We start from the raw sequence: 115,343 nt of genomic DNA, 5'->3' as shown, positions 1-115,343 counted from the left end.
AGGCCGCGTAACCTGTTGCTACCCCTGCCCGGCTGTGTTAGAATCCGCTGGGTTAGGGAGATACATCCGCTATGAAGCGTTTTGCCAGCTTTGCCAAGGTATCGGTCGCGTTCGTTCTCATCGCACCGCTCGTGCTGCCCGGGTGCGCCCGCGCCGCGAAGGACACCACCGGGTTCACGATGGAAGACTCGATCACCGTCGCAAAGCCGATGGACGAAGCGTGGCAAGCCACCAAGGCCGTCTTGCGCGAATTGGAGATGGACATCTACACGCGCGACAAGCGCGGCGAATTCGTTGCCTTCACCCCCATGAAGCGCCAGCTCTACGTCGGCACCCCCCACCGCACCAAGCTGACCATCACCCTGACCGAGGCAACGGCCAATTCGACCACCGTCAACATCCAAACCGTCGCCCAAGTATACGGGGTAACCCTCCTAACCTACCCCGACTGGCATGATCGCAAGGCCCCGCACAACAACGAGGCCGTGGCGATCATCGAGTCCCTCAAAGCCAAATCCTCGTAGGATTCGGCTAAATTCACTATTTTCATTTATCGCACTTCTAGAACCACGCTATTTTTGCCTCTTTTTGCGTAATTGCAACGCAATCCGTGGAATTGAAACTCGTAAATCTCGTAATTCCTATATTGCTTGCACTATGCGTAGTCAAGTGATATAATCCCCCTTGGAGAACGAGACTCCGGAAAGCGAGCGTGATATGTTGTCAATGGTCGAAGTCAAATGCCCCCATTGCGGAGTACGCGGCCAGATCATGTTGCCGCCGCTGGGGGCTATCATCGTCGGGCCATGCCCGAACTGCGACGAACTCGTCGTCGTGTTCTGCGGCCGGGTCCTGCCCCTGAATAAGGACACGATGGTCAACGGCACTCCGGAGCAGAAACACGAACACCTCAAGTCGGTCTTGGTGGATTTCATGGACGACCGCATCCGCAAGGTTGTCGACCAGTTGACCCCCGAGGTGACCGAAGGGCTCCATGACTATACGCCCGAAAACGACGATTACGTTCCGAGCTCGGACACCTTGACCGAACCGTCCGCGCCCGCCGCCATCATCGACGAGAGCAAAGCGATTACCGACAACGAAATCGACAAATTCATCCGTTTTGATCTGCCCCGAATCGATAACAAAGACTATTTCCGCGCAATCTTCGAATAATCGAACCTGATGCGAACAAGCCGAAGGCCCCGCGCTCCCATCGGAGCGCGGGGCCTTCGGTCTTTACAACTGTTGTCCAACTCGACCGACCCGTCTGGCACGCTGGACCGGACTGACCATCTAAAACTACCTCACCCCCAACTGCTCCCCGGCCTTACCCTGCGCAATGAGCGACACGTAGGTCTCGAGCTCTTTCTGCACCGCGGGATCGGTCAGATCGATCGTCTTCTGCTTCTCTGCGGAGAGGTATCCGGCCTGGCAGAGCTTCGTGATCTCGAGCCCGTACTCCCAGTCGAGCAATGCGTCCTTGCCTCGGCCAAACGCCTGCACCGCGTCGTCGATTTCGTCAACGTAGCCATAAAGGTCGGCTTCATTCGGCTGAACGGTAAGCAACCCGCGCGTGGCGGTCGCCTTCTCGAGCGCCAGTTCCGCGTTCGCCACCGCCTCGGCCGCCGCGTCGCCGATAAAAATCTCAAGCGGCGATTTCAGCGAATTCACCTCGAACGCATAGCCCGGCCCGAGGCCGTCCATCAGCAGGCGCAGGCCCTGCTTGTCGTACATCCACGAGTTGGTGAACTGTGCCTTGACCTTTTGCTTCGTTTCGGGGTTCTGGAACGTGACCATGCCCGTCGCAAAATCTTCGGCGGGGACCTTTGAATAGTCCACGCCCATGCGATCGAGCAGTTGCTTGCGGTATTTCGGTATACCCCACTTCAACAGTGCGACTTCTGCGTTCACCGCGACGGGCTTCAGGAAGTTTGGCGCCTTGCCGTGCGGCGTCAGCGCGAACCACGACACCGCGATGCTGTGGCATCCCATATCCGAGAGCACGCCACCGCCCTGCCGCGTCGGGTCCCAGAACCAGCCCTCGTGCGGGCCCGCGTGCTCCTCGGCGGACCGCGCCAACGCGACGGGCCCCATCTCCTTGGCAACCGGCGCAAGCTGCGCGAGCGCGTTCTTCACCGCCTTCATGTGAATCTGGTTCTCGAAGTACGCCGTCGGCATCTTGGCGTCCTTCATCAGACGCACGAGGTCCTTCGCCTCGGCCACGGTACGGCCAAGCGGCTTCTCGCACATCACGCCTTTCAACGCGGCCCCCGCCTTCACCGCATCCGCGATTTGCCCGACGATCTCGACCCGCGCAAAGTTCGGCGCAAGCACGGCGACCGCGTCGCTGTTCTTGCACAGTTCGGCGATGGTCGAATACACCTTGCAGTCGCCGAGACCGTGGCTCTTCGCGTAGGCCGCCAACTCGTCCGCGCCCTTCAGCGCGTACACCCCCGTCAGGTCCGCCCCGCGCACGTAGCGCAACGCCGACGCCTGAAACTTTGCGATGAACCCCGCGCCGATGAAGCCAATCCTCATTCGTTCCATGGTATGCCCCCAATCGTTAGTGCCGGAATCCGGCATGAAGTAGTGTGATCGGTTCGGTCCCGCGATTGGCGCGCCGCCCGCATGCGGCGCACACCCGGTCATCAGTATATAGCGCGGTCCGCAGCGAATTGAAATGGATTCCGTCCTCGTCGGACCGTTGGACTTGTCGCCCGCCGCCTCGTATGCTCTGCGAACGACGCGGCGGAGGGAGGTCCGCGACCGGCATGGCTAATGTCCTTTATTTCACACCGTTCGCCTTGTATCTCGGCGCGGTGGTATTCGTAACGCTGACGACGCGAAGCACGTCGGAAGATTCCGATTACTTCTTCGCGTCGAAGCAATTGGGCACCTTCCGCGCGCTGTTGTCCGTGGTGTCGTCCGAGACCTCGGTTGCGACGACGGTCGTATTTCCCGCGGCGGGATTGACCGGCGGCTATACGCTGGTGTGGCTCCTGCTCGGCTACATCGTCGGGCGCACGGTCGTCGCCATGTTCTACCTGCGCGCGCTGTACGTTTCGTCACGGCTGACCATCTACCAAACGATGAGCGGTCATCACCAAATTCTCGAGGGCGCGTACCTGCTCGCGAAGTACATCTCCGGCGGCGCGCGATTCTTCATTGGCGGCTACGCGCTGCACCAGTTGCTTGGTTGGCGCACGGAGTTTTGGGTGCTGGTGGTCGCCGTATGCGTTGCCGGATACAGCCTGACCGGCGGCCTCCGCGCCGTCGTCGTCATGGACCAGATTCAAAGTGGTCTGCCTGTTTTCACGGGAATCTTCCTTTGCTTCTATCTGTGGTGGCTTGTTCCCCATGACGCAATTCAGGCGCCCGCCCTCTTCGATTGGGACGTCGACAAGTCAACGTTTACGCCGGTGATGTTTCTCGGAGGCGTCGTACTGTCGATTGGTTCGCATGGCGCCGATCAGGACATGCTCCTGCGCATTCTTTCGACAAAGAGCTTCAACGACGCCCGCCGCTCGCTGGTACTCTCCGGTTTTGTCGCGGCAGGACTTATCAGTCTATTCCTTACCATCGGTTTCCTGCTGCAATTCGCCGGCGTGGGCGATCTCAACGCGAAGAGCCCCCTCGCGGATTACGTCGAGAAGAGCAACGTACCGCTGCTCAAAGGCGTGTTCCTCGTGCTGCTCGCCGCCGCTGCGATGTCGTCGCTCGACTCGACGATCCATTCGACCGGCGCCATCTGGAAATCGCTGATGAACTCGAAACTCGCGGGGCGCTACTGGTCCTCCCTCTCACTGTTCATCATGATCGCCTTCGCCATCACGTTCTCTGTAATTGACGCGCAGGAACGGCACAAGGATTTCCTCGCGCTGTGCATGGGGTCGATGAACTACGTCAACGCCGGCCTCATCGGCATCTTCACCGTGTTCACGTTCTTCCCGCGCCGCCTGTCGTTCCCCGGAGTGGTCGCGGCTCTGCTTGCCGGTTTCACCGTCACGGCGGTATGCGAATGGGCGTTCGCGGCCCCGCTGCCCTGGACGCGCACCGTGCTGCTTGCGTCCGCAGCCGCATTCCTCTCGTGCTACGGCATGGGGTGGGTAGCGCCACCAAAGCCACGCCAGGAGCCGACTCCACCCAACTGACGCGGTTTGACCCGCTCTTTCCCCGCTTGTTACAGTCGCCCCCAAGGGCAGCGGAAATAGGGGGCAATTATGCTGGGCGAATTCCGTTGGTTGGACTTTGTGGTGCTCGTCGTGTATTTCGCATCGCAAGTGGCGATGGGCCCGTACTTCGCGCGGCGCGCAAAAAGCACCGAGAGCTACTTTGTTGGAAACCGATCGTACCCCGGATGGCTGCTCGGCATCTCGATGTTCGGCACGTCGATCAGTTCGATCACGTTTGTCGGATATCCCGCCGACGGATTCAAGACCGCGTATCTCCGTTACCTAATCTGCATCACGCTGCCCATCGCAATTCTGGTCGCGTCCATTTGGATACTTCCGTTCTTTCGCAGGACGCATATGACCTCCGCCTTCGAATACCTCGAAGGGCGCTTCGGCACCGGCACCCGCATGTACGCCGCGCTCATGTTCCTTTTCAGCCAGTGCATTCGCGTGAGCCTGATACTTTTCCTCGTCTCCACGTTGGTGCACGCGTTGACCGGTTGGAACACGACTGCGTGCATTCTCGTCGGCGGTGCTGTAACCGCGTTCTACACCGTCCTCGGAGGCATCGAAGCCGTCATCTGGACCGACTTCATTCAATCCATCGTGCTGACCATCGGCGGCCTGCTCATATTAATCGCTGTCCTTTGGAACTTGCCCGGCGGCATTTCGACCGTGTTTAGCGTCGCCGCGGCGGATGGCAAGTTCATGCTCGGCGACCCCGACCCAATCACAAAGCAATTGACGCCGGCGCCCATCTTCCCGCGATCGCTCGGCGAAATATGGAACACAAAAACCGTGGCGATGGTAATCCTCTACGGTTTCTTCAACTGGATGACGGAATACAGCAGCAACCAAAACGTCGTTCAGAAGTATTGCGCCGCGAAGACCATTAAGGACGCCCGGCGCGCCATGTGGATCAACTGCCTGTGCAGCCTGCCGACGTGGACCTACTTCATGTTCCTCGGCACAAGCCTTTACGTGTTCTACAAGCTGAATCCCGATTCGCTTGTGTCGCAGATGCTCTCCGGCGAGCGAAAAGCGGAGGAAGTGCTGCCCTACTTCGTGAGCAAGAACATGTATCAAGGTGTTTCCGGTATTGTGATTGCCGGTGTGCTCGCCGCGGCCATGTCCTCGCTCTCCTCCAGCATCAACGCCATCTCCGCCGTGAGTGTCACCGACATCTACAAGCGCCACATGAAAAAGGACAAGACGGACCAGCACTACGTGTGGGTCGCAAAAATGATCTCCTTGGTGAGTTCGTTGATTATGATCGGCGGCGCGTACTGGCTCTCGACGGCCGACAGTATGACGTTGCAGGACACGGCAACGAAGCTCAACTCGATCAGCGCCGGCGGCCTGCTGGGCCTTTTCATGCTCGGGTTCCTGACAACGAAAGGCGACGGTCGTGCCGTATTCATCGGAATTCTATTTACTCTGATCTTCTCCACAGCGATTTCGTTGTACGAACTCAAAGTTTTCCTCAAGTTTGCGCCCGGTTTCCACGACATGATCAAAGCGAACTTCGACACGTATTACACAACGATCCTCGGTAACTTCGTCATGTTCCTGACCGGCTACTTCATCGGGTCACTCCTCCCCAAGCGCGAACGCAATCTGACAAATCTGACGGTGTGGACGCAGGACAAGTCGCAACCGGCCACCTAACACCATGCCCGCCGCAAACGAAATCGAGACCGCATACCGCGCTATCCACGATCGCATCAGTACGTTCATTGCGGCCCAAGACGGCTCGCCGTACCGCGAAGACAATTGGGACTACGAGCGCGGCACCGGTGGCGGCGTAACACGCGTGTGGGAAAATGCCGGTCTCATCGAAAAAGGCGGCGTGAACTTCTCCGCCATTCGCGGCGATTCGCTCCCACAGGCGGCGGCGACTGCCTTCAAGGTCCCCTTCGGAACGCCGTTCTTCGCGACAGGCGTCAGTCTCGTCATTCATCCGCGCAACCCGCACGTGCCCACCATTCACATGAACGTCCGATACTTCGAAGCGGACGAACACTGGTGGTTTGGCGGCGGCATCGATCTAACGCCGTACGTGCCGGTACACGAGGAAGCCGCCGCGTTTCACCGTGCGTTGAAGAAGTTATGCGATGATGCCGGGGAAGACTACGCGCACCACAAGAAAACCTGCGACGAGTATTTCTTCATCAAGCATCGCAACGAAATGCGCGGCGTGGGCGGCATCTTCTTCGATCACCTGCGCACGGTGAAAAACAAACATCTCGCGTTTACAGCGGCGCTCGGCAACGCGTTCAACGACATCTACGCACCGCTCGTCGCCGCAAACCGCGACAAACCGTTCACCGACGCGCAACGCGACTTCCAACTCTACCGCCGCTCGCGCTACGTCGAATTCAATCTCGTCTACGATCGCGGCACGCTCTTCGGCCTGCAATCGGGCGGCCGCATCGAGTCGATTCTGATGTCCCTCCCCGCCGTCGCGCACTGGCGCTACGACTGGGCGCCCGAACCCGGCACGCCCGAACACGAACTGACGACGGTATTCCTTCAGCCGCGCGATTGGATCGCGAACCGTTAAAGCAATCGCATTAATTGCGTAGGCTCACAATCGATCCCCTGGTCGTACTCGTCTCTACAAATGAGCGCGTGCTGCAATCTTCTTGTAATCGTAATCGATAGCTGGCGTTCGTCCTCAATACTGTCCATCCTGTCTATCCCGTCCACGAACCTGCATTCGTTCGGCTAAAGCTGTGCCAAATGATGACTCGTAATCGTCCTCGTCCTCGTAACCGTAATCGAGTATCCGGCTTCGATACCGAGCTATGCCCGCGCTCGTAGCTGCGTAAATTCCTGAATTGCGCCGGCGTATCCGCCTTCCGTCCACGCACGAGACCCACTCGATTCGCGCGCTCGGACCGAGGATTCCTCGGCGCGATTCGCGTAAGATGAGCGAATGCATACGGCGCCATCGCCAAAAACCGTTCTCATCACCGGTGCCACCGGCACTGTGGGTAGCGGGCTCGCCCGCCATTTCGCCGCGAAAGGCCACACGGTGGTCCTCGCCGCCCGCGACAAGCAACGCCTGCACGCCCTCGCCGAGCAAATCCGCGAAGCAAAAGCCTATCCCATCGATCTCGCGAACGCGCGCTCGATCGAAATGCTGGCGATGCACTTGCAGGCCGACGGCATCCGCCCTGACGTGCTGATCAACAACGCCGCGGACGTCACCTCCAAACCGCTGCTCGAAACTTCGCTCGAAGAAATCGACCACATCATCCGCGTCAACGTCACCGGCACACTGCAACTCTGCCAGGTACTCGGCCGCGAAATGGCCATGCGCGGTTCCGGCGCCATCGTGAACATCTCGTCGCTCGCCGGCTACAAACCCAACCCCAACCAAACCGCCTACAGCATCTCCAAAGGCGCGTTGAACGTCGCCTCCGAAGCGCTGCGCGCGGAACTGAAGCGCTACAACATCCATGTCGTCAACGTCGCCCTCATGGGCGTCGGCCACGGCCCCGCGCAGGTCCCCGTCGACCAAGTCGCCCACCGCATCGAACGCGCCCTCCACAACCGCGAACCCGAAATCTTCTTCTACCGCCGCTCGAAATGGCTCATGCGCCTCTACGCCGCGTTTCCATGGCTGGCGCGACGCACGTAAGCTGAGTTGCAGCGTCTACTATTCTCGGATGAAGCGGGGCTACCCTGGGTAACCGTGCGCCCCACCCCTCCCGTCTTCAACCCGCTAAGGGTTGCAGAGTCGTCACGCAAGCGTGTTCAATAGATGCGCAAGCTGTCGCACGAATAACCCCACGGGGCGCAATCCGTGAACTTCGCGATCGCACATGTGCTTCTGAACGCCGCGGCCTTCGCCGCCGCCGGCGATCCTGCATCGCTCGATCACTTCGAGTCGCATGTCCGCCCGCTCTTCATCGCGCACTGCATCCAATGCCACGGCCCTGAAAAACAGAAGAACGGCCTCCGCCTCGATTCGCGCATCGGCTGGATGACCGGCGGCGAACGCGGCCCTGCCGTCGTTCCCGGTGACGTCGAGAAGAGCAACCTCATTCAGGCCGTCCGTCACACCGATCCGCATCTGAAAATGCCGCCGGACGAAAAACTTTCCGATGCCGAAATCGCCGCGCTCGAACTCTGGGTCAAGAATGGCGCGCCCGATCCGCGCGAAACCGCCGATACGCCCGCGCCGCGCGAAAAAGCCGACCCCAAAACCTTCTGGTCGTTTCAGCCCATCCGCGATCTTGCGCCGCCAACCGTGAGCAAATCGGAATGGGTACAGAATCCCATCGACGCGTTTGTCCTTGCGCAGCTTGACGAAAGAGGCCTCTCGCCCGCACCGCGTGCGGACGCGCGCACGCTTGTCCGCCGTGCCTACGTCGATCTCATCGGCCTTCCGCCCACTCCCGAACAAGTCGACACATTCGTCAGCGACCCCTCGCCCCGAGCGTGGTCAAAACTCATTGATGAACTGCTCGCATCGCCACACTACGGCGAACGCTGGGGACGCCACTGGCTCGACGTCGCGCGCTACGCCGACAGCGGCGGCTTCGAAACCGATATCTACTACGCAAACTCATGGCGCTACCGCGACTACGTCGTGAAATCGTTCAACGACGACAAACCCTACGACGTCTTTGTGCAGGAGCAAATCGCGGGCGACGAACTCTGGCCGGGAGACATCGCGCAGGACGGACAATACAAAGTCGCCGAGGAAAAACTCCGCCGACAGGAAGCGCGCATCGGCACCGGTTTCTACACGCTGTCGCCACAAATTCACGAATCGAACATGGACGGCGGCAAAATCCGCTACGAAACCTTCACCGACTGGGTCGATACCACCGGCGCCGCCTTCATGGGCCTCACCATGAGTTGCGCGCGCTGCCACGACCACAAGTTCGACCCGCTCACGCAGCAGGACTACTACGGCCTGCAAGCGATCTTCGCCGGCAGCAAACTGGTCCGCGAATACGTCGTCCCGCCGATGAGCGTCGCGGATTACCACCAGTACTACCCGCGCATCATTGCCGTTGACGAAGCACGCCGCGCCGTGCGGCTCTTCGACGCCCGCGTCAAAGGGCGCGAACTTTCCGACACCGCGAAGGCCGAGCGCCAATCGCTATTGACTAAACTCGCGGAGAGCGTGCTCGCCTTGCAGGAGAAAACCGCGCAGGGCGAACCCTTCGACGGTCTCTACGACATTCCATCCGCATCGATTCTGGGTCACGAAGAACCGGAACTGGTTCCCGCCATACACGTCCTGAATCGCGGCGAACTCACCCAGCCGCGCGAACACGTTTCGCCGAATCTCCCCGCGGCCCTGCGCGACGCCAGCGGCTGGAGCGAACCGGTTCCCAACCTGCGCGGCGCGCGCGCGGCGCTTGCAAAATGGCTCACCAGCCCCACGCACCCGCTCACGTCGCGCGTCATGGTGAACCGCATATGGCAGGGCCACTTCGGACGCGGCATCGTTTCAAGCGTGAACGATTTCGGTTTGATGGGCCAGCGCCCGACACACCCCGAATTGCTCGATTGGCTAGCCACCGAATTCATGCGCGCGCGTTGGAGCATCAAACACATGCACCGCGTCATGATGCAATCGTCCACCTATCAAATGGACAGCGTGTGGCAGAATGAAACCAACCTCGCGATCGATCCGGCGAACAACTACGTCTGGAAAATGAATCGCCGCCGCCTCGAAGCAGAAGCGCTGTGGGACGCGATCCATTCCGTCGCCGGCACGATCAATCTAAAGATGGGCGGACGCCCCGTCGTCCCGCTGCTCGGACCCGACGAAGGCGCCCCCATGTTCTGGACCGTCTCCGCCGATCCCGCCGACCACACGCGCCGCGGCCTCTACATTCTTCAGCGCCGCAACTTCCGCTTCCCCATGTTCGACGTCTTCGATCTTCCCGTCAACGCTGTCAGCGCACCCGCGCGCGACACAACAACCGTCGCGCCGCAGGTCCTCTGGCTCATGAATAACGCAACTGCGGTGAAACAAGCCGAAGCCTTCGCCGCGCGCCTGATGACCGAACAGGGCCTAGGCGCCGACGCGTGCATCGCCGATCCCGGCCCGCTCGTCGAACGCGCTTGGCGCGTCGCCCTCGGCCGCTACCCCACGACCGACGAAACCTCCGAGGCCCTCGCGCTCATGAACACCATCGCACCCAACGCAACCAAAGACGGCCTCACCCAACTCTGCCGCGCAATCTTCAACCTCCAGGAATTCGCGTATGTGGACTAACACACGCCCACCTATACAATTTCGTGCTCTCGTTCGCGCTTGTGCTCGTGCTCGTGCTCGTAATCGTGCTCGTGCTCGTGCTCGTAATCGGGTTGTTCTCGTTACCAAATTTCTATTTGGTAACGCGCTCTTGAAAAGCTCTGCTTTGATCGGTCTTCACCCATGAACCCCCATCACTGCCATCGCCACCAAATCGCGATCGATCGCCGCGACTTTCTCCGCAAGTCCGCCTTCGGATTCGGCGCCGCCGCGCTCGGCTCGCTCCTCGCGCGCGACGCCACCGCGTCATCCGTCAATCCGCTCGCGCCCCGCGGCACCCACTTCCCCGCGCGCGCCGACCGCGTCATCTTCCTCTTCATGACCGGCGGCCCGAGCCACATGGATACCTTCGACCCGAAACCCGCGCTAACCAAATTCGACGGCCAAGCGCTCCCCGACAGTTTCAACGTCGACGGCCTCGACCTCCAATTCATGAAAGCCACCGACGGTAAACTCATGGCTTCGCCGTTCCCCTTCACCAAACACGGCCAGTCCGGTCTCGAAATCTCCAGCCTCTTCCCAAACCTCGCGCGGCACGCCGACGACCTCTGCGTCATCCGCTCGTGCTACCACGACTCGTTCATCCACGGCCCCGCGCTCGGCCTCATCAACTGCGGCTCCACGCTCCTCGGCCACCCGAGCTGCGGCGCGTGGGTCACCTACGGACTCGGCTGCGAATCCGACAGCCTGCCCGCGTACATCGTCATGAGCGACGGCGCCTACCGCGCCGGCCCCGCCGTCGCCTACGGCAGCGGCTTTCTCCCCGCGATTTACCAGGGCACCACCATGCGCGCCGAAGGCACGCCGATCTCCAACCTTACCCCGCCCATCCCCGCGGACAAGCAACGCGTCGTGCTCGACGCGCTCAATACATGGAACGGACGTTTCCAGGCCCAACGCCCCGACGATTCGCGTCTCGCCGCGCAACTCGCCAACTACGAACTCGCGTACCGCATGCAGACCGCCGCGCCCGATCTGATCGATCTGACCAACGAACCGGCGCACATCAAAGACATGTACGGCGCCGAAAAAGACGCCACAAAAAAATTCGGCCGCATGTGCCTCCTCGCCCGCCGCATGGCCGAACGCGGCGTCCGCTTCATCCAGCTCTACAACAACGACTGGGACGGCCACGACTCCTGCGCGAAGAACCACGAGCAAAACGCCGCCCGCATCGACCAGCCCATCGCCGCCCTCATCGCCGATCTAAAACAACGCGGCCTACTCGACACCACGCTCATCCTCTGGGCCGGCGAATTCGGACGCACCCCCGTCATGCAAGGCGACAAAGGCCGCGACCACAACCCCTACGGTTTTACGGTATGGCTGGCCGGCGGCGGCGTAAAAGGAGGCCAAGCCATAGGCGCCACCGACGACCTCGGCTTCCGCGCCGTAGAACGCAAAGTCCACGTCCACGACCTCCACGCCACCCTCCTCCACGCCCTCGGCTTCGACCACGAAAAACTAACCTACCACTTCGAAGGCAGAGCACGAAGCTTAACGGATGTGTTCGGGCATGTGGTGAGCGATGTGTTTGCATAAAATGTCAACGCGTGACCAGAACTCTTCGGTGTGCAAGTCAACGAATACTTTTGCAGCACGAGGAGACTCTGAATCGGACAAGTTAGTGACTGTTTGCTGTTCGGCCTCTCGCGTGTCTAGAATTGCATATGCTCGTAGCGATGGCTGAATAGATCAATGAGAATTCGATCCAACTTCCGAACATCATATGGCCAGACCTATGTTGGTGATTCCTTGAACTTGATGCAAGAACAATTCAAGGATGATTCCGTTGACTTGATCATGACCAGTCCTCCCTTTGGCTTGGTCCGAAAAAAGTCATATGGAAACGTGGAATCTGAAGAATATGTCGCGTGGTTCAAGCGATTCGGTAGCGAGTTCAATCGCATACTGAAAGCAAATGGTTCTCTCGTTATCGATATTGGGGGGGCATGGATTCCCGGGCAGCCAACTCGATCACTTTATCAGTATGAATTGCTTGTCATGCTCTGCAAAGACATCGGATTTCACTTGGCTCAAGAGTTTTTCTGGTGGAATCCGGCAAAACTCCCGACCCCAGCGGAGTGGGTGACGGTGCGCAGAGTCCGATGCAAAGATGCCATCAATTGCGTATGGTGGCTCTCCAAGACACCCTGGCCCAAGGCGAGCAACCGCCGCGTCTTGGCTGCGTACAGCGATTCAATGCACAATCTGCTCAAGAATGGATACAAAGCAAGACTTCGGCCTAGTGGGCACGATATCAGTGCCAAGTTTCAGATCAATAATGGAGGTGCGATTCCACCTAATCTTCTGGCCTTTCCAAACACCGAGAGCAATTCGTTTTACATGAAGTATTGTGCCCACAACGACCTTGCCCCGCATCCAGCGAGGTTTCCAAGTGCGCTGCCCGAATTCTTTATTCGAATGTTGACAAATAGAGGTGACTTGGTTTTTGATCCGTTTGCGGGCAGTTGTGTGACGGGTGAAGCTGCGGAAAAACTCGAGAGAAGGTGGGTATGCTGCGATCTTGTGGACGAGTATATTCGCGGTGCGCAGGGAAGATTTGAACGTTCACAGGTTGACGTAGGCTCGACCAGGGGAGCCAAAGCTGAAACGTACAGTGTACCCAACCCACTTGCTATGGCAAGCGACGAATCTGATCTGATTTCCGCTGATGGCGGAAAAAAACGCGCACTAACTACACCAAGAAAGCGATCGCCAGATAATGGCACCTTGTCTATTCTCGGTGAAAGCAAGTTGAAAAAGGGAAAGGTATCTGGGAGAGGACAGATGCGGCTACTCGAAGAACATGCCAAGTATTCAGCCAAGAGAAGAAAATAAGGCGTGCCAGCGCTGAGCGAAAGTCGACTCCGAGCGACCCTCCTGGCGGCACTTCCAGGCGCCACAATCCTGGAGGACTCGGGCCATACCAAGCCCATTGTACTGAATCTGCCCGAAATCGGGCCTTGTCGGATCTACCTCTGGACTACAACACCCGACGCATCTGCGCACGGTAGGCCGGCCGGAGAGCATAAAGCTCAGATCATTCTGCCCGGAACCGAACGGGGAAGCCGACAAATTCTTGATTTGTCAAGTGTTCCGACGGCCCTCCTGGGTTATAGTCCGCTATTTGGCGTGTTCACGGCTTGGGACGCGCGGCTTCATCCGGACAATGGTTATAGCAAGAATCTTCAATTCAAAGAAGAACTACTAGAAACGTGCCTACTATCTGGCTGGGCCGTTGGAGATATCCGACGAACTGAAAGAGGCGGCGAGAGCCGTGTCGCTATCCACCCATTGCATCTTCAGGAGTATTTGAAAGCTATGGCAGATGCAGACGCGAGCGGCCTTCAAGACGAAGAGCGGCGCCAATATCTGCAATCGCATGTTCCTAGGATAATTGAAAACTTGGAAGCTCCTGATGAGCCTCCATCACCATCAGAACCGAGACGGCGTGTCGCATCGTCGCGACTCAGCAGGTCCGCGCAATTTGCGAGGGCAGTGCTCGGACAGTATGATAATGCTTGTGCAGTGTGTGAGACTCAGCTGCGTATTGTTGAGGCTGCGCACATCATACCTGTGCATGACGAAAGGTGTAGAGATGAAAGCTGGAACGGAGTCTCTCTTTGTCGCAACCACCACCGTTTATTTGATCTCAGAATTCTTCGCGTCAATACCTCTGGCACGGTGTGTGTTCAAGAGGATGATGTAAACTTTCTTCGGCAACTGGGAATTCTAGGTGGATTTGATCGAATTGTCGAACCATATATCGGGTCCTGCATAAAGCTACCGCGCTTCTACCATGACGATGCTCGCTTGCGGCGACAGTTTCAGAATGCACTCAAGGTAGTACACTCACTTTGACAATCTACGAACAGCGAACAATCGGGTTTCTGGATTGTCCCCGTTTTCAAAGCTGTGTTTTGCATTACCCTATGCCCACGCGCTCACGGCACCGCATCGCCGATAACGAAAGCGTCTACTTCCTCACCTCGACCGTCGTCGAAAGACTTCCGGTATCCACGAGCTTCCAATACTTCGAATTCGTCACCAACTCTCGCCTACTGCCGCCAACACAATGGCCTCCGCCACTACGCCTCGGTAATCCTCGACAACCGCATCTACCCCATCGGCGGCGCGGACGATATCAGCGGTGTCGTCCAGGAATCCAAACTCCATACCGCAACGGACGTCCTCGAACTGGCGACATCACCAAGAACCGGCACATCTGCGCCAATCTGCGTCATCTGCGGACACCGCTTTCCGCGTGGTCCGTGATATGCACGGTCAAGGCGTCAACGAAAACGTGTTATCGCTGTCGTCGGTCGTGTTCGAGCCCTTCAGGCACTTGACGCGGATGGTGTAATCGATCCCCGGGATAAATTTGTCGGGATTGATGTTCCAATTAAAGGAACCATCGTTATCGGTCTGTTTTACAATCTTCTTGATCGGTTGCCCGCCCTGCAGCAGTTGAATCCGCACTCTGGAACAGCATCCCGCGCCGCCGCTCCACCTGATTTCTTTTGTACTTCCTATTTGCCACAGTTCGCCGCCATCCGGCTTTTTGACGGTTAAGATGCACGGTCCTTTAACGGCTGTCGTTGTGCGCGCCGTTTCATCGCCGGGGCTGGATTCCGCGGTGTCGGATGTAATCGACACCGTGCCTTCAATTGCGTCAACGGCATCTTCCTTCACCGTTACTCTCGCCTGAAATTGCGCCGACCCCTCGTTCGCCATCTGCGATTTCGTGAAAGATAATACGCCGGCGCCGAAAACGGGTGGTGTCGAAATGGTCCAACCCGCCGGGCTGGTTAGCGATGTGAACGATGTATTCGGCGGCGTGAGCATCACGCCTTCGACATTAAACGCGGTCCGCGGACCATCATTCGAGATCGAAATGTCGTAGGTCAGCAAGTCCCCGGGTTCAACGGAATTCGGCGAAGCATCCATGGAAACGACAAGATCGGTCGCCGAATCTATTTTGGTTTGCTCCGTATCCGAATCGTTTCCGGGATTGGTATCGGTCGTGGCGCTCCCGCAACTCGCGGACGCCTGGATAGTGCCCGCAGCCATGTCGCTCACGCTCACGCGAATTACAAATTCCGCAGCCTCCTGATCGACGAGCGAAGTTTTTGTGCAAACGACCGTGCCGGTGCCGCCAACGGATGGCGTGGTAAAGCTCCAGCCAGCGGGTGCTGTCGCGCTGGTAAAGGTGGTTCCGCTTGGGATTGGCATGGTCATGACGACAAGATCCGCCGCCACCGGACCGTTGTTCTTGAGCGAAATGATGTACGTCAGTATTTCGCTCGGGTTCACCGGATTTGGTGAGTCGGCAAGCTTTATCCCGAGGTCCGCAGATCCGCCCTTGTCGTCCTGAGCACTTGCGGACATGACAGAAGAATTAATGCACGCGAGAACCAACGCGACAACGACGCAAATCGGATGGAAGGACGCGACGAAGGAATGCCCAACTTTCACCCTAAGACCCTCCCACAGCCGGACAGCATAAACGGGATTGCGCGCATCCCATTACTATACGCAGAATCGAACCTCATCCAATCCTCTTGTCCCAAGTCCAACGCGGAAACGCGTATGAAACCCACTGCAGACTCCACACTCCGCGCGATCCGCGAAATCCGTGGTCAGTCGTATTGATTGACGCACTCAGCCCAATTCTGCGCAATTCCATCATAACCCCTTGAATCGATCTCTGCGCTTGGCGCCCCTCGTTTCCCAAATCGCACTTCATCCGCCCGCACGTCAACCAAACACGGGTCGTTTCGCAAGGGCGCCACGCAGAGCCGAACTGCGACCTGGCTTTCCGGAGGACCCGCCGTCCGTAACTTCAGCCAAGAAAGAGGACTCGTCCTCCGTAGCTTCAGCCAAGAAAGAGGACTCGTCCTCCGAAGCTTCAGCGAAGGAGGATGCAACACGCTGGGCATAGAGATAGAGGCGCCCGAACGGACGCGTACGATGCTTGGTCGACGGAACCGCGCCAAGGGCCCCGGCGCGTCAGCCCGCGGTGGCCCGGCGACCCGGGGCGCACGAATTTGATCGCGGCCCCCGCGTCATTCCGCGTGGAAGAAGCGCGTGGTGAATTTGCGGTACTGGTTTTTGACGAGGTGGAAAAGGAAAGGGCGCGGGTCGTGTGCCTTGACCTCGAGGAGAATGAAGGTGACGTCGTCGTGGGTAAGCGCATCAACGCCGGCGAACGCGCGAAGTGTGGAAAGCACCTGCTCGGCGGCGGCGCGCGGCGGCATATCGGTTGTTGCGTTGAGCGCCGCGATCAACCGCGCTTCGCCGAAGAAGTCGTGCTTGTCCGGCGCGGGAGTTTCGGTGACGCCGTCGGAGTAGCAGAACAGGCGCGCGCCTTCGCCGAGCGGAATTGCGCTGAAGCCATACTTCGTGTCCGCGCCAACTCCGAACGGCAAGTTCGAATACCTCGCCGCCGGGACCGGATCGACCGTGAGCGGTTTCCATTGCGGATCGGAACGTCGATAGACCAGCGCGGGCGGATGGCCCGCGTTGCAGTAGCGCAGTTCCGTGCGCAGCGCGTGGTAGTTGATGCAGACCGCCGTGGTCAGCGCGTGAAATCCGAACTCGTCCACTTTGCGGTTCATCGCGGCAAACACCCGCGACGGATCCCGGCGCTCCATGTTGCCGCGCATCACGTCGTGCAGCCACCCGCTGATCTGCGCCACTTCCTCGCCGTGCCCCGCGACGTCGGCAAGGCACAGCCGGCCAATAAGCCCGGAGGAACACGCGGTCGCGTAGTACACGTCGCCGCCCTTGTCGCCGCCGCACGCGTTCGAGTAGATGACGCCCGACAGGCCCGGAATCACGAGATCGGCGAAGACGTTGCCGTTGCCGCCCCAGACTTCCGTGCAGATGAGTTCATGAAGGGACATGCGGAGATTCTACGCGGGAATGCGCGGAATGAAAAGTGTGAGAGCGATGAGAGGAATGGCAGTGACGGGACGTATCTCCGATGTCGTGAGTTCGAAATCCGCACCATTTCTCGTGCTCGTGCTCGTGCTCGTGCTCGTAATCGTACTCGTAATCGAGCATTCAAACTCCCGCACAACTTCTATGAGCGTTCGGCTCTTCGAGCGAATCTGGGACTCATGACACTAAGAACTTCTAACAATAATGACGTCGTTGCGTTTACCGCAGCCCAGGGTTGGCCCGCCGAAGTCGCTTCGACGCAGGCGGGGCTACCCTGGGTACCAACCACCCGCATTAGGGAATGTACCCTGAAGGGGTTTCGCCATTAATGTTAGAGGCTCTAAGTCTTCACCGAATCCCAAATGTCGCTCAACCCACGTTCGCGCGCGAGCTTCTCGATCAAGGCAACGTCCAATTCGGGCGACACTGCTTCAACAATCGCGCGGATATCGCGCAGGTGTTTCTCCGATTGACCTTCGCGGTAAAACTCCAGCTTGCGCACGATCACGTATTCGGGCGGCGCGATGGACACCGTTGCTTCGCCGAAATCGGCGCGTCGACAGTGATCTAATCCCCATTCGGCCAAGGCATCCTTACCGGCCAGGTAAACGTCGGCTTTCAATCCCGACGTATGGTGGATGATGTTGAAATGACCCCGTTGTGGGCGGACATTCTCGACTCGAATGATTTCTTCCGGAGGCAGGTAGAAGTCGGCTAATGGAAACGCATCGGCGAGCGCTGGCACGGCTGAATCCGGAACGTCCGCGACGATGTCGACGTCGTTTGTCAGCCGCGGTTCGCCATAAAAGGTTGCAGCTACGCTGCCCGTGATCATGTAGCGAACGCCAATCGCGTCGAAGCGCGACGTAAAGATAAGAAACGGATTAGTCGCGTGCATAGAGAAACGCGTCGCGAACGGCTTTTTGGACCTGCTCTTCGGACCACTCGGGGTGTTGCGAGCGGAACCACGCGGCTTTTAGGTCGCGCGCGGCCCAATACAAATTCGAAGTGGCGCGCAGTTTTTGTTCAGGCGTCATCGCACGCAGGATTCGGATGTATTCGTCGTGCGCTTCCATGTGACGTACCGAACTCCACCTTACGCGTTCGGAGAACTGCGCATCGAAAGGGATGCCCATGCTCCTTGTCACCTACACTACACCTCCGCGTCGGCCAATTCTTCCTCGAAGTTGCACGTGGGCAGCGGGCACTTGCGCGTGGTCGGTTTGGACTTGCTCTTCGTCACAACGGTCCAGGGGTTGCCGCACTTGCCGCAGGGGACGGTCTTGTCGATCTGGCCGTACAGCGAGAAGTCGCAGTCCGGGTACTTGTCGCATCCGTAGAACCTGCGGCCGCGGGCAAGCTTGCTGACCAGGTCGCCGGTCTTGCACTTCGGACATTTGATCCCGAGTTCCATCGGCTTCGTGAACTTGCACTTCGGGTATTTCTCGCAACCGTAGAATTCTTCGCCGCGGCGGCTCTTGCGAACGAGGAGAAACGCACCGCAGTTCGAGCACACCTGATTGGTCTTCTTCGGCGGTTCCTTCGGGGGCGAATCGACTTTGTTGCCCGCGCGATCGACTTTGTGCGTGTTCTTGCACTCCGGATACTTCGAGCACGCGAGGAACTTCCCGAACCGGCCAAGGCGCAGCACCATCGGCGCGCCGCACTTGTCGCAAATCTCGTCCGTGGGTTCCGCGCTGGCTTTCTTCTTCACGCTTATGCGGCCGTCGCACCCGGGATGCTTCGTGCAGCTCAGGTAGAGGCCGAAGAACCCTTCGCGCAGTTCCATTTTGCTGCCGCACTTCGGGCACTTCGGCTCTTCGCCGATAAGCTCGGTAATCATCTTCTTCTGCGCGAGCGTAAGGTCCTTTTCGAATTCCTTGTAGAATACCCGCAACAGTTCGTGCCACTCGCGCGTGCCTTCTTCGACGTGATCGAGATCGGCTTCGAGCTGCGCGGTGAACCCGAGATCGAGAATGTCGGGGAAATTCGCGACAAGGAGCGTGTTCACCTGCTCGCCGAGTTCCGTCGGCTTGAGCCGCCCCTTTTCACGCTCGACGTACCCGCGCTCCGTGATCGTGTTGATCGTCGGCGCGTAGGTGCTCGGGCGGCCGATGCCGTTTTCTTCGAGCGCGCGGATGAGGCTCGCCTCCGAATACCGCGGCGGCGGTTTCGTGAAATGCTGCTCGGGTTTCAGTTCGCGCTGATCCAGCTTCTCGCCCGCGTTCACCTGCGGCAACAGACCCGCGGCGTCGTCGTCGCCGTTCTTGTCTTCGATCGTCTCTTCGTACAGGACCGTGAAGCCCTGGAACTTCATGACGGAACCCGACGCGCGGAACTCGCAGTCCGCCGCGCTGATGTCGATAATTGTCTGATCGAGGACGGCCGGCGCCATTTGCGACGCCGTGAAGCGCTTCCAGATGAGCGTGTACAGTTTGAGCTGGTCGTCGTCGAGATACGGCGCGACCCGCTCGGGAGTGCGCGCGGGCACCGTCGGGCGGATTGCTTCGTGCGCGTCCTGAGCGCCCTTCTTGCTCGCATAGAAGTTGGGCTTCTCCGGCAGCATCTCGGGCACGTGGTTCTCGCGGATGTACTGCCGAACCGCATCGAGGGCCTCGTTCGCGATGCGGGTCGAGTCCGTACGCATGTACGTGATGAGGCCGTCCGTGCCCTCCGCGCCGAGCGCGATCCCTTCGTACAACTGCTGCGCGAGGATCATCGTCTTGCGCGGGGAAAACCCCAGCTTGCGCGACGCCTCCTGCTGCAACGAGCTGGTTATGAATGGCGGATATGGCCGGCGGCGGACTTCCTTCGTCTCGATGTTCGTGACGCTGTAGGTCGCGCCCTCGAGCCGGGCGAGGATCGCCTGCATCGCTGCTTCGTTGCCGATGACCGGCTTCTCACCCGCCACGCGGGACAGGCGCGCCGTGAAGGTCTCGTTGCGGACGGTCTCGAGCAGCGCCTCGAGCGTCCAGTATTCCTCCGGAACGAACGCGCGGATTTCCGCCTCGCGCTCACAGACCATCCGGACGGCGACGGACTGGACGCGCCCCGCGCTAAGCCCCTTCTTGACCGCCCACTGGAGGAGTGGGCTAATCTTGTAACCCACCAAACGGTCCAGGATGCGCCGGGCCTGTTGGGCGTTGACCAGGTTTTGGTCGATATCCCGCGGGTGCTTGGTCGCCTCGCGGACGCTGCGCTTCGTGATTTCATTGAATACGATGCGCTGGACCGGCTTCTTGGACTTCTCCAGCAGGGCGGCGACATGCCAGCCAATGGCTTCCCCCTCGCGGTCCGGGTCGGACGCCAGCAGGATGGCGTCCACCTTGTTCGCGGCGTCCTGCAGGGCCTTGACCGCCTTGGCCGAGTCCTTCGGGGTCACGTATTTCGGCTGGAAATCGTTCTCGATATCGACACCCAAATCGCTCTTGGGCAAGTCGCGGACGTGGCCGTAGCTCGCGCGGACGACGTAGCTCGGCCCCAAAAACTTGTTGATCGTCTTCGCCTTCGCAGGCGACTCCACGACGACCAGATACTTGCTCATTTGCGATATTCTCCTCAGAAGGGCTTTTGGCCCGGCAGCGGGGGCAGACTATACCGGACGGGCGGGAGCGGGGCAAGCCCGGGTAAAACACGCGGGACGCCGCGTTCCGTATTGGAACGGGCGCCCCAAAATTTCCCCACCGGCGGCTTTAGTGGAAAACGCCGCCTTCGCCGTCCATAATTCCGTACATGGTCTGCTGAGACTCGAAGTCACGGCTGCCCAGCACAACCCAAGAAAGCAGGTAGTCCAACTCGTCCATCCCGACTTCTCCGTCGAAATGGTTAAGTCGGTCAAAAATCAGTTCCCGCTCATAGGCGTCAAGTAATCCGTAGAACTCAAGCCGCGCCAATGCGTTACGCGCCTCCGGCGTCAGCTTGTATTCCTCGAACAGCGACAGTGAACGGGCAACCCAAGGGCGGTTCTCCTCACGGACGGATGGTTGAGTAAATCGGGGCGCGATGAGCTTCATCGCGGCGTCAATATCGCGCTTATTGTAGCCCTGGCCAGCCAGCCAGGAGCGCAAACCGGTCTCCGTGGGAATTCCGTCGGGATATTCTTCTATGCGTCTCAGGATGACGTCGACAAGTTTGGTAAGCGACGCTTTCATGCATTGCTCCAGAAAGCTGCGGCCAGAGGGAGTACGCGCGTACCCACCGGCGGTATTGTAGGTCGAGGGACGGCGGGTGTCAACCGGCGCGGCCAATCGGGCCAGCCGTGGAAGCTGCCGAATGCGGGCAGGATTCCGCCGGTTCAGCGAAACGGCACGCGTGCGGGAGGATTGGCCGGCGGCGTCAACTTCGCGGTAACGGGGGCGTTAATCGCTTGTACCATAAATGCGTTGGGGCGGGGCCGTGCGGCGCTGTCCCAAAACTTTCACGACGTTTCGGCGTGGCATAATTGTTGACCGCCTTCGGCCCGGTTGGGTATACTCCGCATCACGCGGTGGCGTTACGTACGGCCGAGGGGTACTCGCAGCACATCGGGCGCCGTGTTCAGGAGAAGTGACCGTGAGACATGTGAAGGCGATTTCGCGCACGCCGCAGATGGCGCAGCAAACCACCAGCGATCTGACGTTCCTCTTGGCAATTTTGGAGTTGGTTGGCAGCTTGTTCGGCACCTTCTTGACGTCGTTCCTGGGCGTATTCAGCGGCGTGCTGGACGCACTGGGCACGTACAACGACCTCAAGAACCCGAGCACGACCTAGGCGCGGTTCCGAAGTTTGGTTTGGCCGGCAACGCAGGAGATTCGGTAGATGAAGCACATTCGCCATATTACGGTGGCCAGAACGGTCAAGGCCGACGCGTTGTCGGATTTGTATAACGCGGTCTGGCAGGCGTGGCTGGACTTCGTGTACACGAAGAAGAACCAGATCGTGGTGACGAGCTAGGGTCCGCACAGGTTTTCCGCGCCGGGGCGCCGCGCATCAAGAACGGTTCCCGGCGCTTCTTTTTTGCCTGTTGGTGGCGGGCAAACCGGGGGTGGGGCGGATACGTTGCGCAGACCGGGGCCGGCGCGAGCAACTCTTCGCCAACGTTGCTCCGGTCCACTGGCGTCACGCGATGGTGCAATTGCCTTGCCGGAGCGATGAAAGTACCATTAAGTGTTTCGTGGTTGCGCGCGCCGCTCCGCCGCAGCCCTACACGAGGGCCGATTTCTACACATCACCCATGATTACCGGCATTTACACAGTAATACGGTCCGCCGAGCCGGACGACGCAGTGGCAATGTGGCGACTGTACGATCCGAAGCGTCCGCGTTCGTTTCTGCTCGGCCCCACGCGCGAAGTCATGATTCCGACGCAGGACGAGATGCGCGAAATGTTGGGGCGGCGCGATGTCGTCCAGGGATCGTTCTTCACGATCGAGGACCGCGCGGGCGAAATCCGCGGATGCTGCGTGCTGCGCGGCGCGAAGATGGAATCGGAATTCGCGGAGATGGTGGTCGCGCTGGACGACGACGCGACATACGACACGCCGCTCGCGGACGAGGTGATCGCGTTTCTCGAGAAGACAGGGTTCGTGGACAAGAAGCTCAACAAGCTGGTAGCGCATTGCCTGTCGAACGAAACACAGTACCGGGCCTATCTTGCCCGGCACGGTTTCGTAAGCGATGGCGTGCAACGGCAGATGGTCTACACGCGCGGACAGTACTACGATCTGGAATCGTTGTCGCTGTTCAGCCGCGCGCAATCCGGGGACGCTCATGGAACTACAGTTACGGCGTCCTGAACGCGCGGACTTGGATGTGCTCGTGGATTGGATGGGCGATGCCGAGTTTCGCCGGTTTCTATTCGGCGACTCGGAGGAAAAGGCGTTGCCTATCGGCCAGCAGATGTTGGGCGTACTGGGAAGCGCGATGGCGTTGCCGACCGGAACGCTCGGACATTTGCTCATCGAGGACCCCGCCACGGGCCCAGTGGGGATCGTGCTCGTGCAGGAATTGATGTGGCGCAACCGGACCTGCTTCGTCGCCGTGTATCTGGCCGCATCGCGCCGGACAAACGACGGCGTGGAAGCCGCGGTCCGCGGCGTCATCGCCTATTGTTTCGACGAAATGAATTTGCACCGCGCGGGTTTGAAGGTGGAATCGGACCAGACCGATTTCATCTCTGCGTGCGAGCGAATCGGGTTTAAGCGCGAGTTCACGATGCCAAATCACGCGCAGCGCGACGGCAAAGGTGTCGACGTGATCGGGTTCGGCATGTTGCGCAGCGAATACGACGCGGCGAAGGGGGCGGTAGCGTAGCATGGCGCTGAAGACGAGCGTGTTCATCCGGCGCGCCGAGCGCGAAGACCTCGAGACGATTGTCTCGTGGATGGATGATCCCGCGTTCCAACGGTTCCTCTACGGCGACCCCGCGCGATCGACCAAACAAATCCGCGAACAGATCGTGGGCATGCTGGGCCGGGCCAGCGCGCGGACGTTGCCGATGGGCGTCTACTTCATGGCGGACTCGCCGAAGTACGGGCCGGTGGGGCTGTTCAGCGTCGTGGGCACGAGCTGGCGCAACCGCTCCTGCAACATCGATTCGTATATTTGCGAGCAGCGGCGCAACGGCATGTTCGGCACGGTCGCGTTTTATCGCGTGCTCGAATACTGCTTCCAAGTGCTCAATATGAACCGCATCAACATCTATATCTACGGGTTCAACACGCGGTCGTGGCGCTTGTTCGAGTTGACCGGCGCGAAGCAGGAACTCGTGTTGCGCGAGCACGTCGCGCGCGAAGGGCAACTCCACGAGATGTACGGATACGGCCTGCTCCGCTCGGAGTTCGACACGCTGCGCGAGTGGTTCCTGAAGCGGTTTGCGGGAATCGATCTAGAGACCATGATCAACGACATCAAGCAGCAATCCGTCGCGGTCAAGGAACCCGGCTGATGGCGGAGATCGTATTCTGGTCGGTGCTGGTCGTGCACGTTGCGTATTCCCTCGCCGTAAACCGCTGGGACCACGGCGACAATCCAAAGAGTAAAACGCGCCTCATCCACGTAACGCTACAGGGGCCGTTGTTGTGGAGCGCCGCGTTTATCGGCTGGGACATGGGCGTGTTCTCGCGCGACCTCGTGTCGCCGGTGTACATCGGGCTGGGGCTGGCCGCGGGGCATCTAGTCTTTGGACTGTCCATTCTGGCAACGCACCTCTCTTGGCGCGACGCGTGGGCGCACTTCTTCGATTTCGGTCCCATTTGGAATTTCTCGATGGACAGCCCATCGGTGTTGACACGGTTCATCGGCGTGGCGTTTGCCGAGGAATTGATCTGGCGCGTCGTCGCGCAGACGTTCGCGATCGATATGCTGGCGCGCGTGCTGCCGCAACCCCAGGCGGTTGCGATCGGCATTGCGGTCGTGGCGTTGGCGTTTGTGGTCATTCATAAGCATTTCTTCGAGAACACGTGGTACGTGTCGCTCGAATTCGTTGCGTTCTCGGTAGTGATCGGCGCCATTTACTTTTGGACGCAAAGCTTCATCACGGTCATCGTGATCCACGCATTGCGCGACATCGAGATCGCGTATCTCGAGTACCTCGAAAAGGTAGACGAACTCGGCGACGAAGCCCAGGCGGCGCAGGCCATCGATCAGGCCTACCGCGCGCAGCGATTGGAGAAGACATGAGCAGCGCGGCCGTCGAGTTGTGCGACGCGGACAAGATTTTTCACACGCACCACTTCTTTACCAAACACGAAGAAACGGGCAAGCGCCGCGTGTACTACAAGAAGACGGTGCACGCCGTGAACCGCGTGTCGTTCGAGATTCGCCCCGGCGAGATTCTTGGATTGCTCGGGCGCAACGGCGCGGGCAAGACCACGATGGTGAAGATGATCTCCGGTTTGGTGAAGCCGTCGTCGGGACGCGTCGTGGTCGACGGGTTGGACGTCGAGAAGAAGCGCCTGAAAGTATTGCGGAAGATCGGCGTCGTGCTCGAGGGCACGCGCACGGTGATCTGGCCGCTGACCCCGCTCGAAAACCTGTCGTATTTCGGGAACCTGCGCGACGTGCGCGGCAAGGTGCTGAAGGAACGCAGCAAGGAACTGCTCGACTTCATTGGGTTGAAAGACAAAATGAACGTCGAGGTGCGGCGGCTGTCGCGCGGGCAAAAGCAGCGCCTGGCGATTTGCATCGCGCTGATCACGGACCCGCCGGTCCTCTTGCTCGACGAACCGACGACCGGGCTGGACGTGCAAAGCAGCCGCGCGATCAAGGACAAGGTCATCGAGATGACGCGCCAACTCGGCAAATGCGTGCTCGTCACGACGCACGACATGGGCACGGCGCAGGAACTGTGCGACCGCATCGCGATCGTTCACGAAGGCAAACTCGCCGCGTGCAAGCGCACCGAGGACCTGCTCGAAGTGTTCTCCGACCAGACGTATCACCTGCGGCTGGACCGCCTGCCGGACCTGGCGCCGTTGGGCGGTATTCCCGGCGTACTGGGCGCGAGCGCGTTGGATGACGACGAGGGAACCGGGATCAAGGTCCAGCTTGTGGCGGATGAGGCAGTCCGTTCGACGGCGCTGTATACGTTGGTCGCCTCGCTCGAGCGCGCGGGCGTGGTCCTGCGTTCCATTCACCACGCGCAGCAGAATCTCGAAGACGTGTTTCTTCGCATTACAAACACCGAAACCAAACCGGCCAAGAGTTCATAACATATGGGTTTCTTTCTCGTACTGAAGGCCGAAGTGGTCCGGACGATGATCATCTCGCGGCGCTATTGGTTCGCGACGATGACGGCGTTAATCGTCGCGTGCATCATGTTCACGGGCTTCTTCTACGGGTTTCTCGCGAACGTCGGGCTCGGCGCGGGGATGGCCGGCGTCGCCATCGATAAGGCGCTTGGCCTGATCATCGGCATTTTCGCGTTCAGCATGGTGGGCATGTTCAGCACGGGCCTGGCGGGAATGGCGCGGAGCGGAGAGCTCGAGCAGGTCTACATGAGCCCGCACGGTCTAATCACGAATTTTATGGCGCGATCGACGGTGTCCACGGTGCTGAGCATCGTCACATGGACGCTGATTCTGTCGTTTATGTCCGCGTCGTTCACGCGCGCCACCAAGGATGCGCCGCCGCCAACAAGCGACACCGTGCAAGCGGCAACAATCGACGGCGGCGCAGTCGCGGCGCAAACCGGAGAAGTTGCGGATCGGTCTATGAAAGGCGACGGCACCCTGCACGCGGACCCGCTGCCCGTATCCGTATTGTTCTTTCTAACCTATTTCAGCATGACCGGGTTCGGCTTCATGATTGGCGGGTTGGTGCTGGTGTTCAAGCAAGTCGGACAGATCGCCGTGCTGTTGCGGTTCGCGATGATCGCCATCGCATGGACGGCGAGCGACGCCTTGTATGACCAGCACACGATCGTGCAGTGGATCGCGCATATCATTCCCGTTACGGACGCCGCGATTTGCCTGAAGCTGGTATTGCTGCGCGGCATCGGCAACGACGTGTTTACGCACACGTCGTTCTATTGCCTGATCGCCAATGTAGCCATCTGGACGCCTATCGGCCTCGCGTGTTTCAAGGCGATGGAAAACTGGGCGCGCAGCAAGGGCACACTCGGGGCCTTCTGATGGAACGCGGCGGATTACATCGCTTTATCGAAGGAGACCGGCGGTTCGCGATCGATCCCGAAACGTGCTTCTGTTTCGAGTGCGACGAAGTCTCGTGGGACGTGCTTGAGTACTACCCGCACGCATCCGCGACGCGCATCTTCCACCTCCTCGGAGAGCGGTACGACGCGAAGGAACTGGAAGAGGTCATCGGCGAACTCGAGTGGTTGCGCTCGACGCGCGCCATCCTTCCCGCGCCGAAGAAGGAAGACCTTCAGAAAGAGATTCAGTTCGAGAAGGGCCTGAAACGCGTGGCGATCTGTTTGCCGCGCGAAGTCGCCGAATCGACCACGAAGAAGAAGGGCTGGTTCGGTCAGGGCGCAACAGTCATGTCGAGTTCGGCGCGCGACATCGGGCACGACGCAATCGCGCTGTTGCTCGGCCGCGCGGGCGAGCAGAAGGAACTGCAGATCGAGTTCGTCGAAGACGGGCACGTCCACAATCCCGAACTGGTCGCCGATCTGTGCGCACACGCGATGAAGTGCGGAAAGCTGGCGGGCAAGAAGCTGACCGCGTCGGTGCTGGTGCAGAACATCGAGGTGGCGAAGCCGTCCGCGCCGCTCGAGGGACATGCGTTTTCCGCCGCGCTCGAGTTCGGGGAATCGGCGGACATACTCGCTCAACTGCGGCCTTTCGCGAAGGACGCATCGGAATCGATCGGGCGGCTGGCGAAGATCGTGCAGCCGGACGCGCCCGGCGTTACGGGGCGCATCATCGTTACCCCGAAACATCCGGGTTTTGCGGGCGTTGTAGAAGAATTGGAGAAAGCGGGCTTCGTAACCATCGAACTCGATCTCGATGGCGCGTACGTCGCCAATCCGCTGCTTGACCCGCAGGAAATGCTCGCCGCGCTGCGCGAGACGGCCGTGTACTACGCCAAGCGCCTGCTCGAACATAAGCATTACCGCGTCGATCCGATCGCGCCGCTGTTCTACCGCATCTACGACGGATCGCCGATGCGCCGCACCGATCCCGCGGGCACGAACGAACTCGCCGTGGATGCGAACGGCGGGGTGTATCCCTCGCGCCGGTTGATGGGCGTCGAGGCATACAAACTCGGCACCGTCATGGGCGGCGAGATCGACGAACGCATCCGCGCGCGGTTCGACGAAGTGGGCGCGGCGACGACGGGTGTGTGCCGGCGGTGCTGGGCGCGCAACCTCTGCGGCGGCGGGAGCACGGCGGTGCACCACGCGCTCTCCGGATCGCACCGCACGCCGAACGCGGCGTGGTGCGACGCGCAGCGCGCGTGGATGTCGTCCGCGGTCAGCGCGTTCAACCTGTTGTCGTCACAGGGCGTGAACTTCACGCGCGTGTACCGCACGCTCACGCGCACCCAGCGGCCTTCGCTGTTCACGGTGGTGCGCGCGATGTTCCGCATGACCGTCGGCATGCGCCCCATCGAAGAGGCCGACGCCGAGATGCTCGCGAAGTGGGAGAACTGGAACCCCGCGTCGTACTTCATGTTCACCGAAGGCGGCATCATGCTGACGACGAAGTACGACCGCGAGATGGACGCGCTGCACCCGAGCGGCGTTGAACAGGAGATGATCCTGATCAAGAAAGACGGCGCCGCGCTGGGACTGATCAAGCTGCGGCCTGACCGCACGCCCGGCGCCGCGCAGGGCTGGATTTACCTGCACAACGAAGCCGACTACGCCGCGGACGACGTGCGCAAGGGTTTCCGCGCGCTCCTGAAAGAAGCCGGCGGCCAACAGCAAATCCGCCGCGTCACCATTCCCGCCGCGGCCTACGAAACCGGCCTGCAAAAATTCCTCGAAGCCACCGGCTTCGCCAAAGAAGGCACCCTCCGCGAAGCACTCTTCGTCCACGACGCCTACCACGACGTGCATCTTTATGGGCTTTCCACGGATAAACTCTAGCAGGTAGACTAAATACAGTTTCGATACGGGAGGTGTTCCGTGCCGCAACTTGTTCGTGTACTGCTCGTACTTCTTGCCCTTATCTGGGTCGGTGTGTCGCGTGCCAATGATCAAGACAAGGAACGACGATTTAGTCTCGCGTATTCAAAGGGCCCTGTCCAGCATCCCAGCAAATACCCGTCGGTTTCGGTTGTAGACTCCGTTTTCAACCGCAAGACAGACGTCGTCCTTGAAGACTACTTGGTATCGCTCGACGAGGTTTACTACTGCGAAGATCGCTGTATTGTACTTGCTTCGTTAAGCTCGTCAGGTAACCGAAGCCTGTACATAATCGATCTTCCAACAGCGAAAGTAGTGTACACAACATGGTGTTTCTTTCCCGTGCCGTCGCCGGACCGGAAATGGATCGCGTTTGAGAAGTTTTATCCAAGAGGCACTCCGCTCGAGATCATGTGGCCAGCGCTCCTTGTGGTGGCTGCGAACGACACCGATCCCAGTCCGGTGCAAGTTTTTCCTGATGAGGAATCAAAACCAGATGAAGTATCCCGCGTGCATTACTCGATTCTTCCAGATGTTGTTTGGAGCGAAGAGAGCGACCAATTCGTGTTTCTTGGCAAGCATGGTGAGAGCGGATGGGATATGCCGCAAGACGTGTACTTTGTATTGGTGAAGTTCAAAAAAGGGGTTGTCCAACCCGCGAAGCGATCTCGAATAGATGTGCAAAGTTTCGTTCGTGCTGACCAAAATCCTGAGCGGGTTGGTTTTATGGCTGAGAAGCTTGTAATAGAAGACGGAAGAGTCAAAGGTAAACTGTATCCACAGAGCTACCGAATTCGGGACACTTTTGCTTTCGACCTGAAATCGATTGAGGAGGAACGTCCGCTCGGAATTAAGGATATCGTCGAGCCCGCCTCAATCGCACCGACTAACTAAATAGCCCCCGAATCCCCGGGCCAACAATTTATTCCTTCCAAATCCCGAGAATTGTGCTAGAATGCGCTCGGGCGTCTTGAGGCGTGCGAGTTGCGGCTGTGACGGGAAGGTGGGGATTGTGAACGATCCATCCAAGCCAGAGACGAGTGGTTCTGCGCAATCGGCGCAGACGCCGCTTACGCCTACGCCGCCGGTGACCCAGCCGGACAAGGAAACCCTCAAAAAGCTGACGGCGGGGTTCAAGCCGGGTGACGTGATTGTCAACCGGTACGAAGTGCAGAAGATGTTGGGGCGCGGCGGGATGGGGATGGTGTACCTCGTGCACGACCGCGAGATGAACCAGTCGATGGCGTTGAAGACGCTCCTGCCGCAGTACCTTTCGAGCAGCCACGCGGTGAAGCGGTTTGTGCGCGAGGTGAACGCGGTACGGTCACTTGACCATCCGTGCATCGTGAAAATCTACGACGCGCAGCAGATCGGGTCGATCCTCTATTACACAATGGAGTACGTGGACGGCACGAGCCTGTTCAAGTACATGAAGAAGAAGGGCAGATTGGGGTTGGGGTCGGTCGTGCGCGTGTTGAGCCTGTTGTGCCACGCGCTCGAGCACGCCCACCAGTACGCCATTCACCGCGACCTGTCCCCGGACAACGTGATGGTTCTGTCGAACGGCAATATAAAGCTGCTGGATTTCGGGCTGGCGAAGCTGACGAACGTCGAGTCGCAGTTCACGATGATCGGCGTGAGCCTCGGCAAGCAGCAGTACATGGCGCCCGAGCAACGGATGAGCGCGGCGGAAGTGGACAAGCGCGCGGACATCTACTCGCTCGGCGTCATGTTCTACGAGCTAATTTCCGGGCAGTTGCCCAAGGGTGATACCAAGATCACCGATCTTGTGCCGGACTTGCCGCGCGACGCGGATGCCTTTGTGAAGAAGGCGATGGCGAAGGACCCGAACGACCGGTTTCAGGACGCCAGAGAGTTCCGGCTGGCGCTCGCCGCTCTGTACAAACAGTCCACCGGCGTTGCCATCCCCGGTACAGAAGCGGAGCTGGTCCAGCAGCAGACGCCGGTGCCCGTCTCCTCGGGTGGTGACGTGACCCCGCTGCCCGTAGAAGTCCCGCGGCACGCGCCCCAAGGTGTTCTTGCGCGTATACTCGCGATTGTCTCGGACATCCTCTCCAAGTTCCGGCGATAACCGGGACTGCCTCCCGAATACCGCGCGCGCCGCACAACGGTGCGGCATGCTCCCGGCGCGTGATATCATGGCCTGTTGATAGTAGGTGTCCGGTGCAAGCGAACGAACTTTCAGAAGTGATCGAAATGACCCGCGAACTGGTGGCGCGCGCCGCACACCCGAAGCGCGGGACGCTTGCCCTGTCGCCCGAGTTGGCCGCGATTCTTACGGCGGAAGCGGAGATTGCGCCGCTGCCGCAAAGTGCCGCGCCCGACCCGTTTGACGCCGCCTCCCCCGCACCAGCCGCAGTAGCTCCCTCGAACCTTGCGGATATTACATCGCTCGACGAACTCCGCGCGGTCGTCGCGGGCTGCCGCAAGTGCACGCTGTGCGAAACGCGGAGGCAGACCGTATTCAGCGATGGCAATGCAACGGCGCGGTTGGTGTTCGTCGGCGAGGCGCCGGGCGCGGACGAGGACTGGCAGGGCGTTCCGTTCGTGGGGAAGGCGGGCCAGTTGCTGACCGACATCATCGTCAAAGGAATGAAGATGCGGCGCGAGGACGTTTACATCTGCAATGTGTTGAAGTGCCGCCCGCCGAACAACCGCGACCCGCTGCCGTCGGAAAAGGAACAGTGCGAACCGTACCTGGTCCGCCAACTGGAACTGCTCAAACCTACCGTGATTTGCGCGCTCGGAAAGCACGCCGCGAACACCCTGCTGCGCAAAGACGAGGCAACGGGCCGACTGCGCGGAAAATGGCACCAGTATCACGGCATTCCGCTGCGCGTGACGTACCACCCCGCGTACTTGCTGCGGAACCCGGCGGACAAGAAACTGGTTTGGGAAGACATTCAACACGTGCTGCGCGCGCTCAGGGGTGAAGAAGACCCCTTCGCGGACGCCGACGTGTCCGATCGCGGCGCGCCGCTGTTCCCGGAGTAGACATGGGCGCCGACGCCGAGCCCGCCATCACAAAGGTGCACTGGACGAACTCGCTCATCGCGCGCGTGGTCGCGTTGTGCGTCGTCCTGGTGCTGTGCCTGCTCGGATCGGTGTACGTGTTGACGGTCCACTTTCTCAAGGAAGTGCGCGCCGAATACGAGAACCGCGCGTTCGAGATGGCGCAAGACGCGCACATCTGGTTCGAGGAACATCGAGAAGATGCCGGCGGCGTGGACTCCGCGACGCGCGACCTCCAGCAGAAGTATCCCGGCGTGCAACTGCAAATGGCGCCGGCGCAGGGCGTCGAGCCGACGAGCATCACGGAACAGCAGACGAACACGACCGCGCAGATTACCGACAACGGCATCGTAATTACCGCGACGCACATCATCTACCGGGACGGTCACCCCCCCATGGAATTGACCGCGGAATTCATGCTGGACCCGCGCACGGCCATCTGGCGCGCGTTCACGAACCGTTACATCGCGCTGCTCACCACGTCGTTCTTAATTGCGCTCGGGCTCATGGTGTACTTCATCGTGAAATCGTTGCGCCCCATGCGCGATCTGGCGAAGAGTTGTGCGCGCATCGGCGCGGGCGAACTCGCGCCGGTCGAGATCAAACGGAGCTATGGCGAAGTGCTGGCGCTCGAAAGGACGTTTAACCGGATGGTGGACGCGCTCCGCGACAAGGAACAAATCGAGGCGAACCTGCGGCAGGCGCAGCGCCTGTCCGCGCTCGGTTCCCTTGCCGCGGGTATTGCGCACGACGTGCGCAATCCGCTCAACGCGATCAAACTCCTCTCCAGCCACGCGCTCGACAATTTGAACGGCAACGACAACGGCGCCGCCCAGCAGTTGCAGACGATTCGCAAGGAAGTCGATCGGCTGGAAGACATCGTTTCCGGATTTCTCGCGCTCGCGAAGGAACGCGAACTTCAACCGGAACCTGTGAAGGTCGATGCGCTTGTCGAGGATTGCGTTCATCTCGTGAAGGCGGAGGCGGAATCGCACGGCGTCGGCCTCTCGAGCGATCTGGGCGCGGCGGGCCTTCAACTGGACATCGACCCGAAGCAGGTCAAGCGCGCCGTGCTGAACGTGATGATCAATGCGATCGAGGCCTGCCACGGCGGCGGGCGTGTGCGCGTGCTTACGCGCACGACGGAAGACGCGTATCAAATTGAAGTGCGAGACAACGGCCCTGGGCTGACCAGGGACGTGGCCGAGCGCGCGTTCGACCCCTATTTTACGACCAAGCCATCGGGCACTGGCATCGGCTTGTCGATCACGCGCGGCATCTTCGAGGAGCACGGCGGATCGGTGTCGTTGACGTGCGCGTTCGGCGAAGGTTGCCAGGTGTTGATGAGCTTGCCGTTACGAAAGACCGCGACCGTATGAAAGCCAGCATTCTCATTGCGGAAGACGACGACACGCAGCGCCTCATCCTGCATGACATCCTGAATGCGTCGCGGTTCGACGTGAAGGCCACGGCGTCCGCCAAGGAGGCGCTCGCGGCCCTGCGGGAAGAATCGTATAACGTGCTGCTGACCGACATGCGCATGCCGGAAGTGGACGGACTCGAGTTGTTGCGCCAGGCGAAGCGGTTGCGGCCCGAATTGGAAGTCGTGGTGATGACCGCCTACGCGACCGTCCAGACGGCTGTCAACGCCATGAAAGAAGGCGCAACGGACTATCTCGCGAAGCCCTTCGACAAAGACGAGTTGCTCGTCACGATCGATCGCGCGATCGAGCGTGGCCAACTCAAGCGCGAAAACACCCAGCTCCGTGAACTCGTCACCGCGTCGGTCTCACTCGGCAACATTATCGGCGAGAGCGCGTCGATGCAAAAGGTATTCAATATCGTGCAGCGCGCGGTGAACGTAAACAGCACAGTCCTGATCCTCGGCGAATCCGGGACGGGCAAGGAGCTTGTCGCGCGGCACATTCATTTCTCGGGCCCGCGCGCGAAAAAACCGTTTGCCGTTGTGAATTGCGCGGCGATCCCCGACACGCTCGTCGAGAGCGAATTGTTCGGCCACGAGAAGGGCGCGTTCACCGGCGCGGAAACCAGCCGCGCGGGAAAGTTCGAGTCGGCCAACGGCGGCACCCTGTTCCTGGATGAAGTGGGCGACATGCGCATCGAGAGCCAGGCGAAGTTATTGCGCGTGCTGCAGGACGGTGTCGTCGAACGCGTCGGTTCGAGCACGCAACGCAAAGTGGACGTGCGTGTGATCGCGGCGACGAACCGTGACCTGCGCAGGCACGTCGACGAAGGAAACTTCCGCGAAGACCTGTATTTCAGACTCGATGTGTTGCCCGTAAGTCTGCCTCCCTTGCGCGAGCGGCTTAACGATCTGCCGCTTCTAATCAATCACTTTCGTGAAAAACTCGCCGCGCGCGTGGGCAAGACCTGCCCAACTGTGGCGCCGGACGCGCTCGAGGCCATGCGCCGCTACCGGTGGCCGGGGAATGTGCGCGAACTCGAAAACACGCTCGAACAGTTGTATATCCTCACGGACGGCGACACGATTCGCGAGGGCGATCTGCCGGAAAAGTTGCGCACACGGGTTGTCGAGCAGGGCGTATTCGCGCTGCCCCCGGGCGGGTTGGTCTTGGAGGAACTGGAACAGGACCTGATTCGGCAGGCGCTCGCGCGGAGCGGTGGCTCGATCAAGGAGGCGTCCGAATTGCTCGGGCTCACCTATAAGACGCTGCAATACCGTTTGAAGAAACACGAGATCGATCGCAAAGGCGAAGTGGATGACGCGCCGGAAAGCTAAACGCTTTCCGGCTTAAAGGAAAATCAGTGCAGGTAGCAGTTATTGGCGCGGGCCCGGCGGGGATTACCGCGGCATACGAACTCGCGAAGAAAGGCGTCGAGGTCCACGTCTACGAAGCGAGCGATACCGTCGGCGGTCTCGCGCGATCGTTTCGGTTGTGGGACCAGACCGTGGACCTTGGGCCGCACCGCTTTTTCAGCAGCCACCGCCGCATCAACGAACTGTGGCTCGAAGTGGTCGGACGCGACTACCGAATGGTGAACCGGCTGACACGCATCTATTATCGCGGCAGGTTTTTCTACTACCCGCTCAAGCCCTTCGACGTGTTGTCACGCGTCGGGCCTATCGAGGCGGCGCGCTGCGGGTTCAGCTACATCGCGAACAGGTTATCGCCAATCGAGCAGAACGGCACGTTCGAGAATTGGGTAGTAAACCGCTTTGGCCGCCGCCTGTTCGAGATTTTCTTTAAGACGTACAGCGAAAAACTCTGGGGAATTTCTTGCCAGGAGATCGATGCCGATTTTGCCGCACAGCGCATCAAGAAACTGAGCCTGTTCGAGGCGGTTAAAAACGCGTTCTTCGCGGGTAGAGGCAACCAGCACAAAACGCTGGTGGACCAGTTCGCCTATCCCGTCGAAGGCACCGGCATGGTGTATCGGCGCATGGCGGACTTCGTGCGCGGTCACGGCGGACAAGTGTTCCTCAACTCGCCGGTGCAGCGCGTGCTCACCAAAGACGGACGTGCATGTGCGCTCGAGTTTCCGGACGGCGGCGTCCGCAGCTACGATCAGATCGTTTCCTCCATGCCGATTTCATTGCTCGTTACCCGCCTGCCGGATGTCCCCGATGCGGTACGCGGCGCGGCGTCGTCGCTGAAATTCCGCAATACTATTCTCGTGTATCTAAATGTCGATGCGGTCGACCTCTTTCCGGACCAGTGGTTGTACATTCACTCCGACGACATGTTGACGGGGCGCATCACAAACTTTCGCAACTGGCTGCCAAGTCTTTACGGCGAATCGCGCACAACGATTCTCGTGATGGAGCTTTGGGCGAACGACGACGATGCGCTGTGGAGCGAGTCGGACGAACAGTTGATCGCGCGTGGGAAGGACGAAATCCGCCGCACGGGACTAATTCGCGACGCGGCGATCCTCGATGGCCACGTCCACCGCATCAAACGCTGCTACCCGGTATACGAACGTGGATATAAAGAAAAGTTGAAGCCCGTCGAAGAGTATCTATCCTCGATCAAAGGGCTCCAGGCGATCGGCCGCTACGGAGCGTTCAAATACAATAACCAGGACCACAGCATCTACATGGGAATCCTTGCCGCCGAGAATATCGTCGCCGGTACGCACCACAACCTGTGGGAAATCAACACCGATTACGAAAGCTATCAGGAAGAGGCCCAAATCACCGAAGCGGGACTATCGGCGGTTGCGCACGAGGCGTAGCGATGCTAACGGCTGGAATCCTTCTTTCTCTTTGGCTTCAATTCTTGCTGATCCGAAACACGACGCGCCCGCAATCGCACTACCTTATGTCCGGACGCCTTCTGAATCCGGCGCAGATCTTCGCAGATTGCTCTTAAGTCGCCACCAAACTTCAACGTATGTTCCATGCGGTGCTTTCGCACTTCTTCAACGATTGGGTCCTTCATGGTTCCAACTCCAGTAACTCGTTTGGAGAACAGACTTCTGGGCAGACATAACCTGCTGAATTGACGAGCTTGCGGATTTTGAGCCGCGTAAACGGATTATTAAGGTGTGTGAAGTTCCATGTCAACAGAATCTGAACACCACTGACCGCGCAGACCGCGATGTGCAATGCGTCTTCGGGAAACCGCGCCGGCATCGCGCTTCCATCCATGAGGACTTGTGCGAGAGAGCGGGCCGTATCATCAACTTCGAGCATTGGAAACGGTGCGATCGCGGTCAGTCGTTGTTGCGCCAGTTCTGGGTCTCCCTTGGAAGACTCGTCGTAGACCAGGGCAGAGATGTAGGTTGTGTAGTCTGCCAGCAATCTCGGCCAAAGTTCTTGGGTTGCCCTTTGGTAAGCCGCTATCACAAGGTCTCGACTTGGCCGCGCCACGAAGTAGCTGACGACCGATGTCTCGATATACACTGAAACGGCCATGTCGCGATGATATCAGATTCTCCGGCATGATGATTGGCGTGGTTGCATTCGGAGGCATGTATTGAACAGTCCGCGCGTCTTGGTAGTTGGCAGCGCGAACATCGATCTGGTGACGCGCGTGCCGCGCATTCCGCGGCCGGGCGAATCCATCATTGGCCATTCGTTCGCCACGTTCACGGGAGGCAAGGGTGCGAACCAGGCTGTCGCCGCCGCGCGCCTTGGCGCGGAGACGTATTTCGCCGGATGTGTCGGTAAGGATGCGTTCGGCGAGATGCAGCGGCAGAGCTTGTCGAGGGAAGGCATCAGCCTTCGCTACCTCACGCAACATGCGACCGAACCGACCGGCACCGCGGTCATCTTCGTGGCGGACAACGGCGAGAATGCGATCGTCGTCACGCCCGCAGCCAACAACGGCGTTTCGCCCGGCGACGTCAACCGGTTCGAGAGCGACCTGCGCGAGTTCGACGCCGTGTTGCTGCAACTCGAGATTCCGCTCGATACCGTCGAGGCGGTCCTTGTTGCCGCGCGCGAGGCGGGCGTGTTGACCGTGCTCGACGCGGGGCCTGCGCAGCAGGTGCCGGCAAAGCTCATCGAGCTTGCGCGCATCGTCTCGCCGAACGAAACCGAAGCGGAGGCAATGACGGGCATCGCCGTCACGTCCGTCGAGACCGCGCGGCAGGCCGCGGCGAACCTGATCGAACAGGGCGCGCGCGAAGTCGTCGTGAAAATGGGCGGCGGCGGCGCGTTGTACATGAGCGTGGACGAGTGGTTCCATGTGCCCGCCTTTAATGTGAAGCCCGTCGACACTGTCGCAGCGGGCGACGCGTTCACCGCGGCGCTCGCGTTACAGTGGGGCGCGAGATCGGCGTCCGAAGCGGTGCGCTACGCAAACGCCGCGGGCGCGTTGGCGACGCTCACCGCCGGGGCCCAACCGGCCATGCCCACGCGGGACTCGGTCGAGAAATTTCTAAAGAGTAAGGAAGTTTAGCGCCAGCGAGGTCCAGCAGGTCAGACTTGTCCGATAGGTCAAACGGAAAGAGATTATTGTGACTACATTGAAATACGCTGCATCCGTCATGTGCGCGAACCTCGCGCGGCTCGAAGACGACTTGCGCGAACTCGAACAGGCGGGATGCGACGAGCTGCACTTCGACATCATGGACGGCCAGTTCGTGCCGAATTTCACGCTTGGCTTCGATTTCATCAAGGCGGCGCGGCGTGTGTGCGGATTGCCGTGCCATGCCCACCTGATGATCGCGAAACCGGAGGACTACATCGATCGGTTCGTCGAGGCCGGGTGCAACACCGTGACGGTCCACGTCGAGACCTGCATCCATGCGCACCGCACGCTCGCGCAAATTCGCGGCGCAGGGGCATCGCCCGGCATAGCGCTGAACCCTGCGACGCCACTGACAAAACTGGATTTCCTGTTCGACCACATCGACCGCGTTCTCGTGATGACCGTCGATCCCGGTTACGCGGGACAGAAGATCATTCCGAATTCATTCGAGCGTGTGCGCATCCTGCGTGAAAACATCAACTACCGCGAACGGGCCGTCGCGATCGAAGTGGACGGCAACATTAACGTCCGCAACGCCGCTCAACTCGCCAACGCCGGTGCAAACGTCTTCGTGCTCGGCACCTCGAGCATCTTTAAGGGCAACGGACGCCTGGGCGAGGCGCTGCACTCGTTCAAGCAAAAAGTGGCCGCTGAGCGAACAACCGCCTAAGGTCCCGGCTACCGCGCACCGTGCGCCGTAAGAATCGTCTTCGCGGTCGCCAACAGAATGTGCGCGTCGGTAATCGCCGATACGGAATTGATGTAGATCAAATCGTACCGAAGCTTATGCGCGTAGTCGCTGTCATACCTTCCATGAATTTGCGCAAGGCCGGTGAGGCCCGGCTTCACCAGGAACCGCCGCTCGTACAGCGGGTTCTCCGCGATGAAACGGTCGATAAACTCCGGGCGTTCCGGCCGAGGCCCCACAAGGCTCATGTCGCCAATCAAGACGTTCCACAGTTGCGGCCATTCGTCGATGCGGTACTTGCGCAGGAACGTACCGACGCGCGTCACGCGCGGGTCGCCTTCGCGCGAGAGCACCGGGCCCGTTTGCGATTCGGCGTCGGCGATCATCGTGCGGAACTTGTAGAGGCGAAACAGGCGGCGGCCAAGGCCCGCACGGTCCTGCGCGAAGAGCACCGGCCCGCGCGATTCCGCGCGTATGAGCAGCGCTACGAGCGCGGCGATCGGCGCGCCGGCGACGAGCAGCGACATGGACACAACGACATCGGCGATTCGCTTCACAGGACCGTACACGCTGGTAAGGATCGTTGGGCGCAGCGGCACGAGGGGCAGTCCCGCGATGCTGCACACGCGCGCGCTTGCCATGATGGACATATCAATCCCGGGGAACAGGAACACGTCGGCGTTGGTGCGATCGCATTGCGCCAGCAGCGCGTTGAGTTCGGCCTGCGGCAGATTTACGTCGGCGAGAATGATTTGATCGATGGGCCTTTCCGCAATCGCGCCCGCGAGCCGCTCGGCATACGACAGGACAGTACCGCCGTTGGCTGTCGCCACTTCGAGCATCTTCGGCGCGTGGGCGCGAATCTCGTCGGCGATCTCCGCGTGCGACTCCTCCGGCCCGAGCACAAGCAGCCGCACGCGACGGCCCTTTGCACGCCGCCACACCAGGACGAACCAACGCGACAACGTGAACCATGCCGCGAGCAACGCCATATCGATCCCCGCGGCGACGCGGGAAAGCTTCGTGTCCGGCAAGTAATACAACTGCACGGTCGAGAGGAGCACGTATCCGCCCAGCACTGCGACTACGGCCGCGCCGCACGCGTTAAACCCGAAATCGCTCAGGGTCAATCGCCGGCGAAAGTTGTAGAGATCGAACGCGCCCGCGCAAAACACGCGCCACACGGCGAGCAGGGGCCAGAAGTACAGGTACGGAATCTGATGTTCCGGCGGGACGGACGGACCAAACCGAATGACCAGGGCGAGCACGATGGCCGCAATGAACGCGGCGAGATCGAAGTACAGCAACGCGCCGCCCCTGGTTTGCGCGCGGCTGCGATCATGCGCCGGATTTGGCTCCCCACCCATGCGCACGAGTATACGGTTCGGCGCGGTCGCGGTCGATCCGGCCTCACTCTTCGTAGGGCGGTTGCGGATAATACTCGATATACTGCTGCACACGGCGCGCGAACTCGGGGCCGTGGATTTGGCCCAGCAACCACAGCGCCATATCGATTCCCGCGGAAACGCCAGCCGCAGTGACGAGGTTTCCGTCCTGCACGTAGCGCATGTTCTCGAGCACGGTCACGTCGCCGCGCGCGCGGAGTTGGTCGACGAACCCCCAGTACGTTGTCACGCGCTTGCCCTTCGCGAAGCCCGCGCCGTGGAGTATGAGCGCGCCCGTACACACGCTCGTGACCCACTTGCACTCCGCGCCGACGCGCTGGAGCCACTCGATGAGTGCGGGGTTGTTCACTTCGGTGCGCGTACCCTGCCCGCCGGGCACAAGGACGACGTCGAGCTTGGGTGCGTTCTCGAACGTATGATCGGCGAGCACACGCAACCCTTTTGCGCACGTAATGGGCCGGTCGTGCTGCGCGATCGTGACGACCTTGTCTTCGTGGTTCATCTGTGCGGCGGCTGCGAGCACTTCCCACGGCCCCGCCCAATCGAGTTCTTCCGCGTTGTCGAACAACACGATGCCGAACGTATAGCCCATATGCGCAGACCCTTCCACGAATTACGGTTCCGTTGCGCGCACCTTGCAGCCGAGTCACGATGATACCGCGCGGGTCCGCGTGTCGCAATTCGCGCGGTGCGTCGGCATAATGGAGCGCATCCCCCGGAACAGGAGGTGGCTCCATGCGACGCGTCGTCACGTTAGGGCTCGCAGTGTTGGCGGTCTTTCAGGCAGAAGCCGGGCCCGCGCGCGCGTGGGAAGGCACGATTACGCTGCCGACGTATTTGATCTACAGCAGCGATTTTAATCCGCACTTCTACGACATCGAAGGCGTCATCATTCATCCGTACACGATGCAGGACGATCTGGGCGACGAGCGCGTCGATCGCGAGTACCGCGCCGTGTTTGTCGAAAACGAGTTTCTCAAGGTGACCTGCCTGCCGCAACTCGGCGGGCGCATCCACTCCGTGTTCGACAAGACTACAAACCACGAGATGTTCCACACGAACACGGTGATCAAGCCCGGCCTCATCGCGATGCGCGGCGCGTGGATTTCCGGCGGCATCGAATGGAACCGCGGACCGCAGGGCCATACCGTCACCAGCTTTTCGCCGGTCAACGTCACCTCGCGCGAGAACAAGGACGGCTCGGCGTCGCTCATTATCGGCAACATCGAGTCGAACTTTTACACGAAATGGGACGTTGTACTCACCCTGTACCCGGACAAGGCGTACCTCGATGAGGAAATCGCCATCTACAATCCCACCGACGGCGTGCACAGCTATTACTTCTGGAACTGTACGGCGTTTCCGTGCAAGCCCGGAACGCGGTTCATTTATCCGATGACGCTCGGTCAGGACCACGACGGAAAACAATTTTTCTCGTGGCCCATTCACGAGGGCAAGGACATCACGTGGCTCAAAAACTACGACAAGCCGTCCTCCGTGTTCGCGTACCAATGCGCATTCGACTTCTTCGGCGCGTATGACGTGGACGACGATCGCGGGATCGTGCAGTTCGGCGACCACCGCGTGATCACCGGCAAGAAGGCCTGGACCTGGGGCCAGTCCGGCGACGGCATCGCAAGCCAGCGCGCGCTCCACGACGACGGCAGCCAGTACATCGAAGTGCAGAGCGGGCCGCTGCAGACGCAGGCGGACTACGGCCTCCTGGGGCCGCGCCAAAAGATTGCGTGGCGGGAGTGGTGGTATCCCGTGCACGGACTCGGCGACGGATTCGAGTACGCGACGAAGGACGTGGCCATTCAAACCAGGTGGCCGGAGTCAGGCGCCGGTACGCTGGAAGTGCGCATGATCGGCACCGGCGTTTATCCCGGCGCGATTTGCAGCATTCGCAGCGGCAGCACTCCAACGGTCCAGACCGTGGACCTTTCACCCTATACGCCCGTCGTGTTGCACTCACCCGCCGGGAAAAGCGGCGCCGCAACGATCGAAGTGCGCACGGCGGACGGCGAAGAACTTGCACGGTACACGTCGCCGCTCGAGATTCCGCCGCGCACGGCGCCGCCGCCGCCTGCAGCGAGCGGCGCGGAGCCGACGGTCGAGGAACTGTACATACAGGGCGTCGGGCACGAGGAGCGCATCGAACCCGGGCCCGCGCGGGAAGCGTATGAAAAGGCGCTGGCGCTCGATCCGGGATACAGCGATGCGCTCGTGGCGCTCGCGCGGCTCGACTATTGCCGCGGCAATTATGCGCAGGCCGCCGAGCGCGCGACGAAGGCGGCCGAGCGCGACCCGGGCAAGGGCATGGCGTGGTATTACCTCGGCCTCGCCCTGCTCGAGTTGCCCGCCGAGCAGCGCGCGATGCATCCCGTCGATGCCGCGTACAAGGTCGTTGGAACGCTCGACCATAAACTGTTGGGCCATGACCTCGCGGGCCGGGCGTTCATGCGCGAGCGCCGCTACGCCGAGGCGGTGCGCGAGTTTCAGGCGGCCGTGGCCGCTGATCCCGGCGACGCGATGGCGAACAACCATCTGATCACCGCGCTCTACGCAACAGGCAACCGAAAGGACGCGAACCTGCGCGCGGCAGTGCGAACGGGCGCGGATCCGTTGGACTTCATTCCGCGCGCCATCGTGGGCCTCGGCGACCGGCGCGCGCTAGACACGTTCTGCGATTACGTGAAGAGAAAATCCGGTCACCCGGACGCGGACGTTTCTCATGTCACGCACTTTTTGATTGATGCAGGACTCCACGCGGAGGCGTACGACATGGTGAGCACGTTCTACGGAGAACCGGTGCCCAACCCGACCGGCGTGATTTACCACGGTGAGTTTCCCGACACGCGCCTGCGCGCGGGCCCGTGGTACACGCTCGCATGGCTTGCCCATATGACGAACAACGACGCGAAGGCCAAGGACTATCTCGATCGGGGAGAGGTGCAAATTCCGCATTACGCTTTCTCCGCCAAGCCGAGCCACAGGGACATTTACGAATACGCCATTTCGGTCGATCCGGACAACGCGAACGCGCACCTTTCGCTGGGCAATTTGCTGGCGCATCTCGGCGATCTCGAAGGGGCGGTCAAACACTGGCAAACGGCCACCGAGACCAGCAACCCCTATAGCGTGCCGTTCCGAAATCTCGGAATGCACGCGTGGAAAAAGGAGAACAACCTGCAGAAAGCGGCGGACTTTTTCGCCAAAGCCATCACGGCGTGGCCGTCGGACCAGACGCTCTACTGCGACGCGGCGAGTATTCTCATCGCCGACAATAAGCGCCCGGAGGCAATCGCGCTTATCGAAGGCATGCCGCTCGACCATCCCCGCCGCGGCGACATTACCGTGCTGCTCGCCAACGCGTATAACGACGAGAAACGCTACGACGATGCCATCGCGTTGCTCGAACAGGCGAACTTCTCGAATTGGGAACTGAACACAGCGTCGTGGCGGGCGTTCCACGCCGCGCACATCGAGCGCGGCAAAGTCCGCCTCGAGGCCGGCGAACACCAGGGGGCGCTCGACGACTTCACGGCGGCGTTGACCTACCCCGACAACCTCGGCGTCGGCCGGTCCGCCAAACCGGAGGAAAGCGAGGCGCTCTACTGGAAAGGCAAAGCCCTCGCCGCCCTCGGCAGGTCCGATGACGCTCGTGCCGCCTGGACCGAAGGCGCCGGCGGCGCGGACAACTCCGACAAGCAGAAGGAATACATCAAACTCTGCAAGGACGCACTCGCGGCAGCGCCTTAACGACAGCGAGGCCATCGGAAAAAGTGTTTCCTGCTTCGCAGAGCGCTTGTACTCCGAGTAAACCCTCCATCCTTTGTCCCACGCCGTTGCACTCCGGACAATAGAATTCCATACCACGGACCGCGCGGATGGGATTCGGGCCGCCGTAAACCCGCGTCAGCCACTTGACATCTCCTACGTTCTGTAGTAGACTCTACTACACGACGTAGGAGAACTCTCGTGGCCAAGACATCAACCGCCATCAGCCCCGCGGAACTGACTGTACTCAAGGTCCTTTGGAATTTGTCGCCGCTTACGGTCCGAGAGGTGTGCGATACGCTCGCATCCCAAAGACAGGACTGGGCATATACCACCGTCCAAACCTTGCTGAACCGCCTTGTCACAAAGGGCGCGGTGAAGCGGAACCCGGAGGGCCTTGCGCACCGATACGCCCCCGCTGTGAGCCGCTCCCGTCTCCTTGCATCGCGACTGAAGGACTTGGCGGAACAGGTCTGCGACGGCGCGGCCAGCCCGCTGCTGAGCGCGCTCGTTGATACGCACGAATTCACCCCGGAAGAACTCGCGGGCTTTCGAGACTTACTTGATCAACAACAGCAGCACCATGCAAACAAGAAACCGCGCAAGCGAACGCGATAAACAACGGCAGCGGAGAACGACTCTAAAGACGGAGGCTCGGGACGCTGGAGACGCTCGGGGACTGTCACCGCTTCGGTGGCTGCCCCCACTAGGGCCCAATCGTAATCGTCCTCGTAATCGAGTATTTGGCTTCGAAAGCGGGTAATACGCGCGACTGTTGCTAGACAAATTCTTGAATTGCACGAATTCGAGGAGGCAAACGTCATGGTATGGTTGCTAACCCAACATCTCGTGGTGTGCGGCCTGCTCGCCGTGGTAGTCGCGACCGCGTGCCGCATATTCAAACTCGCCCCGGCAACAAGGCACGCCCTTTGGCTCGTGGTGCTCGTGAAAGTGCTGTTGCCGCTCCCCGTGATGTGGCCGTGGTCGATACCGTTACCGGAGACCTGGATCGGGCAGGAACGCGCGGCGCCCGCCATCCCATACGCCGCCGGGCCCACGATACAAATACCGAAACCGCCCGCCGACGAGATCGCCCCGGCGACGTCGCCACCCGCCGCTCCGGCCAATCTCACGGAGCAGGCGCGTTGGACTTTCCCCAAGCTGACTCGGGCCAACGCCGGACACGTGGCGCTTGCGCTGTGGGTTGCGGTGGGCGTGACGCTGCTTGGCGTGCAATTGGCCAACCACGCGCGCTTTCTACGTCGGACGCGCCGAACGCAACCCACGCCCGAATGGCTGGCGGAATTCGCGGCAACGATCAGCGAACAACTCGGCGTGGCCCCGCCCGGCATTCGCATTGTTGATGCCGCGCCATCGCCCTACGTCTACGGCCTGCGGCGCGCAAACCTGATTATCCCTGCCGCGTTGCTCGACGCGGTGCCGCGCGAGCGCTGGTCCTGCATCCTCGTGCACGAACTCGCGCACCTGAAACGCCGCGACCACTGGGTCCGCTGGCTCGAACTTGTCACCGGCGGCGTCTGGTTCTGGAACCCCGTCTACTGGATCGCGCGGCGCAACCTCCGCGCCAACGCCGAACTCGCCTGCGACGCGTGGGTTGTCTGGGCGCTGCCCGATCAGCGCCGCGCCTATGCCGAAACCCTCATCGACGTTTCCGAACTCATTGCCAAGAGCGCCGTTCCCATCGCCGCACTCGGCATCGGCGCGCGAGGCGTCCGAATCGATTTCGAAAGGAGGCTTACCATGATTCTGCATGGGAGGAATGCGCAACGAACAACGTGGAAAGCGGCGGCGCTCGTTTGCGTGCTCGCGTTGGTTGCATTGCCGGGCTGGCCGGAGCATCGCACGGTGCATGTCGCAAAAGGTCCTGCGACTAGCACACCGCAGACCGCAGCAGAAGCACCGCAACCTGCGTCCGAAAAGCGTACAACGCCCGAAAAAGCCCTGAGCAAGCCGGTTGCGATTGAGTTCCAAGATCAACACATCTCCAAAATCATCGAGTTCCTGGCCGATTTCGTCTCAGTGAATATCGTCGTTGACCACCGGGCAGTGAAGCCCGGGTCAATCGTGCCCAAGGGCACCCTGTGGCAACCACCCAGTGGAAGGAAAGTTTCCGCTGAGCGAACATACGTTTCGGACGGTCTCTTGCCCCCGCTCGACCTCAAGGGAGCCACGACAAGGGCCATTCTCGATGAATGGACCGGCAAGTTGAAGCTGACCTACAAAGTCTTGCCCGCCAGAATACTCATCACGACCCCGGATCAGATCGAAAAGGACGGCGCGCTCCTGGACACCGACGCGTACCCAAAAGTCCAACCCGCTCGAATGGACAGCGCCCTGAATAATACGATTGACTGGTCAAACGGGAACGAACACATCGCAGTCGCAGCGGGTAAACTGATGAACACAATATTCGTTCCGATCACGGTCGATGCGCGGGTCGTCTCCCGGCCGGATCGGGCCACGCCATCGTACGCCGAGCCCGTCGCCGTTCAACCTCCGCCCCCGGACGATCCCGAGCTGGATCGCCTGTACGTAACGGACGGAATGGTTCAATCGATTAGACTGGAGGAGGTTCCGCTCGCTGACGCGCTCAAAGCGTTAACCGAGCCGCTGAATCTCGCGTATCGTCCAACCTCAAATTTCATCTGGTTGACCGCAGCCGAGCGCATCGATAAGGACGAATTTGCCGATCCGCCCGTCCCCGCTAACGCAAAGGAATTGGGCGCGAAGCTACAGCAGCCCGTGGCCATTGAGTTCGACAACACGCACGTTTCCAGAATTCTTGAATTCATAAGCGGTTTCGCGAGTGTAAATCTTGTCCTCGATCAACGCGCAGTTCCGCCTCCATCGAAGGAACGCCAGCGATATCCGGCGTACTTGGTGAAGACGGGGGACAAGTTCACGTCGACCGGGTACGTACCGTACATCAAGCTCGAAGACACACCGTTGAAGGAAGCCTTGAAAGCGCTGCTGGTTCCACTGGACCTGACGTATAGAGTTGAAGAGCACACGATCTTTGTAAGTACACCGGAGTTGATTTCTTCATCGCAGGTTGAGCCTAAGGATTCGCGCGAAGCAGAGCCGGCCAAAAATCAAGGCGAGCCGCTGCGTACGCCTGTCTCAATTGAATTTGACGGGGCCCATGTCTCAAGAGTCGTTAAATACATGTCGGAAATCGTAAAGGACAAACGTGTAAACATCATTATCGATCCCCGGGCGGTAAAACCCGCGCCTCAGAATGTTGGATTGCCCGTCCCGGGTGTGCCTGGTGCGCAACTGCCGGCGCCGGGCAGCGCAGGGGTAACTGCGCCTCCGCCGGCAGGGACCGCCGAACAGGCCAAGTCGGATGCCGATCAAATGTACACGACCGATGGAATCGTGCCGTATATCAAACTCGACGACGTGCCCTTGGACGAAACGCTACAGGCAATCTTGCGTCCTCTGAATCTTGCCTATGAAGAGCGCCCTGGCTTCGTCTGGATCACGTCGAAAGACCGCATTGGCGCGGACGACTGGAGCGATCCGCCCACGCCGGGCGACGCCAAGGAATGGGTCAAGAAACTCGATGCGCGCGTCGCATTCGAGTTCGACAACACGCACATTACCAATATCGTGGAGTTCATGGGCAGCTATCTCAAGATGGATATCAGATGCGACGCCAGGGCCGTTCCTGCGCAGGCCAAGCCCGTACCGGGTTCGCCAACATCTCCCTTTACAATGAAAGACGGCAAACCCGTTGCGACCGGCTACTGCACCTACGTCAAATTCGTAGACGTGACGTTCCGAGAAGGCCTCAAAGCCATGCTCATTCCGATGGGCCTCACCTATCGCGTCACGCCTGACTATCTTGTTGTCACCTCGCCGGAACTGGCGCGAGAAACGAAGCAGGACGAATGGGCCAACGTTCCGTACTTGGGTGAACAATTGTCCAAGCCGGTCATCGCGAACCCCTAAGCCAGCAGGCGCCGCGCCAGCAATTATCCTGAGTCTTAACCGCATCGTCGACTGGATCGATGGCGGCTACCGCGCGGAAATCGTGTCAAACGTTTCCGCGCGAGCCCACCACTACATGAAAGGGAAAGCTTCGAGCATTTCAAAGTTCTGAAGATAAATCCCGGATCGCTTGTCCAATATGAAACATGGTTTGCTACGAAGCGCACCAGGGTCGCGTGGCTTTTCAACGTGACCTGAGTTGAATAGCGTCGTTGGAAACGATCGCAGTTTTTCCAGGCAATTGTTCCAATACATCCGCGCGTTCCATGAACTTCTGTAGCAATGCAATGACATCCGAAGCGGTAGCTTCCAACCCAAGCCGCAGGACTGCAATTCCGCGGTAAATCGCGGGAGGATACCGGCGCGTGTTTCCAAAGCCACGATCGCGTGTGAGAATGACGAGGTCATTTTCAAGCGCGTACCGCGTGATAGTTTCGTCGTCGGCTGCGCGCAAACCGATGTCACGCAAATGTACCGACTCATGGCCGCATGCGAACAGGAGTGTCTTAACGGAATGCGGTACGTTTGTGTCGACTAGAAATTGCATGGTTCCGCTATACAGTCAGCGGAAAGTATTCGCCTTGCTCAATAACGTCCTCGGCGAAGCGCAACGCGGCAAGAATGTCGTCCCGCGTCACGTCGTAGTTTTGTTCAATCTCGTCGTACGTCATGCCGCCCGCCAGGCTGCCAAGGACGAGGACGACAGGTACGCGCGTGCCCTTGATGACAGGTTTCCCATGGCAAACCTGCGGGTCTATTGTGATTCTGTCGTTCATCGCGGGCCCTCTATCGGCAGCCGTGATCGTAAGACTCGCCCCGACGCAGATGCAAGCGGCTACTTCCCGTCCTTTGTGATGCGCGAGATGATCGATGTCGTTGAGCGGCCTTGGACGGAGGGGAGAATGACGATCTTCCCGCCGAAGGATTCGACGGCGCGGCGTTCGGGTTGGATGATGACGTCACCCTCGTCCAGCCAATATTGCGAGTGGTTTCGTCCGTTTCGCTACCGAAGGTTTAACTTGGCTGAGTTCCCAATTCTTCTGGAGGTTGAGCCATGTCCCGGGCGAAACGTTGAACGCCCTTCCAAGCAGAACGGCCATTTCCGCGGAAATTCCCCGCTTCCGGCGGCAGATCTCGTTGATTTTGGACGGATCCACGTTCAAATGCCGAGCGAGTTCGGCCTGAGACAAGTGAATCTCATCCAACATTTCTCGAAGTACATCTCCCGGATGTACTTTGATCGCAAAATTACCCGGAAATCTGTGCATGATATGCCTCAATGATAATCTATTATTTGCACGTCTTCGGCGTTCTTGCCGATCCATCTAAAGCAAATTCAATATTAATCGTTTATACTAATCGCGTAATAGCCCGCACGATCTCCCTTAAGAATGTGAAGTCCAAGCCCTTTTCGCGATTTGAGATCGTCAAGTGACTCGGCGGCGGCGAGGAACGCCAGCCGTCGGCGCGCGGCGTCGTGTAATTGTACGGGCAGCGTGCTTCGCGCGCTTCGCGAATTTTCGGACTTCGCAATATCACGGCTGCCATTGTCGCGATACGAAACTATTGGCACATTCACACTTTGCCACAATGTCCCAAGGGACTCAAACCGGCAGGTTGGAGAAACCGGCGCCCCGATGCTCCACTAAACGTTTCTGGCGATTCGCGAGATAATCGACGTCGTCGAACGACCTGCGACCGCGGGGAGGATGGCGATCTTGCCGCCGTAGGATTCGACAGCGCGGCGCTCGGGCTGGACGATGGTGTCGATGGTGTAGTCGCCGCCTTTGGCGTAGATATCGGGCTTGAGTTGTTTGATCAAATCCAGCGGCGATTCGTCGTTGAAGATCGTCACGAGTCCGACGCATTCGAGCGCGGAGAGGACGAAGGCGCGTTCCATCTCATCGATGATGGGGCGGTCGGGACCTTTGAGTTTGCGGACGGACGCGTCGCTGTTGAGGCCGACGACAAGCACGTCGCCGAGCGCGGCGGCGCGTTGAAGGTAGGAGATGTGGCCGACGTGCAGGATATCGAAGCAGCCGTTGGTCCACACGACGCGTTTGCCTTCGGCGCGCAGGCGTTCGAGTTCCGCTTTCAGTTCGTCGAGCGGCTTCAGTTTCGCCGGGCCGGACGCCGAGAACATGGCGCGTTCGAGTTGCGCGATGGGCACGGTCACCACGCCGCGCTGCGCGACGGCGACGCCCGCGGCGTAGTTGCCGATGACGGCGGCGTCACTGAGCGATCCGCCGGCGACGAGCGTGACCGCGACGGCCGCGGTGACGGTGTCGCCAGCACCGGTTACGTCGACAACGGAAGCAGGATCAACGGTCGTTGGATGATCGCTAATCGATCCGTCAGCGGCAAAGACGCGTATGCCGTGCTGTCCACGCGTGACCGCGGCGTTTTTGCAGACGTTCAACAACGCTTTGCCCGCAGCGTTCAGCGTCTCCTCGTCGACCACGTCGATGCCGGTGCCGATTCCAGCCTCGCGGTCGTTCGGCACCATCACGTCGAACCCGTGGAACTCGCCTGCGCGCCCGCGCGAATCGCCCACGGTGAGGAGTTTGTGTTCCTTCGCGCACGCGACAACGGCATCGAGCACGCGCCGCGTCGCAACGGACTTCACCTGATCGGTCACGACAATCGCGTCCACGTCCTTCGCACGCGCGCGGATGTTCGCGATGATCCGGTCCTCGACGTCGCCCTCGATGAACACGGGTGTCGGCGTGTCGGTGCGCAGGATTTCCTGCGTGGGGATGTTGAACCCGCCCGCGCGCAGTTTGCCGTAGGTGTTGGTGGCGCGTGTGGGGTGCACGACGAGGCCGGACGTGTCGACGTTGCGGACCGCGAACTCCTTGCGCACGATGTCCGCGTTTACGTCGTTGCCGACGTAGCCGACCATGGACGTCTTCGCGCCGAGCGCGGCGACGTTGCACGCGGCGTTGCCCGCCGCGCCGGGATTGTGCTTGCGCTCGTGCACCTCGTAGATCGGGATGGGCGCCTCCAGGCTTACGCCCGTTACGATGCCGTACACGTTCTCGTCGAGGTAAATATCGCCAACGACCAACACGCGCGCCTTCGAGAAACGCGCCAATAAGTCACGGTAATGCGAGGTGTCCATAATCGATCAACGTACTCCGCAAGCGCCCCTGAAAAGAAGCGGAATTGTATCGATTGCAGGCGCCCTGTTGCCACTTCACGGAATTGTGGCATCCTATGCGCCGTGAACGACAGCGAGCGCCGCATAACGGAACTGGATGGCATCCGCGGATTGGCGGCGTTGGGCGTCGTGGTGTATCACTACCACCGGCATTTCGAGGCGGCGCCGTGGGATGCGCTGTTGTTTCCGATCTATCGTGGCGGGCTGCTATTTGTCGATTTGTTCTTCGTGCTGTCCGGCTTCATTCTCGCGCAGGTCTACTCGCACGAGGCGCGGTACCCGACGCTGCGGTCCGCCGTTGTCTCGCGAATTGCGCGGCTGTACCCGTTGCACCTGCTCACGTTGGCGGCCGTGGGGGCGTTGCAGAAGCTACACGTGATTCTGACGGACCACTGCTTCATTTACGTGTACAACGACTGGTACCACCTCGCGCTGAATCTGTTCATGCTGAACGAATCGGGTTTGCAGCGCGGGTTTTCGTTCAATGGCCCGTCGTGGTCGATCTCGACGGAGTTTATCGTCAACGTTTTGTTCCTGGCCGTCGCGTTGCGCAGCCCCAAGCGCGCAATGATGCTCGGCCTCGCGTTGATTGCCGGGATGATTGCGCTGAACGCCGTCGTCGGGTGGACCGAGCCGCCGCGCTACCTGGAACCGTTCAGCCGTTTGTTCCGGTGCTTCCTAAGTTTCGGCGCGGGCTTGGTGTTGCGGGGGGTGCACGAGCGGGCGCGGATGAAACGGCTGCCCGGATGGTTGGTCGAAGGCGCCCTCGTCGCGGCTATCGGCGCGATGCTGTACCTCATGGCCCGGCCCGAACGCACGGCGACGTACTACGCGCTTGCGCTGGTGGTCTTCCCGGCCATCGTGCTGCTCTCGCTGCGCTCGCGTTTCGTGGGTGGCGCGCTCCGCACGCGCCCGATTGTCCATCTCGGGCACATTTCATTCTCTGTGTACCTGCTCCACTACCCGCTCGAACTGTTCTACAAAGACCTTATCGCACTCACCGGCTTTCGACCGCCCTTCGAAAACGTCGTCATGCTCGCGCTGGTCGCCGTCCTTTGCGTAGCGGTTTCCCACGTGACGTGGAAGTATTTTGAGATGCCCGCGCGGAAATGGCTGAAGAACGCCCTGACATAAACCCGTCTTGAACGTCGTCCGGCCGGAGTGGTGCGGGTGCAAAGGACCAAAACGACCTAAACAGCGAGGGCGTAATCCACTATTTCACGAGCAGGGCAATTTCGATTGCGACCTCGGAAATGCGGCCACGCGATTCGTATGGTTTCGCTAGGTGTGCGATCGGCTGGCCGCGAGCAACTCGTTTCCTGTTGCGCGGACGCAATCGAGCAAACTGGCGAGGTGCGTTTCTCCCGCGAGCGGGTTCAGCAGAGTGACGCGCAGGAAGTGACCTTTTGGCAGGCGCGCCTGGACAATGTAGAACGCGCCGGACTCGACGATGTGCTTGCGGATGGCGGCGTTGAGATCGTCCAGGGCGATCACGCCGGCGGGCGCGTAGCGGAAGCAGACGATGTTCGCGTCCGGCTCGATCGCAAGTTCAAAGCCGCTCGTGTCGCGGACCATTCGCGCGAATGTCTTCGCGAGGTCGTACTGGCGCGTGACGTAGTCCGCGAAGAACTTCGTGCCGTAGCACATGAGCGCGGCGTACACCTTGAGACACATCATGCGTTTGGTGCATTCCATCGTGCGGTGGCCCGGGTTGTACCATTCCTCCTGCGGGCTCTTGTCGATGAGATACGACGCGCGATCGTCGAACGTGCAGAACGAATTCGCGCCGTCGCGAAAGATCACGCCGGTGACCAGCGCGGGCATGAGCAGCATCTTGTGCGCATCGAACACGACAGAGTCCGCGCGCGCGCAGCCGTCAAGCAGATGACGATACTTGCCGCTCAATCCGGCCGGACCGCCGTGTGCCGCGTCGACGTGAAACCAGAGTTCGTGCGCGCCGCAGAAGTCCGCGATGCGCGCGAGCGGATCGTAAGTCCCAGTCGGCGTCGTACACGCGCTGCCCACGACACACACCACGCGCCGGCCGCGGGCCTCAGCCTGTTTCACGGCTTCGGGCAGCGCCTCGACGCGCATGCGAAACGCATCGTCGCAGGGCACGGCAATCGCCGCGTCCTCACCCCACCCCATGACCTTTACCGCACGCTTCACGGAATAGTGCGCCTGATCCGACACCAGCACGGCAGGCGACTTGCCGTCCAGCCGATCCTGCGTAACGCGCCGCATCGCGAGCAGCGCTGTGAGATTTCCGAGACTGCCGCCGGACGTTATCACGCCGTCGCACGCGGAACCGAACCCAACAAGGCCGCCCATCCACTTGATGATGGCGCGCTCCATCGCGACGCCGTGCGGGCCCATTTCGTACACGGCCATGCCGTTGTTAAGGATCGATGCGACCATGTCGCACAGCGCGCCCATCGGCAGCGGTCCGGGCACCTGATGTCCCATGTAATTCGGATGATGCAAATGGTTCGCCTCGTCCAACACGCGCGCCAGCAGATGGTCGAGGTCCTGCGCGGGCGCGGCGGGGAACGTCTGCGGCCACCGCTCGAGCATTTGCTCCGGTTCCACCCACGGCAGCACCGGCATCTTGTTGCCGCGCGCTGCGGCCGCAATATAGTCCGCAAGCGCGTCAATCAATGCGTGTCCGTGCGCTCGAAATGCATCGGGACTGAACGCGCGTTCAAAGGAAGTGGTGTCAGGCATGGATGACTCCTGGAAGGGCACAATTCTCGCAAGCGACCTTGCGTGTGTCAACGCAACCCGTGGACCGCGCCGGTTGTGTGCGGCTCTGCTTTCGTGCTCGAAGTGGTCCGCAAAGTTCGGTCAAATGGATGCAAGAGATCAGCCGCGTTCCGGCTTTGTGTCGCGCGTCATGAGCGCGATAACCGCGTCGCGCGCGTTTGCATTCTCGTAGAGCACGCGATACACCTGTTCCGTAATCGGCATCTCGATGTTGCGCTTCTTTGCGAGCGCCAATGCCGCGCGCGCCGTGCGCACGCCTTCCGCGACCATCGGCGAGGACGCGAGGATGTCGTCGAGTTTCATGCCCGACGCGATCTTTTCGCCCACGCTTCGATTGCGGGAATGCCGGCTCTCGCACGTGACAATCAGATCGCCCATGCCGCTCAGCCCGGAGAACGTCATCGGGTCCGCGCCCATCGCAACGCCGAGCCGCGCCATTTCCGCGAGCCCGCGCGTGATGAGCGCAGCCTTTGCGTTGTCGCCGAGACCGAACCCATCACACACGCCCGCGGCAATTGCGATGACATTCTTCAGCGCGCCGCCCAGCGCAACCCCGGTGATGTCGGGACTCGTATACACGCGAAACGTTGGCGCGGTGAACGCTTGCTGCACACGTTCGCACGCCGTCGCATCGCGGCCCGCCGCGACGAGCGAGGCCGGCAGATCGTTCGCGACCTCTTCCGCGTGGCTGGGGCCGGAAAGCGTCACCACGGTGCACGGCGCCGCGACCTGTTCGATCACTTCGTGCATGCACAGCATTGTCTCGTTCTCGATGCCCTTTGCGACGTTGACGAGAATCGTCTGCTGCGAGAAGCGGTGCCGCTCCGCCACTGCGCGCATCGCGTGCGAGGGGACGGCGAGAACGGCGATTTCGCTGGAAGGATCGATGTCGCGCGCCACGTCGATTGTTTCCGGCAAGAGTACACCGGGTAGGAAATGCGGACTTCGCCGCTCGTTGCGCAGCATGTCCGGACCGTCTTCCTCGCGGCACGAGAGGCGGACGGCATGCCCGTTGCGCGCGAGCAACCGCGCGATGGCTAGGCCCCAACTGCCCGCGCCGACGACTTGGATGTGCATTAGAAGGATATCCGCCGCGAAGGGGTTTTGGATTTTGGATTACGTACGCACACGACTCGACCACGCGAGGTAGCGTATAGGGCGTACTGCGTCGGGCACTCGGAGCGGGAAGCACGGGCAACCGCACTCGCGCTGATCGGATTGGCTTTCCAATCCAAAATCCAAAATCCAAAATCCAAAATTACCTCCGACATCGTTGGCCTACGACCGTTCATCGAGGAATCCCGTCAACGGCGACGACGCTTCCGCGGTGCCGCGCTCCGGGCCGAGTCCCGCGCGATAGGCCATGCGGCCCGCTTCGGTGGCCATCGCGAATGCGCGCGCCATTGCGCGATGGTCGCGCGCATCGGCGAGGGCGGTGTTCACGAGCACGGCATCGGCGCCGAGTTCCATGGATTCGGCGGCGTGCGAGGGCGCGCCAAGGCCTGCGTCCACCACAACGGGGACATTCGATTGCTCGATGATGATCCTGATCATGTCGCGTGTGCGCAGGCCGCGATTGCTGCCGATGGGCGCACCGAGCGGCATGACCGTCGCCGCGCCGGCTTCTTCAAGTTTCTTCGCGAGAATGGGATCGGCCTGAATATACGGTAGAACGACGAAGCCATCCTTGACGAGCATTTCGGCGGCGCGCAGGGTCTCGATGGGATCGGGCAAGAGATAGCGCGGCTCCGGCGTCAGTTCGAGTTTTACCCACGGCTCGCATCCCAGCGAGCGCGCGAGTTTCGCGAGCCGCACTGCTTCTTCCGCCGTGCGCGCGCCGGAGGTGTTCGGCAGCAGCAGGTGCCGTTTCGAGTCGATGGCGGACAAGATGCTGTCTGCATTCGGGTTTTTCAGGTCCGCGCGGCGCAACGCTACCGTCACGATCTCGGCGTCGCAGCCGTCGAGCGCTTCGCGTAACGCTTCTGTCGATGGGAACTTTCCCGTTCCCACCATCAAGCGCGAGCGAAACGTGCGTCCCGCGATCACGAAAGGGTCGTCGATGTGATGAAGATCGTCGATCATGGCGTCCTATTTTTAGCGAGTGGCGCGTGGATTTCAGGCACACGAGGAAACGCTTATCGTATCAAACGCCCGGGAAACGCTCAACGATTGCCGGTGTAGCGCAGACCCGGCTGCAATGGTACACTCTGCGGATGTTGAGCACGGGGGGAGGTCCAACTGCAATGGCAAGGGAACGCGTTGTGCCCGGACCGAAGGGGAGACCCATCGCGGGGTGTGCGCGGGAGATCGGCGAGGATCGCATCGAGTTTCTACTGTCCACCTCGCGCCAGTATGGTGAACTGGTCCACTTCAAGGTGTTTGGGCAGTCCCTGTACCTCGTGTCAAATCCCGACTATGTGAAAGAAATCCTCGTTACCAACGCCAAGCACTTCCACAAGAGCAGTCTGCTTCGCGTAGCTCGGTTTATCCTTGGTGACGGCCTGCTTACAAGCGAGGACGATTTCCACCGCCGGCAACGGCGCATGATCCAGCCGACGTTCCACTCGCAGCGCGTGAACCGGTACGGCGAAATCATGATTGAGTTCGCGTCGGCGTTTGCCAAATCGTGGGAGGAATTCGACGGACATCCCATTGACGTATGGGACGAGATGATGCGGCTTACGCTTGCCATTGTGAGCAAGACGCTGTTTGGCGCAAGCATGGAATCGGAAGACCACGAAATCGGCGAGGCCCTGAAGGAAGTCATCTCGATATTCGAGCGCGTATCGCAACCGCTCGCCGATCTCGGATTGCTGTTGCCGACTCCCAAGAACCTCCGCGTCCGGTTGGCGCGGCGACGGATCGAGCGGACAATGGACCGTATCATCCGCGAGCGGCGCGCGAGCGGCGAAGACCGCGGCGACCTCTTGTCCATGCTGTTGAAGGCGCAGGACGAAGACGACGGCGGCGCGATGACGGACAAGCAGGTGCGCCACGAGATGGTGACGTTGTTTCTCGCGGGCCACGAGACGACCGCGAATGCGCTCACGTGGGCGTGGTACCTCTTGGCGTTGCATCCCGAGATCGAACGGAAATTGCATGCAGAACTCGACTCCGTCCTCGGCGGAAATACGCCGGCGCCGGCCGACGTTCCCCGGTTGGAATACGCGCGGCGCGTGTTCGCGGAAACGATGCGGCTGTATCCACCCGCATACCTTATTGGCCGCACGGTTCGCGAAACGTTTCGGCTCGACGGCTACGAGATTCCGCGCGGCGCGCAAATCCTGTTGTGCCCGTTCGTCACGCACCGCAACGCGAAGTACTTTCCCGATCCGCTGCGTTTCGATCCCGATCGCTGGGCGCCCGAGTTGCAGCAGGACCGCCACAAGTTTGCGTATTATCCGTTCGGAAGCGGGCCGCGCACCTGCGTTGGCGAACCGTTTGCGTGGATGGAAGGGATTCTGCTGTTGTCCGTGCTGGCGCAGCGTTGGCGGTTGCGGCTCGAACCGGGCCATCCGGTGGAGTACGATCCGCAGATCACACTGCGCCCGAAACACGGAATGACGATGCGGCTCGAGCGCCGCGCGGGTGCGGGTGCAGTTGGCGCGGCGAGCAACGGATAGGTCGGTTTTTAATCTGGAGGGGTGTGGGTCATGGCGAGAGCGCACGAGATTGAATACGAAATTCACGGCGACGACATGCAACTGGTGGAAGTCATCCTGGACCCGGGCGAGGGTGTGCGCGCGGAGGCGGGCGCCATGACGTTCATGGAACCCGGCATTCAGATGGAGACCAGCACCGGCGGCGGACTGCTGAAGGGCTTCAAGCGCATGGTCACCGGCGAGAGTTTCTTCATTACGAATTTTACCAACAATGGCGCGGGCAAACAGAAGGTCGGGTTTGCCGCGCCGTATCCCGGCAAGATCATCCCGATTGATCTCGCGAAAGTCGGCGGCACGTTCATGTGTCAGAAGGACTCGTTTCTCTGCGCGGCACAGGGTGTCGATATCAATGTTGCGTTTACGAAGAAAATCGGCGCGGGCCTCTTCGGCGGAGAAGGCTTCATCCTGCAAAAGCTCGAAGGGGACGGGCTCGCCTTCGTTCATGCGGGCGGCACGATAATTAAGAAAGACCTTCGCGCGGGCGAGACGCTGCGCATCGACACGGGGTGCCTTGTCGCGTTTCATCCGACGATGCGCTACGACATTCAGATGGTCGGCGGTTTCAAGAACGCGCTCTTCGGCGGCGAAGGTCTCTTCCTCGCAACGGTCTCCGGACCCGGCCCGGTGCTTTTGCAGAGCCTGCCGTTTTCGCGCCTGGCCGATCGCATCATGGCCGCGGCGGGCGGGTCGAAAGGCGAATCGAAAGGCGTCGCGGGCCTCGGACGAAACTTGCTTGGCGGAATGATCAGCGGCGACTGAGCGCGAGATGACCGCGGCGCAATCGGTTGACTCACGAGAACCGCTCGAGGAATCGGGCGGTGCAACTGCGCACTCTTATGGGGCGCTCGCGCTGGTGCTGATCGCGCTGGCGTTGCGCATCGTCGAATACCTGCACAACAAGGCCATTTGGCTTGACGAGGCGCACCTCGCGCTAAACATTCTCCAGCGCGGCTATGCGGGCCTTACCGAGCGGCTCGATGCGGGGCAGGGCGCGCCGTTGATGTTTTTGTGGGCGGAACGATTCACTGCAAACGTCCTCGGTCCCGGCGAGTATTCGTTGCGCTTGCTGCCGCTTATCGCGTCGCTTGCGTCGTGCGTACTGCTGTACGCGCTGCTACGCCGCACGTTGCCCATGCGCGGGCTGCTGATGGCGCTCGCGATATTCGCGCTGGCAGTTCCCGTCATTCGGTACGCATCGGAAGTGAAAGCGTATGCCACCGATCTCGCCGTCGCGCTTGCGTTGTATCTCATGGTCCTTCCGCTGGAACGCAGACCGCTTTCGCCGGGCTACGCCGCGCTGCTTGCGGTATGCGGCGCCGCGAGCGTGTGGTGCGCGTTTCCCGCAACGTTGGTATTGGCCGGTCTAGCTGCCGTTCTCATTGTGCGTGCCGTGGGCGAAAAGGGCATGCGCAGTATTGCGATGGCCGCGGCGATTGCCGTCGCGTGGACCTCAAGTGCAGCCGCCAACTATTGGCTCATGCTGCGCCACAACACCGAGAATGCGGAAGTGCGAACATGGTGGCTGGATCGGTTCATGCCGCTTCCGCCCACCTCGCCGTCGGATGCGTATTGGTTTGTCCGGACCTATTTCGAAGTCTTTGCAGAACCGATGGGGCTCGGTGCGGCCGGGTTGGGGGCGCTGTTATTCCTGTTCGGCGTGTATACCTTGTGGAACACCAACCGAATTCGCCTTGCGTTTCTGCTGGCGCCGATCGTGTCGACGCTACTCGCCAGCGGCATGCAGGTGTACCCGTTTATGGGCCGGTTCCTGTTGTTTCTGGTTCCGCTGATCTTGATTGGGATCGGCGAAGGCTGGGACTTTTTCGCAGCGAACGCGCGGCACCGAGCGGTCGTCGTTGCGGCCGCGGCGGTCCTTCTGGTACAGCCCGCCGCGGGCGCGCTGAAGGGCGCAATGCAAGGCGGCGGCGACGGTGTGCGCCCCGTGTTCGACCATGTCGCGCAGCATTTCGCCGAAGGCGATAAGTTGTACGTCTATTGTTGGGCGGTCCCGACGTTCCATTATTATGAATTGAAATCGGGCGTGGACTATCCAAAGGTCGACGGCCAATCCTCGCGGGCGGACTGGCCGGGCTACGTGCGCGAGATCGCGCCGCTACGGGGCAATTCCCGAGTGTGGGTCGTCTTGACCAATACGCCGAGGCAACTCGTCGGGCAGGAAGACAAGTTCATTCTCACGCATCTGGACACGATCGGCAGACGCTCCGGCGAGCGAGTATTCGCCGAGTCGAGTGTCTACCTCTACGATCTGCGGGGCCCCTCCGATCATGGCGGGTAGTCTCGTTCGCGCGACGCGGGGCGCCGGACTGCTCGAGGGGTTTCTTGCGCGCAAGCGGCGGGAGAAAGCCCTCGACCTGCTTCGCCCGTCCGGCGCGATCACGGGCGTGCTCGATATCGGGTGCGGCGCGTTCCCGCTACTGCTTATGAATATCGAGGCGGCCGAACGCATCGGCATCGACCAGTCGGTGGAGCCGGACGTGGCGCGGGCCAGCGCCGCGCGCGGCATTGAGATCGTCGCGCACGACCTCGCGCGAAATCCTTCGTTGCCCTATGAAAGCGGACGATTCGAGGTAGTCACGATGCTCGCGGTCATCGAGCATGTCCCGCGCGATGCGGGCCTGACCGTCGCGCGCGAGGTCCATCGCGTACTCAAACATGGCGGAAAATTCATCTTAACAACGCCGGCGGCCTGGACAGACCCGATCCTGCGATCCATGGCGCGGTTGGGGTTGGTGAGTGCGCAGGAGATCGACGAGCACAAGGCGCTTTTCACGCGCGCGACGCTGGGAACTCTACTTCGCGACGCCGGTTTTGACCGTTCGCGCATCACCGTTGGCGCGTTCGAGTTGGGTATGAACCTGTGGGCACTGGCTATACGGTGACGGGGGACAAAAAAAGAGGACCGAAATCTTGCGATTTCGGCCCAAATCTATAAACACTCCGCAGCCTCAGATATGCTCCTGGCCGCGAGTCGTTTTAGAGACCACGGAACTTTCGTACCGTGGCCTCCGCGGAAGGAGAAACGCCACATGTGGCGCTGACCGTCCTGATTGTAGCACGAGTGCAACCAGAACGCAACGACAATTATTCGGTCCGGGAAGCGGTTGGAGTGGGCCTAAGATCGGGCCTTCGCGACGGCATTTCGCCAAGCTGCAAGGGCTTCGAGCCTGCGGCTCTCGCTCCATTGTGGAACAAATTCTCGATCCAACTTCCACCGGGCCCGCAGCTCGTCGAGACCGCTCCACACCTCCGTTGCGAGGCCCGCTAAGTAGGCAGCTCCAAGTGCCGTCGTTTCAGTTACTTGCCCGCGTCGAACGGGAATTCCGAGCACATCGGCCTGGTGCTGCATCAGCAGGTTGTTATTCGACGCTCCACCGTCTACCTTAAGTATTGGAATTTCGTGGTTTACGTCGTTTTTCATACTGCCGATCACGTCTGCGGACTGGTATGCAATGGACTCGAGTGCTGCGCGCACGAGGTGAGCGCGCCCCGAGCCGCGGGTCAGGCCGGTCAGGATGCCGCGTGCTTGCATGTCCCAGTAGGGGGCGCCCAACCCGACAAACGCGGGAACCAGATGGACGCCCCCGGTATCCGGCACTTGTGCGGCTACGGTCTCACTTTCCGCGGCACTCGAGATCAATCGAAGCTCGTCACGCAGCCATTGGACCACCGCGCCGCCGATGAACACGCTGCCCTCGATAGCGTACTCGACCGTATCCCCGATTCCCCAAGCGACGGTGGTTAGCAGGCCATGCTTCGAGTGTACCGGCGCAGGGCCGGTATTCATCAACGCGAAGCAGCCTGTGCCGTACGTATTTTTACACTCGCCCGTCTCGAAAGCGGTCTGCCCGAATAATGCGCTTTGTTGGTCGCCGCACATCGCGGCCACGGGAATCTCCGGCCCAAAGAGCGACGTCGTCCCGAAGATTCCGGCCGTTGGCCGGACTTCGGGCAGCAGTTCCGGGGGAACGTCGAGGTGATTCAGAATGGACGCGTCCCAGCTCAATTTGTGGATATCGAACATGAGCGTGCGTGAGGCGTTCGAATAATCGGTCGCGTGCCGGCCGGTCAACCGGAACAGCAGCCAACTGTCAATCGTGCCGAAACACAACTCGCCGTGGGCAGCCCGCAATCGCGCGCCCGGAATATTGTCCAGCAGCCAACGCACCTTCGTGCCCGAGAAGTAGGCATCCAAGACCAGACCGGTTTTGTCGCGGAATTCCTCGACCAAACCTTCGGAACGCAGGCGGTCACAGAGGTCTGCCGTGCGACGGCACTGCCAGACGATGGCATTGTGAATGGGCCGGCCGGTCGCGCGTTCCCACACCACGGTCGTTTCGCGCTGGTTGGTGATGCCGATGGCCGCAATATCGCCCGCCGTGATTTTCGCCTGAACGATGGCGGCCCGGGCCGTCTCCACTTGGGACCGCCAAATGGCCTCCGGATCATGCTCGACCCAGCCCGGCTTGGGATAGAGTTGCTCGAATTCCTGCGCGACCGAGGCGCAAATCGTGCCGTTCTGGTCGAAAACGATTGACCTCGAACTGGTTGTCCCCTGGTCCATCGCGAGTACGAAATTCTTGCCCATGGTACGCGCGGCCCTCCCCTCTGCCCGGTGGCGCAATGATACAACATGGGGGCACGTTTGGGGTGAGCCGAGGCCGCTCCACTACCCCATGTGTCAATCGGGTTTTGTTTACCTTGACAAACTCAAGAGCCTTTGGTTAGCATACGGGCGCGTAAACACGGGGGATAATCCACCGTTAAGAAGGAGGAATCTGTCATGCTGGATCTGGACTTCATTTTCAACTTGCTCTTGACTGCTGCCGGACTCGATCTGGAAGGCTCGCTTGCGTCCTTCTACGATTCGTTCGCGTACTCGATCCTGCTTTGGGTACTGAATCTCGGCGGCATCATCTAAGCATCCGAGCGATCGAGAACTGATTCGAACTGAACACGCCCGCTTGCGGTGTGCGAGCGGGCGTGTCGTTTTTGTTTTAGTCAGGCCGGCATGAACCGGCCGCTCGTCTGGGTTGCAGCCAGCATGCTCGGCGGCGTGCTGGCGGCGTCGTGGGGCTTCGCGCCCGGCGTTGCGCCCCTTGCTTGCGTCGCCGTGGCGGCGGTGCTGGCCGCGGTCCGGTTTCGGAATCCGCGGGTTCGGCCACTTGTAGTCGCGCTCGGCTTTGCCGGCGTCGGCGCGGCCCACTGGAACCTCACGCTCTCCCCCAACTCCGACGCGCTGTGCCGGCACGTTGCCGGCCACTCCAACCTGCCCATCACCCTTGAAGGAGTCGTGCGCGGCGTTCAACTCGTAATGCCGGGTGATGACCGGTTTCGCTTCACGGTGGACATCAATCGTCACATCAGCGGCTCCACGTCAACGCCGCTGGAAGGTCGCGCGGTTGTTCACTGGGCGCGCAGTGCGACGCGGCTCTATCCCGGCGACCGGATCCGTTTGGAGGGAAAACCCCGCGTCGCGATCGCGGAAGTGAACCCGGGCGTGAACGGATACGAGGACTATATGCGCAACCGCGGCGTGCACACCGCAATCGAAGCGTCGGGACCGAACGCCGTTGAGCGGCTCCGCGCCGCGCCGTGGTACTCGCCGTGGCAATGGGCGGCGCGCTTGCGGCAATTGCAGGCGGAAAACCTCGCGCGAGCGATGCCGCACGACGTGCATTCCTTTGTATACGCGATATGGCTCGGCCATCAGAGCGCGCTCAGCCAGACCGAATACCAGGATTACGTCTGGTCCGGCACAGCGCACATACTGTCCGTTTCGGGCATCCACGCGGCGATCATCGCGTTCTCGCTGCACTTTGCGCTGCGCGTGTTGCAGGTGCCGCGGCGCGCGCGGGCGGTCCTTGTGATGCTCGCGGTGTTCGCGTTCGCGATGGCCGCCGGAGCGAGCGTGCCCGCATTGCGCGCGGCAATCATGGTGTGCCTGTATTTGTCCGCAGACCTGGTCGAGCGCGAGCCGGATACGCCGACTGCGCTGAGCATTGCGGGAATCGTCTTTCTGTTGTGGGACCCGCGCAGCGTGTTCGATATTGGGGCCCAACTTTCGTTCGCAAGCGTCGCGTCCATATTGTTGTTTGTGTCGATCGTCCAGGATTGGATGGACGAGGCGTACGGCGCGCTGCGCGCGAAGTTGGACCCGAAGCAAGCGGGGCCGCTCGAACACGGATTTGTGTACAGGACATTGCGCGCACCGCTGGCTGTTTCGTTTTCCGTTCAAATCCTGCCCTTGCCAATCGCCGCGGCGAGCTTCCATGTGTTGCCGTTGGCTTCGCCGATCGCGAACCTGATCGTCATACCGATACTCGGCGCGGTGTTGTGGTTGTGCTTTGCGGCGTCGCTGCTGTCGTTCGTGTGGTTGCCCGCCGCGCAAATCGCGGGGTATGCAACGTGGCTGCCGATCGAAGCGTTGCGGTCCGTTGCCGAGGTGAGCGCGTCGCTGAAGCCGGCGGCCTTGGCGCTGACGACACCGACCCCATTTGCGTGGGGAGTGTACTGGATCGCGGCGGCGCTGCTTGCGGCGTCAACTGCCGTGCGCAAGGAGCGGCGCAAGCGCGTGCTGGCTTGCGCCGCGATTGCATTTGTTATCGGCTTTGCCGCGTGGCGGCCTTGTGGGCGCGAGCCGGAGATTGTCATGCTCGACGTGGGACACGGCGACGCGTCTTTCATCCGCATGACCTCCGGCGAGACGCTGCTCATCGACGGCGGCGACGCGAGCGAGTATGGGGATCGCGGACGGCAAATCGTCGCGCCGTTCCTCTGGGCGCGCGGCGTGACCCAACTCGACGCGTTGATGGCGTCCCACGGCGATCGCGATCACCTTGGCGGTCTGATCTACGTTGTCGACAACTTCCGCGTGGGTACGGCGATTCTCGGAGCGGTGGAAACGGATCGGCCGCTCGAGCGGGAATTTCTTGCGCGGTGCGGAGCTCGGGGCACGACAGTCGTACGCGTCGCGCGCGGCGAAACGCTCCACATCGGTGACGCGCAGTTTGCCGTGTTGCATCCGGCGCCCGATCTGCCGCCCACAACGCTGCCCAACAACCTCAGTATCGTCGCGCGCGTGCCGTTCGGCGGGAAGACCTTTCTCTTTTCCGGGGACATCGAGGACGAGATCGAGCGAACGCTTGACCCCGCGGCGATCGATGCCGACGTGCTGAAGGTGCCCCATCACGGAGCGGATACGTCAAGCACACCGGCGTTCATCGACGCAGTGACGCCGGAGTATGCCGTTATCTCGACGGGTTCCCACGGCCGCCGTGTGATGGACCAGCCGATCGTCGACCGCTACGCCGGCCGTGGCATCGCCGTGCTCCGGACCGACCGTCTCGGCGCGATTCGCTTCACGCTGCAGGACGGTGAATTGCGCGTCGAAGCCGAGCGCGCGAAACGCGGATACGCGATTGCACAGAATTGAAACCGGACGGAGTATTCCCGGAAATGGCTGCGCCGAACGTTGCGGGCAGCTTCGTCCGGGCGTGGATGAAATTGGCGAATGGCAAAGGACGTAAACGACATAAAGGACCAAAAGGACGCTAACGACATGGGGCGGGATGGACTAATTCGAGATTGGAAGGATCTATCACTCGACCAATCTCGCCCGGGGGAAGTGCAGCAAGCCGGTGATAATCGCCGCAGCCCCCAGCAACGCCGTGATCGTTACGTTGTGCGTGAGGATGGCATTCACCAGTGCCAGGGTTGCCGGCGTTTCGCCGAGCGCCATGCCAATGATTGTTGCCCGGAACCGCGCCTGCGCCGGATTGGCGGATGTGGCCGCGCGCTTGTCGAGCGCCGTGCGCATTACGTGGGACAGGCCAATCGTGCTTATGCCGACGACGAGGAAGATCGTCCCGATTTGCCTGCCCGACGCGGGGTCCATTCCGGGAGGACCTATTGGCAGCGCACCGGCGGCAATCGCCAGGCCGAGCCCGGTCATGATGCACATGGACGAGAGAATCGCCAGCGCAACGATCCGTGCGGATGCGGCGGTCAGTTTGACTTGTTCGTCGGACATGTGACGTTACGACGGTCCGATCATCTTCGATGGATCGACCTCGGCGTCGAACTCTTCCGCCGTGAGCAGGCCGAGATTGATCGCTTCCTGCTTCAGCGTCGTGCCGTTCTTGTGTGCGGTCTTGGCGATCTTCGCGGCGTTGTCATAGCCGATTTTGCGGTTGAGCGCCGTGACGAGCATGAGCGATTTGTGCAGCAGCTCGTCGATGCGCGCCGTGTTCGGCTCGATGCCCTCGGCACAGTGTTCGTTGAACGAATGCGCCCCGTCGGCGAGCAGCCGAATCGACTGCAGCGCGTTGTAGATAATCACCGGCTTGAACACGTTCAACTCGAAATTGCCGGAGGCGCCGCCGATATTGACCGCGACGTCGTTGCCCATGACCTGCGCGGCGATCATCGTGATCGCCTCGCTCTGCGTGGGGTTCACTTTGCCGGGCATGATTGACGATCCCGGTTCGTTTTCCGGAATCGTGATCTCGCCGAGACCGCAGCGCGGGCCGCTCGCCAGCCAGCGCACGTCGTTCGCGATCTTCATGAGACTGCACGCGACGGTCTTCAGCGCGCCATGCGTCATCACCAGCGCGTCGTGCGCGGCGAGCGACTCGAACTTGTTCGGCGCGGTGGCGAAGGGCAGGCCGGTCAACTCCGCGATTTTCGCTGCGACTTTCACGTCGTAGCCTTTTTTCGTGTTCAACCCGGTGCCCACCGCCGTGCCGCCGAGCGCAAGTTCGTAGAGGCGCGGCATGGTCGATTCGATCCGATCGATCCCGTTCGTCAGTTGCCGCGCGTAGCCGGCGAATTCCTGGCCGAGCGTTAGCGGCGTCGCGTCCATCAAATGCGTGCGGCCGATCTTGATGATCGCCTCGAACGCCGCGGACTTCTTCGCCAGGGTGTCGCGCAACGTGCGCAGCGCGGCCAACAACTTGTGATGAATCTGCTCGCACGCCGCGATGCTCATCGCCGTGGGGAAGGTGTCGTTCGACGATTGCGACATGTTCACGTGGTCGTTCGGGTGCACGGGCCTCTTGCTGCCCATCTCGCCGCCGGCCATCTCGATGGCCCGGTTCGAAATGACCTCGTTTGCGTTCATGTTGGTCTGCGTGCCGCTGCCCGTCTGCCACACCGACAGCGGAAAATGATCGTCGAGCTTGCCTTCAATGACCTCGTCCGCCGCGGCGCAGATGATCGTGCAGAGGTCCGGCTGAAGCAGGCCCATGTCCTGATTTACCAGCGCCGCCGCCTTCTTCAGTATCCCCAGCGCGCGGATGATCTCACGCGGCATTTTCTCCGTGCCAATCGCAAAATGCACCAGCGACCGCGCCGTCTGGCACCCGTAATACCGGTCCACCGGCACCTGCATCTCGCCCATCGTGTCGCGCTCGATTCGGTACTGCACGGAAAGGTCCCCTCGTTCGGTTAGACTGTACCGCCCAACCCCATCTTGTAGCGCGTCCGGGCGCGAAACGTCAAGGCGGGGTGAAGAACGCGCTGTGATTTCTCCGGTTGAGGTTCGCCAACGGTCGCGTGCGTTTTCCCAAGACATATCGGAGCTTTTCAAGACTGCGTTCCCAAGCGGGAGCTTTGGAACGAGTTCAAAGATTTTAGAATCGGCCAATCCAATCCCAATTTGCGATGCGGGATGTATCAGTAGGGCTAGGCGTAGGTGAGTATTTGCTTTGCTCGTACGATGTGAGTGCAGCGATCAGATCTATTGTGAAATCGCGCAAGCCGCAAAGAATCGGAAGAACCGGCCCGTCTTTGAATCCCCCTACTTCCTCGAACGCGATATGCACCGACGGGACACTACCGTTTTGAAAGGTTGCTTTGGCCCCTTTAACCTTCATTAGCGCTTTACCCTTTTCTAAAATTGCTCTCGGCGGCGCCTGAATGATGATTTCTCCATTGACTATCTGACCCTCCAGCGATACGCCCCGCGCTGTGCCAACAGCGGAAACGACATGCAATGCCCTATGTTTATCAATGCGGTTCATCTCGTGTAAAAGCCACAGGGGATGCGTAGTGGGTGTGGTTGGGGGAACCGCATGAAAAGGTTGGAATCGTTCAATAATATCGATGGCTGAGCTAGGGAGACCCCGAAGTTTTCTCCCAACATCCGCAGAGAATCTATTTTGATCGACGAAAATGGGATATTCAATTTGCTTGAGTTGCCCATCCGAGAGTGGCGGGTTTGCCCGAGAAGCAAGGTAAAAGACAATGTGATCTAGACAGGACCTGAGTTGATGCGCAACTTCTCCACAACGGACGCTTATTGCGGGATTAACTTCAATGCTTTCGTTCAATACGAAGGTCGTTTCGCCAACTTCCTCATTAAATTCCGTGCTGATCGCAAGCCCACCGGCGAACATTTCGTACATTAGACGATCTATTTCTTGGGCGTTATTATCGGCATGCTGAATTTTCAGGTACAAGTTATCAACCAGCGCAGACATATCTCTTGTCTCCCTTCTGATTAGTTAAGATCGATTGCATATTTCACACCCTTAGATTCCGCTTTTTAATCGACCTCAGCTCGTTCCCAAGCTCACACTTGGGAACGACACAGGTATCGATTCCTCAGAAATGGAAGACGCGAGTTGGAAAATGACGCGGCCGACCTCCATGTCGACCGCCTCGGCGTCAGAACTCTACGATATCAAAATCGAACGAGCCTTTGATTTCATCGAGTATAGGAATCGCAGGCGGGTCTTTCTTGGTAGCGCAGTTCTCGTGACTTTTATCTGGCTGGCCTGCGCTATTTATGCCGTACACGGCCTGGCCAAATGTGACATCGGTTGTTTTTTCCTTCGCATCCTGCTTTACGGAAAACTCAAAATAGAGATCGTCAACAAGGAGTTCCGGTGGCATTGCATACGTTTTTGATTGATCCTGGACTAACTCATAAATGGCGATCACAGTGTTGCCTTGATAAGCAGTAACAATTAAATTCTGCGAAACCTTAAGAACTTCTTTTGCAAGATCGCTAGACATATCCAAGGGCTGCGGATTGTCGTAATGGAATCGAAAATACATTCGGTAGTTCCAGACAGGACCATCAGGACAAACATGATGCTCTTTGTTATGGTGGTTTAGCCGTTCGCTGCGCGGAGGCTGGTAAGTGTAAGTGAACTCCGCCACAGTCGCTGTAGCGTTTTTACCCGCCAGATTATAGGGGCCAAATCGACGAGATTTGTCATTCTGTAAAATCAAGGTTTTCCCTATAATAAATTGTTCGTAATTGTCAAATCGGCTGACGGTTTGCTGAAGAAATTCGACGTGCTTTTTTTCTGCAACATGCACCCTCCGATTAGACTGCCCTGCAAAATCTGTTTTTTCGTCATACTTCAAACGTTCGAAGGTACGCGGCTCTTCGGCGCTCGCGAGTAAAACCGAAAAAAATAACTGGATACTAAGACCGAGAATAGTTCGTGGAAGCATAGGGGTACCTCACATTTTGGTTGAAAGGCCAGTCCGCACCCTCTCCATACAAATGATGCGTCGATTAAAGTGCGATGTCAAGCGAAATACGTCCGTCGTGGAGGGTTGAGCTAACTGAGACGTAAGCTAAAGAGCTGAGTTTTGCGAGGTTTGGGTGGAATCGGTGGCGTAGATATTTCCCGCGTTTGCGTTGGGTTTTGCGCGCGCGTGTTGCATGGTTTTTGGCGACTGGAGTACAACTCCGTGCGCTAGTGGCTAGGAGCATATGTCCATGCAAGTGCGCTCGACAGTCGCGGTAGACCCGACAGGCCCGGCAGCCCCGATAGACCCGGCGGAGGCTTCTACATTTAATATCCCGAGGGCACCGGCGTCTGACAACTCTCGTCCCTTCACGACCCTCGGCTCCCCGCTCTCCTCCGCATGGGATCCCGCCGACATCGCATTTGTCGAAGCACGCGAAGCAGAATTAAACGGCCGCATCTGCGGCGCGCGCACGTTGTCCGGTGTACCGTGTTCGCTTGCGCCGAACCACGAGAACGGACGCTGCAAGTAGCGCGGCTTTGTGCGAGTCCCGAAGTGCGGCGCTTTGCTATACTCTGGGCGGGCACGAGTAAGGTGCGCGTATGAGAGGGGAGTTTCAATGATGCGTGAAGAGAATCGCCGTGCGTTTTTGCAGTGGTCGACGACGTCGTTGGCCTTGGGCGCGTTGACGACTGCGTTCAGTTGCAACGAGACTGCGCCCGCCGACGCCCCGATGCCCGTGGCGCCGGAGGGCAAGCGTTATAAGGCGGCGTTCTCCAACGCCGGACTCAAGGCGACGTGGTGCGCGCACGGGATGAAGACTGCGGAGTGGTGGGGTAAACATCTTGGCGTGGACGTCACCATTTACGATTCGCAACTGAACATCGACAAGCAGCGGCAGGACATTGAAGACATGACGACGAAGGACTGGGACTTCGTCGCGATTCAGGCTTACGCAATCCAGACGCTGGCGGAGCCGGTGAAACGCCTTATCGACAGGGGCATTCCCGTGATCGATTTTGACACGCGCATTGTGCCCGAGGGCGAGGACATCGGTCTGTGGACCTTCATGACGCCGGACCACGAGAAGCTCGCAGAACAAGCCACGGAGATGATTTGCCAATCCATCGGCGGCAAAGGGAAGATTGTTCATACGCAGGGCGCCCTCGCGCACACCGGCGCGCAACTCCGCGCGAAGGGTTTTCACACCGTTGTCGCAAAGTATCCTGAGATCGAAGTCATCGACGAACAGCCCGCGGACTGGGACATCAACAAGGCAGGCCAGATTTGGGACGACCTGCTCGTGCGGTACGACCAGATCGATGGGGCGTTCTGCCACAACGACGACATGGCGATGGCGGCGGTGCAGGCGATCAAGCGATCCGGGAAGGAGCGCAAAGTCGTGTTTGGCAGCATCGACGCGCAAGAGCAAGGGTTAAACGGCGTGATAAACGGTGACCTGATCTGTTCCGCGATGAACGCGGCCGGCCGTATCCATCTTACGGCGCTGATGGTTGGGTATTTCGCGTGCGCACAGGGACAGAAGAAGGATCAGGTGCCGCCGTTCATGATCATCGACAATCCGGTCGTGACCAAGGACAACGCTGCGGGGTTCAAGTACTTGATGGAAAATAGAATGATTTGATTCGCGGCGATCCCCCGAGCGCGGCATCCAAAGATGGTCCGCGATCGCGAACGATCCTTATACCATATGCTTTGTTCTTGGTGAGGCCCGTTTCCAGCGAACGAGTAGGCCACCAAGAATGGCCGCGGGAAAAGTAACCGCAAACGCGGCGGCGAACGCGTTGAAGAGGAGAAAGAGCGATTCCACTCCCGTCCAGCCCAAACCCTCCGTAGGAACGACCAGGGCCAAGGTCCCCACGATCCAAATGAGGGCGCCCGCCAAGCCGCCAACTACGCTTGCCTTCCAAAATCGGGGCACCTTGCGATGGGCCGCGACTCCCGCGGAAACTCCCAGCCCCACCATAATCGCTAACGGCACTGCAACGCTTGGCATGTTCAGTCCTCCTTTTCCACGCGACACCAGTATACGCCTTGCCTCCGCCGTTCCCACGCGCGCTCGATTTCTTATGGTAACTCACTCGCCAGCCAACGCATGGCGACCGAGTATTCGCGTCGGAGGGAGAGGTGGAAGTGTGGATTTCGAAGAAGCAACGGGAATTGCCAAGGCCTTGAATGAGATTGTGGGAGACCAACCAATTCCGTTTGGCGCGTTCGTTTGCTATTCTTCCTCCCCAGTTGTTCTGAAATCTGAAATTTCAAATCTCAAATCTCAAATCATTGGAGATTTCCGTTACATGAGCCGAGTATTAATCATTGGCGCCGGCGGTGTCGGCGGCGTGGTGACGCACAAGTGCGCGCAGGTGCCCGAGGTGTTCAGCGAGATCACGCTGGCCAGCCGGACGCTGTCAAAGTGCGAAGCAATCCGCGATCAGATTTCGCGGCCGATCGACGTTGCCCAGGTGGACGCGGACGATCCGAAGCAGGTTGTTGCCTTGATCAACAAGGTCAAGCCAAAACTGCTGATCAACGTCGCGCTGCCGTACCAGGACCTGCCGATCATGGATGCGTGTTTGGAGACTGGTCTCGACTATCTCGACACGGCGAACTACGAGCCGCCCGACGTCGCAAAGTTCGAGTACAAGTGGCAGTGGGCCTACCAGGACCGGTTCAAGCAGAAGGGCATCATGGCGCTACTCGGCTGCGGGTTCGACCCTGGCGTGACGAATATCTTCGCGGCCCACGCGCAGAAGGAACACTTTGACGAAATCCACTACGTCGATATCCTCGACTGCAATGCGGGCGATCACGGCCACGCGTTCGCTACGAATTTCAACCCGGAGATCAACATCCGCGAGATCACGCAGAAGGGCAAGTACTGGGAAAAAGGCGAGTGGAAAGAAATCGATCCCATGTCGGTGTCGATGGACTTCGATTTTCCCGAGTGCGGCGTAAAACGCGCGTATCTGCTCTATCACGAAGAACTGGAGTCGCTCGTGAAGCATATCAAGGGACTCAAGCGCATCCGCTTCTGGATGACGTTCGGCGAATCGTACCTCACGCACCTGCGCGTGTTGCAGAATGTCGGCATGACACGCATCGACCCCGTAATGTTCGAAGGCCGTGAAATCATTCCGATCCAGTTCCTGAAAGCGCTCCTGCCCGATCCCGCGTCGCTCGCGCCGGGATACAAAGGCAAGACGTGCATCGGCTGCCTGATCGAAGGCGTGAAAGCCGGCAAGCCCAAAAAGATTTTCATATACAACGTCTGCGACCACGCCGAGTGCTACAAGGAAGTCAAAGCGCAAGCCATCTCCTACACCACCGGCGTCCCCGCCATGATCGGCGGCATGATGATGCTCACCGGCCAATGGCGCGGCGAAGGCGTCTTCAATGTCGAACAGTTCGATCCCGCGCCGTTCATGGATAAACTGAACAGGCACGGGCTGCCGTGGCGCGTGCAGGAGATGTGACGCCGACTTAAGGAGTCCAACTTTGTTGAGAGTGAATATACACGAGATACCGGACGAGCTTCGTAACGCAATTGATCGCGTGGCAAGTACCGGTGCGCGAATTGGCATCGAGCTTAGCAACGGCTCAATTGCAGGGTTGGTTCCGCTGGAGGACCTAGAGTTGGCTCAGAGAGTGGAGGATTGCATCGATAATCAAGCTGCCGACGCCGCACTGGCGGAAGGCGGTGAAGTTATTCCTTGGGAGGTAGTAAAGAAGGCACTTAATCTCTAGGAGCATAAACATCCATGAAAGATGCGCTGCTAACCGCCTTACGCTTCCCCTTCTTTTGCGCGTCTCGTTGCGAAATGCTTCGCTTCAACGCGGAATGGCGCTACTTTGTGTGCGGAATCGTCGCGACTTGGATCGTAGGCCTCGGCCGCTGGTGGGACGATGGCGGGGCGAATCTGTTTCAAAAACTTGGGCTGGGTTCCGTAGTTTACGTCTTCGTGCTGGCGTTTTTTCTTTGGATTACATTATTGCCAATGCGTCCGAATGATTGGTCCTATCCACGCGTCCTGGTGTGCGTCACCTTTACGGCTTTACCCGGTATTGTTTATGCAATTCCCGTTGAGCGGATGATGACGTCCGCAGTAGCCGCACGTGTGAATTTGGGATTTCTGGCGTTTGTAGCAGGCTGGCGGGTGGCACTGCTGATGTTTTTTGCGCGCCGTTTGGGCAAACTCACTTGGCCACGCACACTTGTTGGTTCGCTATTTCCATTGGTTTTCGTTGTGACCCTTGTGAGCGCTACGGTAAAACTGAACATGTCGCTTCTTCGGGATATGGCCGGAATCAAGAACTTCAACGACGAGCAATTGGTCGTCGAAGCTGCCGCAAACGTCGTATCGGAAGTGTCAAATCCTCTTTTTCTTCCATTGATGATTGCCTATGTCACATTGGCAATCATTTCCTTGTACCGTGCCAAACGAGTAACCACGCCGCGGGAATCGGAACGATCAGTATAGAAGGAGATGCATGCCAACCTATCCCAACATCCCCGTGATTGATATCCCCACCCCCGCCTACGTGGTGGACGAATCCGCGCTGCGGCGAAATCTCGAAGTGCTTGCGGACGTCCAGGAACGCGCGGGGTGCACGATTATTCTTGCGCTGAAGGGCTTCGCGATGTGGAGCACTTTTCCCATCGTGAAACAGTTTCTGCGCGGGACGACGGCGAGTTCCGTCGACGAGGCGCGCTTGGGCCGTCTCGAATTTGGCGGGCAGGTGCACGTCTACGCGCCGGCATACAGCGAAGACGACATGCGGGAACTCCTTCCGCTCGCGGACCACATCACCTTCAACTCGTTCAATCAGTGGAAGCGGTACAAGGACCTCATTCAGAAATCGAGCAGAGACGTGTCGCCGGCACTGCGCATTAACCCGGAACACAGCGAAGTGAAGGTCGCGCTGTACGATCCCTGCGCGCCGTGTTCGCGACTGGGGATGACGCGCGCGCACTTCGAAAGCGAGTCGCTCGATGGCCTCGAAGGGCTGCACTTTCACACGCTGTGCGAGCTCAACTCCGATTCGCTCGAGCGCACGCTAAAAGCGGTCGAGGAGAAATTCGGCGAATTCATCCCGCAAATGAAATGGATCAATTTCGGCGGCGGGCACCACATTACGCGGGCGGACTACGACATCGAGTTGCTGGTGCGGCTCGTTTCCGATTTTAAGTCCCGCTATGGCGTGGAGGTATATCTCGAACCGGGCGAGGCCATCGCGCTGAACACGGGCGTCCTTGTCACGTCCGTGCTCGACATGTTCAATAACGGTATGAACATCGCCATTCTCGATACATCGGCGACGGCGCACATGCCCGATGTACTTGAAATGCCATACCGGCCGCAGATCATCGGCGGCGGCATGCCCGGCGAGTTCGCGCACACGTACCGGCTGGGCGGGCTCACCTGTCTCGCCGGCGACGTTATCGGCGATTACTCGTTTCCGCAGGAATTGCGGATTGGCGACAAGCTGGTCTTTCTCGACATGGCGCACTATACGATGGTGAAGAACACAACGTTCAACGGTGTGCGCCTCCCGTCGATCGGCATCTACAGCCCGGAAACCGGCCACACGCGCATCGTGCGTACGTTCGCGTACGAGGACTACAAGAACCGGTTGTCGTGACGTGCGCGCCGCGGCGGCTCCGGGATCGTGAAGGAACGCCGCGAATTCACCGCCTCGTGCATGCGGCGTGTAGCGTTTCCAGCGACGCCGTAAGGTCGTCGACGAGCGGGTGTTCCCATCCATTCGCGAGCGCTTGCGTGATCGTGGCGTAATACCAGAGCGTACCTTCGCGCCGGCCGGTAAACCGCAGCCAGACTTCCTCGCCGATCGCCTCGTAGTCGCCGATGGTGGCGCAGAGATTGTGCAGTTTGTCCGCGGCGACGATGAGTTTCACTTCCGGTGCGGCGCTGCGCATGGATTCGATGAATTGTTCCTTGCGTTCGCGCCATTTCGGCTTGGGTTTCTCGAACGCGTCGGAACATGCTTCGACCATGTCCGCGACGCGCGCGCCAAATTGCGCGCGGACCTTCTCCAGCGTTGCGTACCCGTCGCCGTCCTCGACCGCGTCGTGCAGCAGCGCGGCAATAAAGGTGTCCTCGTCGCCACCATGCTCGCCGACGATGGCCGCGACGGACATCACGTGCGTGATGTAGGGAACACCCGATCCTTTGCGTGTGTGATTGGCGTGGATTCCGTGCGAGAACGCAAAGGCTTCGACGATGCGGGGGGAGTAAGGCCGCGGACCGGACGAGTCCGACCTGCCGGACGAGTCCGACATGTCTGAGACGTGAGAGGCCAAATTCCGCTACGCTTCCTGATAGGAGCGCCGCATGGACGTGGGCAGGATTCCGAGCGCTTCGCGGTATTTCGTTACCGTGCGCCGCGCGATGTTGAGGCCCTTTGCCTTCAGCATGTCGGCAATCTTCTGATCGCTGAGCGGTTTGCTCTTGTCTTCGTCGTCGATCATTTTTTTGATGATCGACTGCACGCTTTTCGACGATTGCGCTTCGCCGCTGTCGCGCTTCAGCCCCGGCGAGAAGAAGAACTTCATCTCGAACAGGCCCTGCGGCGTCTGCATGTATTTGCCGCGCGTAGTGCGGCTGACGGTCGCTTCGTGCACGCCGACGCGATCGGCGATCTCCTGCAACGTCAGCGGCTTGATGTACTCGATGCCGCGTTCGAGGAAGTCCTGCTGCACGTCCACGATCGCGCGCGCGATGCGCAGGATGGTCTGCTGCCGCTGCTCGACGTTGCGGATCAGCCACTTTGCCGACTCGACCTTGTCCCGCAGGTAGGCCTTTTCTTCGCGCGTGCACTTCCCGTTGCCCATCATGCGTCGGTAGTCTTCGTTGATGCGCAGCGCGGGCAGCGAATCGTCGCTGAGATACACGACGATCTCGTCGTCGATTTTTTCGACGATGACGTCCGGGGTGACGTACTGCGTCGGTTCGGAGCTGTACTCGAGGCCGGGCCACGGGTTCAGTTTGGCGAGCATTTCCTTCAGTTCTTCGACGCGCTCGACGCTGACGCGCATCTCCTTCGCGATTTTCGGAATCTGCCGGTGCTCGAGCGCTTCGAGATGTTCCGCGACGAGGACTTTCAACTCCGGCACGTGCGGATACTCGACGTCGATCTGCAACTGCAGGCACTCGACTACGTCGCGCGCGCCGACACCCGTCGGCTCGAACCGTTGAATCATGCGCAGCACCCGATCAACCTCGTCTACCGAGGCGCCAGCCTCGCTCGCAATGTCCGCCAACGATCCGGTGAAATAGCCCTTCCCATCGATCTCCCCGATGATGAGTTCGCCGATCTCGATGGTTTTCTCGTCCTGCGCGGCCAGCCGGAGCTGGGTCAGCAGCATGGACGAGAAGGACTCCTCCTTCGTGATCGAGTTCTGGTAATGGTCCCGCCTCTCGGCCAAGTCCGGGTTCCGGGAGAAGTCCGTGCCCTCGCGGCGGAAGTCGGTCCACTGGGTGGCGTAGTCGTCGAGGTTAAACGCCGTGTCCTCGATGGTTGCCCCGTCTGACGTGGCGGGGGCGGGCGGTTGGACCGTCTCCGGCTTGGGTTCCTTGACCAATTGTTCGAGGACGGGGTTCTGTTCGAGCTCTTTTTGCAGGTATTGTTCTAGTTCTATACCCGAAAGCTGCAGGATTTGGATTGCCTGCTGCATTTTCTGGGTCAGCATCAGCCGTTGCGACAGGTTCTGCGACAGCCGGTGTTCCATGTGCATCATGTTGATTTACTACCCCTTAGCAACTGCTATGCCATTATAACGGCCATCCCTTCATCTGTCAATTGACCATTCCTAAATACAGTGTTATATTAGCGTTAAGGCCCTCGGGTGGGGGCGCGGGGGTGATGCGGTGATTCGGTTTTGCCTGCTCGGCAGCGGCAGCAGCGGTAACGCAACGTACATCGAAGCGGACGGCAGCAAGATCCTGATTGACAACGGGTTAAGCTACCGTCAGCTTGAATCGCGCGCCGCGCAGGCTGACATCACGTTTGATGGGCTCAAGGCGATCTTTGTCACGCATGAACACGCCGACCACGTTGCGGGGGTAGGTGTTCTCACGCGCAAGGTGAATGTCCCGGTCTATATGACCCGAGGCACCGCGGACAGGCTCCCGCCCGGAATCGGCAAGTTAAACGATATCAGGTACTTCGAGGCGGGCGACGACATCACGCTGAACGGGATGCGGGTCGGCAGTTTCAGCGTTTGTCATGACGCCGCCGACCCGGTCAGTTTCGTTGTGGAAGCGTGCGGAACCAAGCTGGGCTTGGCCGCCGATCTCGGCCACACGACCACCCTTGTACGCCAGCGGCTCGCCCACTCCCACGGCCTCATTGTCGAGTCGAACTACTGCCCCGACATGCTCCGGCGGAGCAGTTACCCCGCGATGATCCGGCAGCGGATCAACAGCGATTTCGGCCACCTCAGCAACCGCGACGCCGGGAAACTGCTGGCGCACATACTGCACGACGCGCTCCGCCTGGTCGTCCTCGTCCACATCAGCGAGGAAAACAACACCAAGGAACTGGCCCAGACCGCCGCCGCCCAGGCCATGCGCGGCCACGCCGCGGAACTGCACGTCGCCTGGCAGGACAGGCCCACGCCGGTGTTCGAGATTCGCCCGTGACGGCGGTCGCCTTCCTGCACTCGAGGGCGGTGCGCCGGGTGCTGGAACGCGCGTCCCGCGCGGCGGGCATGCCGGCGGCCATTCATCACGTCGACGACGAGGGGCACGAAGGCAGGAAACTTGGGGGCTGCGGCCAGTGCGCGGCGTGCGCGTACATCGCCAAATTGCCCGGCGGTGCGGACGCATGCCAGGCTTCCCGCGTCCGTAGCAGCCAGTATGCGCTTTCGGTCACGAAGCCCGCGACCTTTCTGTGCCACATGGGGTTTGCGTGCGTATCCGTTCCCGCGCTGCCGTCGACCGGTCAGCGGTTTGTCCTTACGATGGGGCCGTATTGCCCGGCCGAAGCGCCGGAATTGCTAATGGAAGACGCCATGCGCGGGCTCGTGGCCCTGGGGCACGCGAAGATGCCGTTCTTTCCCGTGCCGCTGACGGATATCAATCACATCCGTGGCGAAAGCGTCCCCGCGCTCGCGGAGTGGACGGTTGACGCAATCGCACAACTTTGGCAGGCGGAACAGGCAGACGCCGAGTCTGCCGAACCCACGGATTCGCCGCGGGGCAAACGCACGCGTGGCCGTCCGCGCCGCTTACGCTCGAAGTCTCCAGATACTTCGCCCTACCGGGGCGCGGAAATCGCTGCGGCGCTCGCGAGTGGCGACCAAACCCTCGCGCGCACCCTTGTAAAGACAGGCATCGCCGAGGTCGATACATCCGCCGAACTGCAACTTTCGGCGCGGCGCGCGCGCGCCGTCGCATTGACCAGCGCTGTGCTCGAAGCCGCCGAGCGCGCGGGACGCAACACCACGCGCTCGTGGGAAGAATTTCCCGCGTTCCTCAACGCCGTGCGTCACGCCGCGGCGGACACAGACCTCGTGAAAGCGGTGATGGCCTTGTTGTCGCCGCTCGTGCCGCGCCGTCAGACTGACACGCACGACAGCGTCCTTGCCGAACTCGACCGCGCCGTGATGGGCCGCATGCCCGAAGCCGTACAGCTTGGCGAAATCGCCGAGCGTCTCGGCAAACACCCGACAGCCATCACCCACCACTTGCAGCGGAAATACGGCCTGTCGTTCAGCCAATACGTCGCCCGTCTCCGCATCGACAAGGCCAAAGAGCTCCTCCGCCGCACACGTCTCGGCATCGGCGAAGTCGCTACGCGCGTCGGCATCAACGACCAATCCAACTTCACGAAACAATTCCGCAAGTTCGAAGGGCTATCGCCGGTGCAGTACCGGGAGCAGTACCGGACGGGACGGTAACGCAACAGTCACGGAATTCGGCGGGAGCGCAATTCGTTCCGGCGCTGCATTGCAGGTATCCAATGCGCGTCACTATCAGTGGCCAGGAATCGCGAATGAATGTTAACGCCGATGCCCCTATGCTAACGTGATTATCCGAGCGGATGTCACATCGGGAGGATCGGGCATGCGGCATATTAAAAGGAGAGATTTCCTTTCCGCATTGGGCGCGGGCGCGCTGGCTGCCGCATTGCCCGGCCATCGTGATACATGCGCCGCAGCCGCGGATCGACTGCCCAACATCGTGATCATTCTCGCGGACGATATGGGGTTCGGCGATTTGGCGTGCCAGAACCCGGAATCGAAAATCCCGACGCCGAATCTCGATCGTCTCGCGTCGCGTGGGATGCGGTTTACGGACGCGCATTCGCCCAGCGCGGTGTGTTCGCCGACGCGGTACGCCATGTTGACGGGCACGTATGCGTGGCGATCCCCTTTGAAACAGTCGGTGTTGTGGACGTGGGACGGGCCGTTGATCGCGCCGGACACGCTGACGCTTGGTGGCATGTTGCGCGAGCGCGGTTACACGACTGCGTGTATCGGCAAATGGCATCTCGGGTGGGACTGGCCGACGACGGACGGTTCGCGCATCAACGACACCGTGGCACTGGGCGATTACAGTCTCGAAGCGCGGAAAGCGTTCAACGACAAGATTGACTTGACGCGGCCCATCGCCAACGGCCCGACCGCGCGCGGGTTCGATTACTACTTTGGCGACGACGTGCCCAACTTCGCGCCATACTGCTTCATCGAGAATGACCGCTGTACGGAACGACCAACGGCGTCAAAACCCGACGACATGTTTGGCACGCCCGGGCCGATGGTCCCGGGTTGGAAACTCGATGCGGTCATGCCGGCAATCACGCGTAAAGCGGTCGACTTTATCAAGGCCGCGCCGGGGGCCGCGCCTTTCAACAAGCAGGCGGACAAGCCGTTCTTCCTATACTTCCCGCTCACCGCGCCGCATACGCCGGTCGCGCCCGCGGCGGAATTCATCGGCAAGAGCGAAGCGCACCGCTATGGCGACTATGTTTGCGAAGTGGACTGGGCGGTTGGGCAAGTCGTGAGCGCCCTGGAAGAGACGGGGCAGATCGACCATACCTTGATCGTATTCACGAGCGACAACGGTTCCCCCGCGAATGACGGGGAGAAAATGGACGGCAGGCCGCGTTCACTGCTCCAGTACGGTCACAACCCAAGTTACATTTACCGCGGAATCAAGGCGGACATTTGGGAGGGCGGTCACCGCGTACCATTTATTGCGTGCTGGCCGGGCCGCATTCCGAAAGGCGTCGTTTCCACGGAGCCGATTTGTCACGTCGATCTGATGGCCACCTGCGCGGCCATAGTGAACTATCCCCTGCCGGACAATGCGGCGGTCGATAGCTGCAACGTGTTGCCCGCGCTTGAAGGACGCACGAACGACACGCCGGTCCGCGAGGCGATCGTCCACCACTCGATCGACGGTACGTTCGCGATCCGCAAGGGCAAATGGAAACTCATTCTCGGGCGTGGCTCCGGCGGATGGAGCGGGAAAGGCGATGCGAACGACCCGCCCGTGCAACTCTACAACATGAGTACCGACGTGACAGAGAGCAGAAACGTCCAGGCGAACCACCCGGAAGTCGTCGCCGAACTTGAAGGCTTATTGCGAAAGTATCAGCAGGAAGGGCGAAGCGTTCCGCATCGCACCTCCGCGGCGGAGTAGCTATTTCAATCGGAAATCGTAGTAACTGGAATCTTTGACGCTGGGATCGGAATCCAACCTAATCTCGACTTGGTATCCGCCGCCTTTATCGAGATTATCAGGCACTTTCCATTTGAACGACCCATCATTGGGTGCGCCGTTGGTGATCGTCTTCACCTTGTTTCCGTTGCGGAGCAAGTCCAGTCGCACGTCTTCCGCGGAATCGACGTTGGTCACCCATTCGATTTTCTTCTTCTTCCCGCGTTTCCATTTCTCGCCGCCGTTGGGCGTGAGCAATTCAGTCAACCCGCCGATAGTCACCGTGGAGACGAGAATGTCCGCGTCGGTACCGATGGTGTTGCCGAGGCTATCGAACGATGACCACACGAGGACGACATGGCCGGATTCGTCCGCGGCGAGTTCCGGGTTGTTGTCGTCGCGGGAGTCGTCAAACGCGTTTGTGTTTGCGAACTCCGGATCGGTCCATTGTTTCCCGTCTTCACTGGCGAAATAGATGCGCAGGTCGTAGTCGCTTCCCGACAAACCGCCCTTGCCGTCCGGCGGCTCGACGCTGCTATCCGACATCGCAACACCGAACAGCGTAGGCGACAAATGCGGCGATCCTTTGCCGGTATTCCAGGTGGACCATCGAATCTGAATCGGGCTCATAAAGAGCCGATTTTGCCCGGATTTCGATCCGCTATTCGGACTGTCGAGCACCATGGGGTCAGACCACGACATGCCGTCGTCGGTCGAGCGCGCGTACAGAATCTCGGTGAGGCCGCCACCGAGATGCCGGTGCCACGTGGCCAGCCATGTCTCGCCGCCGAGGTTCAGCACCCGGGCGCCTGCATCGTTACCCGCCGGGGTCGCGCCCTGATCGGTGGCCGCATCGGAATTGAGAGGTTGTGCGTCGCTCCACGTTTCGCCCCCGTCGGTCGAGCGCGCGAATAGGATGTCGTAATCGCTTCCGATGGCGCCGCCAAAGGTGTCGTTCGATTCCCACACGGCGATCCACGTTCCAGCGTCTCTCACGGCGAGAAAGGCGTTGCCATCGTCACTCGAGCCGTTCGCCGCGTTGCTGTTGAGGAACGCGGGCGCGCTCCACGAATCGCCGTCGTTGGTCGACCGCGCGAAGACGATGTCACTATCGGAATTCGATCCGTCCAGGTCCGCGTCGGACGTCCATGCGCAAATCCAGATTCCTGTCGGATCGTTAACAATGCGGGGTGCGCCGTCCCCGTCGATAAGGTCCGAGGTTGCATTCGAGTTGAGCACGGCCGCCGCCGACCACATCTGGCCGCCGTCCGTGGAGCGCGAGAAGAAAATGTCTGTGTCCACGACGTCGCCCATGCCCGCGGATCGATCGGAACTCCAGGCGGCAATCCACGTGGTTCCGTCCGTGGCAATGTCCGGCGACGAATCGTCGACGGAGTCGCTGTCTGCGCCGTCGTTCAGCGTCGCCACCGAACTCCACGTAGCGCCATCGTCCACCGACCGGGCAAAGAAAATGTCGAAATCGCCATTGCCCGGCTCGGTCAGTTTGCTCTGCGACGCCCACACGACAACGAAGGTATCGTCGCGATCGGTGGCGATGCGCGGGGTGAAATCGTTTGCCGAATCCGACGCGGCGTTCGAGTTGAGCGGCGCGGGGCCGGTAAAGACGACGGCACCGCACGCGAATTGGGCGGACAGGACGAACATCGACGCGGCGGCGATGGGCAGACGATAGGTTGCGCGGCGAGATCGCATGGAAAACCTCCCCTGAATAGTGACGATCGCGAAACGAAACCGCAGCCTTACAGCATTCATGCTAAACGGTTACAGCCAATTCTGTCAACGGGGTAGGCCCTTGGGCGCAGGGCAGAATGTGGCGCATCGCGTTGCGATACGACCGCCGCGTTTGGCACTCTGTTCGCAATCCGCAGGACCATGCCATGAAGATGAATTCGCTCGAGAAGCTGATGGTAAACAACCCGTTGCGCACGCTCATGCTGCGGAAACTGGCCACTTCGCTGTTGCGGCGCGCGGACACGACGCTTGCCGGCAAATCGGTTTTGGAGATTGGTTGCGGTCAGGGCGCGGACACGGACTTGTTGTTGCGGCATTGCGGCGCGGACCGGGTAGTCGCATTCGATTACGATCCGGCGCAATTGGCGCGCGCGCGGGTGCGGCATTGTTCGAGCAACGAACGGCGCGCGGTGCTGTTTCAGGGCGATGCGGCGCGGTTACCGTTCGGGGACGCGCAATTCGACGTGGTCGTCGAATTCGCGATTCTCCATCACGTGCCGGAATGGCCGCTCGCGCTGCGCGAAATCGCGCGCGTGCTGAAGCCGGACGGGCTCTTTCTATACGAGGAATACTTGCGCGGGTTCACGGCGAACCCGGTGGTGAAGGTCTTCCTCGTGCATCCCAAGGACGGGATGTTCACCGCGGAGACGTTCTACGCGGAAATGGATCGCGCTGGACTTGCACGCGATCCCCGGCAGTTGCGCTGGGGACAGTGGCGGCTGGCTGGCACGGCGAGAAGAGCGGTTTGAGGTTTAGGGTTCGGGAGAACGACAGCCAAGTCGTTGAATTGAATAGGAGTGAGCAGATGATGTGGCCTTTCCGGATTTTCTTGGTATCGGTGACGCTGTATTCCATCGCGTACGCCGACGGTTTTTACATTGCCCCGTTCTTGCAGAACGTGACGCCGGATGGGGTAACGGTCATTTATCAGACGAACGAAAACGGGCAGGGAGTCGTCGAGTATGGACTGGAAGGCGCCTTCGATCAGAAGGCGGCCGGCCCGGAGAACGAAATGATCCGCAAGGTGCGCATCACCGGATTGAAACCCGACACGGCTTATTCGTATCGGGTGCGCGCGGGGAGCGAGGCGAAGGAGCACACGTTCAAGACCGCGCCGTTGCCGAGCGCGGACCGCGAGGTCACCTTTGCCATTTTCGGCGATACGCGCCGCTGGGAGAACAAAGTCGAAGAGACCGGATTCATTCAGGACCTGATGCGATGGAAACCGGAGTTCTTCCTAATCAACGGCGATCTTGTGGTGAAAGGGCACGACTATTCGCTGTGGAAACCGCACTTCGACCGGTTCGCGGAGATCGGCGCGACACACATGATCCTCACCGCACGTGGCAATCACGAAGGCACGATGCTTACGGACATCGAAAATGACTGGTTCGCCAAATACCACGACAATCCAAACGGCGAACCGTATTCGCATTTCACGTGGGGCAATGTGCATGTCGTGGCGCTCGCGTGGGAGCAGACAGTGAACCCCGCGATGGTGAAGCCAACGGCGGACTGGCTCGACGCGCATCTCGGCGAGGTGAAGTCGCCGTACACGTTTGTGTCGCAGCATTTCCCGATCTACTGCACCGGATACCACGGCCCCACGGATAGCCGGAAGCAGCCGGGCGACGACATGATCCTGTTTAAGAACGTGCTCGATAAACATAACGTCACCGCTCACATGTCCGGGCATACGCACATCTTCGAGCGCCATTATCCCGTCCGTGACAACAAGCGTGACGACCGCAACGGCGTGCACTATCTCGTGAACGGTGGCGACATCAACGCCAACTACGGCGAATGGTGGACTGCGTACACCGACAACGGCAGCGGTTACACGAAACCGACGTACACAATCTATCAGTGCAAAAAAGACCGCATGGACATCCGCACGTTCGCGTGGTCGGAAGAACGCAAGAAGTTCGAGCAGATCGACCGGGACATCGCGTGGAAAGACGAGGCGACGCCGAAGGGCGTGCTTGGTTCGCTCGCATCGCTCAAGGGCGAGGAACAGCTCGACGCGATTGAGCAACTTGGCGCGATGCTGTACGCGCCCGCGATTCCCGCGCTGTCGAAGCTGCTGAAGAGCGACGATGCTGCGGCCCGCCAGAGAGCTGCGTGGGCGATCAGCATGATCGGCACGAAGGAATCGGTGATGGCGCTGCAAGCCTATCTTGACGACACCGATGCCGAGGTGCGGTATCAGGCGGCGCGCGCGCTCGAAGTGACGATGCCGGAGCCAATGGCGAAGGACATCGCGATACGCGTCGGTGACGCAGCTCAGGATGCGCGTGTCCGGATCAAACTCATCGGCGCGCTGCAACACCACGCGCCCGCCGCGGTGACGCGCGCTGCGATGCTCGACGTCATCGCGTCCGGCGCGCCGGAAAACGTTCGCCAACGCGCCGCGTACGCGCTAACGCGGGTGGTGGGCCAGGGCGACGTAAAGACGCTCACGAAAGCCATCGAAAACGAGAAAGACGCCTACGTCACGGCGCGTCTCGCGTTCACGTTGAACAAGGTCACCGGCTTCACGCAGAACCCGGACCAGGTCGGCAAGTCGAACCCCGGCGAGCGCAAGGAGTTCATCGAAAAATGGCGCAACGCGCCGAAGGAAAAGACCGCAGCGGCACTGTAGCCAGTTGGCGTGAGGGCTAGCCCCAGCTTTTGCGGATGAACTTCGCGCCTTCTTTCGCGACGTGTTCTTCGCTGGGGGCCATGCGGCGCCAGATACAGGTGGCGGCGGCGAGTTCGGGCAGGCAGAGGCCGAAGGCCTCGATCACGAGCCAGTCGTCGTAGCCGATATCTTTGAGCGCCTTGAAAACGCCCGCGTAATCGACGTGGTCCTCGCCGGGGGTGGCGCGATCGTTAGCGGAGACATGCACGTGGTTGATCGCCTTGCCGCTCGCGCGGATTGCGGCAGGGACGTTCTTCTCTTCGATGTTCGAGTGGAACGTGTCAAAGAGGAAGCCGGCATTCGTTTTTCCGATCGCCTTCACCAACTCGGTCGAGTCCGCACAGGAGTTGATGAAATACGTCTCGAACCGGTTCAGCGGTTCGATGGACACCGGGAAATCTTTTGCGTAATCGCAGAGCGCCTGCAAGCCCGCGACGCACCAGTCCCATTCCTGCCGGTTGCGGCCGCGGCCGACGAGTTTGCCGACGGGCGAGCACAACGGCCCCGCGATCTTCTCCGCGCCGAGGGTGTGGCACGCGTCGACGCACTGTTTGAAGAACGTCAACGCGGCGGCGCGCTCGCCTGCGTCTTCGCTGATGAAGTTGGTGCCGGGTGCGGGCACGGAGACAACGGTGCTGGCGAGACCTTCGCCGTCGAGCACGTTCTTCAATTCCGCCCAGTCGGAACCGGTCGCGTTGAACATCGGCAGTTCGACACCGTCGAACCCCCATGACTTGATCTGTTTGAATAGCGGATAGTGTTCTTTGCCGGCGGCGCCGGTCCAGAGCAACAGATTCATTCCAAGCTTCATGGCAGTGCACCCCTCTCGCGTGGCATTCCCAAATAGGAATTTGGGAACGAGTCAAAAGGGAGGGTAGCACACGGGTGAAGCTTTTGCCACAATGCCGCGCATGCGGAACATCGAACTGAAAGCGCGGCTCCGCGACATCCGGAATGCGCGACAAACCTGCAAAGCCATCGGCGCGGAGCGTCACGGGGTAATTAAGCAAACCGACTTCTATTTCCGAGTGTCTTCGGGAAGGCTCAAGCTGCGCGACAACGAGCCGGGAGATATGGAACTCATCTACTACCATCGCGACGACACCGAGGAAAGCAAGGCTAGTGACTACGAGATCGTTGCGGGGTCGCTTGAATTGTTGGGCATACTGGTGGAGGCGTTGGGCTTGCGCCTCGTCGTGCGCAAGAAACGCGAATTGTGGCTTTGGCACAACGTCCGAATTCACCTCGATTCGGTGGATCGGCTGGGCACTTTTGCCGAGTTCGAAGCTGTGTTGGATGGCGATTATGACGACGCCGATGGGCACGCGAAGATCGCGCGGTTGCGCGATGCGTTCGGGATTGGCGACGAGGACCTGATTGCGTGCAGCTATGTCGAGTTGTTGGAAGGGCAAAATGGTTGAATGAGAGTTATAGGAGCAACGCAATATTTCGACGCTGGTCATTGGGTTATTCAGCGCAATCGCACGGCGCCGGAATTCACCAGTGACCGCAACAACGTTGCCGCGCCGCATTGGTTCGATGTCGCTTCAGTGTCGAAGACGTGATCGCGAATGTACTTTCCGCTTTCGTAGTGGTTTGAGAAGCTCCAGAGGTACGGGGAGTTGATTTTGTATTTTCGGTAGCCGAATCCGTTGTAGGCTTCCCACTGGTACAGCGTGCCGGACACGCTCCAGTCACCCCATTGGTCGAGCTTCATGTAGCGCAACGCGTCTCGGGCGCTCGTTTCCCATGTGAACGGCGGCTCGCCATCGGTGGGACGCCCCGGCGGAACGCGCTTTGTGCGCGCGCCGAGCGGATCGCCGTTGTGCAGGTGCCGGTCGAACGCAAAGCCGGATTCGAGCCCGTGTATCGCGCCGATAAACCACCACGGGATATCGAGCGCGCCGCCGACCTCGTCGTAGCGCCGTTGATGCTCCGACATTTTCTTCGCGTACCAGTTCACTTTATCGACCTTGTCCGGGCGCACCACGCAGGTGTCGAAGAGTGCTTCGTACTCGTCGCGGCGGTCCGGCGCGACGCGGCCAACGGGCGGCTCCGACGACGGGTTCGACGAGCCGGACCGATCGTGCGGTGGAACCGCGGAGTCGTCCGCGACGACATCGGGATCGTCGTCTCGCGGAGCTTGCGCGGCATCTTCCGGAAACGCTTCGCGTGCGGCGCGCACGAGCATACGGCGGGCTTCTTCGGCGGTATCGCGCAGCCCTTCGAGTTCGAGTGGCGCGATGGATTCATCGGCGCCGCCCGCAAGATTGCGCAGAGTACTCGCGAGCGCGTTGAGTTCCGCGGCGCGTTGCGCAAGGTTCTTGATTCCAGTGGCCGAGTACGCACGGTGCAGGCGGAGCAGTGCGCCGCGCGCGCGTTCGCGATCCGCGTGGGATGCGCCGGGCGCGTGCATCAGGACTGTCAGATGGTGCAGGGCGCCGGCGTAGAGCACGGCAAGATCGCCTTCGAATCGCGTTGGCATAGATTTCGATTCCTATTAGTTCGCAGATGAATTGATCGCGGTGTGGGTTGGCTGGCCGGCGCCGGGCAACAGTGCGGCGCTCCGATTGCTGCGAATGTCGTCGCGCAGATGACGGGCGCCGGCATCCACTTCGCGCCCGGCCGCGATCGCGTCGCTGTTGGCGGTCCCGTCGCCGGACTTCGACAGCACGTCGAAGTACCGGCGCGTGTCATCGAGTAACCGCACATACGACGACAACTGCCTGTGGTAGTTCGTCAGTCCCTCGATAGAGGCGTCGCGCTCCGCGCACAGCCCGCGCAGCACGCGAATGTGTTCTTCGATGCGCGATTGAACGTCGCCGTCGTATGGTCGCGCGCCGATGGGGAGCGGACGAAGCACTGCGTTCGGCGACACCACCAATCGAAGCGCGGCGAGTTCGGTTTCCGCTTGTGCGCGGCGCAGGGCAAGGTCCGAGCCGGCCATGGGCGGGGCAAATCCACTCGAGATGTGCTCGATTTCAGAAAGAATTGTGAGCTGTTTGAATTCGATCTCGGTGATAGCAGCGCCTACAAGACCGACGCGGACGCGGTAGAAGTCCGTTGTGGCGTCGGCGAAATTCTGGAGGATCGCGTCGATGATTGGCCGGCCTTTGGTTACCGCATCCGCGAACTCGTGCCGGTTCCGCGCGCTTGCGATCATTTGCAGGAGCGATTCGACGAGTTCGGATGCGGCATACGGCGATGCGCCGAGGCCGAGCGCGTCGATCAATTTCGACGCCGATGCGGCGCGCCCGGCGAGCCCTTCGTTGTTCGCGCCGTGCACGCGGTCCAGGAGCAGCGCGTTGTACTCCGACACTGCGAGGAGCGCATTGTGAAAGCCAACGATCGCGGGGTCGGGTTCCTCGATGGCCAGTGCGGCGGCGGGATCGAAGAGGATCGGATAGGAGGCGGGAGGGCCGGCCGCGAGACGTTCCTGCGCGCTAACCGCATCGAGCGCAGTCGAGTAGTCGCTCAACAGTTCCTCGGTTACGGCAGCGACTTCGCTGAATGCGTCCGCATACCGAGTCGTTTCCTGGGCGGGCAAATGTGCGCAGCCGCACGTTACGAGAAGAATCAGCATGGCGGGCACGGCGAGCCCGGGCAGGGCGATTCGCCGCGGCAAACGTTTGCGCCGGCTTCGTGCGTTTTCGATTCCGTGGTTGTTCATGAGGTCCTCGCAGCGATGTACAGAAAAGCTTCCTAATTCCTTGCCCAGCGTGTTGCACTGATCGGGGGTCTCCGGGCGAAGAATCGCGTACGATTAGGTGACGTCAGGAGGGACGGCTTCGCCGAAGCGTGATTAAAATTGGCGGAGGCCAAGGGACCTAAAAGACCAAAAGGACCAGGAGGTTATATGCGATGCAGGGGACGCGGTTTTTGACCGACGTTGGCGTTAGGCTGTGATCATGCTGTCTAGCGTCGCGCTTGCGGTTGTGGGAGTAGCCACTGCGTTTGGCGTGTGGCCGATGCATGTCATCGACCAGTCGTCGAAAGGCGCGGACGGGGTGCGGCTTTCCAAGCCGGATGAAAGCGGGCGTTTTGAAATCGCGACGGGCTGGGAGGAAGGCGGGGATGTTCGCGTGGTTACGAAGCCAGACGTAGGCGCGATCAGAGAGCCGTGGCCTTCGTTGTCCGTTGGAAACGTGGAGAGCCCCGAAGATGCGGTGCAAATCGACCTGGACGCGGACGGCTGGCTCGATGTCGTGTCGTGCACGGAAGGAAAGAACCAATCCGTGTATGTGCATTGGAACCCCGGCCCGATTTCGTTAGCCCCCACGCCCGGTCTGAATTCGATCGTAACGCATTGGAAGCCGCGGGCAGTACCCGCGCTTGAGAAAAAGGCCGCGTGGATGTTCTGCGTTCCCTTGTCTATCACGAACGGCGCGCGGCCGGACCTTGTGATCGGCGCAAAGGACCCGAACGGGCAGATCGGATGGCTGGAGACGAAGGGCACGTCGCGACGCACCGATTCGTGGAAGTGGCACAAGCTGCGCACGGCGGGCTGGGTGATGTCGCTCGTCGCGGAAGACATGGACGGCGACGGCGATCAGGACATTCTGTTTTCGGATCGAAAGGGTCCGGCAACGGGCGTGTACTGGCTGGAGCGAACGGACGATGTGAACGTGTGGCCGGAGCATGAGATCGGCGCGCGTGGGCGCGAGGTCATGTTCATCACAACCGGCGACATCGATGGAGACGGCGACCGTGACGTTGCCGCCGCAGTGAAGCCGCGGGACATCATCGTCTTCCTGCGGGAGGATGTGCAGGGGACGAAATGGCGCGCGGAGACGATTACCTTTTCCGACGCGTTCGGCACGAGCAAGGCGGTGTGCATCGCGGACATCGACAACGACGGGTTGCAGGATTTGGCGGTGACCTGCGAGCAGGCGGACACGGCCTCCGGCGTGTTTTGGCTGTCGCGCGCCGCGGACGGCAAGTGGAACGAACACGATATCGCGGGCGCGCCGGGAATCAAGTATGACCTGATCGTGCCGTACGATCTCGACGGGGACGGGGACCTGGACCTGATTACTTGCGAGGAACGCGAGATCAACGCCGTGATCTGGTACGAGAACCCGACGGTGCCGCACGGCGCGGGCGAGTAGCGTTTCGATGGGCGGAGAGGACGTAGTGGGAATTGTGAGAGTAATGGGAAGTATGGAACGGAACCGTTCGATCTGCAGCCGAGTCTCGCCCGATCACGCGCCGAATAGTTGACAAGATTGGTGCGTGCGGAGGACGATTAAGCTGACATGTTGGGTCCAATCCGAAACGTCTTCCACCGGCGCATCGCGCGCACTATCTTTTCTCTTCTCGCGTTCATGTGCGTTTGCGCCCACGCGCAAGTCCCCTCCGATCCGTCCGTGCTTTGGGAACAGGCCACCATTTACCGCGACGAATGGGGTGTGCCGCACGTTCAGGCGGACAATTTTCTCGCGATGAGTTTTGCCTTCGGATATGCGCAGGCGGAGGACCACATCGAGGGCATGCTCCGCGCGTACCGCGTGGCGAACGGGCGCGCGGCGGAAGTGTACGGCGAGGAGTACGCGCTGTCGGACGAGTTCTCGCTGAAGATGGGGTACGCGGACCTCGCGCTCGCGGTGTATCCGTACGCGGACGCTATCACGCGCGACTTGTGCAACGGGTTTGCGCTCGGCGTAAACGCCTGGATCATCGAGCATCCCGGCCAGACGCCGGAATGGGCCGAAGGCGTCCGGCCCGAGGACATCCTTGCGCTGATGCATTGTTACCTCATGAGTTTCGCGCCATTCGATCTTCCAGGTTCCTTTGCGCGGCCCGCGGCGTCGAACACGGGAAACGCCTGGGCCATCGCACCTTCACGCACAACCAACGGCGACACGATTCTGGTGATGAACCCGCATACGGATTATCGCGGGCCGTTCCAATGGTACGAAGCGCAACTGACCTGCGGCGGATTTAACATTTACGGCGCGACACTGTTCGGCCTGCCGGTCATTGTGCAGGGACACAACGGTCTGCTCGGCTGGTCGCTCACACCGAACATGTCCGACTTCGCCGATGTGTACATGGAACCGCGAGGAGGTGGCGCGGCCGCGCGCAATCCCGCGGACCCGACTGGACCGCAGGGTGGCGCCTTAGTCTCGCCGGACACGCTGCGGTATCTGCAAACGGTGATGAACGCGAAGCGCTATTTCGTGCGAACTCCCGCGGGCATGGAAGAGCGGCAGGTGCCGTATCTCGATACGCCGTACGGCCCCGTCGTTGGGCGGTACAACAACCGCACCTGCAGCTACTTCATCGGCGGGTTCCGCGATTTTGGCGCGATTCGCCAATTGCACCTCATGGCAAGCGCGACGGACTATCAGCAGTTCCGGGCGGCGCTGAACGAGCAGCAACTGCCGACGTTTCACATTGTCTACGCGGACCACGCGGGCAATCTTTTGTACCTCTACAACAGCAAAGTTGGCGCGAAAAACACGCCGCCGCCCGCACGCGATCAGATACTTGCGAACCGGCAGCAGAACACGAACGCGCCCTTGAACATCATCTCGTGGGACGCGCCGGTACCCGCGAACGATACGCGGTTCGCGTGGGGCCCCATCGTGCGGATCGATCAACTGCCGCTGATCGAGAACCCGAAGAGCGGCTATGTTCAGGCCTGCGGCAATCCGCCCTGGACGGCTACGGACGGATCGGGCGTCGACCCAAACCAGTATCCGCCGTGGCTCGTTCACGATCCCGACACGTTCCGCGCGCGGCGCGTGCGTCGATTGCTGTCGATGGGAGCGCGCTCGTATCAGGACGCGCAGGCGATGGTCTACGACGTGCTGGTGCCGGGCGCGATGTTCGCGATGCCGAAACTTCTCGATGCGGCCGACAAGAAGGCCGATCTGCTCGCGAGCGCCCACCCGGACCTCGCGCCGTGCCTCGATATTCTGCGCAATTGGAACTATGTCGCGGAGCCGTCAAGCGAAGGCATGACCGTTTTTCACGTGTGGTGGAACGCGTTGTGCACGCTTGCGGGCGGCGCAAACGAATTCGCCGTGTGGGAAGCAATTGACGGCAACTCGGATCAGATTCAGGCGCTCGCGTTGCAGGCGGCGGACGAAGCGGCGCGGATGATGCGCAGTGAATTCGAGACGCTGAACAAGCCGTGGGGCGATGCGCACGTGTTCAAACGCGGCGAGCGCACGTTGCCGGCGCCGGGAAGCGTTTCGGGGCAGCCCTTGTTTGTCGCTTCCGATGCGCTGTTCGAAGACGGCACGTGGAACGTGACCTACGGATATGGGTTCGCGATGGCGGTGTCGTTCGGCGCGCGCACGGAGGCGGCGACGATGGTGCCGTTCGGCGCGTCGGAAGACCCGGTATCGCCGCATTACGACGACCAGATGAAACTGATCCAGGATCGGCGCCTGAAGCCGACCCGGTTCGAGCCGGAGGAAGTGCGCCGGCTGGCGTCATCCGCGTACGGGTCCGTGGTGCGCGTTTCGCCGCCGGGAATGGAATCGGAATTCACCATCCGCGCGCAGGGCCCGGTTACGGTGACAACGAAGATCGATACGCGCCCGATCACGGAGATTCCCGAGGGACTCGCGACATTCACCGTGTATGCGCAGATCGATCAGCAACCTGAGGATGTCGACAGCGAAATCGAGATGAAGATATACGTTCCGGAGGAAGTGTGCGCGCAATCGAACCTCGGTCAACTCGCGATATACGGATACGACAACGCGCAGGGGTGGGCCCCCCTGCAAGCCCAGGAACTCATCGCCGATGCGCGTGTCATTGCCGCGCGCGATCGGCGTCCGCGCACATATGCGGTGCTCGGGCCGGCGGTGTCGCGCATCAAGGTGAATCCGTTTGCGCGGCAGCTCGTCGCGCTGGCCGTGCCGGACGCCAAGCCGCTCATCGCGAAAGCGGAAACCGAATTGCCGCCACCGCAGTCCGCCGCCGCGCCGCCACCTTCGCCGCGGGACATGATCGCCGCGCCCATAGTATCTTCGCCCGCGCCGGTGTCACCGCCTGCGCAGACAACGCCGGCAGAAGCAGCGCCCGTCACGCCAACTCCGTCAGAATCGGCGCCAACGGACCCAAATGCGCAGCAACGCGAAGAGCCGGCGCAGACCCCCGCACCCGCGCCGCTGGTGGACAGCAATCCCCCGATGAATACTGAATCGGAAGCGCAGGCCGAACCGGCGGTGGGCTCGAAACGCACGATGCCGGTGATGCAATACGGTCTGCCCACGGCGCCCGTTGCGCAAAAAGGCGCAAAAGAGGGCGCGCTGGCATGGGGACAAAAGTTGCAGTTGCGCCCGCCGGGCATCGAGGGGCTGGTGCTCGTGTCGGCGAAAAAGCAGGTGGGCGCGCGGCTCGTGGTGTTGCCCGAACCGGACCAGCCGCTCCCGGCCGGTCTTGCCGCGTACACGAAGTTTGTGCGCGTGGACGTGCAGGCGGATGGCACGCCCGTCGAGTTGACGGTCCACCTGAGGCCGGCGGCCGAGTCGGTTGCTGCGAGCGGACTTGCCGCGCTCAAACTGTACGCGTTCGATCCCGCCGGCGGCTGGGAGAAGCTCTCCGATCAGTCCTGCGACGACGCCAAGCGCGATTTCAAGGGAAAAGATGCCTCTGCGCGCACCTATGCCGTGCTGGGACCCGCGGAACTCGTGCAGAAGCAAGCCTCCGCACGTTGAGCGACTGCGCACGCAGTGCTAGACTAACGTACCCTAACTACAAACCGGGGGACGGCCCATGTCGCGCCGCCTGGAAAGGATTACCGATCGAATGATTCTGACGAAGTACATCACGAAAACCTGTATTCTGCCGGCGATGTCCGCGACGTCGAAGGCAGATGCCCTTAAAGAGTTGACGCATTTACTGTTCGACAAGCGCAAGTTCGACGGCGTGGGCGCGGCGTTGGACCAGATTCTGGCGCGCGAGACTACCGAAAGCACCGGTATTGGCCGCGGCATCGCCGTGCCGCACGCGCGGGTGACCGGCATGAAACAGCTCGCGTGCGCCGTCGGGCGCGTTCCCACCGGATTGGATTTCAAGGCAGTCGATCGCCAGCCGGTCCAAATCATCTTCCTCATTTGCTACCCGCCGTCAGAGCAGACCTCGTACCTCAATTTTGTGGCGACCGTCGCGAAACTGCTGAGCGACAAGACCCAGCTCAAGGCGATGCTCGACGCAAAGACTTCCGACGACATGTTCGATCAACTCGAGGCGGCGTCGGCCACGTTTACGGAGACGCACGAGCAAACGGTGAAGAAGCTCAAGGCCGATCCCGCGATCAAAAAGACGCCCGACGGCCACGCGGATTTGATGCTGCTCGCCCGGCTTCAACTGTGCCAGGAGATGCTGCAGACCGCGCGCACGGGCAAGGCGGAAGTGAAGGAGCGCATCGACAACATCCGTTCGCTCGTCGAGCCGCGGATTCTCAATCATTACGACAAGCTGGCAAAGAGCCGCCCGCCCGCGCTGGTGCCCGTCGAGGGCGATACCTGCCAGGGCTGCTTCATGCGGCTGCCGTCGAAGTTCGTGCAACAGGTGCGCCAGGACCCCGCGCACATCCACACGTGTTTGAATTGCGCTCGGTTTATCTACGTCGTGTGACGGAAAGGCGCCGCCGAACATGATCAGCGAAAAGTACGAGCAACTCGCCAAGCGCGTCGCATTGTTCAACGGTCTTGACGCCGAGGACGTCGCGAAGATTTTCTCGAAGGGCATGACCATGGAGGTCGAGAAGGGCAACGTGCTCTTCTATCAAGGCACGACCGGCAACCAGATGTACGTCGTTCTGGGCGGGCGCATCGATCTCTTCGACGGCAAGAAGCACCTCACGTCAATGAGGACCGGCGACCTGTTCGGCGAGATGGCGGTGATCATGAACGAGCCGCGCACCGCCTCCGCCGTTGCCGGCGAGACCAGCCGCGTATTCGTGTTGAGCGAGACCGTGTTCGAAAAGTTGATGACGAAGAAGGCGGCGATCCGCATCCTGCTCAACATCATCGGGGTGATGGCGCGGCGCATCCGCGATATGAATGCAAAGCTCGCGGAAGCGCGCGCGGAACTCGCCAAGACCGTTGTGATGACCGAGAATTCAGAACAAAGCGGGAGCTAGTCCTTTTCCGGGGCACGCACATTCGTGAGCACCGAACTCACCCGCCGCGAAGCGCTGATGGCTGGCGCCGGCGGTGTGCTCGCCGCGGCGCCTTCGACGCAACCCCGCCGCGAACCGATGTCTGTCCCGCCTTTGGCGCCACGCGTGGAAGAAACCTTCGCGCTCGTTGGGCCGCTGGTTACCGAACTGCTCGCGCGGTCGGGCACGCCGGGGCTGTCCCTTGCAATCATTCGCAATCGTGAGATTGCCTATGCAAAGGGCTTCGGTCTGGCAAACGTCGCGACGAATTCGCCCGTAACTCCGGAGACCGTTTTTCAAGCGGCATCGCTCACGAAACCGGTGTTTACCTACGCCGCGCTTAAGCTGTGCGATAGCGGGCGGATGGGGCTCGACACGCCGCTCGTCACGTACATTCCGCATGCGCGCGTGTCGCGCGAACCGCGCGCGCATCGCATCACCCCGCGCATGGTAATGGCGCACACGAGCGGCCTGCCCAACTTCGGCAGTAAGCGGCCGCTCAGAATGGATTTCGATCCCGGCGCGCACTTTGCCTACTCGGGCGAAGCGTTCAACGTATTGCAGGAAGCGGTCGAGGCACAAAGCGAACAGCCGCTGAACACGCTGCTGACGGATGCCATCATCAAACCGTTCGGGCTGTCGGACAGCGCGCTTACATGGATCGATGCCTTCGATACGTCCGCGGCAATCGGCTATGAGTGGGACGGCGCGCCGGTGAAATCGCCGAGCAGGCCGTCTGAGGCGATGGCCGCGTCGTCTCTGCACACGACGGCGCGCGACTACGCGGCGTTTATGTTGGCGTCGCTCGGCCACGCGAAGCGCGGACCGGAACACCTCGAATACGCGACCGAACGCATCATGTTGAGCCCGCAGGTGCATTTGTCCGGCCCGCTCGCATGGGGCCTCGGCTGGGCGCTGCTGCTGCGTGACGAGGGCGATATTCACTGGCACATCGGCGACAGCCGCGGCTACATGAGCTATGCGGCGATGTGCCGCGCGACGGGCGATGGCGTCGCGATCTTCACGAACAGCCGGCACGGGCTGCGCGTTTGCCACGCGGTCGCCAAGGAACTGCTCGACGAGCAGGACGAGATTTTCCAGTGGGTGTACGACGTGTTTTACGAGGGCAAGCTGCCGGAATGGCAGGCCGTCTAGCGCCCCATTGCGGCAACCGCGCGATAGCGATAGTAACGCTGCCCGCAGTATAGTACCTACAGGTGCGCAACCGGAGCCGCACGGATGGATTTACTTGTCACTTGTGCTTGCGGACACGAGATGACCGTGTCCGAATACGCCGCGGGGATGACGGCGCCCTGTCCCAAGTGCGGGCAGCCACTCACTGTGTCGCCGCAAAACTCGAAACCGGTTGCGCGTACACCGGCGGCGCCAATCGATCAAGCGGGCGCGGCGCAACCCAACGCGCAAGTTGGTGCTCCTGAACCCGGCCTTCACTACACGCCGTTGCAGACCGCGTCGCTGAAGACGCACTGCGCACGGTGCGGGCGCGAATTCCGCGGCGACTGGGACCGTCACCCGACCGCGTCGGGGCTTGTCTGCAATATTTGCAGAAATTTCGTTGCATCGAGTGCGCAAGCGCTGCAATCCACCGGCTACGTCGCGCCGGTCGACGTTATGAAACTCGATCCCGTCTACGACCCGCGGCCCCAGGAGCCCGTCGAAGTGGAAGAGGTCGAGAAAAGTTGGCGCGAAAAATACATGCCCGATCAGGCCATGATGCAACGCATTGCGATCGGCGCGGCGGTTGCATTCGGACTCTACACCGTTTGGATAATCATTAGCGGCGCATGGGTGGTCGGCCCTTCGCCGGATGAACTCGAACAAGCCGCTGTTATCGCCGAAACGGCCGATGTTCCCAAGCTGCCGATGTGGGCGGGCGTGGCGATGACCGTTTTGAGCACGTGCTCCCTTGCCGTCAGCACGTTCATCGGAATCTACATCTTTCTTACGTTGAGTCACCGGCTGCCGGAAAGCACCTTCCTCGCGAACGCGGTCCAACTGCTCCCTGCTACCGCGATTATCACTGTCGTCTTCTTTTCGGTTTCCGTGCTTGCCGGGCCCATACTCGGAACGATCTTGCTTCTGCTCGTCATCCCGCCGCTTATTTTCATCAATTTCGGGTTCGAATCGCAGGACATCATCAATTTTCCGCTCGGAATCTTCCTGGGCGGCGTGCTGCAAAGCATGGCATACCTGCTCATTTACTGGGTCATCGGGGCGATTGCGCTGTAGCGTACCGCCCGAATCCGTACCGTAGTTGACCCCGTTTCCCGGCGTTTGCTATCCTATTGGGATATGTGGAATGGGGAGGGCCGCGCGTGAATACGTTGCAGTATCCCCTTGGGTCGATCGAGGAGCATGGCCTTTCGGTCGACGTGACGGTGCCTGGTGAAGACCTTCGGCCGCAGGGCGCGAAGGAGTTTCCCGTTGGTCCGGTGACGGTCAGGGGGACGATTTCGCCGGGCGGGCCGGAATACATCTTTTACGGTACGGTTTCGGGGTCGATAACGGCCCCCTGCGACCGGTGCCTGGTGGATACGCAGCAATCGTTTACGTCGGAGGTGACGTGGGCGTTTGTGCATGGCGCACCGGAGCACCACGGGGCCGTGTCCGAAGAAGACGAAGACGACCTTGATGACTTGGACGACGGGGCAGTGGTCCCGTTCGATGGGCAGACGATAGACCTGCTTCCGACGGTCTGGGAAGAGGTCGTGCTGGCGATGCCGGCAAAAGTGTTGTGCAAGGACGATTGCGCGGGGTTGTGCCCGAAGTGCGGCGCGAACCTGAACCGCGAGAACTGCGGGTGCGCCGTCGCGATGGAAGACGGGCGTTTTTCGAGCAAAGGCTTGGCCGGGCTAAAGGACATGCTCCCAAAGCTGAAGGCCCCTCTGGAGGAGTAACAGTGCCAGTACCAAAGAGACGATCGGGCAAGGCCCATCGCAACCACCGCCGTTCGCATTTTGCGTTGAAGAAGCGCGTGTTTTCGGATTGCCCGAGCTGCGGCGAACGCATCATGCCGCACCGCGTGTGCCCAAAATGCGGCCACTACAAGGAACGCCTCGTCGTACCGGCTGAAAGCTAGGCCGTCCGCACCATTCCGGGGGTCCGCAAATGCGAATCGCGATTGACGCCATGGGATCGGACGCCGCTCCGTTGCCCGAGGTGAACGGCGCGATCAAGGCAGCGGACAAGTACGGCGACCTGGAACTCATCCTGGTCGGCCACGATGCGCAACTGAAAGCCGCCATCGGCAAGCGCATGCGGCCGAACCTTTCCATCGTTCACGCGTCCGAAGTTATCACCATGTCGGATTCCCCGATGGTGGGCGTGCGAAAGAAGAAGGACGCATCGCTGCTCGTCGCGATGCGGATGGTGAAGCAGGGCACCGCAGACGCGATCATCAGCGCGGGCAACACCGGCGCGGTGATGCTGGCCTCGCGGATCGTGCTGCGGCAAATCGCGGGCGTCACGCGGATGCCCATCTGCCAGCTCATGCCCACCTCGACGGGCACCTGCCTTGTACTCGATCTCGGCGCGAACGTCGATTGCGACGCGCGACACCTCTGCGACTTCGCGGAAATGGGCGTCGTGTATTCGCAGGACGTGCTGGGCAAGATGAGCCCGCGCGTGGGCCTGTTGAACATCGGCGAAGAACAGGCCAAGGGCAGCGAAGTGGCGAAGGCCGTTCACCGAACCCTCAGCGCGGCGCCGCACGTGAACTTCATCGGCAACGTCGAACCGAAGGCGCTGTATCGAGGCGAGGCGGACGTGGTCGTGTGCGACGGGTTCGTCGGGAACGTGTTTTTGAAGACCAGCGAGGCGGCGGGATCGTTTATCAAGACGCTGCTGACGCGCGAATTCAAGTCGAGCGTGTTCACGATGCTCGGGGCGTTGTTAAGCCGCAACGCGTTCAAGCGGCTGAAGCGCACCATCGATCCGAACGAGTACGGCGGAGCGCCGCTGCTCGGCGTGAATGGCGTCGTGATTATCATGCACGGCGCAACGAATGCCAAGGGCGTCATGAACGGCATCAACGTCGCGCGCACGGCCATCGCGCACAACATCAACGCGCACATTCGAGAAGGCATCGCGGAAATGCGCAGCACCGAGGCGCAGTTCGGCGAAGCGCCGCCCCAAGCCGAGGCGGAAGCGACCGAAGGGATTATGTAGCGCGTAAGATCGGTCAGATGCCTGGTCGAGTCCATATAGTCCAATTCATCCATACAGTCCACGACAGGAACCAATCACAATGAGCGAATTCTCGGGTAAGACCGTTTTGATCACCGGCGGGACGCGCGGCATCGGGCGCGCGTGCGCGGTAGCGTTTGCGACGGAGGGCGCGCGCGTCGCGATTTGCGGGCGCAACGACGAGTCTGCGCAAAAAGCGGCGGGCGAGATTGCCGCGGAAGCGAATGGCGAAGTGCGCGGGTTCGGTTGCGACATCGCGGACGCTTCAGCCGTCGATGCCATGGTAAAGGCCGTGAGCGAAGCCTTTGGGCCTATCTACGTATTGGTCAACAACGCCGGCATCACGCGCGACGGCTTGCTCATGCGCATGAAGAGCGAAGACTGGTCCGCCGTTGTGGATACCAATCTCACGGGTGCATTCAACTGCTGCCGCGCCGTTACGCGCGACATGCTCAAGCAGCGCGCCGGACGCATCATCAACGTGTCGTCGATAATCGGCCTGCGCGGGCAGGGAGGCCAGACGAACTATGCCGCGGCGAAAGCAGGTCTCATCGGGTTCACCAAAGCGCTCGCGCAGGAACTTGCGTCGCGGAATATCACCGTCAACGTCATCGCGCCCGGTTACATCGACACCGACATGACCTCGTTCATCACCGAAGACATCCGCAAGGAACTGCTCGAAAAGATTCCGCTCAATCGCGTCGGCACCGGCGACGATATCGCCGCCGCCGCAAAGTTTCTCGCCTCCAACGGCGCCTCGTACATCACCGGGGCGGTACTGCAAGTGGATGGCGGCTTGGCGATGTAGGAATAATAGCCACAAAAGAACACAAAGAGCACATAGAAATGCATTTTCACCTTCCAGTAGTATTCTGTTGGAGCAAAAGGAGGAGGTGTGAAATGCAGGACATCAAGGCTCTTTGCGACGTTGTACGAGAAACCAGTTTTGCCATCCATGTCTACCACGGTAATGGGCATCTGGAAAAGGTCTATGAGAACGCGCTAGCGCATCGCCTGCGGAAAAAGGGGTATGAAGTTCGGCAGCAGCACCCCTTGACCGTTTATGACGAAGACGGGACAGTCATCGGCGAATATTTTGCAGACCTCTTGGTGAACGAATGCCTCATCGTGGAGTTGAAGGCATGCCGCGCTCTTGCCAATGAACACACAGCCCAAGTGCTCGGATACATGAAGTCTGCTCGAATTAGGGACGGCCTGCTCATCAATTTTGGAAGCTACCAATTCGAAATGAAGAAATACATCCTTGACTGACCCATATAGGCGGGGACCATTCAAGTCGATGGTACGTATTTTTTGTGCTCTTTGTGTTCTTTCGTGGCTATTCGAATTAAGCGAGGAGTTTGTGGACTACGTTTCCGGCGACGTCTGTCAGCCGAAAATCGCGGCCTTTGAAGCGGTAGGTGAGGCGGGTATGGTCGATGCCGAGCAGGTGCAGCATCGTCGCGTGGAAGTCGTTGACGTGGACGCGGCCTTCAATTGGCGAGAAGCCAAGTTCGTCGGTCTTGCCGTGCGTGTAGCCTGCCTTGATCCCGCCGCCGGCCATCCAAATGCTCGAACATTCGATGTGGTGGTTACGGCCGACGGTGTCGCGGATTTCGCCCATGGGCGTGCGGCCGAATTCGCCGCCCCAGATCACGAGCGTTTCATCGAGCAGCCCGCGCTGTTTTAAATCTTTGATCAACGCGGCGCTCGCCTGATCTACGTCTTTGCACACGTCGTCGAGGGAGTTTGTGAGGTTCTCCGTGTTGCCGCCGTGGTGGTCCCAGCTTGTGTGATACGCCTGCACGAAGCGCACACCACGTTCGACGAGCCGCCGCGCCAGGATACAGTTGTACGCAAACGACGGTTTTCCCGGTTCGACGCCGTACATTGCTAGCGTCTCGGGCGATTCTTTCGACAGGTCCATCAACTCCGGCGCGCTCGACTGCATGCGGTAGGCCATTTCATACGACGCGATGCGCGCCGCGATTTCGGGATCGCCGATTGTGTCGAGGTGATCGCGATTGATCGCGTTGACGGCATCGATCACATTCCGCTGACGCTCGTCGGTATATCCTTGCGGCGTAGCCAGATTGAGAATGGGATCTCCGCTGTTGCGCAACGGCACGCCCTGGTGCGCGGAGGGCAGAAACCCGTTTGACCAGCACGCCGCGCCGCCACGTAATCCGCGCGGGCCCGATTGCAGCACGACAAATCCGGGCAGATTGTTCGATTCGCTGCCGATGCCATACGTGACCCATGCGCCCATCGCCGGACTGCCAAACTGGCGGCTGCCCGTGTTCATGAAAATCTTCGCAGGAGCGTGGTTCGGTTGATCGGTCGCGAGCGTGTGCACGAACGATATGTCATCGACGATCCCGGCGATGTGCGGCAGGCATTCGGAAACCCACGCGCCGCTCTGACCGTGTCGCTCGAATTTGCGCTGCGTGCCCAGCAACTTCGGCGGTTCCTGCAGGAAAGTGTCCATGAAGGCGAACCGCTTTCCTTCCATAAACGATTTCGGGACAGGTTGACCGTTCAGTTCCTGCAATTTCGGTTTGTAGTCGTACAGTTCGAGTTGGCTGGGGCCTCCTGCCATGAAGAGGAAGATGACGTTCTTCGCGCGCGCGGGGAAGTGGCCCAACTTCGGCGCGAGCGGGTTCTCCGCCGTGATCGATGCAGCCGAAGCGTCGCGCCCGAGCAGCGTCCCTAAGGCGAGCGCGCCGAGTCCGTAACCGCACTGTTGGAAGAAATGGCGTCGCGTGACGTGTAGCAATGCGTCGCGTTCGTTGTGTGCGTGTATACCACTTTCTAGCACGGTCTACCTCCTGCGCGTGGGAAGGCGGCACTGCCGCGCCGCACTCCAATGTGCCTCGCGCAAAACCAATCACTCTCTGGTGATAAATTCATCCAGGTTCAACAGGACGCGCGCAACGCTGTTCCACGCGGACTGTTCGTCCGGCGCGAGCGCGCGTTCTTTTTCGAGCAGCGCCTTGATTGTGTCGAATTCGAACTCGCGCGGTTCGCGCGCGAGACACAACTCGAACGCGCGCGCGATCCGCGCATTGTGATCGTCGGGGACCTCGCCCACGATGCGCTTGGCGAATGCCGCCGCCTGCTCGACGCACGACTCCTCGTTCAACAGCGTCAACGCCTGCAGCGGCGTATTCGATCGGTTGCGGCGCGTGCACGCCATGTTCGCGTCCGGGCCGTCGAACAGCACGAGCGACGGGTGCGGCGACGCGCGCCAGAAGAACGTATACATGCCGCGGCGGTAGCGATCGAGGCCTTCGCTGGGTGTCCACGACCGCGCCACCTTCTGCTGCGCCATGATGCCGTCGGGTTGCGGCGGGAACACGCTCGGGCCTCCAATGGCGGGGTTCAACAAGCCCGACGCCGCGAGCCCGCAATCGCGCAGGATTTCCGCGTCGAGCCGCACGCGCGATTGCCGCGCGAGCAGCTTGTTTTGCGGATCGACTTCATGAAGGTCGGGACGCATCGCGGACGATTGCCGGTAGGCCGCCGACGTCACCATGAGCCGGATCATGTGTTTCATGCTCCAGCCTTCCGTCACGAATTCTGTCGCCAACCAGTCGAGCAGATCGGGGTGGGTGGGCGGAGTCCCCTGCGTGCCGAAATCGTTCTCCGTTTCGACGATGCCGCGGCCGAAGAGGTGCATCCACATGCGGTTCACAGTGACTCGTGCGGTAAGCGGGTTATTCGGGTGCACGAGCCACTGTGCGAGATCGAGGCGCGTGGGCGCGGACCCGTTTGGAACAGGCGCTTTCACCACAGCCAATGTTGCGGGAGAAACGCGATCGCCGTGCTGCGTGAAGTCGCCCTTGACGTGGACATACGTTTCGCGCGGTTCCGCGCGCGCGCGCAGCACCATCGACGAGTCGACGCTTGGCGCCTTCGACTGCGCTTCGCGCACGTCGGCCTTGCGCCACGCATACTCGGGATCGCCGCTGAAAAACAGCTCGCGGATCGCGTCATTCTGCGCGGGCACGCGTTGTGCGCGCGGAAGGTCGAGCCCCTGTTGAACACTTGCGGCGAACGTCGCGCGCGTTTCCGCGGAGACCGATTCTTCCCAGTCCGCGAGCAGGTAGTCTTCGACCGCATTTACGTACGACGAAAGCGCCTTTTGCGCCTCTTCGATCCTGGCGCGCGCAACCTTCAGTTGCTCTTCCTGCTCCGGTGACGGCAAATCGATATTGATTTCGTCGTCGTTGTTAAAGAACGCGAAAAGTTGGTAGAACTCCTTCTGCGAGATCGGATCGTATTTGTGCGAGTGGCATTGCGCGCATCCGATCGTCAGGCCGAGAAACACGGAGCCGGTCGTGTTCACGCGATCGACAATCGCCGCAATGCGGAACTCCTCCGGGTCGACACCGCCCTCGCCGTTGAACATCGTGTTGCGGTGGAATCCCGTCGCAACGATGTCGTCGCGCGTGGCGCCGGGCAACAGATCGCCCGCGAGCTGCTTTGTCGTAAATTGATCGAAAGGCACATCCGCGTTGAACGCGTTGATGACCCATTCGCGGTACTTCCAGATTGGGCGCGGCGCGTCGATGCCGTAGCCGTCGCTGTCCGCGTAACGCGCGTTGTCGAGCCAGTGACGCCCCCACCGTTCGCCGAAGTGTGGCGAAGCGAGCAGGCTATCCACGACGCGCTCGTACGCGCCGTCCGCCGTGTCGTTCACAAATGCGTCAACTTCTTCCGGCGTTGGGGGCAAACCGATGAGGTCGAGATACGCGCGGCGGATGAGCGTGCGGCGGTCGGCCTCGGGCGACGGCGCGACGCCGATCGATTCGAGCCGCGCTAGGATAAAGTCGTCGATCGGGTTACGGGGCCACGCAGTCTGCTTCACCGCGGGTACGGCGGGCCGCCGCGGCTGGATGAACGCCCAGTGCGATTCGTACTGCGCGCCCTCGGCGATCCACGTCCGCAACGTTGCGAGCTGCTTTTCCGTGAGTGTTGTCTTTGTCTCGGCAGGCGGCATGCGCTCGTCCGGGTCGTGCGACATGACGCGCTTGAGGACTTCGCTCTCGTCAGGCCTACCGGGGGCAAGCGCTTCGCGGGCCGACTCGAATTCGTCGAGGCGTAACCCGCCTTTCCGCTGCTTCTCATCCGGGCCGTGGCATTTCAGGCAATTCTCGGACAGGATGGGCCGGACATCGCGGTTGAACCGGACGGTGTGGTGGCTGCCGGTCAACGACGCAATTGCCGACTCCACCCGGTCGATACGGTCCAGCAGGTCCCCCGCGGAAGACGCAGTCCCCACGTCGGCGCGCGCGGCAGCGCACACCAGAACCAAGGCCATGGCGGCCCTTCCAAACCCTGCAGCCTTCATGGGGAGCCATGGTACTGGCAAACTCGAGTTGGGTCAATCCGCTCCGCAAGGGCCGCATGGGACAGAAGTGACCAAGAACCGCCGTATTTGCACTACTTTTCCGCGGCCTCGACGGTCTGCGCGATGAGGGTGGCGATGGTCATGGGGTCGACACCGCCGGGGACCGGAAACGCCATTTCCATTGGGGATTGCGGATTCTGGGGTGAGCGACGACTTTGGGGTGATAATGGCTAACTTCAGGGAGTGCAGTCGATGGGCAGATCCGATGAGGTGCTATTGGAGCAGTGGCAGCGGCGGCGCGATGCGGACGCGTTCGCGGAGTTGGTGCAGCGACATTCGGGGATGGTCTTTTCCTCCTGCAAGCGCATCCTGCGCGATCCCTCGCTCGCGGAAGACGTGGCGCAGGAATGTTTTGTGGCGCTGCTGCAGACCAGGGAGTGCGTGCGCGCCTCGCTCGGCGCGTGGCTACACCGCATAGCGGTGCGCCGGAGCATCGATCGCCTGCGAAGCGATTCGCGCCGGCGCGCCCGCGAAGCAGCATTCGCGGAGCCGGCAGCAACGAGCGTGGAAAGGAATGTCGCCGTGGACGAACTGCTGGCGCATGTCGATGAAGCTATCGCGGATCTTGCCGACGAGTACAAGCCCATCGTCATCGGGAGGTTTCTGGAAAACCGGACGCACGCGGATATCGCACGTGATTTGGAAATGCCCGAGTCGACAGTGCGGCACCGCCTGGAGCGAGGTGTCGAACGTATTCGCGAATCGTTGCGAAAACAGGGAATCACGGTTGCCGTGACGAGCATCGTCGCGGCATTGGAACAATCGGCCGAAGCCGCTCCCGTAGCCTTGGCGGCGCGGTTGAACAAACTGGCGGTTTCGGGAAGCGCCGTCGCCCCAGTTGTTGTTGGCGGCGCGGCTGCGGCGTGGTTAAAGGCGGGACTTACCGTGGTTGTGGCGGCGGCGCTTGGCACGGGGATTTGGCAGGTCGCGAGAAGCCGGGAAATTGCCGTGCGCGAGACTCCGGCGAGTACAGTGAAGACGAGCGCGAACACTGCAAATCCGGTTGCGAACGCGCCGATAGCGCCACCTCGCGCGAATGCCATTCCGGCCTCCGCGATTTCCATCAATCCAGCGCCAGTGTCGGCAGATACATCGTTGTCGATTAGTGGGCGCGTATACGATGCAAAAACAGGGATGGGCATCTTCGATGTGCGCGTGATAGCGAGGCCGAACGAAGGCAGCGCCGTACAGATAGCGGAGGCGATGACGGATGCGGAGGGACGGTATGCAATCAACGCGTTGCACGCCGGGGAATATAGCGTCCTGCTGGCCGGTGTCCCGGGGTATCCGCTCGATCTGAATTCCCAGGTGCGGAAAGTGACGCTGACACTGGGCGAGGTCGCGCGAGACGTTGACTTCGCGTTGAAGAAGGGTATCCGTATTGCCGGAACGGTAGTGTCGGCCGAAGGAAACCCCGTGACCGATGCGGTTGTGCTGGGCGTGACGTTCGGAAGCGGTCGTCTTTTTAGAGCACGCTCTGCGGAGGGAGGGGCGTTTGTATTGTTCATGACCGAGCCGTCGGACAATCTAATCTTGCGCGCCGAGACCGAGGACGCGGAGTCGGCGACGCTGCGCGATCTTTCGTTTACCGAGGACGGCCTGGAAGGAGTCACGCTCACGCTGGATCAGATTAGGACTGCGTCCATCAGCGGCGAGGTGGTGCTACCGGACGGGACGCCCATGAAAGGCGCGCAACTCGACCTAACGCGCGTGGATCAAGGCGAGGAATTGTCTTGGCGAAACGAAGAAACCGATACGGACGGAAAATTCGCGATCGACAGATTGGCGAGCGGGGAGTATTCGGTCCTCGTGACGCCGGCGGAAATCGAATACACCTCAACGGACGAGGAGTACTTACGCATTCATCTTGAACCCGGCCAAGCAGTCAGCGGAATTCGCATCGTATACGGCGAAAAGGGCGGCATGGCAATTGCCGGCCGCGTGATCGACAGCGCGGGAAAGCCGGTCGCGAACGCGGACGTCATTTGTCATTTCGGGACTGAGTCGGAGACGGCCCACACGGACGCGGACGGAAGGTTCATGGTGACGGGTCTGGAGAACAAGCGCTACTTTCTGACGGTATTACACGGTCAAGAAATGAGTCGGAACGTGCGCTTTATGGCGGGCACCATGGACGCGGAAATCGTGCTGCCGGGTAAGGGCATTATCGTCGGAAGAGTCCTGCACGCAGATACGGGTGAACCCGTTCGCTCATTCTCTTTCGCATACGGCAAAGGCAATTGGATTCGCGATACCCTGTTTCGTAGCAGCAATCGAAAGGCCGGAACGAACGGCGGGTTTGAGATCTCCGATATAGAGGAGGGGGAAGTGCCGGTTGCTGCATGGGCGCCGGGCTTTGCGCCGGATGCCAAACTTGTGACGATAAAAGCAAACGAAGAGACGCACGTAGAACTGCGTTTGAAAGAAGCCGCGCCGTTCGAGGGTATGGTGGTGAACCAGGAAGGCGAACCCATCGCCGGAGCGACCGTGTATTTCGAAAGATCACCGGAGTTGAGCGATATCAAAAACGCGGCCGCAGCGCATACGGACGCCGAGGGACGCTACAAAATAGAGAGTCTGCCCGACATCGCGAAAACGATCTGCGCGTTTCACTCGGGTTACGGAATTGGTGCAACACCGGTCCGGGGAGACGGACGGATTGTGTTGCCGGCCGAAGCAAGCATCGAGGGGATGGTCACACGCGAAGACGCGACGGTGGACGCGAGGGTGAGCATTTCCTACCGCGAAGAGCCGCAATTTATGTCCGACCACAGGCGATTAGCACCGGACGGCACGTATCGGTTCACGTGCCTGTCGCCGGGCACTGCAGTAGTTCGTGTTAGCGAGCGAAACGGACCTTCTGTAGAACGGGCCGTCACCATACAGGCGGGTCAAAATCTGGCTGCTGACTTTACGATCGAACGTGGCACGGGAGAAGTGGTCGGCGCCATTCTCGACAATGGACACCCCGTCACGGATGTGCAGCTCGAACTGCGGCGAATCGATGGTGATTCGATCGAGAGCAGACGGGTGTTTGTGGATGGGGATGGCGGCTTTCAGTTTGATGAGGTCCCTGCGGGCGAATTGACGTTGGAACTCGAACGCGGTGGCGAATTGGCTGATGACGCGCGGCGCAAGTATGAAGTCAAAATGACGCTTCGAGAGGGCGAGACAATTACGCAGAAGATCGATTTGTCCCAGCTACGATAGTGAGTGTTCGCCCTCGCTTTACACGGATCGACTACGAACGGCGAGCATGAGTACGAGAAACGGAATAACTCACGCGTGTTGCAGATGTTGAATCATCCGGACCGGGCCGGGCAGGTTCGAAGCTATTGCGATTCCGCGGCCTCGACCGTCTGCGCGATGAGGGTGGCGATGGTCATGGGGCCGACGCCGCCGGGGACCGGAGTATAGGCGCTGGCGCGGTCGATGACGGCGGAGAGTTCGATGTCGCCGACGCCGCCGGGGTGGTAGCCGGCGTCGATGACGACGGCGCCGTCTTTAACCCAATCTCCCTTGATGAATTGCGGAATGCCGACCGCGCCCACGACGATGTCCGCGCGGCGGACGATCTCGTCGAGGCTCTTAGTTTTCGAGTGGCAGATGGTGACGGTGGCGTCGGCGTTGAGGAGCATGAGGGCCATCGGCTTGCCGAGGATCGGGCTGCGGCCCACGACGACAGCGTCCTTCCCCGCGAGCGGGATTTGGTAGTGCTTTAACAGGCGCATAATGCCCGCGGGCGTGGCAGAACCGTACGCAGGTTCTTTCATTGCCATGCGCCCGAATCCGAGGCAGGTGACGCCATCGACGTCCTTTTCGATGGCGATTCGGTCGAAACACGCGCGCTCGTCGATCTGTTTCGGGACGGGATGTTGGAGCAGAATCCCGTTCACGTTTGTGTCGGCATTTAGTTCATCGATGGCCGCGAACAATTGATCGGTCGCCGTCTCTTCCGGCAACGTGACTTTGCGCGACTGCATGCCCACGCGTTCGCACGCGTTGCCCTTCATTTTCACGTACGTGGCGGAAGCGGGATCGTTCCCGACGAGAATCGTCGCGAGCACCGGCGCAACGCCGCCACGCTTGTCTCTGATCACGGCCACGCGCGCGGAAAGTTCGGATTCGAGTTGTTTCGAGAGCGCCTTGCCATCGAGCACGAGTGCGGGCATGCGAGATTCCTTTGGTACGGTCAACTGCAAATAAGGACTACGATAGCGGCGCTTCGTGCGCGCACGCAAGCTGAAGTGAGGGAGTGGGAGTGATGGAATTATTAGAGATTAGGAATAGCCCTGGCGTGGATTGGGCCAGCGCACCTGTCCGTTGTCTTACTCGCTGATCGGGCTTCGCGATTCGACTATGTATGACAAATCCACTTATGTCTCGGGCTCAACCATCCAAACCTGATGTTCCCAATCGTATGCGACACGGCCACCTCGTGACGACATCGTCAGCTTCGGTAATCTGCGGTCTGGCGGGAAGTAGTAATACGAAACATGAAAAGGGCCGAATGTACTCGAAAATTCTCCACCCGCGTCCCACTTGCGCCGCGATTCCAATACTCTCGATTTGGAGGCGTCCAACTTCGCCTGAATCCTTGCGGTCGCATTCGGTTCCAAGTCCGCCAGCACTTGCGGATAGGTTCCCGTACTTCTGTTGAATTCGACGACTTCGCGCGCAATCAGTTCTGCGGTAGCCTGCGCGGCGACATGCGCGTGCCTGACGCATTCAATCATGATCAACGCGCTGCTGCCAAAGGCAAGAACTACAATGGTCAACGCCAGGGTCAAGCGATATCGAACCCTGAAATAGAAGACAATCAAAGACGCTAAGTATGCGAGGATAAGTATGAGTTGAAACGCTCGCGCATAGGGCCTGCTAAGTCCCGACATTCCGACGATCCAAGGCGACGAAAGCAACGCGAACGCGAGCATCGAAAAATAGATCGTGACCTTCGCCGTCATCGTGCCGAACCGGCCAGGGGTCATCTCCGCGCCCTCGTATGTTGGCTCGATGTGATTCATCGCAAATGTGCATTCCTATTTCAGCGACGCCATTGTACCGCGCCAGCCAAGCGTAGTATGCCCTGCTCGCGCAGCCGCAATCAGTCGCCCCCCATCCGAGTCAGGCTTCGTGCCAATTGGACGACAAATCCTTGGGGAAACCTCGCCCAGATATCCGAGTACATGTTAAGTCAAGTGTAAACTGAATTTATCATCAGTAGTCAATTGTAAATCCATCTGCAAAAGCACTTAAAAGTGGATGACAAGTCGGTACTATCCATAGTTTTCTGCCAATTATGACCACAATATTTTGTTGCAAGAATCCTGCTCATTTGCTACACTCCCTACGGCTTGGGGTGTTAACCCTTAAACACAGGCAGGGGTTGTATGAGCGGAATGCCATTTAGCTCGCGCGAACGGTCGAGTGAAATTGTTGGCATTTGCATGATCGCTCTCACTATTCTCCTTTTCCTGGCGCTGGTCACCGATGGCTATAAATCGGACGTCCGGCGCCCCATCGAAGGCATGTCCCAAGTTGCTAACCTGCTCGGCAAACCCGGGGCGATCTTCGCCGGCATTGGCAGCGTCGTTTTCGGCGGGGCGACGCACCTGCTCTACTTCCTGACGCTGGTGTGGGGCAGCATGCTGCTGCGGCACCAGTCGCTGGATCGGTTGGGTTGGCGCATCGGCGGCGCGCTGGTGATGCTGTTTTCGGTTTCCGCGCTGCTGCACATCGACGTTCCGCCGACACCGAAAGGCGATCACGCGGGCGGTGTGGTCGGCGGTTTCCTCGGATCGTTCCTTCTCAATACGTTTGGCATTCTCGGATCGAACATCATCGCGATCGCGCTGTGCGTAATCGGCCTGCTGCTCGCGACGGAATTCCTGTTCGTACATTTGTTCGACGCGGTGCGCATCGTCGTCGTGGCGGTTGCGCGTTTTGCGACGTCGACCATCGCTGCGTTTGTGAATCTCGTGACGGGTGGCGCGAGGTCCGCGTGGGCGAGCAGCCGCGTGTTGCGCGATGGCGGCAGAGGCAAGCCGGAAAAACCGAAGATCGTTGCGCCATCGGCGCGCGCTGACGGGCCCGCGCCCATTGTGTTGTCGCGGTTCGCATCGGATGACGATGCGCAGTCTCTCACCGCGAAGCGATCAAAATCTGCTGCGAAGGCAACATCGGGCCTGGCTGCCGAGACGGAAGAAGAGGGCGTCGAAACGCCGGACACCGAGAAGCAGATTCGGATTTGGACCGCATCGCAGAGCTCGCCTGACCTTGACGAAGAAGACGAAGTCGAGTACGACGCGGACGAAGAGAACGAAGTCGACGACGCGGCGGATGAAGAGTACGAAGAAGATTACAACGACGCGTCCGACGAAGTAGACGACGAAGAAGACACGCAGAAAGAGGTTGCGGTGGCTACGGCGGAGGCCCCTGCGCGACCTCCGATCGAATTTACCGCGCTGAAAAAGCGCAAGCCGATGCCGCGCCGCAAGACGGCGTTCGACGCGGAGCTCCCGCCTGATTACGTCTATCCGAAACGCTATACGAAACCGTCGCTCGAACTGTTCGACCTGCCCACGCCGCCGCCAATCGAGGATTGCCGCGAAGAACTGGTCAAGACGAGCCAGATTCTCGAGGAGACCTTGCTGACGTTCAGCATCGAGGCACGCGTGACGGACGTAACGCGCGGGCCGACACTCACGCGGTTCGAACTCGAGCCGGCGCCGGGCATCAAGGTCAGCCGGTTCCTTTCGCTGGCCGACGACATTGCGCTCGCGTTGAAGGCGCATCGCGTGCGTGTCGAAGCGCCGATCCCCGGCAAGGGCCGTGTAGGCATCGAAGTGCCGAACAAGTTCCGCGAGCCGGTCGTGATCCGCGAGCTGTTGGAATCTCGGCAATTTAATCGGCACAAGGGCGCACTCCCGTTGACGCTCGGCAAGGACATCGCAGGCGAAGTGACCGTCACCGATCTGACGAGCATGCCGCACTTACTCGTGGCGGGGGCGACGGGCGCAGGCAAGACCGTGTGTGTGAAGACGCTGCTTGCGAGCCTGCTGTGCGCACGCACGCCGGACGAATTGCAGCTCATGCTCATCGATCCGAAGATGGTCGAGCTCTCGATCTTCGACGATATCCCGCATTTGATTACACCCGTCGTGACCGACGCGAAGAAGGCCGCCTCGGCGTTGCAGTGGCTCATCACCGAGATGGACGAGCGGTACCGCCTGTTCCAGCACCTGCGCGTGCGCAACATCGACGTCTACAACCAGAGCGTCGAAAACGGCGAGATCGAACTCGTCGGCGAGGGCGACGACCAGGGCGAAACGAGCAACGAGTCGGTGCAGTCGATCCGCAAACTGCCGTACATCGTGTGCGTGATCGACGAGTTGGCCGACTTGATGATGCTCGCCCGTGCGGAAGTCGAGGACGCAATCGCCCGCCTGGCGCAGTTGGCCCGCGCAGTCGGCATCCACCTCATCATCGCGACGCAGCGCCCGTCTGTCGACGTGTTGACGGGCGTCATCAAAGCCAACTTCCCCTGCCGTATTTCGTTCCAGGTGTCCTCGCGCGTGGATTCGCGCTGCATTCTCGATGAGATTGGCGCCGAACGCCTGATCGGCAAAGGCGACATGCTGTACCTGCCGGCGGGGCAGTCCAAGCCCGCCCGCATTCAGGGTGCGTTCGTAAGCGACCAGGAAATGAACGGCCTGATCGGTTACCTGAAGACGCAAGCCCCGCCCCAGTACCGGGACGAAATCCAGAATTTCGGGAAGTCCAAGGAACAGATGGAGGCGATTGAGGACGAAGACGACGAATTGTTCGACGATGCCGTACGGGTTGTGTTAGAAACGGGACAGGCCTCAATTTCTATGGTGCAAAGACGCCTGCGCGTAGGGTATACTCGCGCAGCCAGGCTCATTGACATGATGGAAATGAGGCGGATCGTGGGGCCTCACATCGGCAGCAAAGCCCGTGAGATCCTGGTGAGTATGCCACCGAACAACGAGGTTGCATGAGCCACGTAGCTTTTCCTGGCCATGAACTGCGTGCGAGACGGGAAGAACTGGGGTTTAGTTCGGACGACATTTACCGCCGCATTCGTGTGCCAGCACAGTTTGTCGAATCGATAGAAGCAGGCGCGGTGCACAACTTGCCCGCGGCGTGCTATTCCGTGGGGTTCCTCAAGACGTATTGCCAGTTGCTGGGCATTGAACCGAACCGGTACGTGGATACGTACCAGGCGTGCACGCGCCCAAGCACCGGCTTCCTCCGCAGGACCCATTCCGACGCGCGCAAGGCCGCGCCTCCCCGCTGGATGGGCGAGGCAATGGCCTGGGGCGCGGTGTGCGCGGTAATTGCGCTGGGTTGGTTCACGTATACGGTCGTCGTGCGGCCGAACGCCCAACCCCTCGAGTCGCGCGCGCACGCGGCGACCGCCGACGGTATACGCGTGCCGGAAACGCCGAAGCCGCTTCGCTAGAGAGGTTCCTTCCTCGCGCGTCCGCCCGCGTTGCGCGTGGTGTCCGCGTGTTTCATGCAATCCGCCTTCTCCATTTGCTAACATGACCTCTGTCTGAAGGGCAGGTGTCCCATTAGTACCTCAACGACAGATCGCGGCCACGCCGGCCCAAACCCATTCGCCATGAATCTTCCCAACAAACTCACGCTCGCGCGCGTGATCATGGTGCCGATCTTCGTGGCGCTGCTTTCATTCGACTGGTGGTGGTGCTACTGGCTCGGTTATCTCGTGTTCACCGTGGCGACGATTACCGACTACTACGACGGGAAGATCGCGCGCGAACGCAATCTGATTACCAACTTCGGCAAACTGCTCGACCCCGTCGCGGACAAGGTGCTGGTAATGGCGGCGTTCATTATGATGATGACGTTGTCGGTGGCGCCGGCGCCGGGTGTGTTCCCGAATCCCGCCGCAAAGAGCCTGATCATTCCGGGCTGGACCATCGTGGCAATCCTCGCGCGCGAGTTTCTGGTGACGGGCGTGCGGCTGCTTGCCGCGAGCGACGGCACCGTGATCGCCGCCGACGTCTACGGAAAGACGAAGACCGTAATTCAGTTGGTGTATATCTTCGTGTTTTTGTTTCTCGCCGGCGCGGAACATTTCGTGATCGACTACGCGCCCGACTACGCCGCGATGTACCGCTCGGGGCTCGAATACGCGTCCATGTGGGCGATGGTGTTTGTCGCGACGTACACCGTGTATTCCGGCGTGCGGTTCATGCACGCCAATTGGCGCACCCTCCACATGGGGGACGTATGAGCGCACCGGCGCCCTCGCGCGCGATCGTCGATCTCAATGCGTACGCGAAGAACCTGAACGCGGTGCGCGCGCGCATTCCCAAGGAGTGCGGGATCGTTGCCGTAATCAAGGCCGACGCATACGGTCACGGCGCGGTCCAGGTCGCGCGCAAGGCCGTCGCCGAAGGCGTGCGCATGGTGGCGGTAGCCGCGGTGTCCGAAGCGATCGAACTGCGGGAGGCGGGCATTGAAGCCCCGGTCCTCCTGCTCGTGCAGCCTGATGCGGACGCGCTGGCCGCGGCGATCGAGGCGAATGTCCGGCTGATGATCTCCGACGTGCAAACCGCCGAGCGCCTCGGCGAACTCGCCCGCAAGGCGAACAAGGTCGTCCCGATTCACTGCAAGATCGACACAGGCATGGGCAGGCAGGGATTCAGCTCGGAGACGGCCGTCAGGGACTTGTTGTCGCTCACCAAGATATCGCACGTGGACATCGAAGGCATCGCCACGCACTTTGCCGTAGCCGACTCGACGCGCGATTCGTTCACGTCCACGCAGTTGCGCGTGTTCCGGCAGGTGTTGCGCCAGATCGAGAAGGAAGGCATCCCCTACGAGATGGCGCACGCGGCGAACAGCGGCGGCGTGGTGAACCACGAAGGCTCGACGTTTGACATGGTGCGCGTGGGACTTATGGCCTATGGCGTTTGGCCCTCGGATACGCCCCCTGCGGCGCACGTGCTGACCCCCGTGCTCCGATGGGAATCGAAGATCGTCCTGATCAAGGAACTCGCCGGTGGCGCCAGCATTGGGTACGGACGCACGTTCACGACGCACGAAGCGTCACGCGTGGGCGTGGTGCCGGTGGGCTATGCGGACGGATATCCGCTGAGCCTGTCCAACCGCGCATCCGTGCTGGTGCGCGGCAAACGGTGCCCCGTCCGCGGCCGCGTTTCCATGGACCAGATCGTCGTCGAATTGAACGACGTGCCGAACGCGTCCTGCGGCGACGCAGTCACGATCATCGGGAGCGATGGTGGCGAGAGCATCACCGCGGCCGAGTTGGCCGAGCGCGGCGGTACAATTCCCTACGAGATTCTCACGGGCATCGGCAAGCGCGTAACGCGCGAATACGTCGGGGTGGTAAAGGAGCATTAAATAGGGACATCCATGATGAGAAAAGTCAAGAGCAAAGTGGAGATTTGCGTCCCTGGGTAGCTCGAGTGTCATTGTCTGGATATAATTTTCCTTACCCGCG

96 protein-coding genes and 2 pseudogenes are annotated in these 115,343 nt (G+C 60.5%); 63 read left to right on the top strand and 35 right to left on the bottom strand.

All coding sequences use genetic code 11. From position 1 onward, the window contains the following. Positions 1–71: 71 nt before the first annotated feature. Together HUU46_02695 and HUU46_02690 are read left to right on the top strand one after the other, a co-directional pair. Positions 72–524 carry a hypothetical protein gene (locus HUU46_02695; protein NUM52530.1) on the top strand — a complete coding sequence of 151 codons (453 nt, stop codon included), beginning with the start codon at positions 72–74 and terminating at the stop codon, positions 522–524. Between the two features lie 193 nt (positions 525–717). Continuing rightward, complete coding sequence (locus HUU46_02690) at positions 718–1,176, top strand: hypothetical protein (protein ID NUM52529.1); 459 nt, start codon at positions 718–720, stop codon at positions 1,174–1,176. Positions 1,177–1,302: 126 nt separating this feature from the next. On the opposite strand, the gene HUU46_02685 is transcribed toward HUU46_02690, so the two are convergent. Beyond that, entirely contained in the window at positions 1,303–2,550 is a 1,248-nt protein-coding gene (locus HUU46_02685; protein NUM52528.1) for a Gfo/Idh/MocA family oxidoreductase, read from the bottom strand. 224 nt (positions 2,551–2,774) lie between these two features. Here HUU46_02685 and HUU46_02680 point away from each other — a divergent pair, with 224 nt between their 5' ends. The 8 genes from HUU46_02680 to HUU46_02645 all read left to right on the top strand — a co-directional run bounded on the left by HUU46_02680 (position 2,775) and on the right by HUU46_02645 (position 14,325). Next, entirely contained in the window at positions 2,775–4,154 is a 1,380-nt protein-coding gene (locus HUU46_02680; GenBank protein ID NUM52527.1) for a hypothetical protein, read from the top strand. Between the two features lie 135 nt (positions 4,155–4,289). Then, positions 4,290–5,843, top strand: a complete 1,554-nt coding sequence (locus HUU46_02675) for a sodium/solute symporter (protein NUM52526.1) — start codon at positions 4,290–4,292, stop codon at positions 5,841–5,843. A gap of 4 nt (positions 5,844–5,847) precedes the next feature. Next, positions 5,848–6,738, top strand: a complete 891-nt coding sequence (gene hemF / locus HUU46_02670) for an oxygen-dependent coproporphyrinogen oxidase (protein NUM52525.1) — start codon at positions 5,848–5,850, stop codon at positions 6,736–6,738. Positions 6,739–7,113: 375 nt separating this feature from the next. After that, a complete protein-coding gene (locus tag HUU46_02665; protein ID NUM52524.1) occupies positions 7,114–7,821 on the top strand; it encodes an SDR family NAD(P)-dependent oxidoreductase in 708 nt (235 codons plus the stop codon). Positions 7,822–7,986: 165 nt separating this feature from the next. After that, the gene (locus HUU46_02660; GenBank protein NUM52523.1) at positions 7,987–10,422 is read left to right on the top strand and encodes a DUF1549 domain-containing protein; all 2,436 of its coding nucleotides are present in this window, start codon (positions 7,987–7,989) and stop codon (positions 10,420–10,422) included. A 162-nt stretch (positions 10,423–10,584) separates the two neighbouring features. After that, positions 10,585–12,003 carry a DUF1501 domain-containing protein gene (locus HUU46_02655; GenBank protein ID NUM52522.1) on the top strand — a complete coding sequence of 473 codons (1,419 nt, stop codon included), beginning with the start codon at positions 10,585–10,587 and terminating at the stop codon, positions 12,001–12,003. Between the two features lie 156 nt (positions 12,004–12,159). Beyond that, positions 12,160–13,302, top strand: a complete 1,143-nt coding sequence (locus tag HUU46_02650; protein ID NUM52521.1) for a site-specific DNA-methyltransferase — start codon at positions 12,160–12,162, stop codon at positions 13,300–13,302. A gap of 483 nt (positions 13,303–13,785) precedes the next feature. Further along, positions 13,786–14,325: an HNH endonuclease gene (locus tag HUU46_02645; protein NUM52520.1), complete on the top strand. Its 540-nt coding sequence runs from the start codon at positions 13,786–13,788 to the stop codon at positions 14,323–14,325. A 423-nt stretch (positions 14,326–14,748) separates the two neighbouring features. Here the strand turns inward: HUU46_02645 and HUU46_02640 are convergent, their stop codons facing one another. The 6 genes from HUU46_02640 to HUU46_02615 form a co-directional block, all read right to left on the bottom strand. Then, positions 14,749–15,939: a DUF11 domain-containing protein gene (locus HUU46_02640; protein NUM52519.1), complete on the bottom strand. Its 1,191-nt coding sequence runs from the start codon at positions 15,937–15,939 to the stop codon at positions 14,749–14,751. 590 nt (positions 15,940–16,529) lie between these two features. Beyond that, positions 16,530–17,369, bottom strand: a complete 840-nt coding sequence (locus HUU46_02635; GenBank protein ID NUM52518.1) for a serine/threonine-protein phosphatase — start codon at positions 17,367–17,369, stop codon at positions 16,530–16,532. Between the two features lie 377 nt (positions 17,370–17,746). Further along, positions 17,747–18,304, bottom strand: a complete 558-nt coding sequence (locus HUU46_02630; GenBank protein NUM52517.1) for a hypothetical protein — start codon at positions 18,302–18,304, stop codon at positions 17,747–17,749. Next, the gene (locus HUU46_02625) at positions 18,291–18,542 is read right to left on the bottom strand and encodes a hypothetical protein (GenBank protein NUM52516.1); all 252 of its coding nucleotides are present in this window, start codon (positions 18,540–18,542) and stop codon (positions 18,291–18,293) included. The genes HUU46_02630 and HUU46_02625 overlap by 14 nt, the downstream gene beginning before the upstream one ends. A 17-nt stretch (positions 18,543–18,559) precedes the next feature. After that, positions 18,560–20,950 carry a type I DNA topoisomerase gene (gene topA, locus HUU46_02620; protein ID NUM52515.1) on the bottom strand — a complete coding sequence of 797 codons (2,391 nt, stop codon included), beginning with the start codon at positions 20,948–20,950 and terminating at the stop codon, positions 18,560–18,562. A gap of 148 nt (positions 20,951–21,098) precedes the next feature. Further along, positions 21,099–21,557, bottom strand: coding sequence for a DUF494 family protein (locus HUU46_02615; GenBank protein ID NUM52514.1), 459 nt, complete (start codon positions 21,555–21,557; stop codon positions 21,099–21,101). Between the two features lie 400 nt (positions 21,558–21,957). Here HUU46_02615 and HUU46_02610 point away from each other — a divergent pair, with 400 nt between their 5' ends. The 14 genes from HUU46_02610 to HUU46_02545 all read left to right on the top strand — a co-directional run bounded on the left by HUU46_02610 (position 21,958) and on the right by HUU46_02545 (position 36,228). Further along, the gene (locus HUU46_02610; GenBank protein NUM52513.1) at positions 21,958–22,155 is read left to right on the top strand and encodes a hypothetical protein; all 198 of its coding nucleotides are present in this window, start codon (positions 21,958–21,960) and stop codon (positions 22,153–22,155) included. 520 nt (positions 22,156–22,675) lie between these two features. Beyond that, complete coding sequence (locus HUU46_02605) at positions 22,676–23,179, top strand: GNAT family N-acetyltransferase (protein NUM52512.1); 504 nt, start codon at positions 22,676–22,678, stop codon at positions 23,177–23,179. Further along, positions 23,154–23,696, top strand: coding sequence for a GNAT family N-acetyltransferase (locus tag HUU46_02600; protein ID NUM52511.1), 543 nt, complete (start codon positions 23,154–23,156; stop codon positions 23,694–23,696). The genes HUU46_02605 and HUU46_02600 overlap by 26 nt, the downstream gene beginning before the upstream one ends. A 1-nt stretch (position 23,697) precedes the next feature. Then, the gene (locus HUU46_02595) at positions 23,698–24,330 is read left to right on the top strand and encodes a GNAT family N-acetyltransferase (GenBank protein NUM52510.1); all 633 of its coding nucleotides are present in this window, start codon (positions 23,698–23,700) and stop codon (positions 24,328–24,330) included. Next, positions 24,330–25,064: a CPBP family intramembrane metalloprotease gene (locus HUU46_02590; GenBank protein NUM52509.1), complete on the top strand. Its 735-nt coding sequence runs from the start codon at positions 24,330–24,332 to the stop codon at positions 25,062–25,064. Before HUU46_02595 ends, HUU46_02590 begins: the two co-directional genes overlap by 1 nt. Continuing rightward, the gene (locus HUU46_02585) at positions 25,061–26,095 is read left to right on the top strand and encodes an ABC transporter ATP-binding protein (GenBank protein ID NUM52508.1); all 1,035 of its coding nucleotides are present in this window, start codon (positions 25,061–25,063) and stop codon (positions 26,093–26,095) included. Before HUU46_02590 ends, HUU46_02585 begins: the two co-directional genes overlap by 4 nt. 3 nt (positions 26,096–26,098) lie before the next feature. Further along, entirely contained in the window at positions 26,099–27,016 is a 918-nt protein-coding gene (locus HUU46_02580) for a hypothetical protein (GenBank protein NUM52507.1), read from the top strand. After that, a complete protein-coding gene (locus HUU46_02575) occupies positions 27,016–28,938 on the top strand; it encodes an SPASM domain-containing protein (protein ID NUM52506.1) in 1,923 nt (640 codons plus the stop codon). The genes HUU46_02580 and HUU46_02575 overlap by 1 nt, the downstream gene beginning before the upstream one ends. Positions 28,939–28,977: 39 nt before the next feature. Continuing rightward, positions 28,978–29,871 (top strand): hypothetical protein, encoded by an 894-nt coding sequence (locus tag HUU46_02570; GenBank protein ID NUM52505.1) that lies wholly within the window; start codon positions 28,978–28,980, stop codon positions 29,869–29,871. 118 nt (positions 29,872–29,989) lie between these two features. After that, positions 29,990–31,069 (top strand): serine/threonine protein kinase, encoded by a 1,080-nt coding sequence (locus HUU46_02565; GenBank protein ID NUM52504.1) that lies wholly within the window; start codon positions 29,990–29,992, stop codon positions 31,067–31,069. A gap of 125 nt (positions 31,070–31,194) precedes the next feature. After that, positions 31,195–31,992: a uracil-DNA glycosylase gene (locus HUU46_02560; protein NUM52503.1), complete on the top strand. Its 798-nt coding sequence runs from the start codon at positions 31,195–31,197 to the stop codon at positions 31,990–31,992. Positions 31,993–31,994: 2 nt separating this feature from the next. Continuing rightward, positions 31,995–33,389, top strand: a complete 1,395-nt coding sequence (locus HUU46_02555) for a HAMP domain-containing protein (GenBank protein NUM52502.1) — start codon at positions 31,995–31,997, stop codon at positions 33,387–33,389. Further along, positions 33,386–34,771, top strand: a complete 1,386-nt coding sequence (locus tag HUU46_02550) for a sigma-54-dependent Fis family transcriptional regulator (GenBank protein NUM52501.1) — start codon at positions 33,386–33,388, stop codon at positions 34,769–34,771. Before HUU46_02555 ends, HUU46_02550 begins: the two co-directional genes overlap by 4 nt. Before the next feature lie 26 nt (positions 34,772–34,797). After that, entirely contained in the window at positions 34,798–36,228 is a 1,431-nt protein-coding gene (locus HUU46_02545; GenBank protein NUM52500.1) for an FAD-dependent oxidoreductase, read from the top strand. Positions 36,229–36,233: 5 nt separating this feature from the next. Here the strand turns inward: HUU46_02545 and HUU46_02540 are convergent, their stop codons facing one another. Beyond that, complete coding sequence (locus tag HUU46_02540; GenBank protein ID NUM52499.1) at positions 36,234–36,434, bottom strand: hypothetical protein; 201 nt, start codon at positions 36,432–36,434, stop codon at positions 36,234–36,236. Further along, positions 36,431–36,910, bottom strand: a complete 480-nt coding sequence (locus HUU46_02535; protein ID NUM52498.1) for a type II toxin-antitoxin system VapC family toxin — start codon at positions 36,908–36,910, stop codon at positions 36,431–36,433. The genes HUU46_02540 and HUU46_02535 overlap by 4 nt, the downstream gene beginning before the upstream one ends. Positions 36,911–36,971: 61 nt before the next feature. Here HUU46_02535 and rbsK point away from each other — a divergent pair, with 61 nt between their 5' ends. Both rbsK and rpe read left to right on the top strand, forming a co-directional pair. After that, positions 36,972–37,898 (top strand): ribokinase, encoded by a 927-nt coding sequence (gene rbsK / locus HUU46_02530; protein NUM52497.1) that lies wholly within the window; start codon positions 36,972–36,974, stop codon positions 37,896–37,898. A gap of 58 nt (positions 37,899–37,956) precedes the next feature. Then, positions 37,957–38,640 carry a ribulose-phosphate 3-epimerase gene (gene rpe / locus HUU46_02525; protein ID NUM52496.1) on the top strand — a complete coding sequence of 228 codons (684 nt, stop codon included), beginning with the start codon at positions 37,957–37,959 and terminating at the stop codon, positions 38,638–38,640. 8 nt (positions 38,641–38,648) lie between these two features. On the opposite strand, the gene HUU46_02520 is transcribed toward rpe, so the two are convergent. Further along, entirely contained in the window at positions 38,649–40,025 is a 1,377-nt protein-coding gene (locus HUU46_02520) for a sugar transferase (GenBank protein ID NUM52495.1), read from the bottom strand. A gap of 43 nt (positions 40,026–40,068) precedes the next feature. Beyond that, a complete protein-coding gene (locus tag HUU46_02515; GenBank protein NUM52494.1) occupies positions 40,069–40,656 on the bottom strand; it encodes a DJ-1/PfpI family protein in 588 nt (195 codons plus the stop codon). Between the two features lie 143 nt (positions 40,657–40,799). Here HUU46_02515 and HUU46_02510 point away from each other — a divergent pair, with 143 nt between their 5' ends. From HUU46_02510 to HUU46_02500, 3 genes are all read left to right on the top strand, one after another. Then, positions 40,800–43,826: a DUF5107 domain-containing protein gene (locus tag HUU46_02510; GenBank protein ID NUM52493.1), complete on the top strand. Its 3,027-nt coding sequence runs from the start codon at positions 40,800–40,802 to the stop codon at positions 43,824–43,826. A gap of 219 nt (positions 43,827–44,045) precedes the next feature. Next, a complete protein-coding gene (locus tag HUU46_02505) occupies positions 44,046–44,462 on the top strand; it encodes a BlaI/MecI/CopY family transcriptional regulator (GenBank protein ID NUM52492.1) in 417 nt (138 codons plus the stop codon). A gap of 204 nt (positions 44,463–44,666) precedes the next feature. Next, complete coding sequence (locus HUU46_02500) at positions 44,667–47,819, top strand: M56 family metallopeptidase (GenBank protein ID NUM52491.1); 3,153 nt, start codon at positions 44,667–44,669, stop codon at positions 47,817–47,819. 223 nt (positions 47,820–48,042) lie between these two features. Here the strand turns inward: HUU46_02500 and HUU46_02495 are convergent, their stop codons facing one another. From HUU46_02495 to rfaE2, 5 genes and pseudogenes are all read right to left on the bottom strand, one after another. Further along, entirely contained in the window at positions 48,043–48,405 is a 363-nt protein-coding gene (locus tag HUU46_02495; protein ID NUM52490.1) for a DUF5615 family PIN-like protein, read from the bottom strand. A gap of 7 nt (positions 48,406–48,412) precedes the next feature. Next, positions 48,413–48,634, bottom strand: a complete 222-nt coding sequence (locus HUU46_02490; protein NUM52489.1) for a DUF433 domain-containing protein — start codon at positions 48,632–48,634, stop codon at positions 48,413–48,415. A 183-nt stretch (positions 48,635–48,817) separates the two neighbouring features. Then, positions 48,818–49,126 carry a HigA family addiction module antidote protein gene (locus HUU46_02485; protein NUM52488.1) on the bottom strand — a complete coding sequence of 103 codons (309 nt, stop codon included), beginning with the start codon at positions 49,124–49,126 and terminating at the stop codon, positions 48,818–48,820. Between the two features lie 68 nt (positions 49,127–49,194). Then, a pseudogene (locus tag HUU46_02480) lies at positions 49,195–49,449 on the bottom strand (type II toxin-antitoxin system RelE/ParE family toxin). A gap of 54 nt (positions 49,450–49,503) precedes the next feature. Next, positions 49,504–50,979, bottom strand: coding sequence for a D-glycero-beta-D-manno-heptose 1-phosphate adenylyltransferase (rfaE2, locus tag HUU46_02475; GenBank protein ID NUM52487.1), 1,476 nt, complete (start codon positions 50,977–50,979; stop codon positions 49,504–49,506). Between the two features lie 102 nt (positions 50,980–51,081). Here rfaE2 and HUU46_02470 point away from each other — a divergent pair, with 102 nt between their 5' ends. Next, positions 51,082–52,152, top strand: a complete 1,071-nt coding sequence (locus HUU46_02470) for an acyltransferase (protein ID NUM52486.1) — start codon at positions 51,082–51,084, stop codon at positions 52,150–52,152. 147 nt (positions 52,153–52,299) lie between these two features. On the opposite strand, the gene HUU46_02465 is transcribed toward HUU46_02470, so the two are convergent. From HUU46_02465 to HUU46_02455, 3 genes are all read right to left on the bottom strand, one after another. Beyond that, entirely contained in the window at positions 52,300–53,742 is a 1,443-nt protein-coding gene (locus tag HUU46_02465) for an aminotransferase class I/II-fold pyridoxal phosphate-dependent enzyme (GenBank protein ID NUM52485.1), read from the bottom strand. A gap of 138 nt (positions 53,743–53,880) precedes the next feature. Next, on the bottom strand, positions 53,881–54,858 hold the full coding sequence (locus HUU46_02460) for an NAD(P)-dependent glycerol-3-phosphate dehydrogenase (protein NUM52484.1): 978 nt from the start codon (positions 54,856–54,858) through the stop codon (positions 53,881–53,883). Positions 54,859–55,059: 201 nt separating this feature from the next. Further along, positions 55,060–55,863, bottom strand: a complete 804-nt coding sequence (locus tag HUU46_02455; protein ID NUM52483.1) for a thiazole synthase — start codon at positions 55,861–55,863, stop codon at positions 55,060–55,062. Positions 55,864–56,024: 161 nt separating this feature from the next. On the opposite strand from HUU46_02455, the gene HUU46_02450 reads away from it, so the two are divergent. From HUU46_02450 to HUU46_02435, 4 genes are read left to right on the top strand one after another with little or no spacing between them, the layout of a single operon-like run. Next, entirely contained in the window at positions 56,025–57,404 is a 1,380-nt protein-coding gene (locus HUU46_02450) for a cytochrome P450 (protein ID NUM52482.1), read from the top strand. Between the two features lie 30 nt (positions 57,405–57,434). After that, positions 57,435–58,202 (top strand): TIGR00266 family protein, encoded by a 768-nt coding sequence (locus tag HUU46_02445; protein ID NUM52481.1) that lies wholly within the window; start codon positions 57,435–57,437, stop codon positions 58,200–58,202. A gap of 7 nt (positions 58,203–58,209) precedes the next feature. Continuing rightward, on the top strand, positions 58,210–59,739 hold the full coding sequence (locus HUU46_02440) for a glycosyltransferase family 39 protein (protein NUM52480.1): 1,530 nt from the start codon (positions 58,210–58,212) through the stop codon (positions 59,737–59,739). Then, positions 59,729–60,343: a class I SAM-dependent methyltransferase gene (locus HUU46_02435; GenBank protein ID NUM52479.1), complete on the top strand. Its 615-nt coding sequence runs from the start codon at positions 59,729–59,731 to the stop codon at positions 60,341–60,343. The genes HUU46_02440 and HUU46_02435 overlap by 11 nt, the downstream gene beginning before the upstream one ends. A gap of 233 nt (positions 60,344–60,576) precedes the next feature. On the opposite strand, the gene glpK is transcribed toward HUU46_02435, so the two are convergent. Next, complete coding sequence (gene glpK, locus HUU46_02430) at positions 60,577–62,049, bottom strand: glycerol kinase GlpK (protein ID NUM52478.1); 1,473 nt, start codon at positions 62,047–62,049, stop codon at positions 60,577–60,579. A 195-nt stretch (positions 62,050–62,244) separates the two neighbouring features. On the opposite strand from glpK, the gene HUU46_02425 reads away from it, so the two are divergent. Together HUU46_02425 and HUU46_02420 are read left to right on the top strand one after the other, a co-directional pair. Beyond that, entirely contained in the window at positions 62,245–62,382 is a 138-nt protein-coding gene (locus tag HUU46_02425) for a hypothetical protein (protein NUM52477.1), read from the top strand. Between the two features lie 90 nt (positions 62,383–62,472). Continuing rightward, positions 62,473–64,896 carry a DNA internalization-related competence protein ComEC/Rec2 gene (locus HUU46_02420; GenBank protein NUM52476.1) on the top strand — a complete coding sequence of 808 codons (2,424 nt, stop codon included), beginning with the start codon at positions 62,473–62,475 and terminating at the stop codon, positions 64,894–64,896. 165 nt (positions 64,897–65,061) lie between these two features. Here the strand turns inward: HUU46_02420 and HUU46_02415 are convergent, their stop codons facing one another. The 4 genes from HUU46_02415 to HUU46_02400 form a co-directional block, all read right to left on the bottom strand. Then, positions 65,062–65,493 (bottom strand): hypothetical protein, encoded by a 432-nt coding sequence (locus HUU46_02415; protein ID NUM52475.1) that lies wholly within the window; start codon positions 65,491–65,493, stop codon positions 65,062–65,064. Between the two features lie 6 nt (positions 65,494–65,499). Beyond that, entirely contained in the window at positions 65,500–66,888 is a 1,389-nt protein-coding gene (gene fumC / locus HUU46_02410) for a class II fumarate hydratase (GenBank protein ID NUM52474.1), read from the bottom strand. A 205-nt stretch (positions 66,889–67,093) separates the two neighbouring features. Further along, positions 67,094–67,942, bottom strand: a complete 849-nt coding sequence (locus tag HUU46_02405) for a hypothetical protein (protein ID NUM52473.1) — start codon at positions 67,940–67,942, stop codon at positions 67,094–67,096. Between the two features lie 187 nt (positions 67,943–68,129). Next, a complete protein-coding gene (locus HUU46_02400) occupies positions 68,130–68,927 on the bottom strand; it encodes a hypothetical protein (protein ID NUM52472.1) in 798 nt (265 codons plus the stop codon). 640 nt (positions 68,928–69,567) lie between these two features. Between HUU46_02400 and HUU46_02395 the strand changes: the two genes are divergently transcribed. The 5 genes from HUU46_02395 to nspC all read left to right on the top strand — a co-directional run bounded on the left by HUU46_02395 (position 69,568) and on the right by nspC (position 74,609). Beyond that, on the top strand, positions 69,568–70,593 hold the full coding sequence (locus HUU46_02395) for a sugar ABC transporter substrate-binding protein (protein NUM52471.1): 1,026 nt from the start codon (positions 69,568–69,570) through the stop codon (positions 70,591–70,593). A gap of 673 nt (positions 70,594–71,266) precedes the next feature. Beyond that, positions 71,267–72,442 carry a saccharopine dehydrogenase family protein gene (locus tag HUU46_02390; protein NUM52470.1) on the top strand — a complete coding sequence of 392 codons (1,176 nt, stop codon included), beginning with the start codon at positions 71,267–71,269 and terminating at the stop codon, positions 72,440–72,442. A 22-nt stretch (positions 72,443–72,464) separates the two neighbouring features. Next, a complete protein-coding gene (locus HUU46_02385; protein NUM52469.1) occupies positions 72,465–72,713 on the top strand; it encodes a type II toxin-antitoxin system Phd/YefM family antitoxin in 249 nt (82 codons plus the stop codon). A gap of 14 nt (positions 72,714–72,727) precedes the next feature. Further along, complete coding sequence (locus HUU46_02380) at positions 72,728–73,447, top strand: hypothetical protein (protein ID NUM52468.1); 720 nt, start codon at positions 72,728–72,730, stop codon at positions 73,445–73,447. Positions 73,448–73,457: 10 nt separating this feature from the next. Continuing rightward, positions 73,458–74,609 (top strand): carboxynorspermidine decarboxylase, encoded by a 1,152-nt coding sequence (gene nspC / locus HUU46_02375; protein NUM52467.1) that lies wholly within the window; start codon positions 73,458–73,460, stop codon positions 74,607–74,609. A 46-nt stretch (positions 74,610–74,655) separates the two neighbouring features. On the opposite strand, the gene HUU46_02370 is transcribed toward nspC, so the two are convergent. Together HUU46_02370 and rpoN are read right to left on the bottom strand one after the other, a co-directional pair. Next, a complete protein-coding gene (locus tag HUU46_02370; protein ID NUM52466.1) occupies positions 74,656–75,267 on the bottom strand; it encodes an HD domain-containing protein in 612 nt (203 codons plus the stop codon). Positions 75,268–75,294: 27 nt separating this feature from the next. Then, positions 75,295–76,725: an RNA polymerase factor sigma-54 gene (gene rpoN, locus HUU46_02365; GenBank protein ID NUM52465.1), complete on the bottom strand. Its 1,431-nt coding sequence runs from the start codon at positions 76,723–76,725 to the stop codon at positions 75,295–75,297. Positions 76,726–76,855: 130 nt separating this feature from the next. Here rpoN and HUU46_02360 point away from each other — a divergent pair, with 130 nt between their 5' ends. The 3 genes from HUU46_02360 to HUU46_02350 all read left to right on the top strand — a co-directional run bounded on the left by HUU46_02360 (position 76,856) and on the right by HUU46_02350 (position 80,635). Further along, the gene (locus HUU46_02360) at positions 76,856–77,629 is read left to right on the top strand and encodes an MBL fold metallo-hydrolase (GenBank protein NUM52464.1); all 774 of its coding nucleotides are present in this window, start codon (positions 76,856–76,858) and stop codon (positions 77,627–77,629) included. After that, positions 77,626–78,888: a helix-turn-helix domain-containing protein gene (locus tag HUU46_02355; GenBank protein ID NUM52463.1), complete on the top strand. Its 1,263-nt coding sequence runs from the start codon at positions 77,626–77,628 to the stop codon at positions 78,886–78,888. The genes HUU46_02360 and HUU46_02355 overlap by 4 nt, the downstream gene beginning before the upstream one ends. 166 nt (positions 78,889–79,054) lie before the next feature. Continuing rightward, entirely contained in the window at positions 79,055–80,635 is a 1,581-nt protein-coding gene (locus HUU46_02350; protein ID NUM52462.1) for an arylsulfatase, read from the top strand. Here the strand turns inward: HUU46_02350 and HUU46_02345 are convergent, their stop codons facing one another. Continuing rightward, the gene (locus tag HUU46_02345) at positions 80,636–82,366 is read right to left on the bottom strand and encodes an exo-alpha-sialidase (protein ID NUM52461.1); all 1,731 of its coding nucleotides are present in this window, start codon (positions 82,364–82,366) and stop codon (positions 80,636–80,638) included. 185 nt (positions 82,367–82,551) lie between these two features. Between HUU46_02345 and HUU46_02340 the strand changes: the two genes are divergently transcribed. Both HUU46_02340 and HUU46_02335 read left to right on the top strand, forming a co-directional pair. Further along, entirely contained in the window at positions 82,552–83,154 is a 603-nt protein-coding gene (locus tag HUU46_02340; protein NUM52460.1) for a class I SAM-dependent methyltransferase, read from the top strand. Positions 83,155–83,210: 56 nt separating this feature from the next. Beyond that, a complete protein-coding gene (locus HUU46_02335; protein NUM52459.1) occupies positions 83,211–85,046 on the top strand; it encodes a HEAT repeat domain-containing protein in 1,836 nt (611 codons plus the stop codon). 16 nt (positions 85,047–85,062) lie between these two features. Here HUU46_02335 and HUU46_02330 read toward each other — a convergent pair whose 3' ends face one another. Next, positions 85,063–85,896, bottom strand: a complete 834-nt coding sequence (locus tag HUU46_02330) for a sugar phosphate isomerase/epimerase (protein NUM52458.1) — start codon at positions 85,894–85,896, stop codon at positions 85,063–85,065. A gap of 91 nt (positions 85,897–85,987) precedes the next feature. Between HUU46_02330 and HUU46_02325 the strand changes: the two genes are divergently transcribed. After that, positions 85,988–86,506, top strand: coding sequence for a class IV adenylate cyclase (locus HUU46_02325; protein NUM52457.1), 519 nt, complete (start codon positions 85,988–85,990; stop codon positions 86,504–86,506). Positions 86,507–86,556: 50 nt separating this feature from the next. Here the strand turns inward: HUU46_02325 and HUU46_02320 are convergent, their stop codons facing one another. After that, complete coding sequence (locus HUU46_02320) at positions 86,557–87,570, bottom strand: hypothetical protein (protein ID NUM52456.1); 1,014 nt, start codon at positions 87,568–87,570, stop codon at positions 86,557–86,559. A 15-nt stretch (positions 87,571–87,585) separates the two neighbouring features. After that, positions 87,586–88,755, bottom strand: coding sequence for a hypothetical protein (locus tag HUU46_02315; GenBank protein NUM52455.1), 1,170 nt, complete (start codon positions 88,753–88,755; stop codon positions 87,586–87,588). 238 nt (positions 88,756–88,993) lie between these two features. Here HUU46_02315 and HUU46_02310 point away from each other — a divergent pair, with 238 nt between their 5' ends. The 11 genes from HUU46_02310 to HUU46_02260 all read left to right on the top strand — a co-directional run bounded on the left by HUU46_02310 (position 88,994) and on the right by HUU46_02260 (position 100,686). Continuing rightward, complete coding sequence (locus HUU46_02310) at positions 88,994–90,193, top strand: VCBS repeat-containing protein (protein NUM52454.1); 1,200 nt, start codon at positions 88,994–88,996, stop codon at positions 90,191–90,193. 147 nt (positions 90,194–90,340) lie between these two features. Continuing rightward, positions 90,341–93,760, top strand: a complete 3,420-nt coding sequence (locus tag HUU46_02305) for a penicillin acylase family protein (GenBank protein NUM52453.1) — start codon at positions 90,341–90,343, stop codon at positions 93,758–93,760. A gap of 58 nt (positions 93,761–93,818) precedes the next feature. Continuing rightward, positions 93,819–94,682: a PTS sugar transporter subunit IIA gene (locus HUU46_02300; GenBank protein NUM52452.1), complete on the top strand. Its 864-nt coding sequence runs from the start codon at positions 93,819–93,821 to the stop codon at positions 94,680–94,682. A gap of 19 nt (positions 94,683–94,701) precedes the next feature. Next, the gene (locus HUU46_02295) at positions 94,702–95,190 is read left to right on the top strand and encodes a cyclic nucleotide-binding domain-containing protein (GenBank protein ID NUM52451.1); all 489 of its coding nucleotides are present in this window, start codon (positions 94,702–94,704) and stop codon (positions 95,188–95,190) included. Positions 95,191–95,214: 24 nt separating this feature from the next. Next, positions 95,215–96,363, top strand: coding sequence for a beta-lactamase family protein (locus tag HUU46_02290; GenBank protein NUM52450.1), 1,149 nt, complete (start codon positions 95,215–95,217; stop codon positions 96,361–96,363). A 126-nt stretch (positions 96,364–96,489) separates the two neighbouring features. Continuing rightward, positions 96,490–97,458, top strand: a complete 969-nt coding sequence (locus HUU46_02285; protein ID NUM52449.1) for a hypothetical protein — start codon at positions 96,490–96,492, stop codon at positions 97,456–97,458. 86 nt (positions 97,459–97,544) lie between these two features. After that, entirely contained in the window at positions 97,545–98,126 is a 582-nt protein-coding gene (locus HUU46_02280) for a DUF177 domain-containing protein (protein NUM52448.1), read from the top strand. Positions 98,127–98,128: 2 nt separating this feature from the next. Next, the gene (rpmF, locus tag HUU46_02275; protein NUM52447.1) at positions 98,129–98,308 is read left to right on the top strand and encodes a 50S ribosomal protein L32; all 180 of its coding nucleotides are present in this window, start codon (positions 98,129–98,131) and stop codon (positions 98,306–98,308) included. A gap of 29 nt (positions 98,309–98,337) precedes the next feature. Next, positions 98,338–99,396, top strand: a complete 1,059-nt coding sequence (gene plsX, locus HUU46_02270) for a phosphate acyltransferase PlsX (protein ID NUM52446.1) — start codon at positions 98,338–98,340, stop codon at positions 99,394–99,396. A gap of 79 nt (positions 99,397–99,475) precedes the next feature. After that, positions 99,476–100,222, top strand: a complete 747-nt coding sequence (gene fabG / locus HUU46_02265) for a 3-oxoacyl-[acyl-carrier-protein] reductase (GenBank protein NUM52445.1) — start codon at positions 99,476–99,478, stop codon at positions 100,220–100,222. A 92-nt stretch (positions 100,223–100,314) separates the two neighbouring features. Further along, positions 100,315–100,686 (top strand): GxxExxY protein, encoded by a 372-nt coding sequence (locus HUU46_02260; GenBank protein NUM52444.1) that lies wholly within the window; start codon positions 100,315–100,317, stop codon positions 100,684–100,686. Between the two features lie 76 nt (positions 100,687–100,762). Here the strand turns inward: HUU46_02260 and HUU46_02255 are convergent, their stop codons facing one another. From HUU46_02255 to HUU46_02245, 3 genes and pseudogenes are all read right to left on the bottom strand, one after another. After that, positions 100,763–102,217: a DUF1501 domain-containing protein gene (locus HUU46_02255; protein NUM52443.1), complete on the bottom strand. Its 1,455-nt coding sequence runs from the start codon at positions 102,215–102,217 to the stop codon at positions 100,763–100,765. 84 nt (positions 102,218–102,301) lie between these two features. Further along, positions 102,302–104,737, bottom strand: a complete 2,436-nt coding sequence (locus HUU46_02250) for a DUF1553 domain-containing protein (GenBank protein ID NUM52442.1) — start codon at positions 104,735–104,737, stop codon at positions 102,302–102,304. Between the two features lie 122 nt (positions 104,738–104,859). Next, positions 104,860–104,934, bottom strand: a pseudogene (locus HUU46_02245) (hypothetical protein). Positions 104,935–105,019: 85 nt separating this feature from the next. On the opposite strand from HUU46_02245, the gene HUU46_02240 reads away from it, so the two are divergent. Then, the gene (locus tag HUU46_02240; protein ID NUM52441.1) at positions 105,020–108,037 is read left to right on the top strand and encodes a sigma-70 family RNA polymerase sigma factor; all 3,018 of its coding nucleotides are present in this window, start codon (positions 105,020–105,022) and stop codon (positions 108,035–108,037) included. 122 nt (positions 108,038–108,159) lie between these two features. Here the strand turns inward: HUU46_02240 and folD are convergent, their stop codons facing one another. Together folD and HUU46_02230 are read right to left on the bottom strand one after the other, a co-directional pair. Beyond that, positions 108,160–108,999 carry a bifunctional methylenetetrahydrofolate dehydrogenase/methenyltetrahydrofolate cyclohydrolase FolD gene (folD, locus tag HUU46_02235; GenBank protein ID NUM52440.1) on the bottom strand — a complete coding sequence of 280 codons (840 nt, stop codon included), beginning with the start codon at positions 108,997–108,999 and terminating at the stop codon, positions 108,160–108,162. Positions 109,000–109,203: 204 nt separating this feature from the next. Next, positions 109,204–109,851 carry a hypothetical protein gene (locus HUU46_02230; protein ID NUM52439.1) on the bottom strand — a complete coding sequence of 216 codons (648 nt, stop codon included), beginning with the start codon at positions 109,849–109,851 and terminating at the stop codon, positions 109,204–109,206. Positions 109,852–110,274: 423 nt separating this feature from the next. On the opposite strand from HUU46_02230, the gene HUU46_02225 reads away from it, so the two are divergent. The 4 genes from HUU46_02225 (at position 110,275) to alr (ending at position 115,243) form a co-directional block, all read left to right on the top strand. Further along, on the top strand, positions 110,275–112,848 hold the full coding sequence (locus HUU46_02225) for a DNA translocase FtsK (GenBank protein ID NUM52438.1): 2,574 nt from the start codon (positions 110,275–110,277) through the stop codon (positions 112,846–112,848). After that, positions 112,845–113,312, top strand: a complete 468-nt coding sequence (locus tag HUU46_02220) for a helix-turn-helix domain-containing protein (GenBank protein ID NUM52437.1) — start codon at positions 112,845–112,847, stop codon at positions 113,310–113,312. Before HUU46_02225 ends, HUU46_02220 begins: the two co-directional genes overlap by 4 nt. 162 nt (positions 113,313–113,474) lie before the next feature. After that, complete coding sequence (locus HUU46_02215; protein ID NUM52436.1) at positions 113,475–114,110, top strand: CDP-alcohol phosphatidyltransferase family protein; 636 nt, start codon at positions 113,475–113,477, stop codon at positions 114,108–114,110. Continuing rightward, positions 114,107–115,243 carry an alanine racemase gene (gene alr / locus HUU46_02210; protein ID NUM52435.1) on the top strand — a complete coding sequence of 379 codons (1,137 nt, stop codon included), beginning with the start codon at positions 114,107–114,109 and terminating at the stop codon, positions 115,241–115,243. The genes HUU46_02215 and alr overlap by 4 nt, the downstream gene beginning before the upstream one ends. Positions 115,244–115,343 lie beyond the last annotated feature (100 nt).

This window comes from Candidatus Hydrogenedentota bacterium (assembly GCA_013359265.1).
GTDB lineage: Bacteria > Hydrogenedentota > Hydrogenedentia > Hydrogenedentales > SLHB01 > JABWCD01.
This window is presented reverse-complemented; position numbering and strand designations above follow the sequence as displayed.

Bases quoted from the DNA above. Each gene is read 5' to 3' on its own strand.
- HUU46_02695 (NUM52530.1), top strand. From the start codon at position 72: ATGAAGCGTTTTGCCAGCTTTGCCAAGGTATCGGTCGCGTTCGTTCTC.
- HUU46_02690 (NUM52529.1), top strand. From the start codon at position 718: ATGTTGTCAATGGTCGAAGTCAAATGCCCCCATTGCGGAGTACGCGGC.
- HUU46_02685 (NUM52528.1), bottom strand. From the start codon at position 2,550: ATGGAACGAATGAGGATTGGCTTCATCGGCGCGGGGTTCATCGCAAAG.
- HUU46_02680 (NUM52527.1), top strand. From the start codon at position 2,775: ATGGCTAATGTCCTTTATTTCACACCGTTCGCCTTGTATCTCGGCGCG.
- HUU46_02675 (NUM52526.1), top strand. From the start codon at position 4,290: ATGGGCCCGTACTTCGCGCGGCGCGCAAAAAGCACCGAGAGCTACTTT.
- hemF (NUM52525.1), top strand. From the start codon at position 5,848: ATGCCCGCCGCAAACGAAATCGAGACCGCATACCGCGCTATCCACGAT.
- HUU46_02665 (NUM52524.1), top strand. From the start codon at position 7,114: ATGCATACGGCGCCATCGCCAAAAACCGTTCTCATCACCGGTGCCACC.
- HUU46_02655 (NUM52522.1), top strand. From the start codon at position 10,585: ATGAACCCCCATCACTGCCATCGCCACCAAATCGCGATCGATCGCCGC.
- HUU46_02650 (NUM52521.1), top strand. From the start codon at position 12,160: ATGAGAATTCGATCCAACTTCCGAACATCATATGGCCAGACCTATGTT.
- HUU46_02645 (NUM52520.1), top strand. From the start codon at position 13,786: ATGGCAGATGCAGACGCGAGCGGCCTTCAAGACGAAGAGCGGCGCCAA.
- HUU46_02635 (NUM52518.1), bottom strand. From the start codon at position 17,369: ATGTCCCTTCATGAACTCATCTGCACGGAAGTCTGGGGCGGCAACGGC.
- HUU46_02630 (NUM52517.1), bottom strand. From the start codon at position 18,304: ATGCACGCGACTAATCCGTTTCTTATCTTTACGTCGCGCTTCGACGCG.
- HUU46_02625 (NUM52516.1), bottom strand. From the start codon at position 18,542: ATGGGCATCCCTTTCGATGCGCAGTTCTCCGAACGCGTAAGGTGGAGT.
- topA (NUM52515.1), bottom strand. From the start codon at position 20,950: ATGAGCAAGTATCTGGTCGTCGTGGAGTCGCCTGCGAAGGCGAAGACG.
- HUU46_02615 (NUM52514.1), bottom strand. From the start codon at position 21,557: ATGAAAGCGTCGCTTACCAAACTTGTCGACGTCATCCTGAGACGCATA.
- HUU46_02605 (NUM52512.1), top strand. From the start codon at position 22,676: ATGTGGCGACTGTACGATCCGAAGCGTCCGCGTTCGTTTCTGCTCGGC.
- HUU46_02600 (NUM52511.1), top strand. From the start codon at position 23,154: ATGGAACTACAGTTACGGCGTCCTGAACGCGCGGACTTGGATGTGCTC.
- HUU46_02595 (NUM52510.1), top strand. From the start codon at position 23,698: ATGGCGCTGAAGACGAGCGTGTTCATCCGGCGCGCCGAGCGCGAAGAC.
- HUU46_02590 (NUM52509.1), top strand. From the start codon at position 24,330: ATGGCGGAGATCGTATTCTGGTCGGTGCTGGTCGTGCACGTTGCGTAT.
- HUU46_02585 (NUM52508.1), top strand. From the start codon at position 25,061: ATGAGCAGCGCGGCCGTCGAGTTGTGCGACGCGGACAAGATTTTTCAC.
- HUU46_02580 (NUM52507.1), top strand. From the start codon at position 26,099: ATGGGTTTCTTTCTCGTACTGAAGGCCGAAGTGGTCCGGACGATGATC.
- HUU46_02575 (NUM52506.1), top strand. From the start codon at position 27,016: ATGGAACGCGGCGGATTACATCGCTTTATCGAAGGAGACCGGCGGTTC.
- HUU46_02560 (NUM52503.1), top strand. From the start codon at position 31,195: ATGACCCGCGAACTGGTGGCGCGCGCCGCACACCCGAAGCGCGGGACG.
- HUU46_02555 (NUM52502.1), top strand. From the start codon at position 31,995: ATGGGCGCCGACGCCGAGCCCGCCATCACAAAGGTGCACTGGACGAAC.
- HUU46_02550 (NUM52501.1), top strand. From the start codon at position 33,386: ATGAAAGCCAGCATTCTCATTGCGGAAGACGACGACACGCAGCGCCTC.
- HUU46_02540 (NUM52499.1), bottom strand. From the start codon at position 36,434: ATGAAGGACCCAATCGTTGAAGAAGTGCGAAAGCACCGCATGGAACAT.
- HUU46_02535 (NUM52498.1), bottom strand. From the start codon at position 36,910: ATGGCCGTTTCAGTGTATATCGAGACATCGGTCGTCAGCTACTTCGTG.
- HUU46_02520 (NUM52495.1), bottom strand. From the start codon at position 40,025: ATGGGTGGGGAGCCAAATCCGGCGCATGATCGCAGCCGCGCGCAAACC.
- HUU46_02515 (NUM52494.1), bottom strand. From the start codon at position 40,656: ATGGGCTATACGTTCGGCATCGTGTTGTTCGACAACGCGGAAGAACTC.
- HUU46_02510 (NUM52493.1), top strand. From the start codon at position 40,800: ATGCGACGCGTCGTCACGTTAGGGCTCGCAGTGTTGGCGGTCTTTCAG.
- HUU46_02500 (NUM52491.1), top strand. From the start codon at position 44,667: ATGGTATGGTTGCTAACCCAACATCTCGTGGTGTGCGGCCTGCTCGCC.
- HUU46_02495 (NUM52490.1), bottom strand. From the start codon at position 48,405: ATGCAATTTCTAGTCGACACAAACGTACCGCATTCCGTTAAGACACTC.
- HUU46_02490 (NUM52489.1), bottom strand. From the start codon at position 48,634: ATGAACGACAGAATCACAATAGACCCGCAGGTTTGCCATGGGAAACCT.
- HUU46_02485 (NUM52488.1), bottom strand. From the start codon at position 49,126: ATGCACAGATTTCCGGGTAATTTTGCGATCAAAGTACATCCGGGAGAT.
- rfaE2 (NUM52487.1), bottom strand. From the start codon at position 50,979: ATGGACACCTCGCATTACCGTGACTTATTGGCGCGTTTCTCGAAGGCG.
- HUU46_02465 (NUM52485.1), bottom strand. From the start codon at position 53,742: ATGCCTGACACCACTTCCTTTGAACGCGCGTTCAGTCCCGATGCATTT.
- HUU46_02460 (NUM52484.1), bottom strand. From the start codon at position 54,858: ATGCACATCCAAGTCGTCGGCGCGGGCAGTTGGGGCCTAGCCATCGCG.
- HUU46_02455 (NUM52483.1), bottom strand. From the start codon at position 55,863: ATGATCGACGATCTTCATCACATCGACGACCCTTTCGTGATCGCGGGA.
- HUU46_02450 (NUM52482.1), top strand. From the start codon at position 56,025: ATGGCAAGGGAACGCGTTGTGCCCGGACCGAAGGGGAGACCCATCGCG.
- HUU46_02445 (NUM52481.1), top strand. From the start codon at position 57,435: ATGGCGAGAGCGCACGAGATTGAATACGAAATTCACGGCGACGACATG.
- HUU46_02440 (NUM52480.1), top strand. From the start codon at position 58,210: ATGACCGCGGCGCAATCGGTTGACTCACGAGAACCGCTCGAGGAATCG.
- HUU46_02435 (NUM52479.1), top strand. From the start codon at position 59,729: ATGGCGGGTAGTCTCGTTCGCGCGACGCGGGGCGCCGGACTGCTCGAG.
- glpK (NUM52478.1), bottom strand. From the start codon at position 62,049: ATGGGCAAGAATTTCGTACTCGCGATGGACCAGGGGACAACCAGTTCG.
- HUU46_02425 (NUM52477.1), top strand. From the start codon at position 62,245: ATGCTGGATCTGGACTTCATTTTCAACTTGCTCTTGACTGCTGCCGGA.
- HUU46_02420 (NUM52476.1), top strand. From the start codon at position 62,473: ATGAACCGGCCGCTCGTCTGGGTTGCAGCCAGCATGCTCGGCGGCGTG.
- HUU46_02415 (NUM52475.1), bottom strand. From the start codon at position 65,493: ATGTCCGACGAACAAGTCAAACTGACCGCCGCATCCGCACGGATCGTT.
- HUU46_02405 (NUM52473.1), bottom strand. From the start codon at position 67,942: ATGTCTGCGCTGGTTGATAACTTGTACCTGAAAATTCAGCATGCCGAT.
- HUU46_02400 (NUM52472.1), bottom strand. From the start codon at position 68,927: ATGCTTCCACGAACTATTCTCGGTCTTAGTATCCAGTTATTTTTTTCG.
- HUU46_02395 (NUM52471.1), top strand. From the start codon at position 69,568: ATGATGCGTGAAGAGAATCGCCGTGCGTTTTTGCAGTGGTCGACGACG.
- HUU46_02390 (NUM52470.1), top strand. From the start codon at position 71,267: ATGAGCCGAGTATTAATCATTGGCGCCGGCGGTGTCGGCGGCGTGGTG.
- HUU46_02380 (NUM52468.1), top strand. From the start codon at position 72,728: ATGAAAGATGCGCTGCTAACCGCCTTACGCTTCCCCTTCTTTTGCGCG.
- nspC (NUM52467.1), top strand. From the start codon at position 73,458: ATGCCAACCTATCCCAACATCCCCGTGATTGATATCCCCACCCCCGCC.
- HUU46_02370 (NUM52466.1), bottom strand. From the start codon at position 75,267: ATGTCGGACTCGTCCGGCAGGTCGGACTCGTCCGGTCCGCGGCCTTAC.
- rpoN (NUM52465.1), bottom strand. From the start codon at position 76,725: ATGATGCACATGGAACACCGGCTGTCGCAGAACCTGTCGCAACGGCTG.
- HUU46_02350 (NUM52462.1), top strand. From the start codon at position 79,055: ATGCGGCATATTAAAAGGAGAGATTTCCTTTCCGCATTGGGCGCGGGC.
- HUU46_02345 (NUM52461.1), bottom strand. From the start codon at position 82,366: ATGCGATCTCGCCGCGCAACCTATCGTCTGCCCATCGCCGCCGCGTCG.
- HUU46_02340 (NUM52460.1), top strand. From the start codon at position 82,552: ATGAAGATGAATTCGCTCGAGAAGCTGATGGTAAACAACCCGTTGCGC.
- HUU46_02335 (NUM52459.1), top strand. From the start codon at position 83,211: ATGATGTGGCCTTTCCGGATTTTCTTGGTATCGGTGACGCTGTATTCC.
- HUU46_02330 (NUM52458.1), bottom strand. From the start codon at position 85,896: ATGAAGCTTGGAATGAATCTGTTGCTCTGGACCGGCGCCGCCGGCAAA.
- HUU46_02325 (NUM52457.1), top strand. From the start codon at position 85,988: ATGCCGCGCATGCGGAACATCGAACTGAAAGCGCGGCTCCGCGACATC.
- HUU46_02320 (NUM52456.1), bottom strand. From the start codon at position 87,570: ATGCCAACGCGATTCGAAGGCGATCTTGCCGTGCTCTACGCCGGCGCC.
- HUU46_02315 (NUM52455.1), bottom strand. From the start codon at position 88,755: ATGAACAACCACGGAATCGAAAACGCACGAAGCCGGCGCAAACGTTTG.
- HUU46_02310 (NUM52454.1), top strand. From the start codon at position 88,994: ATGCTGTCTAGCGTCGCGCTTGCGGTTGTGGGAGTAGCCACTGCGTTT.
- HUU46_02305 (NUM52453.1), top strand. From the start codon at position 90,341: ATGTTGGGTCCAATCCGAAACGTCTTCCACCGGCGCATCGCGCGCACT.
- HUU46_02300 (NUM52452.1), top strand. From the start codon at position 93,819: ATGTCGCGCCGCCTGGAAAGGATTACCGATCGAATGATTCTGACGAAG.
- HUU46_02295 (NUM52451.1), top strand. From the start codon at position 94,702: ATGATCAGCGAAAAGTACGAGCAACTCGCCAAGCGCGTCGCATTGTTC.
- plsX (NUM52446.1), top strand. From the start codon at position 98,338: ATGCGAATCGCGATTGACGCCATGGGATCGGACGCCGCTCCGTTGCCC.
- fabG (NUM52445.1), top strand. From the start codon at position 99,476: ATGAGCGAATTCTCGGGTAAGACCGTTTTGATCACCGGCGGGACGCGC.
- HUU46_02260 (NUM52444.1), top strand. From the start codon at position 100,315: ATGCAGGACATCAAGGCTCTTTGCGACGTTGTACGAGAAACCAGTTTT.
- HUU46_02250 (NUM52442.1), bottom strand. From the start codon at position 104,737: ATGGCCTTGGTTCTGGTGTGCGCTGCCGCGCGCGCCGACGTGGGGACT.
- HUU46_02240 (NUM52441.1), top strand. From the start codon at position 105,020: ATGGGCAGATCCGATGAGGTGCTATTGGAGCAGTGGCAGCGGCGGCGC.
- folD (NUM52440.1), bottom strand. From the start codon at position 108,999: ATGCCCGCACTCGTGCTCGATGGCAAGGCGCTCTCGAAACAACTCGAA.
- HUU46_02230 (NUM52439.1), bottom strand. From the start codon at position 109,851: ATGAATCACATCGAGCCAACATACGAGGGCGCGGAGATGACCCCTGGC.
- HUU46_02225 (NUM52438.1), top strand. From the start codon at position 110,275: ATGATCGCTCTCACTATTCTCCTTTTCCTGGCGCTGGTCACCGATGGC.
- HUU46_02220 (NUM52437.1), top strand. From the start codon at position 112,845: ATGAGCCACGTAGCTTTTCCTGGCCATGAACTGCGTGCGAGACGGGAA.
- HUU46_02215 (NUM52436.1), top strand. From the start codon at position 113,475: ATGAATCTTCCCAACAAACTCACGCTCGCGCGCGTGATCATGGTGCCG.
- alr (NUM52435.1), top strand. From the start codon at position 114,107: ATGAGCGCACCGGCGCCCTCGCGCGCGATCGTCGATCTCAATGCGTAC.